Below are 115,343 nucleotides of genomic sequence, written 5' to 3'. Positions count from 1 at the left end.
CGCAATCGAACAAGTTGGGTGCGTGTTCCCGGCTTGATTCCGATGATCGTCTTCATTGCGCTTGTCCTTATTTCCACTTTTTTCACTGAAGCAATATACCCCAGTCTGCGACAGATCTTGCTGATACTGACTTGTTTAGGTGCCTATATGCTCGCATCTTCACTTGCCGTTGACAGCAAGAAAGCTGCGGCTCTGGTTGTCAGTGTGGTTGTTACGGCTCTCGGCATATGTGCCGTTGGTATCAGACATTATGCGATATCAACGGGCGGAGGAGCGCATTTCTGGTCTGCCTTAATGAGCCAGGGAGAGCACATGCGGCTGTTCGGCTCATTTATAAATCCCGGGTATTTCGCTGGGTTTATAGTCATTGTGCTTCCCCTTACTCTTGGTGTATATCTGGTCATAAAACGCCCCATATTGGCGGTTTTCATAGGCTTGGCGTTTATTATCGAAACGATAGCGCTTATGCTCACTGGAACCAAGTTCGGAATAGTCTCAGCGGTAGGTGGCTTGCTTATATTCTTTCTGCTTGCAATCGGCACCAGGTCTCTCAGGCGCTCCAAGTTTACCAGACTATTCGTGTTAGCCGTATTCTTGGTACCACTTTTGATTGTGTTTTCCTCTCCGGTAAAATCGCGTATTACTGCGGCTGAGACGGGTGGATCACAGGTGCACTCGACCACATTCCGCGTCAGCACATGGCAAGCAACCATCAAAATGATCAAGGACCACCCTCTGCTTGGGGTCGGTCCCGGAGTCTATGCGACCGCATATCCACGCTACACAATCGCCGGGACGACAAAAGCCGCGCACCAGTCCTACTTGCAGCTTGCATCCGAAAGCGGTGTAATTGCGATGATCGCTTTTGTGCTGGTAATTCTTGCCGCCGCCCATCAATCGATCAGGGGGATTATAATTCATCAGACCGAGCATGTGGATTCCGCACTAAAAGATTCTGCGCATGCCCAAAAAACTTCTTGGTCCGATTTTGTGCCGTTCAGTGGGTGGAGGATGATGAATTGTGCGATTTACGGCGCACTGGCCGGTTCTGTTGTGAGAAACCTGGCTGATTCCGACTGGTATATAATTGGTATTGCTCTGCCGTTCTGGGCTCTGATGGGTGTGTTGGCAGCGCAGTCGGGAGCTGTTCGGACAATTGATTCTCCCAAACGATGGGCAAAAGGCGTGATATGTGCTGTATGCGTAGTTATGGCCTTGCTGAGTGGTTCGTTCGGTCTTGCGGGTTATTTTGCGCCGGACCAATTTGATGAGTCTCAGTCGTTTCATACAGTTTTCAGCAATTACAAAACAGCCAGCCTCATATCGCCGCTGAACCCTGTTTATCACCGTGAAATGGCTAAGTTCCTGGCAATGGAGGGTGATCCGGCTGCTGCAAAAAGGCAGATTGATAGAGCCGCATTGCTTGCCCCCACCGATAGCACCACTTACTACATCGGCGGAATGATAATGGCTGCCGATGACAACCCCAAAGCCGCAGTCGAATATTTCAAGAAATCGCTTAGATGCAGTCCCAAGTCCACGAACACGCTCTATCAACTCTCCGAGGCATACCGCATGCTCGGCGATGTCAAGATGCGTGAAAAGACTCTTCTGCAACTGCTGAAGATGGAAGACAGCGAGTATGAGATACTCAAAGGCACTCCCGAGTTTGTCGATACTACATTCGCCCGCGCCCATATATATTTCGGGCGGAAATATCAGGCCGAAAAGAAGTATTCTCTTGCTTCAAATGAGTATACTCAGGCAATAGACAGGCTGGAGCGCTGGAGATCACACAAGCAAATGATCGATGTCGCTATTTATGCAGGGCTGATGAGCAAGCAGGATGAACTCGATCTTCTGGAACAACTACGCGGGAGTTATTTTGATCTTGCTGAAGCTTGTGATGCGCTTGGGCATAAGCAATGGGCAAACGAGGCAAGAGCAAACGGCGAAGCAGTCAAAGTAGAGTAATTAGCCGCGTGTTCTAAACCATGGCTCTGTGCCGTCCATCAGGTGTGTAATGCTGTTGGCATGAGAGGTTATCATATAGGCGCATCCCGCAATGCCGAACCAGATGTAAGCAGTCGGCGCTCCCAAAACTTTAAGCATGACAGGGGCACTGATTCCCGAGATAATTGCGGCAAGCGAGAGCCTGTTGAAGGCTAAAAGTGATACTCCGTATATAGCCAGAACAAAAACCCCTGCCGGTATGTTCAAGCCGATGAGCACACCCAGGGATACCCCCACCGCGTTGCCATTATACTTGAACATCAGCCAGTATGGAAATGAATGACTGAGCATTGCCAGTGCTCCCACCAGTGCGATCAAGACATAGGAATCCGGACTTCTCACAGCTAAGTATACCGGGATAAATCCCTTTATTACATTCAAAGTAGGAACGAGCATACCCCGCATAGCTTTTGCGGGCACGATTCGATTGAATGGGATCGATCCCAACAAGATGGCAAGAGCCAGCATCTGTGCAGTTTTCATAGCACTATTATAGCGAATATGGCTAATAATTTCAGACCAGTCTGCTTGGCTAATATGCTATAGTATATGCTATTATTATAGTTGTTCCAAATACAAAGCTCGCTCAAAGCAAGATTATTAAGGATTATCAATGAAACAGATTATCTCCGCAGCAATTACTCCATTCTATGATGATGGCCGCATAGACCTGGATTCCGCTAGCAGGTTGTATGAATTTAACCTGGCCAACGGCTGTGACGGTTTCTTCATTCTTGGAAGCATGGGTGAATGGGCACTGTTGACGCCCGAAGAGAAGAATGCTCTGGCCAAATGCGCATGTGATACCATAGGCAGCAAGGCAAAAGTGCTCCTGGGCATAGCTGATACCGGGCTCGCAAATATATTCAGAAATATGGAAGATCTGAGCAGTCTCTCTCATTCTCACTGGGTGCTGGTGCCTCCCGGGAACTGGGCTGGACCATCCGAGCCTGTAAGCTATGTCCACAAGATAGCCGATAAAGCAGACCGCCCTATGTACCTCTACTATATCCCGGGTTTCAACGGTGTCACGATCACCACTGCACAGTTCAAAGATATCCTTGCGCATCCCAATGTCGTCGGCCTGAAGAACTCGTCCGGCTCGATCCGAACCCGCAAAGAGCTGCTGTTCCTCAAGCAGAGCATGGACTTTGACCTGTTTGAAGGCGAGGAGTGGGGGATTGACGAAGCTCTGATTGCGGGCTGCGACGGCGCAGTGGCGGGTTTTGCATCCACTGCTACTAAGCTCATGAAAGAGATCGCTCGCCTGGTCGATGCCAAAGATTTTGATGGGGCGATAAAGGCGCAGTTCACACTGGTCGATATTTTCCACAAGGTGTACGGCGAGGATGTGGCCTGGTGGAATATAGGCCAGAAATATGCGCTTCAATATATGGGGATCATATCGTCCATAAAGTCCAGGATCGAGAGCCAGCAGGACCTGCCTGAGGAGCAAAAGGCCGTCATCAGGGCTTGCATCGACTCATATCGCGACCGGCTGATGTAGTTGGAGGCTGTCATGTCAAAAGAAACTATGACGCGCAAGGCCGCCGACAATGAGTATCTGCACAAGGACTTCCACGGCGCGCTCAGCAACGGCATAGAATACCTTGACCGGCAATACGGCGAAGCAGCCGTCAAAGAATATCTTCGTCAGTTTGCCGACTCATTTTATGCGCCTCTCAAAACAGAGATTTGCAGGCGCGGGCTTGCGGCTCTCAAGGAACATATAGAGCGGACATACAAAATCGAGGGCGGCGAGGTCGATATCAAATTCTCCGAAGATGAGATGACTGTGAGGGTCAAAGCATGCCCGGCAATTACTCATATGCGCTCACACGGCTATCATGTGGCGCGGCTGTTTGTGGAAACCATCAGGACTGTAAATGAAGCCATCTGTGAAGATACACCTTTTGCCGCAGAACTGCTTGAATATGACGAACAGACTGGGGCAAGTGTGCAGAAGTTTACAAGGAGGCTGCTGTGATATCTTGCACCGAATTTATCCCTGCATACAGCGAACTGTTCAAGTTCCTGCACGAAAAAGGCGGCGAGCAGGCGGTCAACGATTTTTGGAACTATCTGTCGGATAACTTCCTCGGCAACCTGAAAGATTTGGTCACCGAGTATGGGATCAAGGGGTGCTGGCTGTATTGGTCGCACACTCTGAATGAAGAGGCTGCTGATTTCACCATGACACTTGACGAAGAGAAAGGCGTTTTCTCGATAGATATGCGCTACTGCCCATCCAAAGGCAGGCTCCTCAAGTTCAAGCATATAAAACCTTACGAAAACTACTGCGGTCATTGTCAGGTGCTCTATAAGCGCGTTCTTGAGCCGCTAGGATATGAGCAGTTCTATGATACATCTCATTGTGATGAAGCACGGTGCTATCTCGAATTCAGATCAAAGGGAAAAGAATGATTATCAAAAATGCAAACGCTCTGCTTGCAGACGACAGGCTGGAGACAACCAATCTACTGATAGAAGACGGCAAAATCACCGGCATAGGTCAATGTGACGCTTCCGGCACCAGTATTGATGCAAAAGGAGCATATGTCCTCCCCGGGATAATTGATATTCATACCCATGGTATGGGATGGCAGTCTGCAAAGGCGGGGTCCATTTTTGAATATGCCAAGCTGGAGGCTCAGCATGGAGCCACAACCTTTTTGCCTACATTCTTTGGCTCACCCGATGAGACATGCCGGCGAATGCTCAGCATACGTGCAGAAACGGATGAACTTATGGCTGTCCCTAATGTGGGCGGGTTTCGTCTGGAGTCACCGTATCTGGCGCAGTGCGGCGGCGGCGGCACCGGTGACCTTGCGCCAATCAGCAGGCAGATAACCGATATGCTCCTGGAAGCGGGCGGCGGCCACATCAAGATATGGGATATTTCACCCGAACTGCCTGGAGCTGCCAAAGAGATAGAGTATCTGTCGAGCAGAGGCGTCATTTGCAGCCTGGCTCATACAAGTGCATCAATTGACCAGGCGCGAACCGCTATTGATGCCGGTGCCAGACTTGTCACACATCTTTTCGATACGTTCAATGTGCCCGAAATGACTGATCCGGGCGTATATCCGGCCGGCCTTGCGGACTATCTGCTTGTGGAAGACAGGGTTGCCTGCGAAATCATTGGTGACGGCACTCACGTCCATCCGCTGCTGGTTGAAAAAGCCATTCGGTGCAAGTCGATAGAGAGCATTGTGTTTGTGACCGACAGCAACTACGGAGCCGGTCTGGAGCCGGGCGATTATGAATTGCCGGGAGGCTGGGGTCGTGCGCGTGTCGACGGTCCGAATAACGGGGTCCGCCTGATAGACAAGAACATGACTCTCTCCGGCAGTGCCTTGACGCCTATTGATTCGTTCAGGAATGCAATACGGATATTCTCAAAAGATATGGCCACGGCATCCAGGCTTTGTTCGACGTCTCCCGCCCGTCTGCTGAATTATAATAAGGGTGAGATAGCAGTCGGTCGTGACGCCGATCTGGTGATGCTTGATAAAGACCTCGAAGTCAAACTGACTATTGCTTCTGGCAAGATAGTCTCAGGGTCAGGACTGCAAGAATCCTGACCCTGATGTATAAAACAAATGGGCTATTGGTTATCGCCGACCCATCTGTTCAAGCGGAATATCCAGTTTCCTTCCTTTGAAGTCAGGAACTGGGCTTGTTGTCTCATGCCGGGCGTAACGGCTCTGGTTGAACCCAGTGTGTCAGCCGCTCTGGCCTGACTGAGCAACTGCGATAGTGTGGTTGCGTATACTCCATCGAAGCATTCGCACGGAAATTGCGCTATTATGTCTTGTCCGGCTCCGCAGTCAACCGAGAGCCGGGAGCACGTCAGTCCGTAGTAATAGCCCTGCAGCTTTGAGGCCGCACTGTTCATATAGCCATTGATCTCACGGGAGATGGCCCGCAAGTTACTGTTGTTCGCATGCTGCGCACCGTATGCGGTGACTGCAGCTATGGTAGTATATTGTCCAAACATTTTCTGTGCATAAGCAGGGTCAAAGTTTGGGCATTCAAGACATTGCAGATCAGCTGCCGGTCCCGCCCCCATTGCGGCTGGAACCGCGCTTGGGCAAGGACACCCGCATACCTTAGGACAAGGCTGTGGGCTTGGGCAGCACTGAATACATTTTACTTGCGGCTGCACGCACGTAGGGCACTGCACCGCCTGGGGCTGCACACATGTGGGGCATTGTGCCCATACGACTGATGCAGCAAAAATAAGCATCACGCTTATAAGCGTTAACTTTGCGTATTTCATTTCATGCCTCCTCGAAAGCACGAATGCCAACTCACTATTATTATTCCTGCACAAAACAAGAATGAATCGTGTATTATGCATGTTTATCTATCTGGATATGTTCAAAATCTTTGAATGACCTTACACGATGCAGCAAGCAAAATCCAGTGAGCATGGGCAGCCAGAAACCCAGTCCTCGATATGCAATCACAATTATCGCAGCAAGTCCGACAGGCACTCCCAACGTCACGAATACCAAGGTCATAACGCCCTCCACAATTCCGACACCCTGCGGAGTTATCGAGACTATCCAGAAGAGGTTGCCGATAGCATAACCCGAGAGCAGTGAACCCGGATGTATTGGATGGTAAAAAGCCAGGAACAAAGCATACAGACTGCCAAAATTAACCAGGTGAGCCACTAGGGAAACTCCAAAAGCCTTAGTCAACTTTATAGGATGTGCAGCGATTGCGGCCGACGCTGCAGCAAAATCCATTGCGTTATCCGCAGCCCAATGCTCCCGCAGCAAATTCGTTTTCCTGAACTGGTGGCCTATTGCATTAACAGCCTTTTGAACCATTTTCAGCATGTGCAGGAGCAGCCATGGCCGCCAAAGGCCGAGAAAGAGAGCAAATGACAAAGCAGCAATAATTCCCAAAAGTATGCTGGATGCGGCAAGCTCGTAGTCTTTCAGGTCGCGCAGTGTGGCGAGATTTGCAAGTCCCAAGCCGAGCAAAACTGCAAATGCCGAAAAGTCCGCTGCAAGCATGAGAATAAGCCCTGCTGCAGTGCGGGCCGAGGATTGCCCTCGGCGGGCAGCATCATCGATAAAGAGTGCCAATCCACTTGTGCCTCCAGTAGGGATTGCGACGTTGATGAATATTGAGACAAACACCACCGGCAGCAGATCGAATATACGTGAGTGAACGCCGACGGCGGAAAATGAGACTTTGTATATGGCAGCATAAAGTACGTAGAAGAGCAGTTGCCCGAACGCAGCGGCAACTACCCAGCCCCAGTGTCCATGGGAAAGAGTGATTGCCAGGTGGCGGACTTCATCAAAACGGGCTATTACAACACCCACAAAGATGAAGACCAACAGCCAGAGTATCCAACGTCGCTTCATGCAAGTCGTCCTTTTGCTGCCTGGAAGGCATTATTGCACCAACGAACACTGAATACCCTATAGATGCCATATCACAAAACGCAGCAAGCAGTCTTATCTTGGCGTATTGACGGCCGGAATACCGTGCACGGCTTTGGTCATCTTGATCTTTGTTCCCTCATCGGGCTTGGAGATATAGTTTACTGTGTCCATAAGACACTTAATGAGGAGAATGCCGTAGCCGCCTTCGCGGTCGAAATCAATATCGACCTCGGGTATGACACCGTCGGCAGGAGCGTGGAAACCGCGTCCCCTATCCATCACTTCAACGAGCAAACCATATCTGCGATGTGCGCACTTTACCTTGACACGTGGAATACGTTTTGAGTTTGTGTAAGCGTGACGCACTATATTGGTCACTGCCTCCGATGCCGCAACTTCAATCTCCTCAATCGCCATCTTGGGTATCTCATATGAGGCGGCAAAATCCGCGATCATCCTGCGTATTGTCCGAACATATTCAGGCTTGCACGGAACCTTTATCTCTATTTCGTCATTGCCATGCCCATTTGCCGAGATCATTTCGTATTACCTCTCGTCAAACACCGGCACATCCATGGTAAACAGCAAAACGGTTATTTTCTATGTACCCGGCGCACTTGCCGACAAAACACCTGCACGAAGGAGATCAGGCATTATATTGCGAGCGCATACTCTGATAAGTAAAATCGAGGAGGCCGTTGTCCGTCACATTACGCATCTGCCTGATCGCGCACGGCATGCCGTATGTGAGAGTAGGGTCGATATACCAGTTCACTTTGCGATATCCGAGGTCAAGGTCGGCCCAGACAATGCCGTCATCATGCGTTTGAGCCGTGATCGAACCGGAAGAATCTATTATCATACTCGGCGGTGTGATCGATGAGGAGACGAAATAGATACCATTATCCAAGGCCCGCGTGCGCCATGTGATCGGTTTACCCCCGGCCACAGGCAGAAACAATATTTCCGCGCCTGCATGGGCATAATAGCGGGCGACCTCCGGGAACCACTGGTCGTAGCATATATGGATCGCAATGCGCCCGAAGTCCAGGTCAAAGACTGGGTAATCGCAGCCGCATGATATACCGTCTCGAAGCTCGCCGAATGTAAGGTGGGTCTTTGCATATTTGCCGACCAGTTCGCCGTGCCTGCCGAATATCACGGCTGTGTTGAACAAATAATCGCCCTGCCGTTCGACTATACCTGCAATCACATACATTCCATATTGCCCGGCTTTGGCTGCAAACAGCTTGCAGCAGTTGCCCGATGGCGGTTCTTCCGCGATATCCATATAGCTTCCGTAAGTGCTCTTTGGAACACCGACTTTTAAGCAAAACTCCGGCAGACAAACAATATCAGCCTTTATTGCTCCGGCCATATCGAGCTTTTCAGACATTCTTTCGCGCTGGTCAGCGAGAGTGAGAGGCAATGCGCTATCGCCGAAGCGCACAGTCGCTACGCGGGCAATTCTTTGCTGAGGTCTTTCTATCTCTTCGATACGCGGGTCAAACCACTCGACCTCACCTTTGTCTGCAGCCTGCAGATACAGCTCGAACTTATTGCCGTCCGACTCGTTTGAGTGTTGAAATGTCTGTTCGAGCAGCGTTTCATCCGCCCACGGTTCGGATGGGAGCAAAAAATGCTGCGCTGCCTGGGCAAAAATTGATAGTTCTGGGTTAACAATATCTCTCATTCGCACGCGAACACTTGCCTTGTACCACTTGCCGACCTCCAATGCAGCCTCACCCTGCCAGCAGCCGAATGAGTGCTTGTCACCCGCCGCTGAAAGTATGAGCCTGCCCGATTTTATGCTGTGACCGGGAGCAAGCTCAGGTCTTGGTGTCACAAATCTCCATCCGTCTGCATTTCGGGTAAATGTCGGGTTTGATACCAGGGTCTTGTCGATAGCGCTCATGTAATCCTCAATTCACCATCCCGGCGTAATGGCTGCTGGGGAGCAGTATGCCGCCGCTCTTTGCATAGAAGTCTTCATCAAGGTTAAAGATACTGCTTACCGGATCCGTCCACGATGCTCCAAAGCATGGGTGGTATTGTCTCATCTGGTCCCAGTTCAGGTAGTTCTGCTTGCCGTTCGACTCCAGCACACCGATCTTCATCCCCGGCAGCGGAGCGAGCCTTGCAGCGACGTTCTTATTCCACTCGACCAGGATGGGGTTGACTGTCAGGTCCGCGCAAAAACATGGTATGTTGCGTTCATATGTGACTTTTGCAATCTTGAGGCTCATGCTCATTGTTTTGGCTATAGGTTTAAGAGCGATTGCTTTGTAGCCCATCTCTATACGCTCTGTGGCATCAGTGTCCGAGTGTGCGCTTTCATCAGCCGCCAGCCGGACGGGAATGTCGGTGACATTGATCTCTTTCTCTTCAGCAAAAGGCTCTTCCAGGAGGGCAATTCTCTCAAGAGCGCCTATCTTTTGTGCATGGTCAATAAGACGCATCAGTCGGTCTTTCGTGTCATAGCGGCCATTGGCATCGAGATAATACTGCACACTGCCGCTCTCTGTATATGGAGTGTGACGATCTTTAAGGGCATCGTGTATTGCCGAAAGCCTGTCTTTATCCCATTGAAGCATTTTGTCGAGGTCGCCGTCACCCGCAGGGTCCGAGCCTATCTTTATCTTGAGCAGACAGCAGCCGTCATCGACTGCCTCGACAATTTTATCAAGCGGGACACCATAGGTCATAAGCGGGATATTGGCAAGCCTTTGATGCCGGTATGACATCGCTGGTTTGATATCCAGAGGGGTCATCTCGTCGAACTCGGCGATCTTGTTTTCGATGCAGTAGAGCTGCCATGCAGCATTGTCCACAGCGACCAGAGCGTTCAATGCAAATGTCAGTCGCAGCGAATCACTGCACGTTATTTTCTTGCCGTAATCGTAGGTGGCCGGCAGCAGCTTATCGAGAAGATCGAGAGGTGTATCGAAGCTCATTCCCTCGGCCAGCTTGAGTGCGTGCGCAGTTATCAGATACATAAGGCTGTTGCCTGCAGACTCGGAGTTGTTCGCAAAGATACCGGCGTCAGACCAAAGGGTGCTCTGCGTGCCGAGGCCGGTCCCGCGGCAGCCGCTTGCGCTCTCCATCATAACCGCGCTCTGCCAAAGCTCACTCAAGTAACCGCCCTTAAATCCGAATGCGGATATGAGCGGCTCTCTCTCAAAGTTGCTGTTTATCTTCTTGATCTCAATCATATGTATGTTATTACGCTCCCCACATACGGCGTATGTCTCGTGCGGCGGCTGCGTAGCTCTTCGCAAACAGCGCACCGTCATAGCCGGCGTAATCATTCGGAATATCAGTAAGAGCAGTCTCCTTGCCGTCATTTTCGCGAGATACGCGCCCTGCAAGCATTATCTTGACCGACTCGGTCAAATCCTGCATGCTTGCCATTTTGCACCCGGTTTCCATATAGTCGAATATCCTGTCCAACAGGCTGCCATACAGCTTGCCTGTGTCGACGCGAAACTGATAAGTGGTCTTGGTGGTCATTATGACCAGCTCGAATGGCTGATATGTGGCCCAGGATGTATTGTATACGGCAGTCACTCCACTTGCAAACTGCACAAAGTATGTCTCGCATGTCTCATCGTCTATAACTGCTCGTCCGGTAAACTTGCAAGATTCTGCTCCGGCGCCGACAAGCCCTCCAATGGCTTCCACTATGTGGACGCCATAGTTGAACTCGTCTACACCCGCGGTGCCGAAGACACTGACTATTTTGCCGCATTCCTGCTCTGGGACTGCAAGAAACTGCATGACTTCCTCGCAATAACGCACTGACGAACTGCCTAGTATGACAGCGCCACTTGCGGCCAGTTCTTCAAGACGTTTGCAGTCAGCCATAGAGCCGACAATTGGCTTATCGATAAAGACAGGTTTGCCTCTTTCAACAAACGGCATTGCCTGCTTGAGATGGTTGTCCCAGTTGCAACTGTGGATAAAGCCGATATCCACGCAGTCCGCCAGTTCTTCCAGGCTGCTGCAGCGCTTATCCAGCCCGAACTTTTCGATGAACGCATCCACCTGTTCGTCATCTCGAAAGCTGTCATTATATACTGCCGCATATCGGCCTCGGCTGCCTTTGAGCATATAATCGGCGAACCCAACTGGATGGGAGGTGTCTATATTGACCGCACCTATTTTGAGCATTTGCTTCTCCTTGTATGTTCAGAAATTGTAATCCGTCTCAGATATGGCCATAGGAGAGCCTTTTGATATGGACTCGTCTACCTTATAGCTGATAACCGCCGCGCGCGCAGCCTTGACAAGGCTGTTAGGGCTGGGGGTGTCATTGAGGATTGCGTCTGCGAGTTGGTCGATTTCGATTGCCTGCCCCTTGTCTACAGCGTCAAGTTTTATGCTGGCAGGTTTGTCGCCCCATCCATAATAGTCCATCCGGGTGAAATCGCTGATCTGAATAGCCCGATGCTCACAGTAAATCTCGGTGGACTCTTTTGGGAACTGATCACATCCTGCACTGGCGATGAGGGTGGTGCCCACCGATCCATCCGCAAATGTGATCGTGACTATGGCACTGTCTGGAATCTTGACTATGTTAGGATCGAGAAAAGTGCTGCCGGATGCATATATGCTGACAGGCGGCGACTGGACAAGCTCGCAGAGCAGATCGAATATATGGCACCCCTCACCGACAAACCGCCCACCGCCAACGTTCGGATCGTTCATCCAATGATCCAGGGGGATAGCACACTGGATGCGGTGGTAGATCATCTTCTTTGCGGGCAGGTCTTTGAGCAGATCACGAGCCTGTGTAATGAGTGGAGCCATACCGCGATTATAACCCACGGTGTATTTGACGTTGTTTTTCCTCACTGCCTCGGTAATGGCTTTGCACTCTTCAGCATTCATGCCCATCGGTTTTTCGCACAATATGTGCTTTCCTGCATTGGCTGCTTTGATAGTCTGCTGAGCGTGCAGATTATGGCGTGTCGTTATAAACACCACGTCGATCTCTTTATCCGCCAGGACCCTGTCGAAGTCGCAGGTCCAGTATTTGGCGCCAGTATCCTGTGCAACTTCTCTGGCAGCCGATTCATCTATGTCCATGGCTGCGTATAGCTCATACTTGGGGTTCTTTTTGATATTGGGAATGTGCATTACTTTGGCGAAATTCCCGCAGCCTATGAGTCCTACTTTAAGTGTTTTCACAACTATAACCTCTACTTCTTTGGTGGAGCGCACGAATCGCGTACAGCAAGCGATATCGGGAGTATCGCGCCCGCAAATTCCTCTTGGTTTCCCTCCATCGATCTGATCAGATGTTCCACTGCAATAACGCCCGCCTCAGCGATAGGTGTATGCACCGATGTCAGGCCGGGGTATACGCAGCGAGCCAGGATTGTATCGTTGTAGCCGACAATGGATATGTCATCGGGGATAGACATGCCTGTTTCCATAATAGCTTTCATTGCTCCGAGCGCAATAAAGTCGTTTCGAGCAAATAGCGCCGTCACATCGCCTGGGTCAGCAAGCAGTTCTTTGGTGAGCAGATAGCCGTTTTCAAACTGATCTGTGCTTCTGGTTCCGATGAGCTCACGCCAATGCAGGCCGCTTTTTTCCATAGCCCTGCGGAAACCGACCACCTTTGGACTATGCTCCTCCATCTCCGGCCTGATGTCACCCAAAATCCCCACAATGCTCCGGTGTCCCAGGCTGCACAGATAATCCAGAGCCATGCATGTGCCTTCCAGATCGTTCCAGCAGACGCTGTTGGTAACGATATCCGGTGAGGAGTAGACGAATATACGCGCGATGTGATCGAACTTGGAGGTGAGCTTTGGATGTGACGATGCAAGCAAGACCACACCATCCACCATGCCGGAACTCAATACACTTTCAAGTTCTCCGCACACCACCATCCGGTAGCCAAGCTCTCGTGCTTTTGGTTCCATCGCCTCCAGCATCCGGGCGAAGTGCGGACCAGTGCGCTCCTGCATATCTTCGGCAAACAATGCAATATTGTAAGTCTTGCCTGTGACCAGTGCGCGGGCCATCGTGTTTGGTTTATAGCCCATTTGCTTGGCTGCGCTGATTACACGTGCGCGTGTCGCCTCGGAAATCAGCGAATCATTGCGACTATTCAACACACGTGATACAGTTGCGGCAGAAATTCCCAACTGCCCGGCAATATCGTAAATTGTGACGCCCATTGCACCTCTCTGCATATCAATCGATTGACCGCAATCGATTGCATAATAACATCATCCTTTATACCAGTCAAGAGCTCTTGTAATGCTTTTTTCAATGTGTTATAATAACGCGTCGATCATATTCGACCACAACTGAGTGAGGATTCCGGGATGCCACATGCGTTCCGGTTGTACTCTCCGTCCCGACTGGTGATCGGGACCGATACAAGACCGAGGGGAGGTGAATACCACGATACGTAACTACGAAGCAATGTATATCGTCGATTCTACACTTACCGACGAGCAGATCAGCCCCATCATCGATAAATACACCGCACTTGTGACAGACGAGGGTGGGCAGATTCAGGCACATGCGAAATGGGACAAGCGGCGGCTGGCCTACGAGATCAAAGGACGCCGTGAAGGCACATACATACTGATGTATTTTTCCGGTGAGCCGTCTGTTGAAAAGGAACTGGATCGTGTGTTCCGAATTTCTGACGATATAATACGGCACATTATTCTGCGAGTTGAACCTGAGCGGATCGATACTTCATATGTCGAGCGCGCACAGACTTCTGCAAAGGCGGTTGAAGAGACCACGACGGAGGAGGCATCTGAGACTTCGGCTGAAGTAGAGACTGAGCAAGTTTCTGCTGTCGAAGAAGTTGAAGAGACTAAGGTTCAAGAGGCGCCCGAGGAAGAAGTTTCTTCTGATGTTGAAGAATCTGCCGCCACGGAGGAATCCGAGCAAGAAGAGCCGAAAGAGGAGTAGTATAAGCGCCGAAAGTGGGCAGTAGTGCCCAGGCACTGCTTGAATCCGAGGAGGCTAATATGAATGTCGTATTACTGATAGGTCGGCTGGTTGCGGACCCTGAGTTAAAGTATACTCCCAGTGGAGTTGCGGTATGTCAGATGAGAATCGCTGTCGACAGACGTTTCAAGTCTGAGACTGGCGAGAAAGTGTCCGATTTCTTCAATTTGGTGGCATGGCGGCAGAGAGCCGAGTTTGCGGCAAATTACCTTCATAAGGGTAGACTTGTTGCAATAGAGGGTTCATTGCAGTCACGAAGTTGGGTCGCACAGGACGGACAGAAAAGATATGCCACTGAAGTTGTCGTAAACAACATTCAGGGGCTTGACAGGCCGAAAGAAGGTCAGCAATCTGCGGCAGCGCCGATGTCGGATTATGAAGCTCCACCGGAGGTACCCGCTGGAGGCATTGAATCGGATATGGATTATGATCCATTTGCTGAAGAATAGATGGAGGTGGCGATATGCCAGCACCTAAAAGAGGCGGCCAACCCTCTAAATATAAAAGAGTACGCAGGAAGGTATGCACGTTTTGCGTGGATAAGGTTGACTATATAGATTACAAGAGTGCCAACCGACTTCGCAGGTTTGTTTCCGAACGCGGCAAGATTTTGCCACGCAGAACGACAGGGACGTGCGCATCGCATCAGCGGGCTCTTACACATGCCATTAAGAGGGCACGAGAAATTGCGTTGCTGCCTTTCACAGCGGAATAGGAAGTTTCGCAAGTTCAGTTCTTTGTATGATTGCGGCTCAGTGGGAAAACACCCACTGAGCCGGTTATAGCGTTTGGCTGAACAAAGAAGTATTAGGAGTAGTAAAAATGAGTACAGAGCAGCCGACACCGATCTTGGATGATCTAGAAGAGATGCAGGCGGTGGACAAAAGGGACATGCTCAGGCTCGTCAGGGAACTGCCCGAGCAATGCGAGACAGCGCTCGGCATCGGACGCAGTCTGCCTATCGAACCACTGGCCTTCACTCCGAACGTGATTTTTGTCACAGGAACAGGCAGTTGTGCAACAGCGGCTGATATAATTGTCGAAGCTGTTTGTGAAGATATTTCAACCCCCATTTTCAGCGATCATGGCGGTCGCCTTCCCAGTTACATCGGAGAGAACTCTCTTGTATTTATTATAGATTACACAGGCAAGAGTTCTGCTGCACTCAGCAATTATCGTGATGCCAGATTAAGAGGCGCAACCGTTATATGTGTCACCGGTGGAGGAAAACTCAACGAAGCCGCCGCCAAAGACGGCGTAAAGGTGGTTAAGCTTCCTTTAGGCCAACCTGTGCGGTCTGCAATAGGCTACCTGTTCATACCGGTTATTGCCGTTTTGGAGAAGATGGAACTGCTTACAGGCCAGGTCGAGAAACTCTCTTATGGCATCAGGCTGATTAAAAACGCAAGAGAGAGCCTCAGAAGCGAGGTGCAACAGGAGCGAAATGTCGCGAAACGGGCAGCCATAACTCTTTCTGGTAAGTTGTCAGTCATTTTTGGAGCCACAGGTTATCGTTCGGTTGTAGCTGAACGGCTCAAAATGCAGATCAATTCAAATGCAAAGTCCGCAGCCTGTCGCAGCAATTTCCCTGATGTAATTGACGGAGCCATATCAGGCTGGGAGCACGCCGGCAGTGGACGTGATAAAGTCGGGTTCGTTTTCTTAACCGATGCACAAGACAAGAGCGAGATTGCCGACCAAATGAGTGCTGCGGAAAAGGTGCTTGATGGGTTTACTGCAATCAACCTCGAAATGAAGGGCAGCACGAATATCGAAAAGCTGCTGTATGGCATTTATCTGGCTGACTTCATTAGTGTTTATTTGGCGTTCTTAAATCAGGTTGATCCCACCGCCACCGAGTTCGCGAATCGGATCGAGGCGGATATCGCTGGGGAAGAGCAGCCCGAAGTGTAACAGCCTGCAACAAGGAGACATCAAATTGACCATACCAGTTGTTAATACAAAAGCACAAAACTTTGCACTTAAAGATGAGCTGGCAACAGCCGTGGGCGAAGTGCTTGAATCCGGCTGGTTCATAGGCGGACCGAATGTGTCGTCTCTCGAAGAAGAGGTTTCAGATATGTGTGAGGCCAAATATGGAATTGCCGTCAATTCAGGAACGGATGCGCTGGTAATAGCGCTCGCGGCAAATGACATAGGTCCCGGCGATGAAGTCATCACCACTCCGTTCACATTTGTCGCGACGACCGAAGCAATTATGATAGTAGGTGCAAAGCCTGTTTATGCAGATATCGATCCGACAGACTATAATCTCGACCCCAAAAAGATAGAAGAGAAGATTACGCCAAAAACAAAGGCGATTTTGCCGGTCCATCTATACGGCCAGTGTGCTGACATACGCGGCATCACTGATATCGCAAAAAAATATGGGCTTAAGGTCATATATGATGGCGCACAGGCTATTGGTGCGAAGTATCGCGACAGAGGGATCGGCGCTTATGGCGATGCTGCCACGTTGAGTTTTTACCCGACAAAGAATCTCGGCGGATGTGGAGACGGTGGAATGGTGCTCACTAACGATGTCGACGTGGCCGAGAAGGCCAAGTCGCTTCGTATACATGGTCAGGATGCCACATATTCATATCAATATGTTGGCTTCTGCAGCCGCCTTGATGCCATCCAGGCAGCTGTCTTGCGAGTAAAGCTCAAGAAAATCAATGAGTGGAATGAGGCAAGGAGAGCAAACGCGCAGTATTATATAGACCATCTTGCCGATCTTTCGATAAAGTTGCCCGTTGCAAAGCCCGACAATTGTCATGTATATCATCAGTTCACTGTTTGTGTGCCAAGGCGTGATGAGTTTACAGCGAAACTGGCTGAGCATGGAGTTGAATCCAAGGTATTCTACCCGCATCCGCTTCATCTGGAGCGAGCATACGCCAATCTAGGCTATAAGCCGGGTGACTTTCCTGAGACTGAAAAGATCGCAAAAGAGTGTCTCAGCATACCAGTTTCTCCAGAGCTGACTGCCGATGAACGCCAGCAGGTGATGCAGGCGATAAGTGATGCAGCTAAGGAACTGAGCTGATATACCGAGCCGTAATTAAAACCGCTGAAGCGCCGAATACTAGACTATAAGTATAATCTTTGTTTTTCTGCGTTTCAGCGGTTCAGATAACTATATTTTGGAGGGCGTCCGCCCATGAAAGCCATGATTCTTGCTGCCGGTGTAGGTTCCCGCCTCGATCCTCTCACCAGGAATATGCCCAAACCGATGGTTCCGATAGTGAACAAACCGGTTATGGAGCATATTGTCGAGCTGCTTGCAAAAAACGGTTTCAAGGAGATAATGGTCAATCTCCATTATTTGGGTGATCAGATTCAGGAATATTTCGGCAGCGGCAAGAAGTGGGGCATAAAAATTCACTATTCTCCCGAAGATCAGCTATGGGGAGATGCGGGAAGCGTAAAGCGCTGCGAGAGTTTTTTTGATGAAGAGACTTTTGTGGTGGTCGGTGGCGACGACCTTGCCGACATAGACATCAGGCGGCTGGTACGCTTCCATGAAGAGAAGAAAGCCATGGCCACCATTGCACTCTCGCTTGTGGACGACCCGTCTGAGTATGGTATAGCTCTGCTTAATGACCGCGGACGCATCACCAGATTCCTTGAAAAGCCAAAGGGTGAGGTCATCTTCAGCAATTCGGCGAATACGGGTGTCTATATTTTTGACAGGCATGTTCTGGAACTTATCCCCAAGGCGACCCCATATGGCTTCGGAAACAATCTTTTCCCGCTGCTGCTCCAGCAAAAGAGCAGGTTTTATGGCTATCTCACACGCAGCTATTGGAAAGATGTAGGCAATCTCAGACAGTATCAGGAAGCTCATCGTGATGCACTGAGTGGCAGAGTGGATGTCAAGCTGCCATGCTCCGAAGTGAAGAAGTACGTGTGGATGGGTGAGAATGTCCAGATCGATCCATCTGCCGAGATCGGCTATCCGGTCCTGATCGGCAACAACTGCAGAATCGAAAAAGGCGCAAAGCTGCTTGAGTATTCGATCTTAGGTGACGACTGCGTGCTGGAAGAGGGCTCAGTGGTCAAACAGAGCGTGCTCTGGCACGGTGCCACAGTGATGCGAAAAACAATGCTGGAGCGGTGTGTGGTCGGCGACAAGTGCTCCGTGAAGTCCAGTGCGGCTGTCTTCGATGGTGTCATCGTCGATCCCATCAGGCGAAACGGCAATCATGAGTAGCTTGACGATCTGAATCCAAAGATACAGGATATTTAACGTTCTCTATTTCGCCGCTGTGCCAACAGCCATGTCCAAAACTCATCATTATTGTAAGTTGATGTCCAAGCGTCATGCCCCACGCCGGGATAAATGGTGAACTTCGGCTCTCCACCGGCAGCCTTAACGGCATCTACCATTTTCTGGGAGTTTTCGATCTTTACCACATCGTCCTTATCGCCATGGAAAACCCACATCGGTAAGCTTACGATGAGATCTGCTTTTTTGGGATTTCCTCCCCCGCAAATCGGGGCTATTGCAGCAAACCTCTTGGGTTCTTTTACAGCCAGAGCCCAAGTTCCGAAACCACCCATGCTCAAACCTGTAACATATATTCGGTCTTTGTCGACTCTGTAATTGGCCTCAATTTCATCAAGTAAAGCAGAAAGCATATCTGTTTGGCTGTCCCACCAAGAATCCTCGGGGCACTGGGGTGAGACAAGTATAAATGGAAACTCTCTACCTTCCGCCACCATTCTTGGTGGGCCGAGCAGTTTAACTCTCTTGACGTCGTCGCCTCGTTCTCCTGCGCCATGAAGAAAAAGCACCAACGGCCAGCGTATTTTCGCATCCTTGTTATAGTCATGAGGTAAGCTGAGCATATAATCAACCTGTAATTGCATGGAGATTGTTTTCTTAAACAAACACTCTGCTTGTGCATCTTTCACCGGCTGGGGAGTAGGTTCACCAATTGCAATTCCAGTGAGCAGCATGCCGCATGTGCAAACATTCACAACTAAGTGGATAACCTTCATAGTGTTGTCTCACCTTATAGCTTGTTGAAATATAATTACGATCAAGAATGCTTGCTCAAGTCAAGCCTCAACTGCAGCAGCAAGTTTTTGTATATCTGCATGTTTGATCTTGTGTCTACATATCTTGCCGCTTGTCGTCTTTGGCAGGGCATCGGTGAACTCGATCACGCGCGGATATTTATATGGTGCAGTGATCGACTTGACATGATCCTGCAGTTCTTTTGCCAATTCATCGCAGCCTGTATATCCCGGGTTCAACACAATTGTTGCTTTCACTATCTGACCGCGTATCTGGTCGGGTATGCCTGTGATTGCACATTCGTGGACGGCAGGATGTTCCTGTAGAGCGCTTTCGACCTCAAACGGGCCGATCTTATAGCCTGAACTCTTAATGGTGTCGTCGGCACGCCCGACATACCAATAGTAGCCGTCACTGTCTTTCCATGCAATATCACCCGTATAATAGATGCCGTCTCTCCAAGCTGCATTGGTAAGCTCGGGGTCTCTGAAATAGTTGCAGAACATACCGACCGGAGTGGATTTGTCTGTGCGAAAGACGATTTGTCCCTCTTCACCTGCGGCGCATGGACGCCCATCATCGTCCAGCATATCGACCTCATAACCCGGCGAAGGCTTACCCATCGAACCGGGCTTAGGCTCCATCCATGGATAGTTGGCGATTGCAACCGTGGTTTCAGTCTGACCGAACCCCTCCATGATCTTAAGCCCAAGGCAATCGCGCACTTTGTTAAAGACTTCAGGGTAGAGCGGCTCTCCCGCCACAACGCAATATTGCAGACTGCTCAGATCATATTTTGAGCAGTCCTCCCTAACAATCATTCTATATATAGTAGCAGGACCGCAGAATGTGGTCACACGATGTTTTTCAATCGAGTCCAGCAAACATTTAGCATCAAATTTATTATCATAGTCATATACGAACACAGCGCTGCCTGCTACCCACTGCCCGTATATCTTTCCCCAGGCTGCCTTTGCCCAACCGGTGTCGGCGACAGTGAGATGAAGACCATTGTCCTGCACGTTTTGCCAATATTTAGCGGTCAGGATATGCCCGAGTGGATAGGTATGATTGTGCCGGACCATTTTCGGATGGCCTGTGGTACCGGATGTGAAATATAGAATGAGAGTGTCGTCGTTGGTTGTCGCTGCGTCACCTGTGGGTCTGTCGAATTTGTCTGAGGCAGTTTCAATCATAGTGTGCAAGTTCTGCCAACCCTGTCTCTGACCATGAATTATCACCCGGTGCTTGAGGGTTGGGGAATGCTCAACGGATTCATCCACAGCTTCCAACACGTGCGACTCATCAGAGGCGATTATCATCTTTACATCGGCTGAGTTGTTGCGGAAGATTATGTCGCGGCCTGTAAGCAGATGACTTGCCGGGATCGCGACAGCGCCAACTTTATGCAGAGCAACAACACACAGCCAATATTCATATCGTCGGCCAAGGATCAGCATTACCTTATCCCCCTTCACAATGCCAAGGGATGTAAGGTAATTTGCAACCTTGTTGCTGAGTTTATTTATATCGGCGAATGTAAATATCCGCTCGTCGCCTTTGTCATTACACCATACAAGCGCTTTTTTTTCAGGCTGGAGCCTGGCATAATCATCAACAATATCGAACCCGAAGTTAAAGTTGTCAGGAACGTCTATTTTGAAATTAGCCTTAAAGTCCTCATAGGACGAAAAAGTCGATGGTGACACATATCGGTCAAGAAAACTGCTATCCACTGCACCCTCTATTTCAGTTACAATATGTTAATTACCACTTAGCCAAGTCTGCTCGTTTACCCTGCTTTTCGTTTTCTATAAAACGTTGCTATCGAAACAAACCCGGCGCATACGGCAAGTATGCCGGACGGCTCGGGGACAGAGGTGTAAGTAACCTGACCAGTGCCTGTATGCATGGTTCCATTCATTTCGATCACGACGTTGCCGTACACTTTGTCACTATTGATCTCAATATCGTAATAAAGCCCCTCATCGTCTTCGAGAATTCTGACCATATCTGTTGCTCCCGAGGTGTGGCTGCTGCTGGCGAAGGATCCATTCGATGACCACGTGACTGTCCAGCCGTCCTGCCCGTCCAGGAGGTTTGTACAATGCAGGATTATGGTGGGTCCGTTTTCGATTTCCTCTATACTTATCCAGGGAATATCCGGGTCTACTTCAGGTTCCTGATAAGCCCCAATCGGATTAACGAACCAGTAATTCTCGTCTTCGCCATCACGTTCACCAGTTGTGTTCCAGGTGTATCCGGGCAGAGAGCCGGACGAATATGTGTAGTCAAAACTGGAAGTGGTCATGGAGGCTAGAGGGAAATCGAAGACCGTGGTTCCGCTTAAGCCCATCCCATCACCAACTGCAAGCACGTTTCTATAAATAGCTCCGATCATGACTTCGCTGACGATCAGATCGTCAATGTTCAGGCTGAGCGAATCGGCACATACTGCCCCGCAAGAGACAAACGTAAACAGCACCGTCAACACTATTACATACTTCATCTTTCCATCCCTCACATTCGTCTTATTTGTTACCCGCCAGGCTGGTTGAAGTATATCCGGCTTATTACGTTATGTCAATACAATTGACAATATAGTGTTGTAATTGCAACAAAAACAGGCTCGGCATATATTCATCCGAGCCTGTTTTATCGCTTCAATGAACTAGTATCTGTAATGCTCCGCTTTGAACGGACCATCTTTAGGCACGCCTATATAGTCGGCCTGTTTTTGATTGAGCTGTGTGAGCTTGGCTCCGAGCTTGCCGAGGTGGAGCCTGGCCACTTCTTCATCCAGCTTTTTGTCCAGCAGGTATACGCCGACCTTGTGATCGTTGGTCCACAGATCGATCTGGGCAAGGGTCTGGTTGGTGAAACTGTTGGACATCACGAAGCTCGGATGCCCCGTCGCGCAGCCGAGGTTGATGAGACGACCCTCGGCCAGCAGGTATATCGTATGGCCGTCGGGGAATGTGAACGCATCCACCTGCGGCTTGATATTTGTATGTTTTATTCCAGGCCAAGCCTTCAAAGCATCTACCTGAATCTCATTATCGAAATGGCCGATGTTGCAGACAATAGCTTGGTCTTTCATCTTAGACATATGCTCTGCAGTGATAACGTCGCAGTTACCGGTGCAGGTGACGTATATGTCTGCGCATGGCAGCGCATCCTCGACAGTGGTCACTGTATAGCCCGCCATACAGGCCTGCAGCGCACATATCGGGTCGATTTCAGTAACCAAGATTTTTGCTTTTTGGCCTGCAAGAGACTCCGCTGAGCCTTTACCGACATCGCCATAGCCGCAGATAAGGGCTGTCTTGCCTGAGATCATGACATCGGTCGCTCGCTTTATCCCGTCAACCAGGGACTCGCGGCAGCCGTAGATGTTATCGAATTTGCTCTTTGTGACCGAATCGTTGACGTTGATTGCCGGGAAGAGCAGTTCGCCCTTTTCGAGCATCTGATATAGGCGGTGAACACCCGTCGTAGTCTCTTCGGAGACACCACGGATATTCTCGACAATCTTATGGAAGAAGTTCGGGTTTTCAGCCAGAGATTTTTTCACCACGCTGTTTACTATAGCCAATTCTTTGTTGTCGGTAGGCTGGTCAACAATTGAATGATCGTTTTCTGCATTGTAGCCGCGATGGACAAGCAGGGTAGCGTCACCGCCGTCATCTACGATCAGTGTGGGGCCGCCGCCATCCGGCCAGGTCATCGCCCTTTTTGTAAACTCCCAATACTCCTCAAGTGATTCGCCCTTAAGCGCGAAAACAGGAGTGCCTGAAGCAGCGACTGCTGCAGCGGCATGATCTTGTGTGGAGAATATGTTACAGCTTGCCCAGCGGACATCAGCTCCAAGCTCGACCAGTGTCTGGATCAGCACAGCCGTCTGGATCGTCATATGCAGCGATCCCATTATTCGCGCACCCGCCAGAGGCTTTGCGGGACCATATTTTTCCCTCGTCGCCATCAGGCCGGGCATCTCTTTTTCGGCTATTGATATCTCTTTATGGCCCCAGTCAGCCAGGCCGATGTCTTTTACAAAGTAATCTATTTCAGTTGCTATCATATAAGGTTCTCCTTTTCGGTGTGCCAATGAATCCTACCATTTTTTTGCTTTGTGAGCAATGGCTATTCAACACCGAATATCGACACACCGTCAAGGCCAAACTCGAAGAGTTCATACCCATGCTTGAATTTGGACATATCGACAAAGTTTCCCGGACCAATACCGGTTTCCTGCTTAATTCCGGTCCTTCGGTTGGGGCCAAAGCAGTTGACCAGAGTGGTAGCAATGTCAAGTTCTAGTTTGTTTTTGCCGGGTTTCACCATATCGGTAATATCGATAGTATACGGCATCCATCTTAGTGTGCCGCACACTTTGCCGTTGACCTTGACCACAGCAGACGCCAGGTTGGCTCGGTTGAGCTTCAGGTATAGTCTACCGGCAGATTTTTCAGGCATGTCGAACTCAGATGAAAGCAGCGCTCGCCCGCAGTAGAATGGGAAACCTTCATCGGTCAGGTTTTTGCCTACAGGCTCTTTGAACTCCGTAATGACGTATTGCCCATCCGATACGGGTGCAAGCGAGAATTTGCCGGCCAAGTAGACCTCTTCAGCCTCTGTCGCCTCATGCTCGCGCCAATCGGGTATTCTTCTGTGCAGACCAGGCTCAGTAATGTTATTTACCTTCTTGCCTTCGATTACGAGAGTGTTCTCACCCTTCTTTATGACAGGCAGAGGGACTTTCGTGAAGTTGATGTCTTTCCAACTCTTTGCCGGATCAAATGCGCCAAGCTCACCATGCTCTTTTAGAGCTTTTACCGACTGGCCGTTGAATGTGATCGAGTCGAGGTTTTCAGCTACTTCGATTGCAGCGAAGGTGTTTTCGACCGTGCACTCCGAGAAGAACTTGTATGTTGCCTTGAACTTAGTGCCATCTTCTGCCTTGTAGAAATGTTTATGCCATGCTCCACATACAGGTCCTTCATAGACCGCCTTACCGCCGAGTTCCAGCGTCATATCATTGAGCAGTAATATGTTGTCTTCCAAAACGCGGCAGTCGAACTTGTCGATCACGGCCTTCGGCAGGCTCTGCGTAAAGTCTGTGAAGCATATGCCCGACCCGAGCACAACCGGAACGCTCTGAAAAGCCTGTTTTGCCTCCTCGCCGCAGATTATCAATATACTTCCCGCGGGAGCGAAGTTGATGTCAATGATGCCGGCTTTCGTTTCCAGTTTGTAGAGCGATCCATCAAAGAGATCGAAGACTGCCATGGGCTGATTGCCGGAAATACTTATCGTCGAGCGAACAGGCCGCTGCTCACTTGTGTTCACGATCAGATGGCGTATCGATCCGCCCACCTTTCGCGAGTGTATGAATACTTCAGGCGCATTGTCTCCTGTGTATTTATCTGTCACTTTAATCCTAGCCGGGAATATCCCGGAAACCTCATTAACAGCCTCATTCACATCGGACACAATCGTGCAGCCTGCTATATCCACAGCCGTTTCGACACCGTCGACCATAGTCGGCAGCGCGCCAGTGAAGATTAGCTTTCCACCGTTTGCTGCATACTGCTTGAGCAGTTCCAGCGTATGAGATTTTATGTTGCTTGCAGGCGGCACAACTACACAGCTGTATGAATGCTTGCCTATCTTAAAGGTCTTGACTTCGACTGATGCATGGTTTGCCATCAGGTTTTCATTTCCAAAGTGGAAGTCAATCTTTTGCGCCATGAGCTTTGAAGAAATATCAGTAAACGCTTCGTCATATATGCGCTCAGGCGACTCGGATGCCGATTTGTGCAGCGGAGTGTATTCACTCCATACACTTGTCAGAGGCTGGACCAGAAGCACATCTACCAGTCTATCGCCTTCGGAGACTGCCGCGCAAACCCTAGCCTCATAATCGGCGAATTCTTTCTCATCAGTCCACCACGGCTGCTGATAGAACAGGTTTGCCGGGTAATCACGCTTACGCTCGCCTCGCATCGAGTAGAGTGAGAGGTGATGGTTGACAAAACTGATACCCAGAGCCGCCTGCCAGTCACCGATCCATTTACGATGGAAGAAGCTGACCTGTCCGCCCACGCACCCGAAGACTTCGCAAAATGACCGTTCTTTGCCGAGTTGGTCTGCGGCTGATGCCACCTGCTTTATGGTCACCAACTGATCTGACGGGACAACGCGGCAGAGTTTGTCGACTCCCGGCCAGTGCATGAACTCATAATGGCTCATAACGTCACCAGACCACTGCGTCTGGTATACCAGCCCGTCTTCCGCCATGAAATGACCGGTCATAAGCAGGTTGTTTTCGCCACACCAGTCATAGTACTGCTTTGTGAAAGACCGTTTGAAGAGTTCTGTTGCGGCGTCATAGAAATCGAACCGCACTTTTTTGTAGTCGTCTATATCTACAAAGAGCTGCGGGAGTTTCTGCGTCAGGTCATATCCTTTGAGTTGCATAAAGAAGTCGGGCAAAAAGTCAGACCATGGCACCACCGGCACATCATATCTGTGTTGAGCCAGATAGCATGGTTCGTCCGTGAAGATTCCGGGGATTGCCTTGCCGAAGTGAGCGCTGCAGTGCTGCTTATATCTCTCGTGCGTACAGTTTATGAACTCTCTGACGGCATCCGGGCTCATCAGGTCCACATAGCTTGCGCCGTTAAACCATAGGTCCCCCAACGGCGCTATCCGTTTGCAAATATCGTATTCTGTGCCCCTGTATGTTATCGAGCATAGCACTTCATCGTTATCTGTGGCGGTTCCTTTTCTGACAAACACCAACGCGCGCGACCGATATGCTTTATCCTTTTCAGGTACTTCTCCACCTGCGAATCCTGAAGGCCACTTATCCTCATCATAGAGCCATGCGTATGTGCCGGTTTTTTCTGCCTCGTCAGCGCAGGCGTTTACCAAGTCGAACCATTCGTCAGATAGATACCCGGTCACAAGCCCGACCCGCGAGTGCATAAAATAGCTTCCCCAGCCTTTATCAGCCATTTCGCGGATCTGTCGCCTGAGTTCGGCTTCGTCGAGTTTATCGTTCCAGCTCCAAAACGGTGCGGGGCGCTTTAGAGCGTCCGGTTTTATGAGTTTATCCAGTGAGTCCATCTGAATGTTTACTCCAATCAAGTCTAGTATTGTCAGCAATAATCTCTTTGCCCGGCTGTGGTTGCAGTTCCTCCTTTTTGTTTATGTCTGCCATTGAAAAAGCCAAACAATAAGATTAAACTGTATCTATATATCAAGCAATTTTATAGGGAAGCATCATGAAAAGAGTACCATTCATAGTTGTTGGCGCAGGAAGTCGCGGCAGCGCCTATGCCAAGTATGTAAAATCGTTTCCAGACGAGGGAGAAATCGTTGCGGTATGTGAGGCACGCGATGATGTTCGCAACGACTTTGCCGACACCTATAACGTTCCTGAAAGCATGTGTTTTCGCGACTGGCGAGATATTTTGGATAAGCCGAAACTCGCTGAGGCCGCCATCATCTGCACACAGGATGCCGATCATCGCGACCCTGCCGTGGCTCTGGCGGGCATGGGATATCATTTAATGCTCGAAAAGCCCATGGCTCCCACAGCCGAGGACTGCAAAAACATCTATGATGCTGTTATCAAGAGCGGAGTTATGCTGGCAGTCTGCCATGTCTTAAGATACACTCCGTTCAACCGCAAACTCAAAGAGATGATCGACAGCGGCATTATCGGGAAAGTGCACAATATCCAACTGCTCGAGCCGGTCGGCTATTGGCATCAGGCTCACTCATATGTGCGCGGCAACTGGCGCAATGAAAACCTGTCATCATTTATGCTCCTTGCCAAGTCATGCCATGATATTGATCTGCTCAACTATTTCATACCGAGCAAATGCACGGCCGTATCATCATTCGGCAGTCTATCATATTTCACTCGTGCCAATCAGCCCGAGGGCGCATCTGATCGCTGCGTCGATTGCAAAATCGAACCGAATTGCCCATATTCTGCATACAAGATTTACATAAAAGATATCACCCATTTTGACAGATGGCCGGTGAATGTGGTGACACGCGGCGGCACGCCCGATGCAGTGAAAATTGCTCTTAAGGATGGACCATACGGCCGATGCGTATTTGCATGCGATAACGATGTCGTCGATCACCAGGTGGTAAACATGGAGTTCGGCGGCAGCGAGACTGCCGGCTTTACAATGACAGCTTTTAACCTCTCCGGTGGTCGAGAGACATACGTTATGGGCGATCAGGGCACACTTCGGTGCGTTGATCAGGGCATCGAGCATGCAGATTTCCTGACCGAAAAGAAGACCATGGTCGAGCTGAATATGGGCGACGGTCAGATCACCACGGGTCATGGCGGCGGCGACTTTGGTCTGATGAAGAGCTTTTTGTCAGCCGTGCGCAATAATGATCCGTCTCTGATCACATCGGGACCGGATGTGTCGCTTGAGAGCCATCTCATTGTCTTTGCTGCGGAGCGCGCTCGGCGAGGAAAAACAGTTGAGATGATGTAATACTAAGCATCAGTTCCGGGCAATTTTTATAGGGAGAGAGGTTTCTGGGGGTGGTCAGACTTTATAATGTAATGGCTGCGTTTGTTTGCATACTGGGTATGGTTGGTTGTGGCGGTGGTTCCGGTTCTTCAATCAGAAACTCAGAGATTGATGTCGCATCAACAAGATCATCGCCGGCAGACACTTCAGTTTCTCAGGGAAACAAAGTCGTTTGGGTCAATAATACTTCAAGCACCATCAAAATTGTAAGCGGCACTCTTGAGCCAGTCAGGCATCCTACAACGCGCGATATATCCTGTCTTGTCGGCGGCACATTTTCGCCGGACAGTCTTGATGCGGACTTTGGTGACACGATCGTCTGGCGCAACATGGATACGGAAAACAGCATCGTTGTTGAAATTCTCAATGCTTCCAATAAGGTGATCAAGAGTATGGCGATCGAGCCGTTGATGACCGGTTCGTATAGCGGCTTTTCCAGAGCCGGAAAATATAAATACCGCGTTGCAGACTCAACTACATCATGTTCACTGGTGCTATATGGTGTCCCAACACCGGATGGAAAATTCGAGAGTATGTATTTAACAGGGGGAAAGAAATTTTCAACATATTTGTTTGAGTCGGGCGTGCAAAGCTACTATATAATCGAGAGCAACAGCACCGGTTCAAGTTGTGTGACCGCTGAAATAACGGTGCTATAACTGAGCCTGGAAGTCCGGCATCAGACTATCTTTTCCCTGATCACGGCGCTCGCATAATCCATCAGCATGACCACTCCCGCGATCAGCCATATTGCTGTCGCGGCCTGCCGCCATTGCAGCAGGTTCATATACTGGATCAGTTGATAACCTATGCCGCCGCCTCCGACAAGGCCGATAACGGTAGCCATGCGCACGTTTATGTCCCAGCGATACAGTGTGAACGCAATAAACTGCGGCACAACCTGCGGCACAACTGCGTAGGCCGTCACCTGAATGTCGCTTGCGCCAGTCGATTTGATAGCCTCTATGGGACCATGCTCTATACTTTCGATTGCCTCCGAATATAGCTTTCCCAACGCACCTATCCCATGGATTGCCAGAGCCAACACGCCTGCAAAGGGTCCGATCCCCACAGCTGCCACAGCAATCACGGCTATTATCAGCACCTCCACAGATCGCAGCACGCTGAAAAGTCCCCTCACAATGCCGTAAATGGCTTTGAGAAATGCATTCCCCGACATCAGATTACGTGCGCCCAGAAAGCTCAAAGGCAGCGCAAAGATCAGTGAGAGCGCAGTGCCGATAAATGCAAGGTATATGGTCTCGAACATCCTGGGTGCGGCGTCCTTGAGTGTGCTGCTCAAACTCCATCCGCCCATCGGCACATCCATTCTCGCCTGCACGAAATAGTCGCCGGGTATATAGCGCGGGTTTGGAAAAGCCTTTGCGAACTGACCTTTGTTGCCGGTGTGAAACGATCCGACGCTCATCTCATCAGCCCCAAGCAGAATCAGAGAACCTTTCAAGTTGGGTGCAAAGTTTTTTCCCACGACAGTAACCGACTCACCATTCCTGACCTTGTCTGGACTAACTGAAATTTCCGGCTCACCAGGTTTTGTCTTGGGCTGTTGAATCACCTTTGGTGCGCCCGGTCCGGCAACTACATATTTGGCCGTTGCGCTAAATTGTTTGGTTTTGCGTGAGACAAAGTCCGGGTTACCCAGTCCTGAGACTATATGGCCTATCACGCTTCTCTGTTCCGATTGCAGTGATGGGACGTGTATATCGGTTACTTTCCATGCAGCTATGAAGTTGAGCAGTAGTATGAGAATGACAGGTCCGGCAGCCGATGCCAAGACACCTTTTGCCAGACATCTTGCATCCCATATGTTCCACAGCCAGATCAGCGCTATCCAACCGGCGAGATACGGCATGCCCACACCATAAAAGAGTGCAGCCTGTGCCACAAGCCCGATCAAAAGCGAGATGCCTCTTGTCGGCTTGCCTGCGTATATCTGACCCAGTCCGGGTATTACAGCCGATAGCACCGCAGCCAGTATCGGACTCTTTGGTGGCCTGACTTGATTGTCCGGGGTATTCCTGCCCCGGACCGACTTTGTCTGCTTGTTCATCAGGATATCTCCACCTGCTCGGCGTCCTCGCCATAAATCTGTTTGAACCTGGTCTGGTCAATTTCGCTCGGCAGCCCGTCAAAGACGATTTCTCCGGCTTTGAGTGCGACCACCCGGTTGGCGTATCTCCTTGCAAGGCTCAAAAAGTGCAAATTGCACAGCACAGTCATACCGTCGCGCTTGTTCATTTGTTCCAGGTGGTCAAGCACTGTGTGCGCAGTTGCCGGGTCGAGAGAGGCTACGGGTTCATCAGCCAGAATAAGCTCAGGTTTTTGCATAAGGGCACGTGCAATACCGACACGCTGCTGCTGACCGCCCGAAAGCGAGTCCGCACGTTCAGATTCTTTATCCAGCAGTCCGACCCTGGCCAGATTGTCTCTTGCGTCCACTATATCCTGGCTGCCGAATACATGTGCCAGGCTTGTTATGGGGTTTGTATATCCCAGCCTGCCTGCAAGGACATTTGTCAATACGTTTGAGCGCTTCACGAGGTTGAAATGCTGGAATATCATCCCGATCCGTCTGCGAACTTCTCTGAGGTCCTTTGCGGCTGTGATTTCGATATCGTCAAGGAAAATTTTGCCGGATGTGGGTTCGATGAGGCGGTTGATACAGCGGAGCAGTGTGCTCTTACCCGAGCCTGACAGTCCTATTATCGCGACAAACTGACCCGTGGGCACTTCCAGCGATACTGAGTTTAGTGCCCTGGTCCCGTTCGGATATATCTTTGTCAGGTTTTCAATTTTGAGCATTGCTCCAAACCGTCGGCTGGAATCGCTTGCCTGAATACTGCCGTTGGGGGTATACTAGCTGCGGCGAATGGTGGTGCCGGAGATCGGAGTCGAACCGATATGAGGTTGCCCTCGGTGGTTTTTGAGACCACTGCGTCTGCCATTCCGCCACTCCGGCGCGATATGAAATTATACTTTTTCCATCTCTAACTGTCAACAAGGGGATAGCCATGAACGACGATATGCAAGACAGACCACAGGAGCCTGAGCAGCCCCGGCAGGAGCAGCAGCAATACAGTCAATCTTCGCAGAGGCAATATGCACCCGGACCAGGGGTTCCGCCGGGCGGATACCAGGTTCCGCCACCTGGCGTATGGCAGTATGTTCCATATCAACCCAGATCCAGAAACTGGGTCCCTATAGTAATCGTGCTTGTTGTGCTGTTCGTGTTGTTCATATTCACTATTGGTATCATCGGTGCCATAGTCGGAGGCGGGAGCGGCGCGGCAATGGAGCGCGGACCGCACGTTGCGCTGATACGGGTCAATGGAGTGATAACTGCAGGCACTAGCAGCAGTAGTCCTTTTGGTGGAAGTGTCTCCGGCTCGGAAGATATAGTCGAGCAGCTCGAGAATGCGCGAAAAAACAGCGGCGCAAAGGCCATCGTAATCAGGATCAACAGCCCCGGCGGCAGCCCCGCAGGCTCTGAAGAGGTCTATAACGAGATCAACCGTGTGCGTAAATCGGGCAAGGTGGTGTATGTTTCTATGGGTGATCTGGCCGCATCCGGCGGATACTATATAGCTTCGCCCTGCACCAGGATATACTCGGATGCAAGCTCGATTACAGGAAGCATCGGCGTCATCTTTTCTACTGCGGACATGAGCGAGCTGTATAAGAAGATAGGCTATCGTCCCGAGGTCATCAAGTCGGGTAAATTCAAGGACATTGGCTCACCGAATAGAGCCATCACTTCCGAGGAGCGGGCTCTGCTCCAGGGGATTATAAACACGACATACGTTAACTTTGTTAATGCAGTCTCCAAGGGCCGTAAATTGCCGTTCGACCAGGTCAAAAAGATAGCTGATGGACGCATTTTCACAGGCGATCAGGCTCTTAAAGTTAAACTAGTCGACGAGATAGGTGGACTGCATGAGACAGTAGCCGCTGCGGCAAAAGCCGGGGGTATAACAGGCACACCCAAAGTTGTCGAATATGGCCGCAAGGGCTTATTGCAGAGCATTCTCGGCGGAGAGTCGTCCAGAGCCTCGGCAGAGCTGGACAGCGCAGCCATGCGAAGGGCATTGGAACTGCTCTTGAGAAATCAGGAAACCACACCGTCTCCGAGGTGATAATGACAGATAAGAAGAGACTTGTAGTAATAGACGGCAACAGCCTGCTGTATCGCGCATTTTTTGCCATGCGGTATCTGTCGACTGCCAGTGGCCAGCCGACAAATGCAGTCTATGCCTTGACCATGATGCTCCTCAGGCTCTTTGATGAAAAGCCTGACTATATAGCCGTTGCTTTCGACACACCCGTGCCGACCTTCAGGCATAAAGAATATGAAGAGTATAAAGCACACCGCAAAGCAGTGCCGGATGCGCTGATAGAGCAGTCTCCGGTGGCGCGTGAGCTTATCCGGGCATTCAACGTGCCGGTGATCGAGATGCCGGGCTACGAGGCGGACGACATCATCGGCTCTATGGCTAAAGAAGCTACTGCTCGTGGTTGGGAGACCACCATTGTCACGGGCGACCTGGATGCCCTTCAGCTTGTCAACGACCATGTAAAGGTGATGACCACTGTAAAGGGCGTTACCGATACTGTCGAATACGACCCGGATGCCGTAAAAGAGCGCTTCGGACTCACTCCCGATCAGATGATCGACTATAAGGCGCTTAAGGGTGACCCGTCAGACAATATTCCCGGCGTGCCAGGTATCGGCGATAAGACTGCGGTTAGTCTGCTTCAGGAATATGGCACACTCGAAAATCTGCTCGATCATATCAATGACCTGCCTGAGGGCAAAGCCAAGAAGGCGCTGCAGGCAAATGAAGAAATGGCACATCTCTCCAAGCACCTTGCTACTATTGTCACCGACCTGCCTGAAAAGCTGGACCTGGATGATTACGCCAGGCGCGAACCGGATTATAACGCCCTGCGTGATCTGTTCGTAAAGCTCGAGTTCAAAACAATGCTCAAGCGGCTGCCTGAAGTGGGCATGGCCGAAGGCAAAGCCGCACCGGAGGAGAGAATTGCTCTGGGGGCATGCCGCCGCATCGAGTCTGCAGATGAACTCAATAAACTCATCGACTCGCTAAAAGCAGATGGTGGTTTCGCCATGCAATGCCATACGGCAAACGGCAAGTCGATTGATGCAGAGATCATTGGAATCAGTTTCTGCATGGGTATAGGCAAGACAGCGTATGTCCAGGTAATCGATCCCGCCAAGAAATCGACAGGCTCGCTTGAGTTGGGATTTGATGGTCCGTTCCAGGCTGATCTTAGCGCATTTAAGGAAGTTCTGGAGTCGGATAAGATAGAAAAATATTGCCATGACTCAAAGCTCAATCATGCAGCTCTTGCCCTGCGAGGTGTCTCACTCAGGGGAGCGACATTCGATTCCATGCTTGGCGCATATCTGATCGATTCGTCCAGAGGTTCGTTTGAGATAGGAGATGTCGCCTTCGAGCAGCTTTCTCTTGAACTGCCGGGTGTGACCTCAAAGCAGGATGGGCAGATTGATGATGCCACTCTGGTCTGTGGTGAGGCCGAGGCCATATATCGAGTCCGCCAGCCTATCGAGTCTCGCTTGGAAAATGACGGTCTGATGGACCTGTATACCAATGTCGAACTGCCGCTGGCTCCTATTCTTGCCGAAATGGAGCTTAACGGTGTCGCGGTGGATGTGGAACAGTTGGGCGCGCTTTCGGTCACGCTTGACGTCGATATACGCGATGTGGCTCAAAGGGTTTATGACCAGGCGGGTGAAGAGTTCAACATCGGCTCTCCCAAACAGCTTCAAACTATCCTGTTTGAAAAGCTCGGCCTGCAGGCTTCCAAAAAGACCAAGACAGGTTACTCGACCAGCGCATCCGCTCTTGAAGAGCTTGCAGCGGAGAACCCGATAGTCGCCGATATTCTGCGATATCGCGAACTGACCAAGATCAAATCGACCTATGCCGATTCGCTTCCCAAGCTCATAAACCCGAGAACAGGCCGGATTCACACATCTTTGAACCAGGCAGTCACAGCAACTGGGCGCTTATCATCGAGTGACCCTAATCTTCAAAACATCCCGGTCAGAACGGAACTGGGCAGGCAGATCAGGAAAGCATTTGTCGCTGCCGGAGATAATTTACTTGTTTCAGCCGATTACTCTCAGATCGAACTCAGGATATTGGCTCATGTCACGGGTGACACAGGTCTGGTCAAGGCATTCGAGAACAATGAGGATATCCATACTGCCACAGCCTGCACTCTCTTTAGCGTGGAGCCGTCCGATGTCAGCCCCGAGATGCGCAGACGCGCAAAGACGGTGAACTTTGCTGTCATCTACGGCATGGCCGACTTCACTCTCTCAAAAGCGCTTGGTGTATCCGTTAAAGAGGCTCATGACTTCATCGAAACCTATTTTGCCAGGTTCCCCGGTGTGCGGACATTTACCGACGAGACGATAGCCATCGCCCGCGAAAATGGATATGTGACCACCCTCATAGGCCGCCGCAGGTATATGCAGGATATCAACAATTCCAACAGAAACATAAGACAGTTCGCCGAGCGCGCAGCGGTCAATATGCCAATTCAGGGCACAGCCGCTGATATCATGAAGACTGCCATGATAAAAGTGCACGATGCTTTGAAAGAGACCGGGTTGTCGAGTAAGATGCTTTTGCAGGTCCACGATGAGCTTTTGCTTGAGGTTCCGCCGGACGAGCTTGAAACAGCGTGCAATCTGGTTCGTGAGGGCATGGAGCAAGCTATGGATTTGCATGTCCCACTGAGGGTGGACGTTAAGTCGGGCAAGAACTGGTCTGAAATGACTACCGAAAGCGATGAAGAACCATTGATTGGTCTCGGCGAATAATATGCACGGGGGTTCAATGAAAGGTATATATAATTGCGAAGTGATAGCACAGAGCGAGGTATCACCAGGAGTAATACGTTCGCTGCTGCGCTGTCCTGAAATAGCATGCCAGGCTCAGCCGGGGCAGTTTGTGAATGTGCAGGTGTCCGCCACCACTACGGATCCACTGCTCAGGCGTCCGTTTTCGGTGCATGCCGTCTACCCGAGCGAGGGTCTTTTCTCACTGCTCTATGTGCTGGTAGGCAAGGGTACTGCTATGATGACAAAGATCACCTCGGGTGAGAATATAAGCGTGGTGGGGCCATTGGGGCGCGGGTTCGATCTGGGCAATTCGCCCGATGCGCAGCATATATTGGTTGCGGGAGGCTGCGGCGCGGCTCCGCTGCACTTTCTGAGCGACAGGCTCTGCGCCTTATGGGGATGTAAAAATGTCAAGGTGCTTGTAGGAAGCCGGAGTAAAGATGCGGTGCTCTGTGAGGCTGAGTTCATCTCGCATGGAGTCGAAGTAGAAGTCTCGACGGATGACGGGACTTACGGTCATCATGGTCTCGTAACAGAACTGCTGAAGCGCCATCTGGACTCTTCACTCTCCACTCTCCACTCTCCGACTAGAATATATTCCTGTGGACCCAATGCCATGATGCGTGAAGTCGCAAGAATTGCTCACGAGGCGGGTGTGTCGAGCTGCCAGGTGTCACTTGAAAACAATATGGCCTGCGGTTTGGGAGTATGTATGGGCTGCGTGCAAAAGATCAAAGGTGCAGTGCCGGGGGACACATCCGGCACTGATTGGCATCGTGAGAGAGTATGCAAGGACGGTCCGGTGTTCAATGCGGAGGACATAATATGGGACTAACTACACCTGACCTCAGTGTGAATATCGGCAAGATCAAGATGAAAAATCCGGTCACGGTAGCCTCGGGCACTTTCGGGTCCGGCCAGGAGATGGCAGATTTCTATGACCTGGGCAGGCTGGGTGCGATCACAGTTAAGGGAACATCACTTGAGCCTTGGCCGGGTAATGATTATCCCCGCACAGTCGAGACATCCTCGGGCATGCTCAACGCTATAGGTTTGCAAAATGATGGCCTCGACGCCTTTGTAAACGAGAAGCTGCCGTTTTTGAGGCAGTTCGACGTGCCGGTGATTGTGAATGTGGTCGGCCAGAGCGTGGATGAATACGCCCGTGTATCGGAGGTTCTCGGCAAGACCGAAGGCGTCCACGGCCTGGAGCTTAACGTCTCCTGTCCCAATGTAAAAAAAGGCTGCCTTGCTTTTGGAAACAGCCCCGAGGGCATAGCAGAAGTCGTCAGCGCCGTGCGATCAGTAACGGACCTCACCCTGATAACCAAGCTCTCGCCAAATGTGACAGACGTTGTGTCAATCGCAAAAACGGCTGTCGAAGCTGGCAGTGACGCGTTGTCCCTGATAAATACTCTTCTCGGGGTTGCAATCGACCCATGGCAAAAAAAATTCAGGCTCGCCAATATCACAGGCGGGCTTTCCGGCCCGGCAATCAAGCCCATTGCTCTGCGAATGGTCTGGCAGGTTGCGCAGGCTGTAGATGTCCCGATCATAGGTATGGGCGGGATTATGAATGCAACGGATGCGGTCGAGTTTATGCTTGCAGGGGCTGATGCGGTTGCAGTCGGCACCGGAAATTTCGTGAATCCCATGGCCGCGGTGGAGATTATAGAAGGCATTCAGGAATATCTGATGTCGACCAATGTAAGCGACATAAAACAAATCGTAGGAGTGGTAGGCAAATGAAACTGACGACATTTCTTGGCAGTCCTCGCGCAGACGGCAATACCGACATCATCGCATTGAGGGTAATAGATGGTGCTCGTGACGCGGGTCTAGATACTAAGACCATAGCGCTGCGCAAGCTCAACATCAGGGGCTGCGTAGGCTGCAGCATGTGCTGGAAAAACGGCAGAAAGTGCGCTATTGACGATGATATGACATCGCTCTACGACATCATCTCCGATTCCGATGTCCTATTGTTTGCCACACCTGTATACTGGTATGCTCCTACCGCCATCATGAAAGCTTTCATAGACCGTTTCGTAGTCTTCAATCACGCACAAGGCAAACCCCTCATAGAGGGCAAGTCAGTTGTATTGGTGACAGCATATGAAGAAGAGGGACCTTCTGCGGCTGAGCTGATGCTCAGAATGTTCGATCTTAGTTTTGACTATCTGGGTGTGAAGCTTGTGGGCAGCATCGTAGCTGACGGCCTGGGACCTAAGGGCGCGGCGCTGAAAAAAACTGATGTCCTTGACAGCGCATATAAACTGGGTCTGGCGCTCGGCGAGATAAAACGGTGAGGGTGCTGCTTGTCAATACAAACCGCATGAAGCCCGCGGTTGCCCCGATCGGTCTGGATTATCTTTCTGATGGTTTGATTGATGCCGGTCACGACCTCCGGCTGTTGGACCTGTCATTTTCGGACGATGTGGCCTCTGACATAAGCGCATCTGTTCGAGAATTCGACCCGGAAGTGATAGGTGTTACAGTCCGCAACACGGACGACTGCTATTTCAGCGGCGGTGCATTCTTTCTTCCTGAGATCAAGGAGATGATAGAGCATCTGCGCAGCAAATCCGATGCGCCTATAGTGCTGGGTGGTGTAGGTTTTTCAGTGGTTCCGGAGCGAGTGATGGATTTCTGCGGCGCTGATTATGCCGTCACGGGTGAAGGTGAGACCGGATTTGTGCATCTGCTCCAGGTGCTGGGTTCAAAGCGGCCAATCGAAGCTGTGCCAAACATTCTTTATCGCGAAAAAGACTCGATCAAGCGCAATCCAATGGTTGAGAGCAATCTCGACAGTCTGCCTCCAAGGCGTCGCTCTCTCGTCAATAATGTCCGCTATTTCAAAGAAGGCGGCCAGGCGGGGATCGAGACCAAGCGCGGTTGCAACATGGCCTGCATATATTGCGCGGATCCTCTGGCCAAGGGACGGCGCGTCAGAGTGCGTTCGCCGAAGCTCGTTGTAGATGAAATAAAGGCACTTTATGATCAGGGTATCGATCACTTTCACACCTGCGACTGCGAGTTCAACATCCCCGCCGATCATGCTAAAGCAGTCTGCCGTGAGATCATAGATACGGGGCTCGGCGATAAGATTCGCTGGTATGCCTATTGCTCGGTGACCCCATTTGACGCGGAGATGGCGGATCTTTTCAAGAGATCGGGCTGCGCGGGTGTCGATTTCGGCGCGGACAGCGCCAATGCCTCAATCCTCGGCATCCTGGGCAGGCATTTCTCACCCGATGACCTTGCGATCACAGCCAAGCATTGCCATGAGCACGACATCCCGTTTATGTATGACCTGCTTGTAGGCGGTCCCACCGAGACCCGTGAAACGGTGAGGCAGACAATCGACTTTGTCCGAAGCATAGACGTCGATTGCGTCGGAGTCGCGATGGGAGTGCGCGTGTATGAGGGGACCGCTATGGCCGAGTATGTCCGCAAGATGGGCGATATGGCCACTAACCCATATCTTCACGGAGCCAGGAGTGAGAACCCATACTTCTTGAAGCCTGTGTTCTATATCTCACCCGACCTGGGCGAGGGGATTGTTAAGTATCTACATGAACTCGTCGATGGTGACAAACGGTTTTTCCTGCCCAGCAACGAAGAGGTCGAGAGCAACTATAACTATAACGACAACAACGTATTGGTCCGTGCAATATCAGACGGTGCGCGCGGAGCATATTGGGACATTTTGAGGAATATGACATAGCCGACTTATTCATATCGTCGGATTGACGGTGACTCGCCTAATATATCAGAGGCGCAAATCCCAACACTTTCTGCCAGATGAGTGAAAGCACGATACAAAGAGGAGCCTGGATGTATTTTGAGAAGTAGTAGTAGTGTTCTTTCTTCATATTGATATGGAGCTTTTTTAAGAGTTCCTCGCCGAATGTGGTCTCGCTGTCTTTACCATACTCGATTATCGTAAGAGCGCAGCGCCCGAATATCATTATATGAATGCCCCACACAACATATATGAGCACATTTATCCACCAGGAAAAGAGAACCGGCAGAAATGTAAATGCCAAAGTAATTACTGTGTGTAGAGCAAATATGACGCTTCTCACTTTATCCACCGTTGTGAGTTATTGGATATGAGTTTATGATGATGGTCCGAGGATCATCAAAATAAACGACCATACATCTCTACTGCTTGCCTTGTTCAACCTTTTCAAGAGTTTCACTGCTAGCTGGCTCGAAGTCTGCACGATAAAAACTCTCATCTTTCGGCAAAGAAAGCTCGAACTGCGGGGTGATGTCAAGCAATACCTTCCCGCACTTGATGCTGCAATCCAGCAGGTGGCCGCCCTGAGAGCGATCCGAGGTAATGAAGTGCATATGGTAACCGGGGACGTTCGCGCCCTTCACGAAGTAAGGACACCTGAGAGCTACAATGCTTCCTTCGACATCAGAGAGTTCAAACACAGGCTGCTTTACTGTTACGTCTGCGAGGGGCTGGTATGGCTTATTCTGCCTGGGAACGCTCCTCGTCCTGACGCGTGTGAATGTGCCGTCGATTCTAATTGCGTAGAACAGGTTCTTCGAGGGCAGCATGTCGTTCAGGAACTCTTGCAGCCTCGAAAGTGTCATCTCGTCCTGGATCGTGGCGACCTTGTCCTTATCGAAGAACGTCACCGCTGCAAAAGGCGTGGTCACAGCAGCGTCTGGCTTGCGTGATGTGCCATCCGAGGTGATCTGGTAGACGATACCGTCCACAACCACCATCTCTCCATCGAGTCCGTCGAATGTGCCGAGCCCGAAGTCGCCGTGTTTTGTCAACCGGCCGATGCTGATCCAACCGTCATACAAGCCCGAAAGGAGCGAGTCTATGGTTGCTATCTGATAAAGCGTTTCTCGATCCGGTTCTGCTGCGAGAGAGGCCGTCAGGAACAGGATCAGGATCAGGCAGACGATCCACTTGCACCTAATAACTACATTGCCTAATGTTGATATCATTATGCTCCTCCAGCCGTGCTGGTCGCTGGCATTATAACATATAGGCCATCGGTGTTGGAAGCTATTGCAACGAATTCAAAAACGGCCTTGTCTATTTCCAAGTCTTTCCAAATCCCTGTGTATCAAAAACCTTGCCCAACTCCCGCTAATATGCTATCGTTGCATAGCAGACGGCTTTTGGAGTATCAGCACGTATGGATTGGAATGCAAAATGGATCTGGGCGAGAGCGCACTCGAGTACGCCCAATTTTTATATGTATGCGCGCAAAGAGTTTGATGCGGCATCCGTATCGAATGCGACTGTATGCGTGTCGTGCTCCACTGAATATAAGCTATACGTCAACGGCCATTATGTAGGCCGTGGACCCAGCCCCTGCCACCCCTCATTTCAGTATTATGACTCCTACGACATCAGAGGCTATATCCGCCCAGGCGGCAATGTCATAGGTGTGCTCTGCTATAACTACGGCGTAGGCACACACAGCAGGCCGCAGGCTCCAGGCGGATTGCTCGCTCAGATGGAGATCACAAACGGCGGCGGCAAGACCATCATTGCAACCGACGAAACATGGCGCGTCATGCCCGCACCCGAGTGGGACCATGATTCCGCGCAGATGTTTTGGACAATTGGCTTCCAGGAGATATACGACTCCCGCAAAAAGCCGGTCGGCTGGAATGTGGTCGGCTTTGACGATTCCGCCTGGCAGGAGCCGGAGGTTATAGGCGAAGTTGGTGTCGAGCCGTGGCTGGAGATGGTCCCCAGGCAGATACCCGCTCTCAAAGAGCAAGAGAGGTTTCCCGACAGGGTGATCGAGAGCGGCACTTTTACTCCCAATGACGACCCTATAATAGACATCGCGGCGCGCATGTACAGCGAACAGACCAACCCGGAGAAAGGTCCAGTGATCCATCAGAGCAATCTGCTCACCAGAGACAATGGTGTCTCCGAGATTGCGCCGACAAAGAATGCGTATATAGTCCTGGATTTCGGCAGAGAGGTTGTAGGTTTCCCTACTATATGTGTCACCGACGGCGGCAGAGGGATCATAGACATAGGTTATAGCGAGGCATTGGATGATAATGGCCGGGTGAACCCTACCAGGCAGGACATTCTGCAGGCCGACAGGCTCATCCTGCACGGCGGCAGGCAGGATTGGGAGACCTTCGGGCGACGAGCTTTCAGGTATATGCAGCTATCGTTCAGAGATTTGGATCGACCGGTGCGTCTGGACTGTGTGTCGATCAAACAGGTAGGCTATCCCGTCGAGCAGGTGTCGTCATTCGAGTGCTCGGACGATCTGCTCAATCGTATATGGCAGACCGGCGTATACACCCTCGGCATCTGTATGCAGGACCATTACGAGGACTGCCCACTGCGCGAGCACGGCCAGTATCCCGGAGATGTGCGCGTGGAAGCCCTGATGAACTACTACTGCTTCAACGACAGCAAACTGGTTGCCAAAGCGCTGTGGCAATATGTGCAGTGCCAGCGTGAAAATGGCCTGTTCAATGCCTTGTGGCCGTCGAGCACAAATCATATATTGCCGGACTATAACCTTGTCTGGGTGCTCATATTGCATGATTACTATCTGTATACGGGCGATGCCGAGCTGGTGAACCGACTATACGAGAATCTGCGACTGCTTATGGAAAATTGGCTGCGGACTCAGGAGAGCGAGCACGGCCTGCTCACATGGGAGCCGAACCCGGATGTGCCAAACCATGAGTGGTGGCTCTTTATCGACCATGAGCCCTTGGATAAGCATGGCGAGGTGGCTGCGTACAATGCGTTTTACTACCAGGCTCTGCGTGACGCATCCAAGCTGGCGGCAGCAGTCGGCAGGAATGACGACTCGGTGCTCTGGCACAGGAGAGCCGAGCATGTGCGAGAAAAGTTCAATGAACACTTCTGGAGCGATGAGCTGGGCGCATATGTCGATTGCAATGTGAATGGAGTAAAGAGTAAAACTCTCAGCGTCCAGACAAATACCCTGGCTGTGATATTCGGCCTTGCAGATAATCGTAAGTGCAAGCATATTGCAAAGGTGCTTACGCAGGGCGAGCCGGTGATCCAAAGCTCAGGACCTTATTTTGATTTCTATGTCCTGCTGGCCATGGCCAAGCTGGGAATGGCAAGCAAGGCTCTGGCGCGCATAAGGTTATGTTGGGGAGGCATGCTTGAGCGGGGTGCGAGCACATGGTGGGAAACATTCGACCCGAGCTGGCCGACGGGTAAAATTTGCCCCGACAGTCTCTGTCATGCATGGTCGGCTGCGCCGACGTATTTTCTGCCTGCCGAGATTCTCGGGGTGAGGCCGTCCATGCCTGAGTCAGACGTAGTGGTGATCCATCCGAGGGTGGGGGACTTACAGTGGGCAAAGGGCCACATCGAGACCGCAAAGGGTCACGTAGATGTGGAATGGCATAGTGAGCCTGGTCATTTCCAGATCGATATAGACGCCCCCAATGGTTATATCATCGCGCTGCCCATCGGCGGGTTTGACGATCCTATTATAGAAGAGCTGGATCTGAGTCCGGAGACTCCTGAGCGCAGAGCGAGAAAGACATATGGCTGGGGGAATGTGATCTGGAGATCTGGTGAAGAACACGACCCCTATCTGGACTGGCTTCTCACACAAGAAGCCGAACCGCCTGAGAGTTACAAAAGAAAAGAGCGCTGCTCGGCAGTAGACGACTATGTATGGGTTCGCGAGGGCAGCTACACCCACGTGCGATACGAGATTCGCGAGGCTTAATATCTGCCGTTATACGTGATCTTTATATAAACGTTGGTCCCGTTTTCCCGAGTTGCTTCCAGTGCGCTTTTGACGTGCCATATCTTTGATACATCGTATTGAAAGCCTGCGCTGTCGATTGTTCTTTGCCCCTGGTCTCGGTCGGTCAGTATATGCAGCTTATCGCCGACCCTATAGTCAAACCCGACAAAATACTTAACCTGTGCATTTGTGTCTTTTGCAATCCCAAGTGTGCAGTCGACCGGCTCGAACAACCGCGACACTGCAATGTATGGCACTGCCTGATTACGCCTTCCGATGTTATCGATACCAACAGCTGTGGCCAGCAGCTTATCGTCAGCGGATGCAAAGGTATATTTAATGAAAAACACAGTGCCGCTGGCGCTTTTGACGATTGGTGTTTTTACTTCCAACTGTACCCTATCACCAACGCCGAATTTCGCCCCTGCTTCCTCGTTTAATGCCTGCGCATTCAGTAGTTGACCTCGTCGTGTGATTTCCAACGAGTAGCGGTTTTTACCAAGAGTCCTTGCTGTCGGGGTTACGATAATCTTTGTGAGCGCGAATACTGGGTTGGCGCATATGATGAACATCGTCGTATATATTGCCACTGCAATCTTCATTCTTGCCGTCATAGTGTGTTGATTATCCCCGGTAACTTGTCAGGCCAATCGACGTTATGTTTGCCTCTCATTGCGGTATATCACTCGCAAGACAAATAGGGGGGTAGTGACATGAAAAGGGACTTTATAACCGGAATTCTGACCGGGATGGTGATAGGTGGCGCATGCGCGCTTATGTTTGCGCCTGTAGAAGGAGCTAAAGCTCGAAATATAATAAAGGAAGCTGCACATTCGACTCGCACAAGGGTGAGAAGTGCAGCCACGAAAGCGGGGCGGAAGGCTCATGAGAAGGTGGGTGCAATCAAACAAGCGATCTAGCCCGCATTATTCACGAGGAACGTGAATAATGCTCTCAGAGACTCGGATTATGCGGTAAGCGCATAATCCGGGCGAAATGAATTATTTGTTTGGAAAGCACGCACGGCAGGTAAAAGAGTGCTACACGGGCCAATAATTCGACTGCCGAGGTCAGGTTGGCGGCAAATGGCGGGAAACCGATAAGATGCATATGCCTTGGCAAATTGGCCGTGTTGACGCAAATTTTGCGATCCTCGATATAATCTTGCGCAGGGTCGGCAGCGCTTTCGCGGGTGATATTCTTCATATACTGGCATCACGTAAAGGCTGCCTCGAGTCATTTTTGCGGTCGATCCACTACTCGCTTGACACCAACCACATTCATTGCGCTGCAGCCCAACTTTGCAAAAGCATAGAGATGAGCCTTTTGCCCTGCCCGAATAACTTATCCTATCTAGCAAACAAATACAGCCGCGAGCAGGCCAGGCAGATCAAATATGTAGTGGAAGTCTTTTATACTTTTGAACCGATTTTCGCAATTCTTGCGGCTCTTGCACAGCGATGGATCGCACGACAATACTCAGCCAATATGCCTGTTGATGCGCATATCGACTCCTCTTCCAATATGGATGTACCACTATGTCTGAGCAAAATTGATCTTCCAAACAAAAGTTATAGCGCCTGCACTTCGCCTCTATTATATAGCGCACTGGCGAAATGGCCGGATTATGCGGCATTAGTGACTAAAGAGATCGGCAACGTGCACGGCTTTGTCGAAAAGACACAGTACGCAATGTATAGAGCGGAGTTTTTGTCCGAAAGCATCGACCTGAGTGCATCAGAGTCCAGGCTTCGGATTAACGATCATGAGGCGGAGCGATCCATACGTCGTTGCAGCGAGATGTCCGCTGACACAATCGTTGTCGCGACTATGTTGAGAAATGGATTCATAGTCGGTGAGAAGAGCGAAAGGGATAAACATGCGCTAGAGGAGAGATGGGCGGAGTATTAGTCCGCATTATTCACGAGAAACGTGAATAATGCTCTCAGAGACCCGGATTATGCGGTAAGCGCATAATCCGGGTTAGTGTGCTCCGCCCAATAGCGCAAATCCCAGAGGGGGGAGGATTTGCCCTACATCTTCGCCAGCGAGCAGGAATGTCTGATTACAAGCTTTGTCGGTATAACTCGAGCGCCTGTAACCGGTTCGTTGCTCGATATTTTCTGAATCAGGAACCTGGCGCATTCAGCGCCGAGTTTTTCCTTCGGAACCTGAACAGTCGTAATGTTAGGGTCGATCTCCATACATCTTGGTGCATCATCGAACCCAATGACACTCATATCACGTGGAACTATTATGCCTCGCCTTTTAAGTGACTGAATCACACCGGCGGCGATTGTGTCATTACCGGCAAAGATCGCCGTTGTTGGGGTATCTGAGCTTAATATCTCCGCGACTCCTCGTTCAGCAATCTCCGCATAATCGATAGTGTCATTGACGCATGTCGCCATCGGTGCAAGGCCGAGGTCAAGCATTGCGTCGCTGAATGCTCTGTAATTTCGAGCAAACCATGGCAGAGACATACTGGCCAGAAACCGAATGTGTCTATGACCCATCTCCGCGAGATACCTAATGGCCTCGCGAGTGCCTGTAGCCTCGTCATACCAGACCGAGTCCACTTCGGACATAGACTTGCATCCGACCAGATTATTGCCCATAGATACGCATGGCACTCCAAGCCCGGCTATCATCTTCACACAATCGATATGATTTTCGCCGGCCAGCACCACTCCGTCTACACTGCCGCGCCCGGCCACGATTCTCGGCGGCACGACCACATCTGGAAGCGGTTCCAGTTCATACCGCCACAACACGAAGACCAGGTCTCTGTCTGCACTTGAGCAGTAGTCTTCAACGCCTTTGAGCACCATCGAATGAAATTCATGCAGAAAATCACGATTAGAAAGGACAAAGCAGATCAGATCAGAGACATTTCTTGCCAGCCGCCTTGCCTGCACATTAGGGCTGTAACCGAGTTCATTCATAGCCTGCCGCACTTTGGCTGCAGTTGCATTGGACACTCCCGGCATATTGTTGAGGACTCGTGAAACAGTACCTTTTCCAACTCCTGCATGCCTGGCGACGTCCTCGATGCTTGGACCTATATGTTTGTCCAACTACTTCACCACGTTTATTATTGTTGTGGAACCGGTTCCAGGAAATATCATGCCAAAAAAAAGTCCGGCTGTCAATAGTGAAAAAAAAGGCTCCGTCAGTAAGACTGCGAAGCCCGGAGGGAAGGAGGAAAAGATGGTTGTTTGTGCCACTATAGTTGTGCCATGATTTATCAGGCATTCACACAACTTTTTTGCAGGAGTTTTGCAGGCAGCCAGTTAAAGTATTTGCATATCACAGCTCACTTGAGGGATGCAACATATGAATGATGTGGTACTGATTGGTTCGCAATCGATGGGATCGCCGGATGAGAAGCTCGGCCATATTCTATTGGGCAATTTTCTCAGGATTCTGGGAGACCGCGAAGATCTGCCGAAATATATAGTGTTGTGGAACAGCGGCGTTAAGAATGCGGCAGGTAACTCGGACACGCTCGAATATCTCAAGACTCTTCAAGATCGTGGCGTCGAGATAGTATCATGCCGGACGTGTATAGAATATTTCGGTCTTGAAGATGAAATGGCAGTCGGGGTTGTAGACGGTATGGCTCGGATTATAGAAATTCTAGCCAAACATCAGGTGCTCACGATATAGCTTTTCGTCAGAGTGTGCGATATCTTATCGTGCCCGGATGCGTATACGTATCTTTATTCTTCCCATTGTGACCTAAACTGCTGAAAAGCCTCGCTCCATGCCATATTTTCAGGAGGCTTGCATTCCAGCATAATGCTAGCCTCGCTGCCCGACTGACGGTATATTGCAGCGAGCTGATGCCAGTTTATATTGCCTTCGCCGGGAAATCTATGCTGGTCGCCTGTTCCATCATTGTCATGCAGATGAGTTGCCACTGCATTGGGCAGCAGCGCTTTTGCAAATTCTTCAAAATGTCCAGACAGGTTTGCATGTCCACTGTCGAAGCATATTGCGACGGAGTTGGGATCGATGTCATCCAGCAGTGCATTAAGTTCATCCGGTGTATGGCAAAGATAACCTGGAGGCAAATTCTCGATTGCAATCACTATATCAGACTCGCTTGCAATGGCAGCGACTTCTTTGAGCACACCACGCGCTCTGTCAAAATGACGGCTCTTGCCATGTGAGAGCGCATCGCTTGCATGAGCAATCACTTTTTTTGCATCCAAAAGGTTTGCAAGCTCTATGGTCTCAATCAGTCCGTCCACACCACGGTCGTGAATATCATCATTCGGGCTCGATATATCAAATGACGGTCCAAATGGGGAATGCACGGAGTGAACCCTGACTCCCGAACGCGACAGTTCGGAGAGCAAAGCCTGCAATTGCGTGCCATCATGGTGATCGAAGTAATCCGAGAATTGCACACCGATCTCCACCGCAGTCACTCCCTGATCTGCCAGCAGAGGTATGGCATCGGCCAGCCGCTCGACACCGGGAAACCAAGCAGGACATACTATCTCCAATTCCAACTCCAATCTATCGGCAAATGAAATAATAGAATAGAGTTATACTACCGGAGTCATTCTTCCTCTGTGGCGCAAATTTAATGGAAGATGGTCTTGAAATCAAGCCTTGCTATGGTCCGGCCTTCGTCGACATCTATTGTGGCATCGCAGTCCGACTTCCTCTGGGTGGAGAACGATATATAGTGGTTATCATCCAGCTTACGATTGTATTTGATCTTATATACGCCCGAGTTTGCACCATCGGCATCCGCTATATGGCATATGCCGTAATACACTTCTACATCGGTGTTGTTGCTCAGCTTGCCCGCAAAGCCCATGCCCATTATGTGTGCCCACTTATTGGTCGTGGCATTGATCTGTGTTGTATAATCGGCGGTTATGTTGAGCTTTTCGCTGAGCTTATGATTGATTTGGTATGCGTTTTCTGCGATAGTCGAAATAGTTCCTGCAGAGTTGGTATCCGCGAGTTGATCTTTATACGTAAAGCTTGAGCTTTTGCTCAGAAGCAATTCGGCGCTGTAGCTGCGTTTGTCCACAGATGTGGTTGTGGATGTGACCACATTCTGCCTGAGCATCTTGACATGCAGAGGTTTCTTTTTGTCTGCATCGGACTCATATTTGATTATTCGGGAGTTGTTATACAGTCCCGTATTGCGGTTTATCTTGTCCGAATTGTCGATCATAAATGTTCCATTGCCAATCACGCCGGTCTGCATCTTGAATGCATTGTCGCATGCTGTCTGGCTGCCCTTAAGGCTGGTAGTGTTCATTCCCGTGCCGACAGTGATGTTCTTAAAGAACAAAAACTGTTTCGCGATCAGGCCGTTCAAGGCCACTTTTCTATTTTTCTGCAAATCATTGATACCGCTGTTCGCATTAGAGATATTTGCCGAGACAGTCAGTTTCTTCCCGACTGACCAGTCAAACCCAAGCGTGCCTGCAGTAGTAGTGTCATCCGAGTCTCTGGTGATGCGTGCAATTTTGGTCACCACAGCCAGGTTGCCGGTTACTTTCTTGCTCATTCCCAATGATTGTGTGTTGACGAAATCTCCATTACCATAATCAACGTTTATTACGTCCATCATATACGTGGAATTGCCGTCGGCAGCATACTTCAAAGAAAGTCTGTTCTGGTTCCGACTGTCACCGGTAGTATGGTTCACAGAATCATATACATATGAGTCTATGTTGAGAACTTTTGTCGCTTGGAAGTTGACTGAGTAATCGGACCACCTATAACCGCTGTCATCATCGACCATATCGGCCTTATCTATGGTGGAAAGGTCGGAAATCCTGTCGAAGTCCGGGTCTATATTTTGATGATTGATATTTACTTTAAGGGCAGTGTTTTTGAAACCGAGACTCTGCTTGGATATGGATGCGCCATCATTGTCTTTGATATTAACTGTGTTGAGCGCAAGTTCACCAAACCCCAGTTTGAAAGTGCCGCCTGCGCCGGAGCGGGACATACCGTATTCGTTGCCGAAGTTGCTTACTTCCACCGGCTGTAGACTGCTGAGCTTTGTAAACTTGCTGTCGATGTCATGATGGTTAAAATACAGACCGAAGTTTTTGCCTTTCATCGTAACTGCACCTCGACTCAAATCACCATTCGTCGAATTCAGGCCGAGATATGACAGCCATGTGCTTACTTGACCCGTGGCAACCTCGACGGAATAATTGGCGCGGTCCAGACCGGTTTCACTGGTGACTTTCGACTTATCGGTGCCTGTCACGCTTGATGATTGCACGCTCGGATCGAACTGTCTGCGTGCATTGAGTGCCAATTGGGTGCGGTCATCGTTGTTCATGGCTTTGAACTGGTCGAACGTGGGATCCGCATCGCGAACATATGCATGCACTTTGACGCTGCCGACGTTAATGTCTCCGGAGTTTTGTGTAAGCACGCCGTTTTCGCTGTCAATCTGAGACATGCACAGACTGCTTAAGGCTGAATTGGTTGGTCCTGCGCCGTATTGCACGGCATATTGAGTGCGCTTGGTTCCGATTTGATTGGCGAGCTGTGCTCTGTTGGATTCTTTGAGATCGGTGAACCGGTCGAAATCATTGCCGACATCACTCGAAGTGTATGTGAAGCCGAGACCGCCGACCTTGTAGCCGAGCATCCAGTTTCTGATGTAATCATTGGCATCGTCAATCTGGTTGAACAAGAAACTCAGGCCGGATGTCGGCATCTCTCCGCTGAAGTTCATTCTCTTGATGCCCTTTTCTTTTTGTATCTGATTGAGCGCATCATTGGCTATTGCATTTGAACTGCGCAGGGAATCAGAACCATCGAAATCCTCGCCAATATCCTGAAATCCAAGTTTTAGCTTGAGTTTGCCCAATCCGAGGTCGGCATTCTGAAGCATCAGATAGTTATCCTTTTTCAGCGCGCTCGACAGCGAATTGGTGGAATTTGAAGTCGACGTCAACGAATTTTCAGACATATACATTATGCTTGATAGAGTGGAGGACGAACTCAAGCGCAGGGCCATATTCGACAACATGCCCTCTGATGATGCGGTTTCCTCCGCATTCATCGAGATTGCAGTCAGCCCTGTCAGCAAGAACATTATCAGGATTATGTATGCAATCCTTCTCATTCCTTCTCCAACCCTAAAACCTTGTGCTCACAATGTTAACCATCGCGCGCGAATTTCGACTTTTTCTCATCTCCGCCTGCATCTTCGCCTGCTGCATCATCTCTTGAATTTTTTCATTATCGAACACTGGAGCGGCAGCAACCTTTATAGCAATCGGCTGCTCATTGACAGGTTCGGCATTTGCGGATGTTTCGGCAGATGCTGTCTGTGCCGCTGCAATTTCAGTGTCCTGTGCGTCCGTGTCGGCTTTGTCTTCAGTATCTTTTTTGCCTGTCGGTATGGTCAATCGAGCTTGTACGGCATGTGAAGTCAGTGATTTTGCAGGGTGGTCAGCGATAATGACTCTGCGTTTGTTGGCACCATTCTTTTTCGTATAACGACGCGCAGGTTTTTCTGTCGATTGAACTTGGGCAGGCTCACTGTACTGTGACTCTGCGACAACAGTCGATTTAGTCTGAGGTTGAGATTTTTCAGAGATAGTCTGAGCAGGTTTTGGCATCTGTCGCGCAATATGTTTTGGGGCGGGCTCATGCGGCGCTCCGATCAGGATAGCCAGTGCCGCGCAGCCTGCAATTGCAGCCCCGGCTGCCCAGCGCATCCACGCAGGTGACACACAACTTCTCAGCCGGCCCATAAGGCCCAATTTGCTTGAGACCTTTGCTTGTGCTCGATCAGCCCGATTTTCATCTGTCACAGCCTGTATAATTCTGTCGCGCAGCCCCAGCGGCGGCTCAACCGTCTCTATTTCCCCGGCAGCATCGATCAGAGTCTTCATTGCTGCCAGTTCCCGCCTGCATTCCTCGCACTGAGCAAGGTGAGCTTCCATCTGCTCAAGGGTGTGCTCGTCGAGTGTGCCGTCCAGATAAAACCCCAACTTATCTCTTATCTTTATGCACTCCATCGCCATCAACCTCATCGTGCTTTTTTCGTTCTATTAGGTTGGACAACGTGCAGGCAGAAAAGTAACAGCTTTTTTGCACCCCAAATACTGAAAGTGGAAAGCTGATTTTGCTTTCCACTTTCGACTATTTCAAAATCAAGCGTAATATCTGCGCTCGATTGGAAGTGATTCATATCTAGACTATTGCATTCCTGCAGCCCTGGCGTGTCCAGGCACGCATACATCGTCGTGAGACTCAGACAGTCTGGTCAGCATGGAAATCCCATGCAGACCAGCCACACCGACCAGTATATAGAGTATGCGTGTAACAACTATTCCGGCTGTGGAATAGCCGAATATAGCTGTTATCAGGTTGAAATTGAACACACCTATAAGCAGCCAGTTTATAGCGCCGATAACCATCAGGATCAGCGCTGTGATGCTCAAGGTTCTCATTTTAGACACTCCCTGACGTCTGCGTTGTTTTTCGCCTGAACGCCATTATAATTATCCCCATATTCATACTTGCGACTAACATTTTGCAGTCTGGTGTGAACGGCAAGATTTATCCTTTTGCTGCAAATTCCGGTAATTCCAGAATGGAACGATTCTTTTTTTCTCTCGTCGAAACCCATGTCAGGAAGTTTGCCGTATATTCTTGCGTCTGATAGTATCTATGTAACAGAGGTTTAGATGGAGAGCATAACATATGCGCCCAACAGACCCATAATAGGAATTGCAACAGGACGCGAGATGAGCGGCTTAACGGATCAGGCAGTTGTGGAGCGTGTGCTCGGCGGCGAGATGGACGCCTTTTCGATCCTGGTGGATAGATACCAGGACCGGATATACTCTGCCGTGTTGAACTATGTCGCAAACCGTGAGGATGCCGTGGATATTACACAGGATACGTTCGTAAAGGCATACTCAAAGCTCACGACATTCAACTCAGGTTCCGCTTTCTACACCTGGCTGTATCGAATCGCAGTGAATGCGGCAATAGACTTTATACGAAAACGCAAGTCCAGGCCAGCTGATTCGCTGGATGACGATAAATATACCGAAGTCGGTTTCGAGCCGGTCTCTCATGATATGTCCACCGACCCGGAGAGAGTTATAGTCAGGTCCGAACAGGTGCATATGTTGAGGAATGCGATATCAAAGCTTTCGGACAAATTGAAAATGGCTCTGGTGCTCTATGACATTGAAGGGCTTTCTCAGGAGGAAGTCGCTCAAATTCTCAACGTGCCGGTGGGAACAGTGAAATCACGCGTGTCGAGAGCGCGCACCGAGCTAAGATACCTGTTGGGCAAGCAATTGGGTGAGACGTTATGAATTGCAAGAAAATCACCGTCTTAATATCTGAATATATAGACAACACTCTTGCCGGGCATATACGCACTAAGTTTGAAGCTCATATCAGGGAGTGCAGCGATTGCGCAGAGCGGCTGGCTTCCATGGAGCGGATGCTGGCTTCTTTGAAGTCACTGAAAACGGAAGAAACTCCGATTGATTGCTGGGCAGGTGTCAAAAGCAGGATCATGGAGGGGCATGGCGCACGAGAAGGCAGACAGCCATGGATACTACGTTCGGCATATGCTGTTCCGGCTTTTGCGTTTGTGATGGTTTTGATTTTGCTCTTAGTGCTGCCGGTCTGCATAAAGAACGACCGGTCCAGTGTCGATCCGGCATCGATGCCCGAATACGCTCAATGTATTTCGGCTCATTCTCGCGCTCAGCGCCAGCAGATATTGGGAGATCCACATGTAACGTTTATAGCTGCTGAGATGGAGAATGCGAGCCTTTCGAGGGACTCAAACGCGCCATGACAAACAGGAAGCTGTTATCATTCCTGATACCGATATTTTTTACTCCGGCGCTGGTATTTGCCGCCAACGTCAATGAACTGCTGCAAAAAACTGAGACGGCGGACAGATACATCAGCTACCGGGGAATGAAGGTTGCATCGTTTCATTTTGCGGGGCAGCCGACATTAGCCAAGTTTAAGGTTGTCCATCTTCTGCCGGATCAGACATTCACGGAATACTTTGCGCCAAGCGCTCTGGCTGGGATGAAAGTGATTCAGGACGGTTCCAAATCCTGGAAGTATTACCCCAAGCATGATGAGTGGGTTGAATCCTCCGGTCTGTTTACCGTTCCAATGAACGCCATTCACGAAGAGACCCTGCGCAACTACGATCTTAGGTTTGTCGGCACGGACACAGTTGCCGGGCGTCCGACATACATCGTTTTTGCGGTTCCTCACAGCAGGTTTGATTCTGCGCGCAGGGTTTGGATAGACAAAGAATACTATCTGATTATGCGCTCTCAGGTCGAAAGCCCTCAGGGGATGATTATCAATTCATCCAAGTTCACGAGTATCCAGATCAATCCTCCCGACATATCTCCATCGACATTCGAGGTGACCGGCAAGGTCAGGCAAACCTGCAAGCCTGCGGAGAAGCGTTTTGAGGTGGTCAAGCCGACTTATCTGCCCAAGGGTTACAAACTGGTGGGTGTTTCCAACATGTCGATAAATGGGTACAACTCGGCTCATCTGCAGTTTTCCAATGGAGCATGCATAATCTCTATGTTCCAACGCAGAGCAAATAAGGAGTGCGCTCCATCGCCTGTAAAGAGCAAGGTCACAAATGTCTTGACATGGGCGCATAACGGCATTCGTTTTATTCTCATGGGTGATATCTCCACATCCGAACTTCGCAAAATTGCTGCTTCCACAAAATGATTCAAGTCACCCGCCTGCGGGTATCCTCTCTGAGCGTTCTTATCGTTGAATTATCCAGCGTTTTGTGCAGCGTATTAGGGGGACTTGGTTATGTCAAGGCTGTTCACCGTCATAATATGCGTCCTATATATTTGCGGTTGCGGCGGCGGTGGTGGTGGGGGAGGCTCAGATGCGTTCGTGGTAAGGATACAGACTCAGAGAGTGTCTCCAAAGACTCTGACTATCAAGTCCGGCGACAGCGTGCAGTGGATAAACACCGATACAGACCCTCACCAGGTTATAAGCGGCACACTGGACAAAGTATCAAACCCGGTCATACTCTCCGAGATTGTGATACAGGCCGACAACACCTTTGAACCGAGCACACTGGAGGGCAACTTCGGCGATACGGTCAGGTGGCGCAATGCAACAGGCTCTGATTTCACGATGGACATACTAAACGATGCCGGCACTGTGATCGCAACACTGACATTCGCAAACGGTGAGGTTCAGGGTTATTCGCAGTTCCCCACAGCGGGCAAATACACAGCCCAAAAGAGGAACAATGTGTTCTTCTCCGGCACATTTACGCTCTATGGCGTGCCGAACCCCAACGGACTGTTTCAAAGCGATGTGCTTATCAATGGCGGCACATTCAGCAGAAAGTTTACCGGTTCCGGGACAGTAAACTATTATATTTCCAATATCGAGGACCCGGACAAGACCTATATTACGGGCAGCATCACAATTCAATAAGCCCTATTTGTCTATCTTTTCGAGATCGATATTTTCTATCCTGGCCACTTTGCGCACGGAGTCGTAGTCGCTGTCCTTTGCAATGACGAATCCGTCAATCCCATACAGACTCATCACTGCGATTCTACCTTCGTCTGATGATGCGGCCTTCATCAGTCCATCGCGAATCTTCTTGACGAGGCTGGGCGGCATACCTTTGCGCACGCTCACCGTGTCATTTGGAATTTCAATGCTTCTGGCGATGACGTGAGTCTTTTGCATCACATCTTTGATGGTGTCGACAACCTTTTCTCGGGCATCACTCACCACCCCGCCGTATATTGCGCCGCCATCGACCTGCTTGTTATAGACTGCCATCACCACTTTATCATGTGCCCCCGCATAGATGACATTGGAGAAGAACTTCTCAGGGTCATAGCCGCTGGTGCGGATCAGGTGCTTCGGATATATGCTGCCGGAGGTAGACACAGGGTCGCCGTAGGCGAATTTCTTGCCTTTGAGGTCCGAGAGTTTGTTGATGCCGGTATCGGTGCGCGCGATTATTGCGCTGAAATACTTGGTGGACTTGTTTCTGACTGTGGTCAAAATCACTTCCACACCATATTGATCGTGCGCCATCACATATGGCAGTGGAGAAAGCCAGCCGACATCGACATTACCTGCTCCCATCGCCGATATGACTGCCGCATAGCTGGTGGGCACGCTGATTTTATAGTTAAGGCCGGTCTCTTTTTTAAGCAGCACAGCCAGTTTTTCACCGCTGAGGACGAGTTTTTTTGTGTCCAGCGACGGCACCAGAGCCATCTTTATAGGGTTTTTCGCCGAACCCAGAGGGGCGGATTTTGCTGGGCTTGATTTTTGCCTGCCACACCCGCACAGCGCAACAGCAATAATCACCAGCCACAAAAAATGTCGAACAATCTTCTTTTCCAACATCCAACCTCCTACACTCGGCATCCGACTAACACCTCCACTTTCCACTTTCCGCTATCCACTTCCTTCAGAAATCAACAAGGTTATTTGGCACATCTGGTAGAAGTATTAAGCGACCTCAAGTTTGGAGGAGGGTATTATGAGATACACATCAATTATCATGTGCATTATTATCACTCTGATCGGCGCAAGCTGCGCTCAGTGTGCTCGGACTGTGACCGGTACGCTGCTGAGCGTAGCGTCTGATTCAAGTGCATTTGTGCTCGACACCGGAAAATATACACTGGCCAAGGATGCAAAAGTGATGCGTGGCCAGGTCGGCAAAGATATGCGTGCCGTTGGGCTGCGCGATCTTGCCAAAGGCGATCATATTGTGGCTGTGGTAAATCAAAACGGCTCAGCGACCTCAGTCAAGGGACTTTTCGGAGTTATGATCGGCACTGCAGCTGGCGTAAAGGACAACAAAGTCATATTCGAAGACGGCCGCAGCGTAAAGATCAGACCTGAAGCTCAGGTTGTTCTGGGAAATGGAAGCATCGGCAAACTTGGAGACGTTAAGCGGGGTATGCTTGTCAAGTGCCGCGTCAGTCCAACAAGCTCCCAGGCATGGACTGTATTCGCTGCGATGCCGGACAAGAATGCGGCCAAGAGCGCGCCTGCGGCTAAAAAAGTGCCTGTAAAGGCACAAAGTGCGCCATCACCAGCCAAAGCTTCAGTCCAAAAAGATAAGCCGGCTGCGGCAAAGATTTCCGATAAGCCAAAACCAAAGATAAACTCAGTGACGTTTTCCGCGCCAACGCCTCTGCGGAGTGGTGATCTGCTCACTGTCGATGTGTCCGGCACACCCGGCGGCAGAGCATCAGTCGAGATAAAGGATTTGATAAAGTCGGTCACTCTAGACGAGATGAAGCCCGGCGCATATAGGGGAGTCGTGGAGATTCCCGCCGACAAGAGTGCAAAGGGATCTGCGCTCATAGCCAGACTGATCGTTGGCGATGTGAGCGCTGCACCGGTGCAGGCGAGCAGGCTGGTGAGTGTTGAGCCGGTATTGCCTGTTTTGCCGCCTATGCCTGCAAAGGCGGCAGTTGCAAAGGATGAACAGCCCCAGATCATTCCGGCTATGCAGCCCGTCTCGGCGACTCAAGTGCCGGTTGCTGTCGAACAGCCTAATCAGCCCGTCGAGCCGCCTGCGCCCGAGCCTGAGCCGGTAAAGATTGTGCTCACCAACCCGCCCGATGGGGCGAATATAAAGCGCGCACTTCTGATAAAAGGCACAGCCGAGCCGGATGCCAAGGTGCTTGTAAACGTGACATATTCAAACGGTCTGGTTGGGCTGCTCAGGCTCAGCGGCGAGGTGACTTCGCAGATGGCAGCGGTGGGTAAGAATGGTGAGTTCAAAGTCGGCCCGATTGCTCTTGAGGGACCTTTGGCGACCCAGGGTCTTGAGTTTAACATCAAGGCGTATTATCCCGATCGAGATAATCACTGCACAGCCATAGTCAAGGTCACGGGCGCTCGTAACTAAATCAAATATAAAGTCCCAAATCCAAAATTCCAAATACTAAATACTAAATTCAGAAGGTTGCTGCGTGAGACTGCCGAAACCGCTCATAAAGGCATATAGGCACATAAAGGAGATCTTAGCTGGATACAATGCCGACAATGGCTCTCTTGTGGCGGCGGCAGTCAGTTTTTATGTGTTTCTTTCACTGATCCCGCTTGTATTGTTGGCCATAGCCGTGTTCGCGTTTTTTCTGGGTTCAACCGCCCAGGCCGAACAGAAGATTATGGAGTTCTTGGGTGTGGGTTCAGTGGGACCCGGCATCGGCAAGATGGTCGAGCAGGTAATCCAGGACAGGGGCGCTGCAACGGGCTTTGGTCTGCTTACTTTTTTGTGGTCAGGGATTTCTCTGATCGCCACATTGGAAACGGCGATGAACCATGTCTGGAATGTCGAGCAGCGGCGGAGCTATCTGACAAAGCGATTGATATCGGTTGCTGTGTTATTGATGTTGATTGTGCTGCTCGGTGTATCATTCGGCATGACCGCCGCAATTACGGCGATCCGAAGCCGTGATCTAATTCCAGAGTTTCACCTGGGTTGGTTTTGGGACACACTCACATATCTGCTGCCGCTTGTGATTACTATTTTCACATTCACACTGTTCTACAAGATATTGCCAAATACAACAGTGCCTTGGACTTCGGCGCTTGCGGGCGGAGTATTTGCCGGTGTTATGTGGGAAATTGCTAAATATGCGTTCAGCTATTACGTAGCCAACTTTGCGGATTACAATCAGATATACGGCTCTCTTGGAGGCGTAATTCTGCTGCTGTTCTGGATATATTACTCATCGGTAATAGTAATATTCGGTGCTGAACTGGCATCGATTCGCACCAGTAGACATACGACGCTATGATGCCAGCCTGAGATCAGACGCGGGCTTGTGTTCGCCGGAATACGCTTTTGCTCCCATGAGACATCCGACTGAAGGATGCAGCACACCCTTAAAGAAAGCAGTCCATTGCAGCTTTCTCTTACAAACACAGCACACATCCTGGTGCTTGGAATTTTCAGCTCCACACCAGAAGCACTTAACCATCTTTATCACGCTCCTCCAAAGGTGACAGATCCACAAGGGGCGCGGATCCATCGGATGAGTTTGCTGCACAATTCGTACCACTCAGCCCATCAATAGGCCGAATGGGGAAAATATCCACATATGATTGTCTGCTTGCCATCGTGACCGATATACCCGGCGGCCATAGGGTTCAAAACATGGGTATCGAGTGATGGGTATTAGCCCGAATTATGCTCGTCGAGCATATTTCGGGTCCGGGCCGCGCATCATTCACGTTTCTCGTGAATAGTGCGCGTTAGGTGTTGGGCAAAGGTGGCCTGATTTGAGAGGTTTTATCCCAATAGGGGGTTTGGTTGTGGGTCGAAGCATTTGCCGTACACGTTACGCAGGCGAATCAAATGCCGCCACAAATGCTTCGACCGCACTTGGCGAAGCGGTCATAATCCGGTATAATCAGCCAGGGTGTTGTAATGATTAATCTTGGCGGCATGGATGCGGCTGTATTTCGATATATAAACACTGAACTGGCGTCACCGGTTATGGACAAGGTGATGCTTGCCGCCACGATGCTGGGTGTCGGTGTGGTGCAGGCAGGTTTGAGCCTGGCATGCATAATGTGGGGATTGATCGGTGAACGCGTGAGTGTCCGCCGGGCAGGTTATGCCGGTCTGACAGCATTTGCTCTATCGGGCATTGCCGTCCAGGTTGCCAAACACATATGGGATCGACCGCGTCCTTTGCTTGCATTATTCGATGTCCGAGTGGTTGGCGAGCCGCTATTTGCCCACAGTTTCCCCTCGGGTCATACCACGACGGCCTTTGCCGTGATTGTAGCCATATCGGTTTTTTTGCCAAAGTTGCGCTGGGTATTGATACCGTTTGCTTTTATCACTGCCATATCCAGGGTATATCTTGGTGTACACTTCCCACTCGATGTCGCCTATGGTGGGTTTGTCGGCACGCTTATCGGCATTGGTTCAGCGGCTCTTGTAAGATCGCATAGGTGGGACGAGGAATCACGAATTGACAGCCCGTCTGCACACTCTGAAACGATATAGTCATAATGAATCGATTCACACCATATATTCTGCTTGCGCTATTTTGTGCCATTTTGTTTGCTTGGCGAGTGGGCAGCACACCACTGATTGGTCTGGACGAAGGGTTATATGCCGAATGCTCTCGTGAGATGCTGGTAAGTGGAGACTATGTGGTGCCCACATGTAACGGTGTGCTGTTTTTGGACAAGCCGCCACTTGTCTATTGGCTGCAGGCTGCGAGTATGCGAGTTTTTGGAGTCAACTCACTCGGCGCAAGGCTTCCATCTACTATAGCTGCGCTGCTGCTTGCCGGATATGTCGTATATCTGGGATCCAAGTTGTATGGCCGAAGGGCAGGCATTATGGCCGGGTTCATGCTTGCCAGCGCCATTTTGACATCCGCTCTGGCTCGCATGGCAATAATGGACCAATTGTTCGCTCTAGCGATCACGCTGTCCCTCGGTTCATTTATTCTCTCATACTCCGGCAAGTGGGACAGGCGGGGATATGTGCTCTTTTGGGCAGCCATGGGGATATCGGCAATGATAAAGGGACCTGCCGGGATGGTGATCATTTGCATAACTGCCGGAGTTTTCCTGCTCATGAGCCGTGATAGACGTGCATTAAGGAATGCCATTCCATTGCTTGGCGTGCTTATCTTTTTGGCGATATGCCTGCCGTGGTATATTCTTGTCCAGATACGCACTCACGGGGTGTTTGCCGGGGAATTCTTTATACACCAGAACCTACAGCGAGCAATGGGTGAGGACTTCAGCCACAACCAGCCGTTCTATTTTTACTTGCCGATATTTGTGGCCGGGTTCTTTCCTTGGAGCATATACGTGCCGCTTGCATGGAGTGTGAAGGTGAGGCGTATGCGTGTCGATGCGTCTTTGTTTATGGCAGTCTGGATGGTTGTGGTGATAGGAGTATTCACACTATCTTGCTCTAAGCTGGCCTCGTATATTTTTCCGATGTTGCCTGCCGCAGCGATTCTTGTAGGAGCTATGTGGGCAGAGGTTACTAATGCTAAGACACTCGGCAGTCTGTATAAATATTCATGGATCGTAATGGCTGTGTCGATTATGCTTGCGGCTGCGTTCCATATCGGGTTGAGATTTCTTCCCGATCCTATGCCTGGTCTGAGTCTTGCACTTATTATAATGGGCATTGCTATTGTAGGCGGATCGGCTCTATCGGTGACAATGCTTGCTTTACGAAAGGGCAAAGCGGCATTTGCGGCTTTGTGTATGGGGATGGTCATATTCATGGCGACTGCGGTGCTTATTGGACTCCCAGCAGCGGCAAAAAAGCTGAGCACACCTGTAGTTGAGATTGCATGTCATATCAGAAAGATATCACCGCCTCGGGATGGTGTGGCTGCATACCGGCTCGCACACCCCCAGCCCGCACTGGGTTTTTATGCTGAAAGGCCGGTGCTGAGTATAAATGATCCGAAAAAGCTAAATGAATCTGTAAGCAGCGGCAGGATAAAGTTTGTTGTGATTCAAAAAGAGGGGCTAAAAGCTCTTCCTCCAGGAGGAAAAGTTGTGAGCCGGTCGGGTAATTATCTGCTATATAGACGGCAATAAAATACAAAATACCAAGTCATCAAGGTTGACTATGTCCTGTGTGTGATGTAAAATCAACTGATCAAATCTTCCAATGGAGCGCTATGAAAACACAACTTCTCACTTGTCGGCGTATGACCGCCGGAATTGTGTATCCTCCTTATCAGCTGCAGCCTCAGCAGGTAAATCGCATCTATGCAGATATTACCGAGCGCTATCCGTTTCAGACGCTTCAGCACTTGCCCGATGGTGCTCGCATGGCAAATCCGAGCGGAGATTTTTTCATCCAGACGACACGCATGCAGGTAAACGATAACGTGGACTATTTTCAGTCATCCAAAGAAAAGTCACTAGACCTGTTCAGGATGGCTCAGGAGAGGCTCAAGATTCCTCAATTTATGACATTTGGCATCAAGCTGACTGCTTTTTTGCCGGTTGAGGGTGATCGCAACGCGGCGGAATTGTTGGAGGGCAGCGCGCTGAGTTCGATCAAAGACAACCTCGATCTTCTCGGTCCTGGAAGACAGGGTGCGGGTATTCGTATTGTGCTGCACCAGGATGGAGTACATGAGCTTAAGTTCGAGCCGTTTTTCAGTGACCTGAGCCAGCTATATGTGGAGCTTGACGTGCAGCATCCGACGCAGTTCAATGACATTACCGTAGTTGAGTCAAAGATGGACGCAGCATATGATTACCTGTTCCGTGAAGTCAGTGGTTTCCTTGAGACACTGAACTAAACCGTTTTTCTTCATATTTTCTGCATTTTTGCAAACCAGCCAACTTCGGATATCATCCGATATGAATGTGTGTTGGCGCGGTAGTTACCCAGGGAACATTTTGCAGGCTTTAGGTGTCAATCTTTTTGTAAAGGTATGTATGTTCTTGTATGGTGTGTTGGGTAACTGTGGGCATTTTGAAATATTGACTGAGCCATATATGTTGTTTTTCGGTTTTCGGCTATTGACTTTAGCTTCGTGGCAGGGATACAATGCAATCAGCTATAGCAGCATATAAATATGGCGGAATAAGTTTATAGTTTGTATCGAATTATTCATAACAAGTTGTTTTGCATCGGTTTGGCCAAGATTTGCCGATCCGAGAGGTGGAGAAAAGAGATGAAGGTAAGCCGACTGTTAAGAAATTTATCCCCAGTATTGATGTTAGCGGCAGTGTTTTGCCTGTCGACTTTGGGCTTTGCGAAGGACGTTCAGCCAAAGCTTGGGTCCATAAATCCTGATTTTATAAAGTACAAAACAGGAGAGAGCAGTGTGTTTTCACAGCTTCAAGGAGCAAGCGAACATAAAACTGGGTATCTACCGTCCACGCGTGATACTTCTTACCTAAAAGGCAAGCACCTAATTCTCACCGGAAACAGGCTGATGGGGACTCTTCCCACCTCGTATGATCTTCGTGATCATGGCAAGGTCAGCTCCATTAAGGATCAAGGCGACTGCGGCAGTTGTTGGGCATTTGCAGCGATAGGTTCAATGGAGTCATGTCTGTTAACTGCGGAAAGCTGGGATTTTTCCGAAAACAATCTGAAGAATCTGTCCGGCTTCAAAGGTGAAGACTATGATTGCTGCAGTGGTGGCAATTTTGATAAAGCAGCTGCATATTTTCTCCGATGGGACGGTCCCGTAAATGAGGCTGATGATCCCTATGATGACAGCTCATGTGATTCAACCAGCCAGACTGTTCAAAAGCATGTTCAAAGCTATATCCAGATACCCCCCCGTGAATTTTCGCTGGACAACGACGGCATCAAGCAGGCGATAATGACTTATGGTGCCGTGGCTGTTTCATTCTATATTTATACCTATAGCGATTATGATTTTTACAACTCCACAACTCACGCATATTATATGAATATTTCGGCAGGCACCAATCATGCCGTTTGTATAGTGGGCTGGGACGACTGCTATTCAAAGTCAAATTTCGGCATAGAGCCGCCTGGTGATGGAGCATTTATAGTTAAGAACAGTTGGGGCACCTCCTGGGGTGATAACGGCTACTTCTATATGTCATATTATGACGTCAATCTGATGACATGGGCTGCAGGTTGTGTTTATACGACTGAGTCGACCGACAACTATGCAACGCTCTATCAGTATGATACTCTTGGATGGGTAACTGATATCAGCTACGGCAGTGAAACCGGATGGTTTGCGAACGTATTTACCGCATGCGACAATCAGCCGTTGAGAGCGGTCGGTTGGTATACTGCCGAGCCAAACTCGCCGTATGAGATTTATATTTACAAGAACCCAACCTCAGGTCCAATCAGTTCCGGTGGTTATGCGCTTAAGCAGACCGGCACAATAGCAAATCCGGGCTACACGACCGTACAGCTCAACACACCTCTGAGCCTCACGAAGAACGAGACATTTTCCGTAGTAATAAAACTGACCACTCCCGGCTATACATCTCCTATTCCCATCGAGATGGCGTATGAATACTATCACACCGCATCAGCCACTTCCAACCCTGGTGAGAGTTATATTAGTTATGATGGCGACACATGGGATGATCTCTGGGATCTCTGGTCTGAGTATAGGATCAATAATTGTATCAAGGCATATGCAGGGTCACCGGCAACGGTTCCACCTGATGTGCAGATAACAAGTCCCACCATGGAGCCGATCTACAACTCAACAGAGACGTCAATCGATATATGCGGCATAGCTTCGGACAACAGGTCGGTCTCGTCCATAATCTGGCAAAACACGACCCTGGGGACCACTGCGCAGTTATGTGAGGACGGTGGTGATTGGGCGACATGGTGTGCTCGCAGTGTCAGCCTAGAGCCTAATGCCAGCAACAATATTTTGATTACTGCGACCGATAGTGACGGCAACACATCCACTGATTCGATTGCCGTAGTAAACGATTCGGTAAGCCCGAGTGTTGCAATCACGTCTCCTACATCCAATGATAAGTACTGGCCTGAGACATCGACAATTGATATCGGAGGAACTGCTTCAGACAATATCAATGTTGCGAGTGTGACTTGGTCCAATTCAGGCACGGGAGACAGTGGCTCGTGCACGCTGTCTGGCACGGACAGCGTGACGTGGAGTGCTTCGGGGCTTACGCTTGCAGATGGCAAGGATGCAAATGTCATAACCGTTACCGCCACCGATCTTGCGGGTCATACCGCCACCGACACTCTCACCGTCACCCATTATCCTGCTTTGAAGGGGTTCTATGTAAATCCCAGCAAGGCAGGCCTGCTTCAGGGAATGACGCAGGAGTTCACAGCCGTCCCGATAGATATCAACGGGGATGTCAGGCCTATTGCCGATGGCACCTTATTGACTTGGTCTGCGACGACCGGCGAGATCGATTCTCAGACTGGTGAGTTTACAGCCGGTTCAGAGTCTAGTGTAGTCACCGTTGCTTATGGGAGCACACAGACCCAGATTAGCGTCGAAGTATTCCCAGAGAATGCTGCTGGGGGCTACGTGCTGGAACGCTGGTGGGGCGGCAATCTGAGTAAACCGGTAGGAGTTGCCATAGGTCTGGATGGATCGATATATCTGGCCGACAGTCTGAATGACAGGATTCAGAAATACAGTTCAAAAGGATCATATGACTATTCATTTACGGGCACAGGTGCTGATCCTTTTGATACGCCGCGCGGCATCGGCATCGATTCGTCGGGCAACTTCTATATCAGCGATACCAGAAACAACCGCATACAGAAATTCAATTCCGACTGGGAATTTGTAACCACATGGGGTTCATACGGTACAGGCGAAGGGCAATTAATATCCCCGCACGGCATCGCCATTGACGACGATGATAACGTATATGTAGCCGACAGTGGCAACAATCGGATTCAGAAGTTCGATTGTAACGGCAACTATCTTGCCCAATTGTCTGCATCAACCACCACTGGGGCTAATTTCTCATGGCCGCGTGATGTTGCTGTGGTAGATAATAATGGAACCCGCTATGTTTATGTAATTGACACGCTTAACAATCGAGTTGTTGAGTTTACTGAAGTGACCTCAGGTTTGCTCTCATCCACGCTTTCCAGCAAAAAACTGGGCGTAACTAATCTCGGTTCGCACATAAACGTTACATATTGCTTGGTCCAGCAGCCGTGGGGTTCTGGAGGTACTGGAGACGGGCAGTTTATGAATCCGACTGGCATAGCAATCGGTCTGTCGGGTGATGTATTTGTTTCCGATTATCTCAACAATCGCGTTCAGGTATTTGATTTAGCCGGCAGCTTTATCGGCAAGTGGGGAGAGTATGGGACCAGCGGCGGCCAGTTTGTTCAACCTGCGGGGATCGTGCAGGACTCAGCCGGCAACGTTTACGTTGTTGATATGAACAATGACCGTGTGCAGAAATATGTTCCGGATGAGGATACGACAATTACCATAACTTCGCCGGATGACGATTTCGACGGCTTCTGGCATAGTTCAAGTATACCTGTTATCGGCATAACAACAGGGGTTGTTCTCAATCTCACCTGGGCTAACTCCACCACTGGTGATAGCGGCACATGCGCTGGCATTCGCAATTGGGCAGTGGGCAGTGTGCCTCTTGCTTTGGGTCGCAATATCATAATCATAACTGCGCATAATGCTGCCGGGAGTGAAGTGCAGCAGACATTAACTGTTTACTATACGGCTACTGATCACGCCATAATCGTATCGACGCCATCTTTGAATCCTTCGACTGTGGAGTCTGGATCGACTGCTACTGTTAGCACAACTGCAGTCGATTCGCAGGGGCATGATGTGGTTTACGCATGGTCTGACGGAGGCGCTGGTGGGTCATTTGCTGATCAAAGCGCTTCAAGCACTACATATACTGCTCCAATCAACACGAGTGGTAGTGACGTTGTAGTAACAATCACCTGTTCTGCGGCATGTAAAGATGACTCATCTATAACGAACAGTGCTTCGGCTCAGTTGATAGTGACCGGTGGGCATGCGGTAACGTTCAGCCATGTTCCGACGCTAACCCCATCGACTGTTGGTCCTGGTGAGAGCGTTGCTTGTTCTGCAACCGCGGTTGATTCCAGAGGCGACCTGCTTAAGTATAGGTGGACGGATTCGGGAGCGGGCGGCACGTTCAGCCCGAGCGCGAGTGTACAAAATCCGACCTATACTGCGCCCGCAAATGCCACGGATGGTGACAAGCACATCAGCATAACATGCACGGCGACCTGCACAAGTATATCTACCACTAAGGCTACCAGTACGGCCGTCCTTACGGTAACCAATCCGGAGCCTACAATTACGATAACCGGTCCGACTTCCGATGACAGCACTGTCCGCACCGGGGCAAGCATCAACTTGTCGGGAACAGCTTCGAGTGATACGACGTCGATCACATGGGCAAACTCTGGTACTGGTGAGTCTGGGTCTATATCGGGTGCCACAAATTGGGAAATAGGCGACATTGAGGTTGTTGAGGGTGAAACGAATGTCATCACTGTAACGGCATTTGATGCCGCCGATCAAAGCGCAGTCGATTCCATACAGGTCACTTGTGAGTCCACACCTGTCGAAGATGCTTGGCAGGGTTTGGTTATGGTTTCGCTGCCAATTGTACCTGACGATACTGATCCGAAAAACGTAGTGAATTTCTACGATGTGGATTGGATGATGTATAGGACAAAGAGCAACAAATATTACGGTTATGGCTCAGACACAAACCACTACAGCTGGTTTGATCCGACCAGCGCTACGCCCGGAAGAGGTTTCTGGGCTATGTTTGAGCAGACTCCAATAGATCCTTGCGGTGAGGTGCCGGATCAAACATCGACCGTCTCCATCCATCTTTACAAGGGATGGAACCTCATCGGCCAGCCCTTTATGAAGACAGTTACATGGGACACTGCCAAGATCAAGGTTCAAACAACTGCAGGCGCTTCAATGGCATTAAAGTCAGCGGGTCTTTATGTAAAAAGCTATGTGTGGGGTTGGCAGCAGAGTGATGATAATCCTTACACTGGCGAGTATTACCTGGTGGGTGACCCTGATGTGGTTTCCGGTGCAACTGATGTGATGGCTCCGTGGCGTGCGTATTGGATGAAGGCGCTGCAGGAGTGCTATCTGTTAATTCCAGCTCCATAGGTAATGAGGAAAGGTTTGACTCGAAACTAGAGGTTAATTGTTATGTTGGATAAAGGACGGATTGTTTCTGCGTTTGTTGTGTTATTAGCGATCGCACTGATTGCAGGATGTGGAGGAGGTGGCGGCGGGTCTAGTTCCGGCGACAAAACTGCTCCCACAATATCCAGTGCTTCGGCGACTTCTCCGAGCAGCTCTTCAGGTGGCGATGTCACAATTACAGCGGTTGTCACAGACGATACGGCAGTTCAGTCGGTATCGGCGGTTGTCACGGATCCCGATGGAAATTCATCTTCGGCTCTGGCGATGAGTCTTAGTTCCGGCATCACATACGCCTACAGCGGCTATGATGCTGCTGAGAACGATAACACTTCTTCAGCAACCTATACAGTAGTTGTTTCGGCGACGGACTCGTCGGGGAACACATCTACAAAGTCTTGCACATTCACGGTACCGGGCGAGACTCCGCCCTCTCCGCCGTCATTTTAGCAATTCAACAAAGGCCGGGGCATCCCGGCCTTTCTTATTTTTACTTCCTTTCTTGCACTCCTCTCCATATTGCGCTATGCTATCAGTGTTATTGAACAGCTTAAGTATCGGTTAATACATGGGACATTACATCGGCTTATTTTTTGCAAACGGGGTGGTGATAGGCAGCATCTACGCGCTCGTGGCGCTTGGGTTCAACGTCATCTACTCGACGACCGGGATCATCAACTTTGCCCAGGGTGAGTTTGTGATGATCGGTGCTCTGACGACCGCCTGGAGTCTTGCATTTCTCAAGCTGGCCATGCCTCTGGCAATTCTGTTGGGGATCACTGTTGCGGCAGTAGTTGCCCTTATATCATATTTGATCGGTATACGGCCCGCCAGGGGTGCTTCTGCCGTAACATATATAATTCTGACAATCGCTCTTTCGATCGTACTCAAGTCAGCCTCATCATTTATATGGGGGACCGATCCCTACACTCTTCCCAAACTGATGCATGGTTCGGTCAAAATCGGCGCGGGTCAAATGGATATGCATTCTCTGCTGGTTATCCCGGTTGCAGGCGCGTGTATGCTTTTGCTCGTTGTGTTTTTCAGGTTTACGCGGCTGGGGATGAACATGCGCGCGTGTGCACAGAGCAGGGAGGGCGCAAAACTCTGCGGCATCAGCGTGGACACAGTTTCTGCGATGTCGTTTGCCTTGAGTGCGGCGCTTGCTGCAGTTGGCGGAGTGATGATAACGCCGATCCTGAGTATGCAGTTCGATGGCGGCACAATGATCGGCATCAAAGGCTTTTCCGCAGCAATCCTCGGCGGGTTGGGCAATCCAGTCGGTTGTGTGCTCGGCGGATTGATAATCGGGGTTCTGGAGCAGTTCATATGCTATTTCAGTTCGGGCTATAAAGACATCCTTGCGCTGGCGATTGTGGTCGTGCTGCTGCTCATCAAGCCCAGGGGGATTTTGTCGAGATGATGGGCAAATATCCTCGTCCCAAGCCGCTTTGGAAGATATATACTGGGCCGCTTGGGTTGGTCATGGCGGTAATTATTTTTCCCAAACTCCTGCCGGGTGATTATTCATACTTGCTCGATCTTGCTCAGCTTTGCGGGATATATGTAATTATCGTATGCGGCCTGACCTTGCTTATGGGCTACACCGGCCAGGTATCGCTCGGTCATGCCGGTTTCTATGCTCTCGGGGGATACATTCCCGCCGTGCTCATCAGGTCGCTGCACTGGCCGATGTGGTCGGCGATTCTGGCGGGAATCATTGGGACTGCATTGATATCATTTCTGATCGGCGGCTCAATCCTTCGACTCAAAGGCAACCATCTCGCTATGGCGACCCTGGCGATAGGCATTATAATCGGGGAGGGGATATCAAAGTTTCCAATCACGGGCGGCGCCGATGGAATACTGGGTCTTCCGCAGATCACATGTTTTGGTCTGGTCAAGGACAGCCTGGGCAAGTTCTATTTCATATGGGCTGTTGTCACAGTGTGCGTTGTCTGGGCGATCCAGCTTATTGAGTCTCCTCAAGGCCGCAGTCTCAGAGCCATAGAGGGTGACGAATCCGCCGCGTCATCGCTCGGCATCAACACGTTCACTCTCAAGGTCAAGGTGTTCACGGCTTCATGCGTGCTTGCAGCTATCGGGGGCATACTCTTTGCGTTTGTACAGTCGGGCGGCATGCTCCTGCCTGAAGAGTTCGGCCTGATGATGAACGTTCAGCTTATGATGATGGTAGTGATAGGCGGCATGGGCAGCATCTGGGGCAGCGTGGCCGGCGGAGTGATCTTGACTGCGCTGCATGAGATTATCAATCTTACAGGCACTGCGGCGGGCGCTGCCGATACATCGCGCATCGAGCACTTGGTTTTTGGTGTTATGCTTGGGCTGATTTTAATTTTATCGCCTTCGGGGATGATTCCGGGGCTTAAGAGGGCAGCTGCCCGTCTTGCGGGCTCTGTCAGGAGGCAGTGATGGCTGCTTTTGGAGGTGATGGTGATGTCTGATGGACCCTTTACGAGAGTAACAAACAAACCACTGATAACACCTGCGGATGTGCCCATAAAGGCGAATTCGGTGTTCAATCCAGGTGTAGTCGAGTATAAAGGGGAGACTCTCCTGCTGCTTCGCATAGAGGTGCGGCGCGGTATCTCCGAGATTCGAGTAGCAAGGAGTAGAAACGGCATAGACTCTTGGCGCTTTGACGACAAAGCTCTGCTGTGTCCTGACCAAGCTGAGTTTCCATATGAAGAGTGGGGCTGTGAAGACCCGCGAGTCACGCAGATCGCGCCGGACGAGTGGGTTATAGCCTACACGGCCTATTCCAGATATGGTCCGGCGGTCGCTCTTGCAAGGACAAAAGATTTCGTGAGTGTGGAAAGGCTCGGCACTGTCCTTCCTCCGACAAACAAAGACGCGTGCCTTTTTCCCGAGCAGTTCGACGGCCATTGGATAATGCTCCACAGGCCGGTCACCGGCGGTCAGGAGCACATATGGTATGCCAGTTCACCTGATGACATGGTCTATTGGAGTCAGCCGGGCGTGCTGATCCCTGAGCGCGGCGGTCCCTGGTGGGACGGTCTGAGGATAGGTGTCGGTGCGCCGCCCATAAAGACCGATCAGGGTTGGCTGATGATATATCACGGCGTAAAAGAGGCCGCAGGCCATCCTGTATATAGACTGGGACTGGCGCTGCTCGATCTGGAGAATCCGCGAAAGGTGCTTGCGAGAGCATCTGACTGGTGCTTTGGTCCCGAGGTCGATTATGAGCAGTATGGTCTGGTGCCGAACGTGGTTTTCACATGCGGGGCGCTCACGCACGGAGATGAGGTCTGGATGTATTATGGAGCAGCAGATACTGCAGTCGGCCTTGCAACGGCTAAGCTCTCTACACTGGTCGATTTTGTGTGGGAGCATGATTACCTGGATATGGTCGGCAGAAACAAGGGCATGGTGGAGTAGTTAGGAGGCAATCATTCAAAGCGCTGACCTTTGGATGTCTTTACGATAGAGTGAGCAGAATGCACAGAGCCTGCTCTTGGCTCTTCACTCTCAACTTTTCTTATGCTTGAATTGACTAACATAACTAAAGCATTTGGCGGCGTGCGTGCTGTGGACGACGTGAGCTTTTCTATTGACGAGGGTAGTCTGACGGCAATCATCGGTCCGAACGGGGCAGGCAAGACCACTCTGTTCAACCTGATTGCTGCGGCGATGCCTGCCGATGGGGGTCATATCAGCTTTATGGGCAAGAGGCTTCCACCCCTGCCGCACAAGGCTGCAAAACGAGGCATAGCTCGCACATTTCAAAATGTCCGGCTCTTTCATGAGATGACTCTGCTCGAGAACGTGCTTTGCGCATGGAACGAGGGTTCCTTTGTCGGCTGTTCCATATGGCCAGGCGGATATCGAGAGGACGAGCGCCTGCGTATGAAGCGGGCGAGTTATATACTGGAAGACATGGGTCTTGGTGATGATATGAATACGAGGGCGGGCGATCTACCTTTCGGCAGGCAGAGGCTTGCGGAGATTGCGAGGGCACTTGCACTTCGCCCAAAGCTGCTGCTTTTGGATGAACCTGCAGCCGGTCTCAACAGGACGGAAAGCGTGCAGCTTGCAAAGTTGATTCGCCATATCGTGAGCGGCGGGATTACCGTGCTGCTGGTCGAGCATGATATGCAGTTGGTTATGAAGTTGGCCGAGCGTGTAATAGTGCTCGACAGCGGAGCGCTAATCGCGGATGGCATGCCGTCCGAGGTCAGCAACAATCCGAGGGTCATCGAGGCCTATTTAGGGGCAAGCGAATGCTGAGGGCGGTAAATCTATGCGCAGGCTATGGCAAGTTGACGGTTATAAAGTCGATCTCGTTGAGCGTGCGCGCCAATGAAGTCGTAGCCCTGGTCGGCGGCAACGGGGCGGGCAAAAGCACTCTTTTGCGCAGCATCGCCGGGCTTGTAAGGGTCTCTGAGGGGCGCGTGATGCTGGCCGGGTCGAATATTGCTGGTCGACCCGCCGAGAAGATAGCGCGCATGGGGCTTGCTCTTGTTCCCGAAGGCAGAGCGCTGTTTGCGTCGATGACGATATATGAAAATCTCAAAGTCGGTGCAAACGCGGCTCGTGCATCACGCTCCGAGGTCAAAGACCGCTTCGATATGGTTTTCGATCTCTTTCCTGACCTCAAGAAACGTCTTTCCGGCAGGGCAGGCGAACTCAGCGGCGGCCAGCAGCAGATGCTTGCGCTGGGAAGGGCTTTGATGAGCAATCCGCGAATCTTATTGCTGGATGAACCGTCTACTGGGTTAGCTCCTGTACTGGTTGCGGAGTTGTTCGATAAAATCGCGGCTCTCAAAGAGCAGGGGATGACAATATTGCTTGCCGAGCAGAATATCCATAAGGCGCTTGATATCGCAGACAGGGGTTATGTCATCGAAAACGGCAGGATTATTCTGGAGGACACAGGGGATGCTCTGAAATCTTCCGAACGTATTCAAAAAGCATATCTGGGAGTATAAGACCAACTTACAATGAAAGGGTGAGAATGTAAATGAGGAATCTGGCGAAGGTAGTTGCATTAGTAATTGTGATCTCATTGCTGACTGCGGGCGTAGCCTATGCGGCAAAGGAGATCAAAATCGGCGGGTTGTTTGCTCTTTCGGGCAAGGCTGCGAACGTGGGCATAACAACCAAGCAGGTAGCCAATATGGTTATCGACGATATCAATCGCAAGGGCGGCATAAACGGCGCCAAGCTCAAGCTGGTTGTTGCGGACACTCGTTCCGAGCCGTCTCAGGCGGTTGTCGCACTGAAGAAGCTGATCGAGAGGGAGAAAGTCGCGGCTATTTGTGGTCCCACCACCACGGGTGAGATCATGGCGTGCATACCGACGATTGAGGCTGCAAAGATTCCGACAATTGCGTGTGTCGGCGGTGCGGCTCCGGTCACGCCTGTGAGGCCTTGGGTTTTCAAGAGTCCGCAGAAGAGTTCATCTGCTGTAGTAAGAATATTTCAATATCTAAAGAGCAAGAAAATCAACAAGATTGGCATTCTCTCAGCCACGGACAAGTTTGGCCAGGAAGGCGAAGAGCTTCTGAAGCAGCTTGCGCCAAGCTACAAGATGAAGATTGTTGCCCAGGAGCAGTTTGACCCCAATGATGCCGACACATCTGTTCAGATCGGTAAAATTGCCTCGAAGAAGCCGCAGGCGATGGTCGTATGGACGATTGGTCCCGGCGGCGCAGTCGTCGCAAAGAGCGCAAAGCAGCTCAAGGTGCCGTTTTTGGTCGTGCAGTGTCATGGCCAGCCCGACCCTATCTATCTCAAGCTCGCAGGCAAAGCCGCAAACGGGACGGTCATGCCCTCCACCAAGCTGATGGTGGCGAGCCAACTTCCGAACTCCGACCCGCAGAAGAAGGTTGAGCTTGCATTTGCCAAGGAATACAAAAAGAGGGGATACGGCGAGATCAGCACCCATTCCGGCTATGCATGGGATGCGATCCAGATAATTGCGAACGCCATGAAGAAAGTCGGCACCGATCCTGTCAAGTTGCGCAAGGCCATAGAAAACACAAAAGGATATGTCGGAGTTAGCGGCATATATAACATGTCAAAGAAGGATCACTGCGGGCTGGACAGTTCTTCTCTCGTGATGATCGAAGTCAAAAACGGAAAGTGGACGCTGATAAAATAGGCGCTAGATATTTAGTTACAGACAATTTATCCCTCCAGGAATCTTTCCTGGAGGGAAGTATGAGGTATACACAATGAACGGATACTGGAACGAAAAAGCAGAGACGATGTCGCGTGACGAACTGACGGCGCATCAGCTTACAAAGCTAAAAGAAACGGTGAAAACGGCATATGACCGAAGTCCATTTTACAAGGCCAAGATGGATGCGGCCGGCATCAAACCTGCAGATATCGAGATGCTGGAAGACATACGCAACTTGCCGTTGCTCGAGAAGAATGACTTTCGTGACCAGTATCCGCTCGGTATGCTTTGTGTGGACAGATCAGAGCTGCGCGAGATGCACATGAGTTCCGGCTCGACCGGTTCACCTATCGTCATGGCCTACAATCAGCACGATCTCGACCAGTGGGGCGAGTGTATGGCGCGCTGTTATTATATGGCCGGGCTGGTCAGCGGCGACACAATTCAGATCACGCCGTCGTTCGGCCTGTTCAATGGAGGTTTCGGTTTCTACCATGGCGGACGCACGTCCAATATGTTCATAATCCCCGCAGGTGCCGGCAACACCCCTCGTCAAATTAAGCTGATGAACGATTTCGGCGTCAAAGCGCTGATGGGTGTAGTAAGCTATGGCATCCGAATCATGGAGGTGCTGGAGGACCAAAAGACTGAGATACCGAGCCTCAAAGTCGGTATTTTTGGTGCGGAGACATTCAGCGACAAGATGCGCGAGAAGATCGAAAACGGCCTTGGCATCGAGGCATTTGATATATACGGAATGACCGAGACCGGCGGTGTTTCGACCACGGGAATGGACTGCCAGGCGCACAGCGGCATTCATGTCTGGGAAGACCAGTATATCTGTGAGATAATCGACCCGACGACCGGCAATGCAGTTCCAGACGGCGAGTTCGGCGAGGTAGTCTTTACGTCGCTCAACCGCCAGGCCATACCGATTATCCGCTATAAGACAGGCGACCTTACCCGCATCCTCACGCGCCAGAAGTGCGAATGCGGCAGAACGTCACTTCGTCTTGACCGTATCACAGGCCGCCGGGACGACATGCTCATCGTAAAGGGTGTCAACTTCTTCCCCAAGCAGGTCGAGCAGGCTCTCATGGAAATTCCTGGCGTCTGCAGCAACTATCAGATCATTATCGAGGAGAAAGACGGCGTCAAGGACGTCCGCATCAATGTAGAGGCGGAAGAGGGCGTGACGGGCTTCGTGGTTGAAAAGAAGCTCAAGGAAGTCCTGGGTTTCAGCCCCAAGGGTGATGTGTATAAGCCGGGCACTCTGCCTCGCAATGAGGGCAAAGCGGTTCGTGTGCTGTATGAAAATAACGATACCAAGAAGTGTTGAGGTCCGGCAAGCAGTTCATTACGAGCACGAGTGATCGCATACCGTCATTCCGAGCTATAATCCGAGTTGCAGTTCAAATTTTCATAATGTAGCTGCAATTCGGATTAGTCGAGGAATCTCCTTTTCATCGACAGAGAGGGATCACGGCAAACTGTGGACACATCGCGAAATGTAAGCAATGACAGCCATAATTCCCTGCACAAGTGAATATGACGACTATCTTCGCGACGAATCACGCCTCATCGGCAGTGCCGAGGCGATAGTATTTCCTACAAGCGAGCAGGAAGTGATCGAAGCCGTTAAATATGCTCGCGAACATAATATGTCCATCACCACCCAAGGCGCTCGGACAGGTATTGTAGCGGGCGCAGTGCCCAATGGCGGTCTGGTAATAAATCTCAGCCGGATGAAATCCATTTGTGGTATTCATTTGGATGAGAAAACCGGCGAGGGGAGTATTGTAGTCCAACCCGGCACGCTGCTTGCTGAGGTTCGTGATGTGGCTGCAAAGCAAAATCTCTTCTTTCCACCCGACCCCACAGAGACATCGGCTTCGATAGGCGGCATGGTAGCTTCCAATGCATCAGGAGCGCTGACTTTCCACTACGGTCCCACGCGAAACTGGGTCGAGTCCCTGCGCATAGTGCTTGCCGATGGTGATACGATAAGCCTGCTGCGCGGTGAATGCATAGCCAGGGGGCGTTCTTTTTCCATTACAACCACTTCCGGGCGAGTCATTTCAGGCGATCTGCCGGATTACACTCAGCCGGATGTCAAAAGCGCTGCGGGCTATTATGTCTCCGACGATATGGACCTTATCGATTTGATGATCGGTATGGAGGGCACACTCGGCATTATTACGGAAATATGGTTGAAGCTGATACCTGCTCCGCGTGCGATCAATGCTTTGACTGTCTTTTTGCCTTCGGAGGAGGCGGCACTTAAGTCTGTGAGAATCCTGCGTGGTGAGAGTGTCGATAACTTTGACCCGATCTCATTTAAGCCTGTCGGGATAGAGTATTTCAACTCCGATGCGCTTAACCTGCTTAGGCGCATGAAAGGCGAAAATTCGGCATTTGAGAAGATACCTGCACTAAAGCCTGGTTTTCACACAGCCGTCTATGCCGAGTTTCATGGGTCGAGCGATGAGGAACTTGAAGAAGCTGTAATGGCTGCGATGGAGCCTCTTGCAGAGCTTGGAGCCAGTGATGAAGATGCCTGGTTTGCCACCACGCTGCGCGAACTCGAACCAATCAAGGCTTTCCGTCATGCAGTACCGGAGGCAGTGAACCTGCTCATAGACAAGCGCAAGCACCGGTGCCCGGATATTACCAAACTCGGCACCGATATGTCAGTGCCGGATGAATATCTTGAAGATGTCATCGCCATGTATAATCATGACTTGAAAAAAAGCGGGCTGGAGTCGGTGATCTTCGGCCATATAGGCAACAACCATGTCCATGTCAATATTCTCCCTAGGGATATGGATGATTATAGCTGCGGCAAGTCGCTGTATATGGACTGGGCAAAGCGGGTGGTGGAATTGGGCGGTTCTGTATCAGCCGAGCATGGCATCGGCAAGATCAAGGCTCCGTTTTTGAGGATGATGTATGGCGATGAGGGCATCTCTCAGATGCGCTCTCTACGGTCTCTTTTCGACCCGGAACTGATGCTGAACAGAGGAAACCTCTTTTAACTCGACTGCTTTATCGGGAAAAAGATGTCAATGTTTTCCTGGTTGAACCGCTTTTGAAGCGCCTTCATATATTCATGCTGCAGCAGATATTGCGCGTCCACATCGGTTGCCCTGAAGACCACAACAAACGTGATGCTTGATTCAATAAACTCTTTGAACCGCAGCACTGGAGGAAACGACATATCGCCTCCGGGAAAAGACTTGAGCACCTCGTTGGCAGCTTCGATTGCTGCTTTTTCCACACGTTCGAGGTTATTCTTGTTGTCGACTCCTGCGTAAGTGTAGATGCTCAGCACTGGGTTTGGCAAAGTCATATTTGTTATGACGGACTGTATCAACTTTGCGTTTGGGATGAGGGCCAGGTTGTTGGAGGCGAGCCGGACCTGAGTGTTGCGCCAGCCCACCGTCTCCACAAAACCTTCCTGACCACTGTCGAGCTTGATATAATCACCCAGCCGCACCGTCCGGTCCACAACCAGATAAAAACCCGCAAATAGATTTGCAATTGTATCCTGCAAAGCCAGGCCGACAGCCAAACCGGCTATACCCAGGCTTGCGACCAGTGCGGTCACCTTTACCCCCATCATCGCCAGTATCTGCACAGCACCTATGATCCAGACAATGAGGATAGCCAGCTTCCTGAACATGGAGAGCTGCGATTTTTTGTCCACGCCTGTTCCGACATACCATCGAATCGCGAGGTTGATAATGCTGGTGATCGCCACAAGCACGACCACAGCAGTCACAGCGTCGAAGATCGAGTTATACTTAACGATATAATCGGCGACCTGGTCGACCTGGAGCAGCGCAATATATATACCAGCCAGCAGGATTAAGATAGATGCGGGTTGCCTCATGGCTCGCAGCAGATCACCAGTAAGGTTCGAGTTTTTCTGGTCGAACCTGTCTGCCAGTGTTGCCAGCACGATCCGCACCGCAATCACAATCCCTGCCGTGACGACCAGTATCACTGCCGCTTCGATAATATCTCTAACCAACCCGGACATACCTCACCTCCAAATCAACCTCCGCCATTATAACTCAAACCCATCGCTTTCATGCAAATTTGTGCTGCTGCTCGTGCCGCGGAGGACTTCATTCCCGGATTGGGTAAGTGGTGAGAAGTAATAGAACCTCGGTGGCGATAACCGAGTCGCCGCCGCAAAGAGAAAGTCAGGAGTAGAAATTGCCGCAGCGGTTACGCCTTGGCCTGTCAAGCAGCGCCTTTATTTATCTGATGCCCAGAGAGATCGTCGAGTGCATGGGACCTATGAGAGTGCTCGATGACAGGCAAAATAAGATCATGATCGACTTCACTCGCCGGATGATGGATGCCATAAACAGTTCTGATGTTGCCGCCCTTGAGTGCTATCACTCAATGATATGGGACTCCGACAAGGTTCTTGAGCCGATACTGGAGAGTCAGAACATCGAGTTCTGGTCAGTCCACGCTCCGTATGGCCGCTTGCTGGATTCTTCCTCGCCCGACCCCGATATACGCGATGCCGCATTCAAAGCCTGCTGCTCGGGAATTAACGTCGCTAATAGATTAGGTGCGAAAGTGGTCGTTGTGCATCCAGGATCGAAATCCGATTATGAAATGCCCCATTTCGAGAGGCTCAAGCTGGTACCGGAAGTGATGGCAAAAGTCGCCGATTATGCCGCAGAGTATGATATAAAGATCGCAGTCGAGCCTCTTCCAAATGACGAGGTGGGCTGCACTCTCGAAGAAGTCTTGTGGATACTGGACGAGATCGACAGGCCGAACGCAGGCGTCAATTTCGATGTCAACCACCTATTTCCCGCTGTAGCCATACCCGGCATGATCAAAAAGGCAGGCAAGCGTATATTCAGCACGCACATATCCGATCAGGACGACCATGAGCGCCACTGGCTTCCGTTTGAGGGCAAGCTCGACTGGGGCGCAGTCCTCGAAGCGTTCATAGAGATCGGCTATCAGGGTCCCCTGATCTATGAGACCCACATAAAGAATGTCCAAACTCCCAGACAGGCTGTTCAGTTAGTGGTTGATAATTACAACCGGCTGATAAAGTTGCCTGTGGGACAGAGCATCCGTTGAAGCCATGTCCATATCCGCGAACAATCCAGCCCAAGACAACTCATCCCGACTGAGCCGGATATTCGAGGCGAAGCGGGTCCTGTTCATAGGCGCGCACCCGGATGATATCGAGTTCTACTGCGGTGGGCTGGTCCACATGCTCGGCAAGAACGGCACACAAATCACATTCGCGATAGCCACTCGCGGAGGCAAAGGGCATAATGGCTGGATGAAGAAACGGCTTGAAAAGCTGAGGACAACCCATCAGTTCCGTTCCGCAGCCATTCTCGGCGGCGTTGACGTGGTATTTTGTGATTATCCCGATAAGTCTCTTGCCAGTCACATAGATGCCTATGCTTCCGATCTCAAAACACTCATAAAGAGCACCGATCCGGACATTATATTTTCCTGGGACCCCGACTATATCTACAATCCTCACCCGGATCACCAGGCCTCCGCCGATGCAGGCGCTTTAGCGTCGGCAGGCCGCCATATCTTCTACTACGGCACTCGTGAACCCGATCTATGGGTAGGTTTTGATGAAGATGTATATAGTGTCAAGCTCAAATCACTGCGTGCGCACCGCACCGAGACTCCGTGGTATTACTGGCTGCTGATCCGAGGGGCATTTATTAAGAAGCTCATTGGCGAGGGAGCAAAGGTCAGCCGGCCCTACGCCGAGACTCTGCGAAGCTACTAACCTGCATTATTCACGAGGAACGTGAATAATGCTCTCAGAGACCCGGATTATGCGATATGCGCATAATCCGCGCTAAACAAGCAGACGAACTTCCAATCCATCCATCCAACAGCAACTTGACGCCTGCATGTCACAATCATGCCATTATATGCGTAACTATTAGCCATATTGTGGCAATTAGTGAAATTGCAGTTGCGCTAATTATGAATCATGGAGTAATATATGCATGTGCTAAGGCATGCATGTGATCGATATCGTATCGGTCATGCAGAATTAAAGGATTATGGAGAATATAGGATGGTTGTATTCAAATGGATTCGCAATGCTGCTTTTTTGGCCATATCAATTTCCCTTCCTTTGAGCGCGCAGGCATATAATCCTCTCAGCTCAATAAGCGACTACAACGCGCTTATATTCGGCAATGCTCAGGCAGCGGGCGGCGGCACGGAGGGTCGCATGGCAGTCGGCGGTGACCTATTGGCGAAATGGTACGGCGTGGGCACTTCATTGACCCCGGATGCCTCCAGCTACAGTCTCATAGTTGGTGAAGACTTGAATGCAGAGGGAGCTTGGCAGGTCTATAACGGAAACACGGCCTATGGGGGTGAGCTTATCTCCTCGCCTTCGACCTCTTCGTCATATACGATCTCAAATAATTCAGATGTCCTCGACTTCGAGTCATTGTTGACCGGCATGCAGTCTACTTCAGACAATCTGACCAGCCTTACGAGCAGCGGCACTTTTGTCTATGACGGCTACAGCACTGTAACCCTCACAGGCACCAGCGACACGCTGAATGTCTTCAACCTGACGGATGAACAGGCGACAGTCTGGTCAAATGTCAGCTCACACGTAATCAGCGCCCCTGCTGGCTCCACAGTCATAGTCAATGTCGGCGGTGAAACCTGCACCCTAAGTTATGGCATGACCCTCAATGGGATCGACTGCACCCATGTGCTGTTCAACTATTATGATGCATCATCACTCACTATCAATTCCATGTCTTTGCAGGGCAGCCTGCTTGCTCCAGATGCCGCACTCACTCTCAACTATGGGGGCATAAACGGCATCACAGTGGCGGGCAGTTCAACTCAGAACAGCAGTTCATTCCGCAGCTATGCGTTCGATGGGGACGTGCCAATGGTGCCCGAGCCGAGCACGCTTGCCGTATGTCTTACAGGTCTGGGTCTTGCAATCCCTCTCATACGAAGAAGACTATGCTGATTCCCGATCTCAAGTGAGGTAGTTTCCATCGAGTACGAGCCATGAGTGATGCCTCCCCGGATTGTTTCCGGGAAGGCATTTTCCAGTTCGATGTCCATCGGGACACAGCAATAGGCTAAAATATCTAATCGCCAGTTTGACTAGTCGACCACCACTGCTGCCATTTTTCCCGATCCTGACCAAAGTCCTGTCCGGTAATCTTCTTTAGAGAATAGGGACCTGCCTGAATCAGCGCATTGACATGGGCAGAGACAGAGATTGCCTGTGCATCAATTTCGATCTTTTCGACTTTTGCATAGCTTCCGTATTGCTCGGCCATGTCGGATTTCACAGTGCTGTCCACTTTCGCGCTGAGAATTCTGCGCTCTTTCTTTTTGTCCTTGGCACTGAAAATAGCGTTGGCAAGGCCTGATCCTAATGCGGCTCCAATTCCTCCCGCTAATATTGCTGCCGGGCTTGCGCCTGCCATCACCGGCACCGGCGTCCTCGTTGTTCGCGGCGTATACCCACCACCCTGATTCCCTTTTTTCGAGTCCGGCGTATTCCTATTAGGCTTTGTCAGCACATATGAGATGCTGCGTCCTGAGCCATAAGAAGTCATGTCATATCTGTAATCAGCGACCGCCTTAAAGTCATTTGCCTCACAAGTCTGAGCTATTTTAGGCACCGCACCCATAGCCATAGGTCCCATTGCACCTAGTGTGATGACTGCCTGGATGTTTGATGGGTTCTTTGCCTCCTCAACAATCTCAACAAGCGCATTCACGGCGTCATCGGGTGCAATTTTTGCCAGACAATTACCTGCGTGTTCCAACACATCCAGACTATTGCTCATTTTTACTGCGTCGATGACGCTCTGAAATGCCTTTGCATCGCCGATCTTGGCCAATGCATCCATTGCAGGGACAAGGACATTTGGATCATTGCCACTGACTGCCTGCATCAGAAAATCGGTAGAACTTGAGTCACATACCGCAACCAGTGACTCAGCCGCAGCATCCCTGACTTGGGAGTTTTTGTCATTAAGAGAGGAGATTAGCGGCTCTACTGATTTTGAATCGCCTATAACTCCCAGTCCCCCGGCTCCCTGTTCTCTAACATTTGGATCCTTATCTTTCAGCGCGTTTATAAGGACATCCTGAGCTCGTTTGTCGCCGATTGCTACCAATGCGGATATTGCGCAGATTCGGTCATTTGCATCTTTGTTCTTTGTCAGCTTGATGAGCGGCTCCACTGCGCGCGGGTCGTTAAAGGAACCAAGCGTGTAGATGGTCTTGATCCGCACTGCCGCATCTTTGTCTTTCAAAGTTGCAATCAAGGGCTCCACCGCACTATCGTTTTTTAGCGAACCGAGTGCTGAAACCGCTGCGAGCCGTGTTGTAGAATCCTTATCTTTGAGTGTTGCAATCAATGGTTCCACAGCACGCACGTCTTTAAGCGACTCAAGTGATGAAACCACTGCTGCTCGGGTAGATGCATCCTTATCATTTAGCGCTGCTATCAGGGGTTCAACTGCTTGGGGGTCTCCGATGTCACCGAGTGCTTTCGCGGCTGCGGAACGTATATCCTTGTTTTTGTCTTTCAGCAAGTCGACCAAAGATGCAATTGCCCGTGGGTCTTTTGCATAACCAAGCGCACGCACCGCCATTTTACGTGCATCTGTGTTTTTGTCACTGAGTTTTGCAATAAGTGAATCGACAACTCCCTGGTCTTTTGCCACAATAATCTGGCAGATATCTCCATTGTCATTGTTTGCAGCGCTTTCTATTGGAGTAACGCCCTTTTTTGATGCTGCTTTGGGGTCAGCACCTTTGTCAAGCAGCAGTTGCACAAGTTCCTTGTTGCCATTTGATGCAGCAATGTGCAGTGCAGTCAGATTATATTGCTTTTCATTAGCATTAACATCGGCGCCTTTGTCAATAAGTAAAGTGACGACATCCACGCTGCCTCCGATAACAGCCATATAAAGTGGGGTGTAGTCATCGGAGAATTTGGCATTAACATCCGCGCCTTGTGAAATAAGGTAATCGGCAACCGCCAGATGGCCTTTCCATGCGGCGCAGACGAGAGGAGTTCCGTCCGACTTGCTCATGGAATCTACCAATGAAGGCTCTTTTTCAATAAGTGTACGAACACTGTCGAGGTTTCCTTCTTTGGCTGCATCGTGAATTGCTCCTCCCCAAGCTGAACTCAACATGCCGAGGGTAAGTGCCGTGCATACGGCAAGCATAACGCAAAAATGTTTGTTCATAGTTTTCTCTTCCTTCATTAATCAGAATTGAATTATCAATCATCCGTGCGACACACGGCATTACAGTAAATACTGTACATATTTACTGATGTCCTTCTTTGTGCACAAACTGACTCAATTTGCATGCATGCACTATAATGATGACCGCGAAAGGCGGGCAGTCAGAGATATTTATTCTGGCTGACGAGTTGTATGGACTATGAAATGAAATTCAGGGGGCTAGAGGGTTGCAACGTGTTATTCGAGTGTGTTTACTCTGTTATGTGGAGCGCTGCGTTTTCAACAGCCTCTAGGCTTCTACATTGCAAATATCGGCGTCGAGGCAAGACGTTCATGGGGCGAGGACTCTGTGGATATTGGCGGGACTTCAACCGATATTAGTTGGGTCTGGTAACAGCACGATCAATTACCGATCTCGGGAAACCACAGTCCGATCTCATATGCGGCAGTCTCCGGTGAGTCCGAGCCGTGTATGAGGTTTTCGCGAGTGCTTATAGTAAGGTCTCCCCGGATTGTTCCCGGGGAGGCATTTTCTGGCTTTGTAGCGCCCATAATGTTTCGCATCAGGGCGATCGCATTTTCGCCTTCGACCACCATCGCCACCACCGGTCCCGATGTAATGAAGTCCACCACAGCCTCGAAGAAGTCTTTTCCTTCATGGACGGCATAGTGTTTCCTTGCAAGTTCACGTGATGGGACGAGCATCTCCATAGCAGCGATAGTGAAGTTGCGCCGCTCTATCCGGCCTATTATCTCACCGATGAGCTTTCTAGCGACCCCATCGGGCTTAATCATTATGAATGTTCTTTCGGCCATCAATCACCGGCTCCTATATAGACTCCCACTTTCACGCTGCCATGTCCCGATATCTTTACTCCCGGCGGCACCCTCAGGTCAACATCGCGAGTAATTGTCTCGCTTACTCCTTCGATCGAGACTCTGTCCGTGGTAATTGTGCTTATGCCTGCCAATGTGCTTGGTTTACCCATAAGAGTCACCGATGCCGGAACGGTCGTCACACGATTGACTTTAGCCGGATATTTTGGTTCACCCTGGACGTTAGGGCTGACTATCACTGTTTTAGTTGCAGGCACTTCCACCAGTTCGATTTTTAGCCTCACTTTTTCAGGCGAAAGAGCTATGTCTTCCACCTTACTTCCGCTTGAATCGAGAGGTGTCAGGGCAAAATAATCATCTATGGACTGATCGGAGAACTGATTCGGCAGGGTGAGCACAACTCTCTTTACTTGCGATACCTGGGTGCTTTTTCCCGATACCGAGACGCTTCCCGGCGCCAGTTCCGGGTTAGAGTATGAGTAACCAAGCGGCGGAGCAGTAGGGAACTTTACCTCAACCGGCAGTCTTTTGCCGCTGAGAGCCTCTATGTGCACTTTGACGGTTTTGGGGTTCACCTTGACGTCGAGTTTGTCCAAATCCGCCGATGCCACCCCAAATATGTTTGCTTTTATCTTGAGTGTTTTTTCGATCTTTCCAAAACTCGGCTTTGCGGAACTCAGGTCCACTACTGCGGTCACTCTTTGTATTGAGTCTGTAATGGATTTGAGGCCGCTTATCGTCACGCTTGCTTCGTCCAGACTGACATCTGCCACATATCCCTTAGCGATGTTGATGGATGAAATCGGAACATTATAAGTCTTTCGTGCTCTCGGGTTCTGTTCGGCATTTACATACATAAACAGGCCGACAGCCACGCCGAGGGCAAGCAGTTTATAAAAGAGATTGTGTTGGATCATCTCAGTCTGGACCTGGCCTTCCTGATGGTGCCGTTAACTCTGCGTGCGAAATCCGACCTGTTTCTTTTTTCGTCAGCGATCCCAGAAAGGTTTTTAAGTCTGCGTGTAAGTGATTCTTCATTCAAGCCGCGGTGGAGTTTCCCTTCGAGCGCAAGTGAGATTGTGCCCGTCTCTTCCGAGACCACCACCACAGCGGCGTCGCTTTCTTCAGCAACACCGAGTGCAGCCTTGTGCCGGGTATGTATCATCGTTCCTACGTGGGCGCTTTCACTCAGTGGAAGTGTGCATCCGGCGGCGATAATTCTGTTGCTTCGAATAATGACCGCGCCATCGTGTAGAGGGCTGCCGGGGTTAAAGATAGAGCCTATCAACCCCTCGCTTGCCTGTGCATCCAGACGAGTGCCGGTAGCGGCAATATCGTCGAGTGAGCTTTCACGTTCTATGACAATTAGTGCACCGATCTGTCTATCGGACATCCTGCATGTCGATTTCACAATCACCTCGACAAGTGATGAGCGGTCTTCTTCATCCAACACGCCCAGTCCCGACCCCCATCCGGCGAACCTGCCCATGTTTTCGAGCGCATGGCGAAGCTCAGGCAGGAAAAGGATAACAATCGCGACCGGTCCCAAAGGCAGGAATGAGCGCAGTAAATAGTTGAGGGTCTGAAGATGAAGCCAATCGGTTATCGGAACGAGAAATAGGAAGAGCAGCAGTCCCCAGATGATATGCCATGCCCGGCTGCGTTTGGACAGCATAATCAGCCAGTAAACAAGCGCGGCCACGAATATGATGTCAAAAAATGTTGAAATAATGTTGGTCCACCCCGCAGCCGCGAGGTCTTTAAGCCATGCCCCTAAGAAGTCCAATTTACCTTGTCCGATGAGTCAGTTGCCTGTTGTGTCCGCTCTAATATTACACTGTAAGTATAACATCCGCACACTAATGTGGTCAATATTTCTTCGTAAATTAGTGTCAAAAAATTAATGTGTTCAGGCCGTTTCACAGATGAATATTTTGAATGCCGCAGATAAGCATTAAGAGCAGTGATGCTGCGCAGGTCCAAGAAAAATCACTCAGTACTCACTTATTTCGAGGTCTACTCTTCGGGTCTGCCGGCAGTGTGCCCGCCTTGATCTCGACAATATTGCTGACCCCGTCCTTATCGGCGTCTTTCCTTTCAATGGCCTTAAGGCTGCTGGGTTCAACCTTGGCTTTTTCAAGCATCTTGCCATAGCAGTTGAGTCCATCTGTCCCTGCGGGCGTTGTGTGGCAGAGTGCGCACTTTGCTTTAGTGATAGCGCTGTTGGGCTTGGGGTTATAGAGATCGTTAAATGTTTTGACCCACGTCAGGGTGGCTGACGCTCCTGTGCAGAGCGCGACCACCAACACCACCAGGAAAATAATTCTCATAAATCTCAATATGAGTCCTCCACGATTTGGGCATTACCCAAAAAGCATGGAACTATAACTATGTCTGCTTATCCTTGACACCAGGAATACCTATATATAGAATAGCCATGAAAGAGTGAATAAATCAAGGGGAGTAAATGGGAAAAGGCTAAGCGGCTTTTTCCCTTTTTAAAGTTATGTGTGTCTGTATCCGCAGGACAACCGGTATTATTTTGATTGTTGTCTTGTCTTTAATCCTGGCCGGATCGGCGTTGGCAGAGTTCAAGCCGAGGGTGGGTATTGCGAACGCAACGGTCACCATCAACGACCTGCCTGTAGTAAAGTTCAAGGTTGGCAACGGCTCTCTCACTTCCGCCAGGAGGGCTGAAATTACAGCAGGGCGTCTGATCCAACTGGTAAAGTCTGGGGTTGATCCGAAGAGTCTGTATGCAAAGGGCGATAAATCTCAGGGTCGAGTATATTCTGGCGACACAATGATCTGCATCGCCACATCCTCCGATGCAAAGGCAAATCGCACGGATGCCTTATCGCTTGCAGTCTCCTGGGCATCCAATATCAAATCTCTGCTTTTGATGCCTGCAGTTGTGCTCAGCGACAGGCGGCTGACCGTGCCTTTGGGTGAAAACAGAATTGTCTCAGTTGGTGGAGCCGCTATCGGCAAGATTACCGCCAGTTCTCAGGACATGAATACCGCATCGGCCATGGCAGTGACGGGCTCGCGTTGTGTTCAGGTAACAGGCCGAAAGCTCGGCGACACAGTCATTGATGTAAGTGTCGACGGCGAGAAAGCAAGTTTGCCTGTAAGTGTAAAAAAGTATGCAGGCTATATTTCAGGCAGGGCTGTTGCGGAGGTGACGGGCAATCCCTGTCCGGCTTCAACCGTCTGCTATGCCGTCAGACAGGCCATTACCCGCAATATCATGGTCGAACCTGGAGCAAGATTGGAGCTTGGCTCGGTCGACTGCCGTGGTGATGCGCTTCCCACAGCCAGGGAACGAACCGCTAAAGTCGACGTCCGCATCAGTGGTCCTGGTTATATTCCATTAAGTACAAAAGCGGATGTCAGTGTTCACAATATCGCGATGCGCCGCAGCGAAGTGAGTCAGCTCTTCTATAGCAATGATCCCGAGCGCCTGCTCAAATATCAGGTGCTCTTTGCCGGCAAACTGACGGACAACAAGCCGACCAGGGTGCTTTTCCATCACCAAAACGCCATGGGCAAGAATGTCCATTTTCTGGTGGATGTGATAAACCCGAACCTTACTCCGATCAGAATCAAAGTTGCACGAGCCGTATCCAGTCCCATCACCGACACAGTGCTTGTCGGGTATCAGGCGAGTTCTTCATTTTTGAAGGATGACCGCAGTGATGTCAGTGTAATAGAGACCATACCGCCCGAGTCTCGCCTGGTGCTTGTCTCGGATATGCTCGGTCATCTTGACACCACCAGCGGCATATTACAGATCACCCAGATAGACGGCGGCGAGTCTTATATCAGGATCGTTGCCAATCCGCCTGGTCTCGATAACGTTGCGGCGGGTGATATAGCCTCGGCGCCGAACCCTCTTGTCCTGACAATGAGCGAGCATATCTATCCTCTTCCGGTCCTTGATGTAAATGCAGACTATGTAGTGGGCAAACGGTGGGCGTTCATTCCAATCGGCAAGCATGCCTTAACGGATGCCACCGAACAGAAGAAGCTCTACGGCAATTATGGTGTAACGTACCAGATTGACGTTAAGGTAACGAATCCGACCGATACTACAAAAAAAGTGACAGTGGTGTTCGATCCGAGTGCGGGACTCGCATCCGGGGTATTTATTATTGACGGAGAGTTCGTATCGACGAAGTATATCAAGCCGCCGTCAGAATTTTCGCTAAAGTCATATCGGCTCAGGCCGGGCGAAGTGAGGTATGTAAGAATAGTGACTCTGCCGGTGGCGGGATCGAACTACCCCGCAACTCTTGTGGTGAGGTCATAACGACCGGGATTCCATATGCCCGGTCGTTTGGGCATATGCAAAATGCGTTACATACTTATATTGATAGGGATATCGCTTATGTGGGTTCAGCCGGGCGCTGCGGCGAACAGCAATTTAAGTGCAATATGCAGGCAGAGACACCTGCAGGGTCGAATAATCTGGTTTGATGCCGAGGCCAACCTCCGGCACTTGTCCAGTCGCAAAGGTGTTGCTGAGACCGTCCGAAGGTGCCGAGACGCCAACATCAATACCATCATTGTGGACGTGAAACCCCTTTCGGGTCTAGTGCTTTACAGGAGCAGGATAGCTCCTCGCCTGACCAGTCTCGATGGGGCCGCATATCCGCGAGACTATGATCTGCTCAAAGCCGTTGTCGATGAAGGTCACAAAGCAGGTATAGCAGTCCATGCTTCCATAAATGTATTTTCAGAGGGCTCACAGAAAGCAGGCGGTGGTCCTGCATTAAGGAACCGCGACTGGCAGTGCGTTCAATACGATATGGATCGTGCTGTCTGCACCAGCGACGGCCAAAGCAGGCAGCTCCATTCAGCCGACGGTCCATATCCTGGGAATATATGTGCTTACGGTTCCAATTCAGCTCTAGCCGGTGATCTTCCACCGGACACCACCTATGTAAGAGTATCTGGCGACGGCCAGGCCAGCCGTCCCGAGCAGATTACGGGACGCGCTCATCTTGCTGCGCCGGATGGTGGGTTTATCCTGTTGGCAGACAAGGAAGCCGGCGCATGGCTTAAGCATGCAGCCGAAAGCGGCGCAAAATTTACTCTCAAAGGCGAGGCCGCCATGCGCCGTGTCAGCGAGACGGATAACGTCCACCATGCGGTATTTGTAAACCCATGCAACCCGGATGTGCAGGCATATGAGCTGAGTATTGTGCGTGAGATAGTTGAGCACTACGATGTAGACGGCATCGTACTCGACCGCATGCGCTACCCAAATATCTACACTGACTTCAGTGATGTCACCCGCAAACAGTTCGAGAGCTTCATTGGTCGAAAAGTCAGCAAGTGGCCCGAGGATGTTTTTGCCAGACCGCTTGCTCCCGGAGATATCGAGCGGGGACCACTGTTCAAGGAATGGCTGAAGTTCAGAGCACAGGTAATTCGCGATTTTCTTGCTCAGGTCAGGCACACAGTCAAGTCCATCAGGCGCGGAGTCCGGCTCGGTGTATATGTAGGCTCGTGGTATCCGGTCTATTTTGACGTGGGTGTAAACTGGGGCAGTCCGAGTCACAGCGCACCTGATCTGGACTGGTGGCCGGACGGCTATGAAGAGACCGGCTATGCCGATCTCGCGGACTATATATGCACTGGCTGTTATTACACATACCCCACTCGCAGGGAAGCCCAGGCCAGGGGCGAGGAAGACTGGAAGAGCGTCGAGGCGGCTGCTGAAGAGTCAATGAATGCAATAAAGGACGAGACTTTCGTCTATGGCAGTCTATATCTGCGCCAGTATAACGGCCGCCCGGACAAGTTTCTAAAGGCGGTCAGGCAGTGTCTCGCCAAGACTCAGGGCTGCATGCTTTTCGATCTTGTGTATGTTCGCGATTACGACTGGTGGTCGGTGCTCAAGCAGGCATTTCCAAAGCCGATGAATGCTCCACATGAAGCTCCGGCACTGCTTTCGCAATCACGAAACAGCAGGTCCACCGGCAGCTAATGTTTCTTTTCCAGTTGGAATGAGTCGGCGTGAGATGAATATAGTTAGTCATTCGGGCTGGATATCCGATCCAGCCCGAAAAACTATACGCTTTGCCAAGCAGCAATAATAATGCTTTTAGTTTTTGGAGGAGAAAGTGATGGAAATGTATTTCTGCGTGCGAATCGTGCTCACAATGCTTGCCGTATGCAGCAATGTTTGCACAGCAGTGCGCTCGACAGACGAACCCTCGATGGCCGTGGTGGTCGAGCCCGGCACATATCAGGCTCAATGTGGTGACATCGAAGTGCCGACTGCTGTCACACTCAGAATGGATACTCCTGAGCGAAAAGATGTGCATTCAGAAGAGCATGTTTTGTCGGATGACCCTGCAGGCTCATTTGCCGGGGGCACTTTTCTCGATCTCACATGCGGTCCAGTAGACAGATATACGCGCCTGCCGTATGCAATCATTCCAGAGTCCGTCAAAGTGCATTCTGAAAAGGCTGGTGGCATCCTGTATAAAGAGGAAATGGACTATATGCTCGATCACGACTGGGGAGGCATTTCACGAGTAAGCACCAGCAGCATTCCCAAAGGGGCAAAGGTATACATAGACTATGCAGTCACCGATGAGCGGCTGGATATCGTGCAGATTTCTCAGACCGGCGAGCTTGCCGTCAAGAAGGGAATATCAGCACCTGTTTGCCCCGCTCTTCCCGATGCCGACAATGGCTGGAAGGCGCTCGACAGCATTTATGTCACCCATCGTACTACGGTAATAGAACCGAGCAATATCTATCCCATGCCGGCAAAAAACGCTTCATGGAGAGATTATATCAATGTCAGCGGCGGCAATTATCTGAACCATACAAAGAGTCTTCTGCATGAGGGAAAGCCCGTTACCATAGTCTGCTGGGGCGACAGTGTCACACAGGGCTGTTCACCGAGTGTTCATTCCAAGTGTTATGTCGAGCTGTTTCGCGCGTCGCTTAAGGATGCATATCCAAACTCAGAGATAAATCTGAGGAACGCTGGTATAGGCGGTACGACCACTGATTCGAGGAGGGACGGCTACGATGAAGAGGTCCTTTCGTATAATCCTGATCTGATCACCGTCGAGTTCGTGAATGATGTCCATATGCCGGAGAAGATAGCATCGAATTGGAGTGAGTTCATCGAGCGTGCAAGGCAAAGCAACCCGAATGTAGAGTTTATCCTGCTAACTCCTCACTTTATGACACATTCCTGGAACGCCAACTTTGAGAAAGCCGCCGCCGCAATGCGTCAGGCAGCCGTCGATAATCAAGTAGCTCTGGGTGATACGGCACACATATGGGCTAACCTCAGGTCGCTGGGAATCCCTTATGAGACTCTTCTAGCAAATGGCATAAATCATCCAAATGATCTGGGTCATGAGTTTTTCGCTGCCACACTGATGGAGTTATTGGCTTCTGATTGAAATGGATTAATCGGCACGAAGTAAAATTTGACGCTGAGCGATTAAGAGGTTATTATAAAGAGTCGAGCCATCGGTATATGGAGTTTCACCGGCGAATGTTCTGCCGGACAATTTTTGGGATACAGTCGGTAATGCATATACTGATCTGTATTATTTGATTTTGCCGGCCATAATGGCTTGCCCCGTGCGGCTTTCGAGCTGCTTGGGATGACTAGTAAAAGCGGGTGTGTTTTTCAAGCCCGCGAGAGGAGTGTTGAGCAATGTCTGATGAGAATGTGGAGCGGGAGCAAACGTCCGTCCCTACGCACGAGATGTCCGAGACCCCATTTGGTTCCAATGCAACTGAGCCTGAGCAGGTAGACGAGACTTCCAAGCCTGTTGAGGAACCGGTATCGGTTGAAACCGAGGAACCGGCATCAGCTGAAGCTGAGGAACCGATGACCATGGAGGCGGCGATGGCCCAGATGGGTGGTGCCGGAGTCGATTATTCTGGGACATTCAGGTCATTGTCTCCTGGCGATGTTGTCGAAGGTGTAGTTGTGCACATCGACCGAGAAGGCGTGCTGGTAGATGTAGGAACGAAATCGGAAGGCGTCATCAAGCCCAATGAACTTACTCGCGATGCCAGTCTCGAGCCTGAAGAAGTCGTCTCAGTTGGGGAGAAGATCAAGGTTTACGTTGTTGAGTCAGAGAGTCAGGAAGGCGGGCCTGTTCTTTCCAAGAAGAGAGCTGATTTCGAGAATGCTTGGGACAAGGTTGACAAGGCATTTGCCGAGAAGGAAGTAGTCAAGGCGATGGTCACCGACCGCGTCAAGGGCGGACTTGTAGTCGATCTTGGTATCAGGGGTTTTGTCCCCGCGTCACATGTCCAGAGCGGCAAGCTCAAGAACCTGGATAAATTTGTCGGCCAGAGCATGCCTTTTAAAATTATCGAGGTTGACCGCGAGCGCAGGAAGGTAGTGCTTTCCAACAGGCTCGCAGTGGAAGAAGAGCGCGAAGAACTCAAGAAAGAGACAGTTGCGACACTTGCGGTAGGTCAGATACGAGAAGGCATTGTTCGCAGGCTCACCGATTACGGTGCATTTATTGATCTTGGCGGTGTTGACGGTCTGCTGCACATTTCCGAGATGAGCTGGACGCGAATCAATCATCCGTCCGAGGTTGTAAAGGTCGGCCAGAAGATACAGGTGATGGTTCTCAAGCTCAACTTGGAGCAGGGCAGGGTATCTCTCGGTTTGCGGCAGATACTGCCTGACCCTTGGGAGGACATCAAGCGGCTTTATAAAGTGGGCGATGTCTTTACCGGTGCAATTTCCAGGCTCGTTCCATTCGGTGCATTCGTGCAGGTTGAAGGTGGGATAGAGGGTATCATTCCCAACTCCGAGCTTGCCGTCAAGCGTGTCAACAATCCTGAAGAGGTAGTCAGTGTCGGCCAGGAGGTAGAGGTCAAAGTAATCGACCTTCGGCCCGACGAGCGGCGGCTGACATTGTCCGTAAGGCAGTTGCTGAATCAGAAGGAGAAGGAGCGCGAGGACACTGAGTTTCGCAGTTATGCCCAGGCCAAACCCGAGACCAAGACCACAATCGGTGATCTGATCGGCGAGCAGCTTGGCGAACTTGACTTTGGCGATAAGAAGGAGAAGCCCGCCAAGAAGTCGAGGTCCAAGGCAAAGAAGGAAGATATCTCAGAGGCGCAGGCATTGGCCGAGGCTCAAGAAGAGCTGGAGATGGTTGAAGACATCCAGGCCGAGGTGGAGCCGGTCTCCGAAGTGTCTGAGACTCCCGCTGCAAGCGCCGAGACCGAGGAAGCACCTGTCGAGACGGCAGCCACTGCTGCTGAAGAGGGTTCTGAGGAATCCGAGGCTAAGTAGGTCGGCTTCAGCCAGAAAATTGATTTTATGCCGAGCAGGATTCGGCTTAAAAGGCCAATTACACGGCCCGGCACTTTATTATAGGTGCCGGGCCATTACTTTTGTTAGACCCGTATTATGCGTTTTACGCATAATACGGGTCTCCGAGAGCATTATTCACGTTTCTCGTGAATAATGCGGGTTATAGTGATGAGCATGGCTTATGTGATAGGTATAACCGGTGGAATAGGCACAGGCAAGAGCACGGTGCTCGGGATGCTGTCTGAATTGGGTGCGCGCGTCCTGAGTGCCGACAATGTTGCCAAGCAGATTTTAGATATAGATGAGCCCGCATATCGTGAGGTATGTGAGCGTTTTGGCGATGATGTATTGCTTGCCGACGGGCAGATCAATCGTTCAGCACTTGGGCGGATCGTATTTTCCGATTCCAAGGCCAGGGCAGATCTCGATGCCATAACTCATCCGCGCATCATCGAAAAAATCAACCGGACGATAGAAGAGTACAGAAAGGATCCGGGTGATGATAAGGTATTTGCAATCGAGATTCCGCTTCTGATGGAATGCAACATGGAGTATATGCTGGATGAAGTAATCGTGGTTGCTGCGGAACAAGAGACCCAAATACATCGTCTGACAAGCAGAAGTGGTATTTCTCACGACGAGGCTCTTCGGCGAATTGATTCCCAGATGCCGATGGATATCAAAGTTCGGCGTGCCGACCGCGTTATACGGAACGATGCAGATTTGGTGAATTTGCGCAAGTCGGTGGAAGATGTCTGGTATGAAATTCTCTTGCTCTTAAAAGAGTAGTTGTGCTATAGTTGTTGACGGATGAGTATCAGGTTAACTGGTTATAGTTGGGCAGCCTGTACCCGCATTATTCACGAGAAACGTGAATAATGCTCTCGGAGATCCGGGTTATGCAGAAAACACATAATCAGGATGTAGTCACGTTTGTATGAGTATTTATACTGTGAAGACAAGATGTGACAGATGGTGGGCTACTGGCTTTATGTGTTTTTGTTCTGGTGCAAGTCCCCATGCCGTACCTCGATGGCGTCTAGTTATCAGGTTTATTCACCCGAAAAGACTTGCGATATATTGGTCGGCAATCACATTTTTTGTTGGAATTGGATATTAGGGAGGTTATCTACCGTTGAGGCAGCTAATAGAATGCAGGGTTTTCAAGAGTGTGTGCTACGCAATAATAGTAACGCTTGTGGCGACAATAGGGCCCCTGCCGCTATCAAATCGGGCAGAGGCTCAGCTTATGCCCCAATATTCAGTCGCAGTTGTTGAGTTTATGAACGAGTCCGGTGTTCAGGGTGATTTGCTTGCCAGGCTTGCAACCGACGCGGTTGTCGTGGAAATGAGCAAAACAACCCGCTTTGATGTCGGCAGTAACACTCGTGCGAGCATCAAGACAGCAATGGAGGCGCTTGATCTGCATTCTCCGCTTGACAAGGTAGGTCTTGTGAGGCTGGGTGAGTATTTGAGTGCCGATGCGATGCTTGAGGGTGCGATCACCTCTGTTCAACTTGCGGGTTCCGGTGTCACGAGAAGAGCATCCGTGACCATGGTTCTGCGAATGTACGATCAAGCGTCCGGCGAGATTGTAAATGGTGCAGTACAGACTGGCAATTCGAGCGCAAGGGTTGGCTATACTCCTGATGATGACGCTCTCATAGTCGAGGCGATTAATAATGCCGCATTTCTGGGCGTCAAGACGATGGTGGATTACATCATTCCTGAGGCCACGGTTCAAAACAGCATGGGTGCCAGCCAGGTAATGCTTAACAAGGGTTCTCGTGACGGTATAAAGCAGGGCATGCAAATGATAGTTCTGCGCGACAGGGAGATTATCGGATACCTCTCGATTCAATCTGTAACTCCTGTAGACAGTATCGCAAAGGTGACCAAATCCATGCGTGGTATCCAGGCGCAAGACAAGGCGAGAGCAATTTTCGATATGCCTGCCGTGGGCGGAGCAGCCAGGACACAGGCATTGCCTTCGGGGGCACCTACACAAAGCAAGACTAAGGGCAGCGCAATCAGCAAGATAGGGAAGTTCCTTTTAGGTGCTGCTCTTGTTTTTGGAGTTGTGTCTTTGTTCAAGGGCGGGCGTGGCACGGAGGATGCTCCGAGCATCAGTCTCACAGACCCGACTGTTATTTCCTGGGATGCGAGTGCGTTGGATAATGGCAAAAACGTGATGGAATACCAGGTCATAAGGGACAGTTTTGCTGATTCAGAAGCTCCTGTAAAGGTCATGCGCGATTCCGGTTCAATGGATTCCGGTCGGACGAGTATTGCTGGTCTATACGGCAGTGGTAGTGATCTTGCAGTAAACTATTATTCGCTGGACACTAATCCATCTCAGACATATGCTTCGCAGAGCACAACTGTAGCAGTCGAGCCATATGGCAAAACTCATACATATCAGATACGTGCGTTTTATAAGATGACGTCACACTCGACAATAGGTGACGATGATGACGATGATGACGACGATGACGATGACGATGATGACACTACTACCACCTGGTATTACCTTACCAAGGTGAGTAATACTTTAACCGCAACCGTAATTGAGCCGGTACTAAACAGCGATGTTATTTCTCCTGCTTATTCCAGTTCCGATGCGGCTCCTGAGCTTCAGATCAGTGATCTTCAGGATGGCACTATAAACCTCGAATGGAACCGCAAGGACGGTGCTGATTCATATTATGTGGTGGTTGCGCCTGTAGTAGCCGGGCAAGGTCCGACATGGACTTCGAGCGTTATTAGTGAAACAGGTCCGACTGTTTCGCTCACAGATTCCCAGCGGATCAGTTTGGCTGCTGCGCTCGAAGACTATTCGGGTGTAGTTATGGGTTGGACCGTATATTGCAGACACGAGGCGGATACGGGTAACGGTTGGTATGAGGGCGAGCAAAACAGGTTTGAGATCAGCTCACTGCCGCCTGAGGAGCCGAGTACGGAATAGCATAGTTTTGGGTTTCGGATGTGGGCGGTGATATGAATATCACCGCCCTTAGGCAGTTGCTGTATAGATTTTGAGGAGGATTGGAGAATGAGACCGCATGCATGTCGGTTGAATAAGGAGTCGCTGCTTGGATTGAAGCTAGTGGTCCTGCTTGGACTGTGCTTTGGCATTGTTTCAGCAGCGGATGCGGGGAACTATAACTATGTACCCAACGAGTATATCATCAACGTGCAATCGGGAACCAGTTCCTCTGCAGTCGAAATGCTTGTGGACAATATGGGAGCTTCAATTGTAAAAGAGCTTCCATTGTCCGGCATGTATCACATAAAGATGGGTCGGACTTCCAGAATATCTTCACGGAGTCGTTCATCACTTAGTTCCAGGTTAGCCGTGACGTGGGCAGTCGATCACATTCAGCCAAACTATGTCTACACACTCTGTACAGTTCCGAATGATCCCGGCTATGAGAACCAGTGGGGCATGGAAATGATAAATATGCCGGATGCCTGGAATATTGAGAAGGGTGTCGAGTCGGTTCGAGTAGGTGTAATCGATACGGGCGTAGCAAATCATCCTGACCTGGAAGGCAGAATATCGAGTGGCTATGACTTTGTGGATGATGATAGTGACCCCAGCAATGATTTGCATGGTCATGGCACTTTTGTTTCCGGGATCATAGCAGCCCAAGGTGACAACGATAAGGGTGTCGTGGGTGTATGCTGGGACAACGTGCAGATTGTGCCCATCCGGGCTTTTGAAGGTAGTTCTGCGGATACGGACGTTCTTCTTGAAGCCGAGCAATATGCTTTGGATCAGGGTGTGGACGTGTTAAATATGAGCTATGGCAGTTATGGAGATGATGCTGCCACAGATGAGATGATGAAGAAGTTATATGCAGCCGGTGTAATTCTGGTTGCAGCCGCTGGAAACGAAGAGACAAATCTACCGAGTTATCCAGCCTCATGCGACGGAGTTATTTCAGTATCTGCTTTAGGTCCTGATGAGAGTCTGGCTTACTATTCCAACTACGGTTCAACAATCGACATTGCTGCTCCCGGTGGGGATGATAGTACAAGTACGGCAGATCAGATCTACAGCACAGTCTTTTCGATAGATGATGACACTGGTGAGTATTATTATTACTATGGATATTTTGGTGCAGGTACATCGTATGCATGCCCCCATGTAGCTGGTGCAGCAGCGATCCTTTTGAGTTACGGTATTCCTGCGAGCGAAGTGACAGACAGACTATTGAAGTCTGCTCGTCCTCCAAAGACTGGTGCGCTGGACCCGAATAAATATGGTGCTGGTGTGTTGGATGTGAAGGCGGCTCTGACTTATGGCGGTGTACAGATTCTTCAGCCCAGCGCGGGTGGCACTGTTTCCAGCAGACCGACGTTCAAGATATCTCTGACCAATGTTGATACTTCATCCGTCAAGGTTTATTTGGACTATCCTGACACTGACGAGAATGGAGTTCCTGACGACCTAACCGATACGTCATATGTTATTTTGGACAGCTCCAACATCAGTGCCGGCATCATTACCGCCACATGGCCATTGGATTCATCAACGCAGAGTCCTTTGAGTGCGGGCGACCATTCAATTTATGTTAGGGCTTCGTCAACAGCTGGTGGGCAGATATATTCTGACTGGGCAGTTTTTTCAGTTGCGTCCACAACTTTTTCTTCTGGTCTATACTTAATATCTCTTCCTTACAACTTTGCCCATTTCGATAGTGATGGGGCCTTAACGATGACGGCATTGCCGGAGAATCTATTTCTTACTGCGGATGGAGAATCCGCGAATTTTGCGGATACGAGCAAGTTACGAGTCCGTCTGGCACGCTGGTCTCCGAAGACTACCATAGCATCTGGAGCGGGCTACTTATATTATCCTGATAACGTGCTTGCATGGGAAAATCCACTTGATTCCAATTCCAGCTATAGTTGGTATACGGGCGGCAGTTACAATCAGAGTTCTGGTGTCTATTCATTTCCGGTTGGTACAGGTTTTTGGCTTATGGTGCCGAGCAACCAGGAAGTTGTATTAAACAGTGCATATTCAGCAGTTCTAGAAAGTGATGCATACAACATTAGTCTCTACAAAGGCTGGAACATGTTCGGCAATCCATATGACAAGCAGGTTTCATGGAGCAATGCATTTTTTACATATAAGGGCATAACGAAAACTCTGGCGGATGCTCAGGCTGCCGGCTGGATAGGTTCAAGTGTTTATTACTACACCCAGACACCGAGCCGTGGCTACCACAAACTTTCAAATCGTGATGCGCTTGATGCATATATGGGGTATTGGCTCTATGCCAGGGTTGGTGGAGTAACTTCAAGCGACTCCCTTGAGATGACAATTTTGCCGTAGATCGCAATTGATGATTTTTCACTGAGGACGTAAGGAGATATTATAGATGAATAATACAAGAGCGATATTATCCATGATCTTGTTTGTGCTGACAATTTTCATAGGGTCATGGTCGGCTGCATGGGCATATGACGCGATTATCTATATAGAGTTATCTGATGATTACTCCGCTATGTCACTTTCAAACGACTATGTGGAAGCGTATATCGGTATCGACGGCACTGTAACAGTGTATGATACGGATGGTGATTCGACTGAATGGGAAGTAGCCGGTCGTTATTCGGCAATGTCTATAATGGGCGATCCCGAGACCACCGATGACGACAACGCGGAGATGACTCCCTGGGGATCATATCCGTTTGGTCCCTTGGGTTATTGGAAGGTCAAGGTTGGCGACAATACGCCGGTGCTGATTGGTGCAGGCAGTGACGGCAGTGGTTCCTGGTCCACTGAACCCAAAAAATACGATACACCGATTGTCGGCACCACACTTGGGCCTGGTGGTCCCTACATTGAGGGTGAATGGCTTACAGCCGGCACCACACCAGTCGCTGTCAAGATTAATATCAGTCTTGTGCGTGACCAGATACGTTATGCTCTGACGATTACCAACAAGGCTACCACAACTCAGTCCATAGGATTGGGTATGTTTGGCATTCCAAAGGTTACCAACAGTTCTTTGCATGCATATCCATATGTTGAGGGCATTGGAATGACACGTGCCAATGGCGTATCGGATTCATTTCCTGGGACCATTTTCTCAGGGACAAAGGTTCCCGAAAGGATTGAGTTCTACGACAGTGTGGATTCTCCGGAGAGGGTAACCAGATTCACCTTTGATGAGCAGGATTCCACTGTGCCAGACTATGTAGCCGTGGGTGAATGGGAAAGCGGCGGTCTTATCATGACATCCACATGGCTGCCGGATAGTTATTCACCTGACCCTTTAGTGGCACTTGATGCTCCATGCTGTCTGATTGAGTGGAAACAGAAGTCTCTTGCCGCCGGAGCTTCACGCACATATGTCACATATTACGGCATAGGTGCTGCATCGGAAAAGTGGACATATAAGTCCGGCACCAAAGTTGTCCGGGACTCTGTAACTGCGGCTGTTCAGGGGCCAAGCTCACTTAAATACGACAGCACTGATCCCGATGTTAACCTCGTTGATATTACTCCGGATCCATTCACAATCAGTGCGTATGTTTACAATACGACAATGGACTCCGGTCCATATAATTTAGAAGATGTTTCAGCATATCTTTACTTACCTGATGGTCTTGAGCTTGCTTCAGGTTCAACAGCTAAACAGGAAATTGGAGATGTGCCGACCAATTCTGAGTCGGATGTTGTGACTTGGTCTGTTAAGCCGACTGGTGAATACTGTGGTGAGTTGGAATATTACGTGGTTTTCAGTGATGAGAGCGGCTGGAGTCAGACAGTCACGCGTACCATTATGGTTCCTGCTGCTAAGAAGGCCGTACTTCGCTATGGCTATCAGATGGTCAGTGTTCCGTTCGAGTTCAACAATCCCACTTTTGAGCATGCTTTTGGGCTTACGTCTGGATATAAGGCCGTCTCATATGATCTCGATGCGAAGGAATATGTCACGCTGTCCCAATTGGAGCCGGGTAAGGCATTTTGGGTTAATGTCTACAGTTTGGGCAGAGGCGGCCAGCAAACATATTCTCTTGCTGAAGATGCGGCTATTGTTGGTGAATATTACGGCAAGCAGTATAAAGAGCAGGACATAGAGCTATCGAAGGGCTGGAACATGATCGGCAATCCGTTCGTCTACCCAGTGTATATCGGGCAGCTAATGGTTTACAACAAGACAACAAATACATCTTATTCGTATGAGGACGCTGTCAAGAAGGGGTGGCTCAGCAAGACTATATATGGATGGAGTCTCGATACATCTTCCTATGAGACACTCAGCGCAAATGATGAAATGCTGGTGCCGTGGAATGGATATTGGGTTCGTGCAAAGACTCCGGTCACGCTGATTTTCAGGCCGGCAATTTTCCCTGATTCAGGAGTCACGTCCTTGAGCGGCGGATACTAGATAATGCCCTTATACTATCAGCTTGTGCTGAATGATGGATGGAGTTTGGAAGGAAAACCGCAGATGAGTAATATTTGGAAACGTGCTTTCAAGTTAACGATAATAATATTTGCCTTTGGCTTCTTGGCTCTCTCAAATGTGGGTGCGCAGGGTCTTAAGCTTGAGGTATCGCCGCAGCACGGCACATCCAACTCTATATTTACGTTCAGAGCCACATGGACAGAGAGTAACGGCATTTATCCGAATGTGGTATCTGGCCAGAGAATGAATACACCGGGTATGGTTGTGCTGACCGGTCTGGGATATTCGGACCCAATTCTCGGTGGGATCCCTATGTATTATCAAGACCACACTCCCAATGACGGCACTGGTGCACGTTACTTGGTTACGGCGAGTGCCGGTTTGAATATGTCGAGGACTTATTATCAGCATCCGGGTTACTGGACGGGCTCAAGTACTAATCCCATATACAAATATCTGACGAGCCCCAATGAGACCGATCCGTATTCCTGGTATCCGAGTTACAGTTATAACAATCTGCTTTGGGATGCATATACATTGGCTCCGATGTGGTATGGTCCCAATCTTATTGCCTACGGTAATGGCATTAAGCGTGAGATCACTGTAAAGGCATTTGCATGGTATTGCAACAAAGATGGGGAATGGAATGAAGAAACCACAAAATCAGAAGATGTAACAGTAACTATAAGCGACAGCCGTCCGAATGATCAATACAATTCTGCGGGTGATTTAGTTCCCGAGATGATAGACTACGGCGGCAACCAGGGTGACAGAGATTATCTGAGTGCGGGTGGTCCTGAAGATCCCGATCCCTTGACAGTTGAGCCAAGCGATGACGGCAGTGGAATTGTAAGCGATGACGGTTCTGCAAGCCATGACTATGTTTTCCGGGTCAAATACCACAACAGAGATGGTCTGCCGCCCCAGGCTTGGTGGCATACCTATCATAATTCACCTCACGACTATGCGGAAGACGCCGATTATGGTGTTGCGCTCTATCTCGACGTTTTTGGAATAGGCGACTATCGCCTGATACCAATGATGCCGGAGGAGGGCATAGAGCATGATGCAGCTTGGACCTCTCAGGACTATACCAGTGGCGTCGTATTCGTAGCTCACTTAATGCCTAACGATGGGATGGCAAAACCGCTGGGTGAAGAATATATAGCAAAGTATTTCCCCGCCTATTCCTGCTGGGCGTACAATGCGCTGCCCGTAGGCACGTTCAACTATTTCTTTGCATGTAGTGATGACTGGCTCAGGTACAATTTCAATGAGGACCCGCTGGACACGCTGAATTATACGCCTGATGTGCCTAATCTCTTACTTGAAATGCAGCCGAATCTCACGGAGTGGGGTGTAGAGCCCAATCCGGGCTATAGTTGGAACATACCGACAGGCTTCACAGATTACAGGCATACACAGTATCTTCAATATGTGTGCAGCACGATTGACTGGACAGAGGTTCCATCTGAAGCGACCGATTCCATATGGGGTTATGTTCCTTGGGGTCGAAATGATAGCGGGCTGACATATTCTTGTCCACCTGATTATACGACAGTGCAGGGCTTTGCCAACAATAATGCCCTCGACCCGATGAATGCGCGTGATGTGACCGGCAATCCCGACATCAAACGTTCCGCGCATCGCAGCTATAGCACGGATAACAGATATGCGTTCGATTCGACTATATATGTCGATCGCCCCGTGTTTGTGCCGGGCAAGTTTGGTTCAACTTATCAGTATCCTTCGACACAGCATCCATCTGTTTACGGTGCGCTGACTATGCCGCTTTGGGATGATGATATTGTCAGCTATAGAGATTTGACTAAGTATGGTGGTGGGCGCTACTATGGCACGTTGCTGATGGATGGTTCGTTCAAGCGTGCTATGAACCCCCTGATGGACGGCACATACACCGGTACTTCTTACCAACGGGAGATCGCCGCTCGCCGTGCAGAGACTGCCGGCGCGACAACGAGTTCTCAGTGCACTTTCCGGATCATGTACAAGTCAAGCAACGGTTCTAGTCCGACGCATGTGCGACTTATGATTGGTAATACCAGCAGCCGTGGTTCTCTTACACTAAATGATTATGTGGAAGGCAACACTTATCCGATGAGTATCGAGATGGACAAAGAGGACCCATCGGATTTTGACTTCACTGATGGTGTATGGTATACGGTGACAAAGAACTTCACAACACCAGGTCCGTACCACTACTTCTTTGAGGCAAGTGACGATAATCAGACGATCATTTGGCCGCGGCGTCCCGACCATTACGATTATCTAAGCAGGACGTGGGACGACTGGTGGGTACCCACTGAAAGCACTTCAGATGAGTGTTTCATCACGGATGATGAGGGTAACACGATTCCGAATCCCGACTACGACAACAACGATTTTGTGCCGGGTCCATATGTCAATAATGCTCCGGTTTTGACTGTTGCCGATGACAGTGTTTCTCCGACCAGCGGCAAGCGTGGTCAGATATTCAAGTTCAGAGTCAAATATTCTGATGCAGATGGCCAGAGGCCGTATGCAGCCAGGTTGATAATCCAGACAGACTCCGCAGGCACTCAGCGTGTATGCAATATGTTGCCCGAGGTATTGCTCAGTTCGTCGGCAAACAATTCTGCGCAATATAAGGCTGGTGTTTATTACTACTATAATCTGTCAAGTTCCGAACTTGAGAACGGCACCCGCAAATACAAGTTCGAGTTCGTTGACGATTGGGGTCGCCAGGTAGGCACAGATGACACAGTTGAGGGTGAGACTGTAACGACGAGTTGGATATCCAATCTTACCGTAAAAGACAACACCGCGCCGATATTATATGACGGCAGTATCGATTCTGCTGACGGGACAAGTAATGGAGCCACTCTATGGACATTCAATGCGACCTATAAAGACGTTGACAGCGACCCGCCGGCGGTCAAGAAGGTATTCATGGGTCTTCTTCAGCCCGATGGTGAAACAGTCCTTTGGGATGAAGGTCATGATATGCTTCAGTATGACACCGCCGACACGAAGTACAGCAACGGTGTGCAGTTCTATTATCAGACCAGGCTCGGCGGCATTGAAAACGAATACGACCAGGCAAAGCAGTACTATTATGCGTTTCTCTTCCAAGATGGATTTGAGTATGCTACGTACAAGTCTTCTTCCAATGCGGAGTTGAGATCGAATGCCGCAAGTTGCATAGAGGGCGAAGAACTGACTTCGCTTGGCGGCCTGCGTTATGCGTTCGAGCCTGTTGTTGCGCAGCAAGGGACTCCTGATTCCACTCTGACCAAGGTAGCGCCCAACGATCCAAATATAATACTTGATTTGCAAGGCGTCTATCTCACAGAGGACCTTACAGGCACGAACTATTATAATGCGGCTACAGCGAGCCCTGCCTTTAAGACGGGTGATGAATGGATTATCTTGAATGTAGGTACAGGCCTGCCGACAAATACAAAAATTGTCTGGCTGAAATATGTACCTGAGGCCCCAATAGTCGGTCCTCTTCTTGACACTACATCGGGCACGGGCACTCTTATATCAGACGCTCAAGTATACGATGGTGACATCAAAAAGCTTGTCGATGACATGAAGAACGGTTGGCAAAGAGTGGATGATGGAGACGAACGTTACTCCATTATGATGGGAACTGCAGTCAATTCCGATGGAAAGGCATCGACCATATATGTGAGACCTGAGGACCCATCTGTGATCGCCAGTGTGGAGGGTGTATATGCTTCACTGGAAGATGTCACAGACTCGAGTGCTTCCTATTACGATTCGACCGCGTCTATAAGTGTTCCGAACAGTGTAGACAGCGCCATGGAGGGTGTCATCGACCCCTCCGAGGTATACGATCAGGTCAACAGGACAGGAAAGACAATAATACCGAGTTCTCCGAGATTGATAAAGACTCCAACGGCCATATATGATGAGGATATGAACCTGATTACCAATTCTGGCCTTAGTCTGGATACAAGCGGCAAGATCGTTCTTTCTGATAGTGATGCTCAACCTCTCGGGTCAAAGGTCTATATATATTATACGCGGACGATGTACAGTACCGGCGACTCGCTGATATGGCTGACGGATCCTGTCCCGACAGCGGGGCAGACGGTGTTCATCAAGTATTCCGATGTTCGGTTTACGCATAAGATAGACGGTGCTGCGCAGCAGCAGGAGGAGGACAGTCCTTACAACTGGACCCAGGGCACGACACATTTTTCACCTGCCGGTTGGGAAGAACAGGATGCGGGTGGAGATACAGTCCACATGAAGGGCAACGACGGCTACGGGAATGACGGCGACCCGACAGCGGGTGTGCTGGGTGTATGGACTGATGACAGCGACAGCTTAAGCTATTTTGACCCATTCAGGTCGACAAGTGAGAACAACCCATCTCACGTGGAGCTTACTTATTCAGCGCCTACAGGTACCATTTCGATGTGGGCACGTTATTATCAGTTGGGTGATTACCAGATTGACCGATGGAATCGTATCCTAGAATTTCTGAGTGCACCGACAGACACAGTAAGCGCCACTTATCTCTTCGGGACAAAGATGTCGACAACAGTGGGTGCCAACACGGCTCCGACACTTGAAGACGGCAGCTTATCCCCGGTTTCGACTGAGTCATCCAGCCAGCAGTTCGTGTATACGGTCACATATAGGGACACCGATGGATCAAATGGTCAGGCTCCTTCTTATGTGCGTGTATATATAGACAATGTTGCACATGGCATGAGTTACGACGGCGATGGGACTCCTCCATATAGAGATGGAGCGGTCTATACCTACACGGCCGCTGCAAGCGACCTGGGTTCAGGCAGTCACAAGTATCGTTTCGAGGCTTGTGACGGCAGCGATGTTGCGATATATGATTATTACACGGAGAATAGTATTGACCGACCGACCGATTCCAGTGAAGCGTCATATATCAATCTTGACGGTCCTTATATCAACACTGCACCCGTTCTTTCTGATGGGAGCGCCACACCTGGCGAGGATTCGACGATAACGTCTGCCACGACTGTGACGTTTGCCGTTACATATACGGATGCCGACAACGACACACCGTATTTCTTTAACTCGACTACTGATGTCGACAGCACAGGCAAATACATAGGCCAAGATGTATCTGGTTCTCCGCGGTTGTGGATAGACGGTGACGGCAAAGATACTTTAGTTCTGGGTAAGGTTTCCGGTCTGAGTGCCGATCCACTTGAGACGGGCAAGATGCGGACGATTGTGGCGACGAATATAGACGGCACAAGCCCGGATTGGACAGATAATGAGTTTGCGGACAAGCTGGTACAGATCACCAGTGGAACATTGAAATACCGCACATATCTGATTTCGACCAACACATCAAATACGCTGACTCTAACAACCGCCAATTTAGGTACAGGCGGCGATAATCTCGCGTCCGGTTCAACATTCACGATAAACGGTCTGTTGATGGTAAGGCAGGACACAAATGCATTTTCTGCCGGCAGCCTTTATCAGTTGACAGTGCCGAAGCTGGGTGTTGGGAGCCACCAATACAGGTTCACGGCGCGCAGCAGAGTCGACAAGCCGCAGTGGTTGATTGATGCTGAGACAGATGCCGGTAAGTCCTGGGTGCCTTACTCATCCAAGGCGCAATATCCGACGGATGGAACAAGTGCCACTGGTCCCACTGTGGCCAGTACAGCGCCCACAGGAAATGTGGCTCCAGAGCTCTCTGGTGCAGGGATTTCATATGATGCAAGTGTAAAGGCAGCGACAGTTGTCTCTTCCAGCAAGATTGAGCTGGACTACTCTTCGACCGGGAACTGGTCATTGCAGGGAGTGCAGAGCTGCGAAAAGGTATCAGGTGTATACTGGAATGCAAATCCGACCGAATCGGACACGAACTATTATGACACGAGCCAGACATTTGATTCTACAACAAGCAATGAGATATCTCTTTCGCCTGAGTTAGGCAGTGTGCCTTCCACGCTGGTTCAACTTGGGAGTGTGGGTTCGGATCCTGCAGTAGTTACGCCGGATTCAATTAGCTGCATTGACAGTGTGATTGGTGTATACGACAATGCTGAACTGTCCGGCACGAACTATTACGCCGGCAGTCCTGCTGCTGATGCTACTACGCTGACACTGGATCAGGAGCTTCCAAGCGGTGTCACCTCGGTTTATATCGAGTATACTCCCAATGCGGATGCAGAGCCGCCCGTGTATGTAACTTATTATGAGACTTATGAGAGTACGAGTGCGATTCTGCCTGGGCAGAGTCTGACATTCACAGTTAATTACAAGGATGCGGATAACGATCCTCCGACGTATCATGATGGTCTAGCCGGGTATGTGCGCCTTGTATTCGACAATGATAGCAATACAGTGGGCTTGCCTATGGCGCCTGCAGCAACTACGACGAACTATACTTCACCAGTGCAGTTCAAGGTGACGACTGACGACTTACCGGAGGGGACCACGGCATACCATTTCGTGGCCTCTGACGGTTATGATCCGGATCATAAGGTAAGGTATCCCGAAAACTCATCGGACGACTATACTATAACAGTCAACTATTTGCCTACGCTCTCAAGTGCGTCGATTGATCCATCTTCCGGGCAGCAGGCGACTACATTCAAGTTCACAGTGACATACAAGGACCTCGACGGTTCTGCGACCGGTGCACCCACGCCGAGTGTCAGTGTTAAGCTGACAAACACATCGACATCGGAGACATACAGTGTCTCAATGTCTGCTCAAAGTTCGAGTCCTGTTTATGCAAATGGTGCTGTATTTGTTGGGACAATGACCGACCTTCTTCCAGGAACATACGATGTTGTCTTCGAAGCAAACGACGGATACCAGGATGCGACGCCGCTGACATATGTGGGTGGATTAGTCGTACGTATTAACAACGATGCTCCTAAGATTGTCGATTATTTGGTAAATCCGGTAGCCGGCAAGACGAGTGAAACATTCGTCTACAAGGCGTGGTATAGCGATGTCAATAACGATCCTCCTGTGGTCGGTTCCGGCACATCTAAGACTGAGGGTCTAACACTTGTTATAGACAAGGGCTTATCAACTCAACGGACATATAAAATGACCCGGACATCCTCGACAACGCCCGACTATACTGCTTCAGCAGGTGTAGAGTATAGTGTGTCGGTCACCGGAGCCATTTTGGGAACAGGCACTCACACTTATACGGTACAGGCTTCAGACGGCACCGATAGTGCGGCAACTCCAGGCTCCAAAAATGGCCCGGTGCTGCTGGTTCCCATCATCGAGGACTTGAGATTTGTGGATGCATCCGCATCTGATCCAGATTCAGCCGATGGTATAACCAGTGCTGCCGTTGGCGATGAGGTATTGATTGTCGGACACATGTTGTTCCCGATTAATTCTCTCACCAGCAAGCCGGAAACAATCAGTGATGTTGCCATTGAGATCACAAAACCTGATGGGGCAACGATATCATTGGTAGGCAAAGTTGAGGTCAATGATTATGACGATACCAATTGGATAGGGGATCTGAGTGTGTCTTCATATCCAAGCGGCATTGATTCAGCACTGGTAACCGGTGAGAGCCTCACTCTGTGTGCCAGTGGGGTATGGAAACTAAATGCCTCATGGAATGGCGGCACGAGTTGGAACGAGGTTGAAACCGATGATACGATTGATAATATTAATGATAGCTACACTGTCAGTGTAGGCGGTCCGAAGCGAACTATAGCGATAACAGACCCGACAGACCCTGACGATTCAGTGGCCGACGCTCCTGTTGTGGATATGATTACGCCGCCGATGGTAATTTGCAGCAGCGACCCCGGTGATATATTCGGTTATGATAACGCGTCTCTGATGCAGATTGTCAGATGGTATCCCGAATTGGGGGCATATTATCGGTTTGGTGCTTCGACCACATTCCCGGGTCTTGAGCCTGGTGAAGCCGTCTGGATCAAACCGAAGTCGAGTTATCCTAAGGAGGCCATCAGCAGTGATGACGTCAATAGCGGCTTATTAATGTCTGGCAATCCCGACGTCGGATTTGATTTCAGTAGGAAATATCGGCTAATAAAGGTCTTTGCTGATGCTTATGATACTCAGGTAAACTCAATAACGAATGAGACTGAACTGGCTCCTTGTTATATTTCAATAAAGAATGGTTGGAACCAGATCGGCAATATCTTCTCCAACTGGAAGAAAGATTCATCCGGCAATGTCATAACGCCGAAAGAAGACGTTGGAATTCCGATCAGCGAGCTTCGAGTCAAGTATCTTAACGTTGTGAAGACGCTTGACCAGGCAGCATCGGCGGGTTGGATACGAAAATGCGCATGGCGCTGGGATTCTTCTGCTTACGATTATGCCCCTGTCCATGCCACCGCCAGTGGTGCCGAACGTGTGCTCAGGATGTGGTATGGCTACTGGATAAAGGCGTTTGTCGACTGCACATTGATAATTGATCCGAATACGAGTTACAACGGCGAGTCATCTTCTACTTCGTCGGTAAGTTCGCTTCGTTCGTCTGTGCAGTCCACTGATCTTATGGATGAAGATATGCTTGATAGGCCGCCGAAGCCACAGTTGTAATAGTGTTATAATGAGAGCGTAGATAGGTGGTAATGTGTTATATTACCATTTATCATGCCAGGGTCTATGTGGACATATTAGAAATTTGCTCACTCTTGGAGGTTGTTTTTTGTCATGATCAAGATAGATAGATATTTCTCTTGCCTGATTGTCGGACTGGTGCTCATATTAGGCATAGCGGCAGTAGGGTCGGCAGATGCTGGACTGTTCGGTCTCTTCAAGTCCAAAAAGAAGGCGTCAAAAGAGATTGTCGTACGATCGCTTGTAATATTCCCGTTCGACAACAGCGTTGGTGTGGGCAAAATACCTGAAAACTTCGGTGATGACATGGCCTCAGCGCTACGCACCATACTGTCCGAAAACGATCAGTACTGGGTGTATTACTATACTGATCGCTTGGCTCCAATAAAGAGAGCAAAAGATGAAGGAGAGATAAAGGACGACGATGATGCCACTGGTCCGTTTACGGTTGATACAAACAAGTGTCTGATGTTGGCCAAGTTATTGGCTGCTGACTACCTGCTTGTAGGCTCAGTGGAGGATTATCGGATTGACGGCGCTCATAAATCTGCGCAGCTTACCGTCTCTGTCAATATTATGAGTACAAAGACCGGCAAAGTGGTTAAGACTCTGCTTGTGACGGGTCGCACGCCCGAAGGGTCATCTCCAAGTGAGGAAGAAGATGCTCGGGCATTGGCGGCGGGTGATGTGATCGCCAAATTAAAGGCTCAACTGTTTGAGGAGGCAGCATCGCCCGATGCATCTTCCAATACCACTGCTGAAAAGAAATCGGCTGAGCCTGCTCCTGCAGCGATGCCTGCAGTGCAGACTGCAAGATAGGCTGGAAGCAGAGTAGGTTAAAAAGATTATAATATTAGCGTGCCGGGTAAGCCCGGCGCGCTTTATCTGCTTCTTAATGCATATTTATGGCCAATTGTCAGACTCAGGCATGATGCAAGTTAAGTGTATTCTGACCTTAATAGTTGTGTTTGCCCTGAGCACTGTGTCTGCGGATGCCGCCATCAATGACTACACTATGCGACTCCGCGCCCAGCCTCAGGCGATAGTTGCCGACTCTTTCAGCGCGACCACAATCACCGCCGACGTGAGAGATTCAGACGGTGACGCAGTCCCGGATGGCACGCTTGTGGAGTTCACAACAAGTCTGGGTGTCATAGAAAACAGTGCCCAGACCACTTCAGGGATAGCGCGTGTACGGCTTCAGAGCGACACGACTATTGGCACGGCGTTAATATCCGCAGTAGCTTCAAATGGCAGAGCCATAGCCAAGATCAGTGTTGATTTTCTTGCGCCGGGCACTGAGATGTTCAACGAGTCTTTTATATCTGTATCAAGCAGCAAGTATCTTGGTTATGATATCAGTTCCAAAAAGGTGGATGCCGCAGGTGGGGTCACAATATGCCACAGAGGTCTGAGTATCACTGCCCAAGAGGCGCAGATAGATGCAAAGAACAACATTCTCCGTGCGCGTGCCTGCTTAGGCGGAGATAACATAGTCATCAAACGCGGTGATAAGCAGATAGCTGCGAGTATCTTGTATTACAGTTTTGATAAGATGAGCGGTGTGCTGATCACTCCGGCTGAAGACGGGGCTCACAGGCTGCTCTTTCGTGGACGGGATATGTTTACCGAACCGGATACAAAGCCTGATGAAAAGATAAAATTTGATTTTGAGCCTGTCGCGGAATCAAATATGTTTGTTCGTGCGCGCAGTCTAATTATCCGCCCGGGCGAAGAGGTAAAGATAAAGCGCGCCAACTTCTATCTTGAAGGCGATAAGGTTCTGAGTGTTCCTCTTCATGTTCTTTCATTAAGCGACCGAAGTGCTGGAATGGGCCAGATGCTCACTTATGGCACCGATGGTCTACAGATGGATTTGCCGATATACTATTCTTTAACCCCCAACGGCACAGGTTCGGTCAGACTGCGCCACAGTGAATCGACCGAGTATAACTATTCCAATGCCGGCTGGCAGCTCGATCTCGATCAGGAATATACCTCAGATGGATCGACTGAAGGCAAGTTTGAAGTGAGTCGAATAACCTCTGGTGATTGGGGATTGTCCTGGAGTAACAGAAGGGAATTCAACAACGATTCTCGCCTATACACTTATTTTGATTTTCCTTCTCACAAAAATCTCTATGGGACGGTCGACTACAGCCGGTCGCTTGGCAACTACAATTTCTCGTGGAATCTGCGTGGAAATATGTTACGCAACAACGACGATAGATATTATTCGACAGCGTACATTCAGTCACGTGCAAAGCCTATGATGGGCGGTGCGCTGTCTTATTCATTCACCACCAGACTGACATATAACAGCGCCATTAGCTCTGACTCGGGGGAAAAAATAGGCAGAGGTTTAGGGCTGCAGCTTTACGGCAAGCCTATTAAGTTCGGACAAGGTACGCTCAACACTTCACTAACCACCCTTCGCAGTTGGGGAGGTTCATCTCCCGGCACATCTATCTATGCAAGCGCCGGATATTCTCGGAATCTGCGTAATATAGGTTCATTCGGTCTCAACTACTCATATTCGTTTGCTGATTCCACAAGCGGTTATAATGCTCAGAGGCTCAGCTCAAACTTAAGTTTACGGCCATCTCAACTATGGAGTTCGAATATCAATCTGACTTACGGTCTTGATGATTCAACCATTAGTGCGTTTGGGGACTTTGGTTACACCATCCGTCCAACCTGGAGGTTGAGCGTACAAAGCCTATTCCAGAAGTTTGCCAGTTCCGATTCCACCGATTCCAATTACTCCGATTTCGAGATATCTCTTGCAAAAGCTCTTGGCAGGCAGCAAGCGCAAATCATCTGGTCACAGTCGCGCAGACGCTTCCGGGTAGAGTTTTCTGCGCTGAGTTTTTAGCCCGCATTATTCACGAGAAACGTGAATAATGCTCACAGAGATCCGGATTATGCGGTAAGCGCATAATCCGGGTTAGGCTGAGTCGCCACATAATTAGCCCATAGCGAATGAGTAAGGCTAATCTCCTGTGTTAACCTTTTGTGCTGCCAGTATCACACTTTATTGTCATACGTTTATCACTCCACTTGGGTGATAATCCTTGTCGCAATTGTCCTCATAATTATAATGCATTTCATCGAAATTGCTTGTTGACGAGGTATTATAAGATGAGTAGGCAGAATATAACATACCGGACTACTAAGACCGCATTGATTAATGCACTAGGCGATTGCCTAAAAGGGTATACCGGAATTCGCAAAAATTTTTCAGCAAATGCGAAGGAATGTAGCACATTAGCATATAAAACACACATTGTGGGGCTGATTCCACGAAACCAGAATCCATCTTTTAATGTGTTGCCCAAGGGGGTGTTGTACGATGGCTCATGGAAATAATCGTGGAAAAGAAACTCGTATTGTTGTTGTTCATGTCAACAAGATGTTTCGAGAACTACTGGCTCGTCGTCTTTCTGAGCTAGGTGAGTTCAGGGTAGTAAGTGAGGCCGGCTCTGTCAAGGATGCAAGGTCGGTTATTGCTGATGCCAGGCCAGATATTGTGCTTATAGGATTTTCACTTCCTGACGGGTCGGGAACCGATGCGGCGCAGGAACTGGCTAAGGAATATCCTGAAGCAAAGTGGATTATTCTAGCTTCTCGGCTAAGGGTAGACAATCTGGCGCAGGCAATCAGCGTAGGCGTAAGTGGTTGTGTGTTTGAAACGTGTTCTCTTGAAGAGCTTGTTTCTTCTTTAAGAGAAGTGGCTGATGGCGGCTATGCGTTTGACATCAGTGTGCTTGTCGATGCAGTGCGTGAGTGTGCACGATGTGGAATTCCCCACGATATTTCTGAATGCTATCAGTCGATATCAAATCTATCCCCAAGAGAGCAAGAGATACTCGATCTCGTCAGCAAAGGACTCACAAACAAAGAAATTGCCACTGCTGCATATTTGAGTATCAACACAGTAAAGACCCACTTGCGCCGGATATACCAGGAACTCGGTGTTAATTCTCGAAGAGAAATTGCGCGCAGTATGAATGCGCAGATGCACTAGCCTGATTATGCGCTTCCAGCATAATCAGGGCTAGTGTCAAGTAAATCACGGCCTTGAACTTGTATCAGAGATATGTGCTCTGAGTATACGATATCTAGGCCGAGACGTGCAATTTACATAGCGTAAATTGCCTAGATAATGGAGGATGATCTGTGAGACAGGCTGCAGGATCTCAATTGCGTGTACTCGTAGTTGAATCGTACAAGCATCATGAAGCCGCTAATGCTCTAGTTGGATATCTACGCAGTCAAGGATGTAGCGTGGATCAAATAGATGCCGGCTGGCATGCCTGGCAGATAATGCACATCCTCAAGTACAGTGTGGTAATAATGGATTTGAGGCTGCGTGATATCAGTGGCCTGGAGCTATTGCGTCTTATGCGTGCTTTAGACAGTGCTCCACCGACAATTTTGGGCATGGATAATCAGATGCCATCTATCCAGAGGATTGCAATGAATATGGGGGCTGCTGAATGTTATGTAAAGCCGCTGCCTCCTGAAGAAGTATTCGAACTGATGATAAGAGTTCTCGATTGCTGTGACGAGACTGATGGTTATGACAATCAGCTTGCTGCATAGCAGCGCAGTGTTTCATAACCCATGATTGACATTTCAACAAAGCGATGGAGGTTAAATTAGACTTCCAGGCTCTCCTCCTAGGAAGGGTCGAGTAGTTCACTCGACCCTTCCCAAACTCTTCACCTTGACCATTGCCTGTCTTTGCCCTATCATGAAAGCCGAACAAACGTGCGGCTTGGTGGATATGGACAAATTTAGACTAAGAGCAGAATTCAAACCCAGCGGCGACCAGCCAAAGGCAATAGCCCAGCTTGTCGAGGGAATCGAGGTCGGCTACAGGTTTCAGCAGCTTCTGGGCGTAACCGGTTCGGGCAAGACATTTACAATGGCGAATGTAGTCGAGGCGATCCAGCGCCCGAGTCTGGTGATCGCGCACAACAAGACCCTCGCTGCCCAGCTCTGTTCTGAGTTCAGGGAATTTTTTCCGAATAACGCGGTTGAATATTTTGTCAGTTATTACGACTATTATCTGCCTGAGGCCTACATACCGCAGACGGACACATATATCGAAAAGGACTCATCAGTCAATGACGAGATCGACCGTCTGCGCCACTCAGCCACCCAAGCCGTGCTCGAAAGGCGCGATGTGCTGATAGTTGCAAGCGTAAGCTGCATCTACGGCATCGGTTCCAAAGAGGACTATTCCAAGATTGTGCTGGCCCTGCGTGTCGGCGAGACATATGAGCGAGAACAGATACTGCGCCTGCTGATCGATATGCAGTTCACCCGCAACGATATCGCCCTTGGACGCGGGACATTCAGAGTCCGCGGCGACATACTCGAGATCCAGCCCAAGGACGAAGAGTCGATCACTCGCGTGGAATTTTTTGGTGATGAGGTCGAGAAGATCAACGTGATCCACTCAGTGACCGGTGAGGTCATATCGTCTCATCATGCCGTCACGATCTATCCTGCCAGCCATTTCGTCACGCCCGCCGATAAGATGGAAAAGGCATTGATTGAGATCGAGAGAGAGCTTGATGAACGGGTAAAGTATTTTACAGACAGGAATATGCTCCTTGAGGCTCAGCGTATCGAGCAGCGCACCAGGTTCGATATGGAGATGATGCGCGAACTGGGATACTGCAGCGGCATAGAGAACTATTCGCGCATTCTGGACGGCCGTCCTCCCGGCAGCACTCCCCACACTCTGGTCGAGTATTTCCCGGAAGACTTTTTGATTTTTATAGACGAGTCTCACCAGACAATCCCGCAGCTCGGCGCGATGTATGCCGGTGACCGTTCGCGCAAGGAGACCCTGGTCGAATACGGCTTCAGGCTGCCATCTGCGCTCGATAACCGTCCACTCAAATTCGCCGAATTCGAGAAGCTGGTAAATCAAGCGATATTCGTCTCTGCCACTCCCGGTCCGTTTGAAACGGGGCATGTTTCGCAGACTGTGGAGCAGTTGATCCGTCCTACAGGTCTATTGGACCCCGAGGTGGAGGTCAGGCCGACCATGGGTCAGATAGACGACCTCATAGACGAGATCAAGCGCCGTGTCGAGGGCAGCGAGAGGGTGCTGGTCACCACACTCACCAAAAAGATGGCCGAAGACCTCAGCGAATATCTGTATGAGCTGGGACTGAAAGTTCACTATCTGCACTCCGAGATCAAGACTCTCGAGCGCACTGAAATTTTGCGCGACCTGCGGCTCGGCGTACATGATGTTATTGTTGGGATCAACCTCCTTCGCGAGGGTCTGGACCTGCCCGAGGTCTCTCTCGTTGCCATACTAGATGCCGACAAGGAGGGTTTTCTGCGCTCAGAGACATCGCTTATCCAGACTATTGGCCGTGCAGCACGCAATGTTTCGGGCAAAGTTATAATGTATGCCGACAATGTCACAGACTCAATGCGCCGCGCCATAGACGAGACCAACCGCCGCCGAGCAATCCAGGCAAAGTATAACGAGGAGCACGGCATAACACCCAAGACCATAGCCAAAGCGGTGCGCGACCTCATAGAGAGCGGCAAGGACATAGACACATACACATACGAGCAGTCGGGTGAGAAAGCCGACAAGAAGCCGCTTTCACTCGACGATTTGCTCGGCACGATTTCCATGACCGAGCGCCAGATGAAAAAGGCAGCCAAAGACTTGGACTTCGAGCGTGCCGCCCAACTGCGTGATGAAATAGCCGCCATGAAGAAGCTTCTGCCCGACTCCCATTGGTGTTAAGATTTTGCGTACTATATCCAGTTGTGATAAACTTGGTTTGGCAAGACCCGGTTCGTATCCCCGTCCATTCCTTGTGTGGGTCCTGCGGAGCCCGTCGAGGGGTGTTATGCGTTTGAAAAATATAGTTCTGGTTTTAGTTGGGGTTATGGTTTTACTTGTAGCCGGATGCGGGAAGCGTCAGCCGAGTGTGTCACAGGTTCCGGTCGCTCAGGCAAGTGATAACCAGGCGCAAACCTCGCAGAACAAAACTGACACAGAAAAAAAGCCGCAGGCATATATGCTGCCCAGAGTCGACGATGGTCCCAAGCTGCAGTTCAGCCAGCAGGGCGTCACATTCAGTTGGGTGGAAAATGGTCATGTGCGTATGAGCGCTTCAGCCAAGGAAGTAAGCGGCGGCGAGGTGACCAGGATCGGCCGGCTCACGAATTTCTCCGGCAAGTTGTATGAAAACGGCAAACTGGTGGCCACCATGACCGCGCCAAAGGTCATTGCCGACACGACAAAGCG

92 protein-coding genes and 1 tRNA gene (2 of these 93 cut by a window edge) are annotated in these 115,343 nt (G+C 50.2%); 60 read left to right on the top strand and 33 right to left on the bottom strand.

Annotated features, from left to right (window positions below; genetic code table 11):
• Positions 1–1,974 carry the 3' portion of an O-antigen ligase family protein gene (locus LLG46_09470; protein MCE5323526.1) on the top strand. 135 nt of this gene lie to the left of the window's left edge, so the window shows 1,974 of its 2,109 coding nt (coding positions 136–2,109); its start codon lies off the left edge, out of view; its stop codon occupies positions 1,972–1,974.
• Here the strand turns inward: LLG46_09470 and LLG46_09465 are convergent, their stop codons facing one another.
• The gene (locus tag LLG46_09465) at positions 1,975–2,496 is read right to left on the bottom strand and encodes a glycerol-3-phosphate acyltransferase (GenBank protein MCE5323525.1); all 522 of its coding nucleotides are present in this window, start codon (positions 2,494–2,496) and stop codon (positions 1,975–1,977) included. It lies immediately after the preceding gene.
• Positions 2,497–2,626: 130 nt separating this feature from the next.
• On the opposite strand from LLG46_09465, the gene LLG46_09460 reads away from it, so the two are divergent.
• Genes LLG46_09460 through LLG46_09445 form a run of 4 tightly spaced genes read left to right on the top strand, consistent with a single transcriptional unit; the run spans position 2,627 to position 5,597 of the window.
• Complete coding sequence (locus tag LLG46_09460) at positions 2,627–3,520, top strand: dihydrodipicolinate synthase family protein (protein ID MCE5323524.1); 894 nt, start codon at positions 2,627–2,629, stop codon at positions 3,518–3,520.
• 12 nt (positions 3,521–3,532) lie between these two features.
• Entirely contained in the window at positions 3,533–4,000 is a 468-nt protein-coding gene (locus tag LLG46_09455; protein ID MCE5323523.1) for a hypothetical protein, read from the top strand.
• The gene (locus tag LLG46_09450; protein MCE5323522.1) at positions 3,997–4,437 is read left to right on the top strand and encodes a hypothetical protein; all 441 of its coding nucleotides are present in this window, start codon (positions 3,997–3,999) and stop codon (positions 4,435–4,437) included. The genes LLG46_09455 and LLG46_09450 overlap by 4 nt, the downstream gene beginning before the upstream one ends.
• Positions 4,434–5,597, top strand: coding sequence for an amidohydrolase family protein (locus LLG46_09445; GenBank protein MCE5323521.1), 1,164 nt, complete (start codon positions 4,434–4,436; stop codon positions 5,595–5,597). Before LLG46_09450 ends, LLG46_09445 begins: the two co-directional genes overlap by 4 nt.
• A 23-nt stretch (positions 5,598–5,620) precedes the next feature.
• Here LLG46_09445 and LLG46_09440 read toward each other — a convergent pair whose 3' ends face one another.
• From LLG46_09440 to LLG46_09405, 8 genes are all read right to left on the bottom strand, one after another.
• Positions 5,621–6,295 carry a hypothetical protein gene (locus tag LLG46_09440; GenBank protein MCE5323520.1) on the bottom strand — a complete coding sequence of 225 codons (675 nt, stop codon included), beginning with the start codon at positions 6,293–6,295 and terminating at the stop codon, positions 5,621–5,623.
• 73 nt (positions 6,296–6,368) lie between these two features.
• The gene (locus LLG46_09435) at positions 6,369–7,400 is read right to left on the bottom strand and encodes a flippase-like domain-containing protein (protein MCE5323519.1); all 1,032 of its coding nucleotides are present in this window, start codon (positions 7,398–7,400) and stop codon (positions 6,369–6,371) included.
• Positions 7,401–7,493: 93 nt separating this feature from the next.
• On the bottom strand, positions 7,494–7,961 hold the full coding sequence (locus LLG46_09430) for an ATP-binding protein (protein MCE5323518.1): 468 nt from the start codon (positions 7,959–7,961) through the stop codon (positions 7,494–7,496).
• 106 nt (positions 7,962–8,067) lie between these two features.
• On the bottom strand, positions 8,068–9,336 hold the full coding sequence (locus LLG46_09425; protein MCE5323517.1) for a carbon-nitrogen hydrolase family protein: 1,269 nt from the start codon (positions 9,334–9,336) through the stop codon (positions 8,068–8,070).
• Positions 9,337–9,343: 7 nt separating this feature from the next.
• On the bottom strand, positions 9,344–10,633 hold the full coding sequence (locus LLG46_09420; protein ID MCE5323516.1) for an L-alanine-DL-glutamate epimerase: 1,290 nt from the start codon (positions 10,631–10,633) through the stop codon (positions 9,344–9,346).
• 10 nt (positions 10,634–10,643) lie between these two features.
• Positions 10,644–11,591 (bottom strand): Gfo/Idh/MocA family oxidoreductase, encoded by a 948-nt coding sequence (locus LLG46_09415; protein MCE5323515.1) that lies wholly within the window; start codon positions 11,589–11,591, stop codon positions 10,644–10,646.
• An 18-nt stretch (positions 11,592–11,609) separates the two neighbouring features.
• Complete coding sequence (locus tag LLG46_09410; GenBank protein ID MCE5323514.1) at positions 11,610–12,611, bottom strand: Gfo/Idh/MocA family oxidoreductase; 1,002 nt, start codon at positions 12,609–12,611, stop codon at positions 11,610–11,612.
• A gap of 11 nt (positions 12,612–12,622) precedes the next feature.
• Positions 12,623–13,612, bottom strand: coding sequence for a LacI family transcriptional regulator (locus tag LLG46_09405; GenBank protein MCE5323513.1), 990 nt, complete (start codon positions 13,610–13,612; stop codon positions 12,623–12,625).
• A gap of 220 nt (positions 13,613–13,832) precedes the next feature.
• Here LLG46_09405 and rpsF point away from each other — a divergent pair, with 220 nt between their 5' ends.
• The 6 genes from rpsF (at position 13,833) to LLG46_09375 (ending at position 18,621) form a co-directional block, all read left to right on the top strand.
• Entirely contained in the window at positions 13,833–14,366 is a 534-nt protein-coding gene (gene rpsF / locus LLG46_09400) for a 30S ribosomal protein S6 (protein MCE5323512.1), read from the top strand.
• 59 nt (positions 14,367–14,425) lie between these two features.
• Positions 14,426–14,854, top strand: coding sequence for a single-stranded DNA-binding protein (locus LLG46_09395; protein MCE5323511.1), 429 nt, complete (start codon positions 14,426–14,428; stop codon positions 14,852–14,854).
• A 14-nt stretch (positions 14,855–14,868) separates the two neighbouring features.
• Positions 14,869–15,120: a 30S ribosomal protein S18 gene (rpsR, locus tag LLG46_09390; protein ID MCE5323510.1), complete on the top strand. Its 252-nt coding sequence runs from the start codon at positions 14,869–14,871 to the stop codon at positions 15,118–15,120.
• Between the two features lie 107 nt (positions 15,121–15,227).
• On the top strand, positions 15,228–16,319 hold the full coding sequence (locus tag LLG46_09385) for a hypothetical protein (protein MCE5323509.1): 1,092 nt from the start codon (positions 15,228–15,230) through the stop codon (positions 16,317–16,319).
• Positions 16,320–16,344: 25 nt separating this feature from the next.
• Entirely contained in the window at positions 16,345–17,454 is a 1,110-nt protein-coding gene (locus LLG46_09380) for a DegT/DnrJ/EryC1/StrS family aminotransferase (protein ID MCE5323508.1), read from the top strand.
• A 114-nt stretch (positions 17,455–17,568) separates the two neighbouring features.
• Entirely contained in the window at positions 17,569–18,621 is a 1,053-nt protein-coding gene (locus tag LLG46_09375; GenBank protein MCE5323507.1) for an NDP-sugar synthase, read from the top strand.
• A 32-nt stretch (positions 18,622–18,653) separates the two neighbouring features.
• On the opposite strand, the gene LLG46_09370 is transcribed toward LLG46_09375, so the two are convergent.
• From LLG46_09370 to LLG46_09350, 5 genes are all read right to left on the bottom strand, one after another.
• Positions 18,654–19,412, bottom strand: a complete 759-nt coding sequence (locus LLG46_09370; protein MCE5323506.1) for a prolyl oligopeptidase family serine peptidase — start codon at positions 19,410–19,412, stop codon at positions 18,654–18,656.
• Between the two features lie 60 nt (positions 19,413–19,472).
• Complete coding sequence (locus LLG46_09365) at positions 19,473–21,167, bottom strand: AMP-binding protein (GenBank protein MCE5323505.1); 1,695 nt, start codon at positions 21,165–21,167, stop codon at positions 19,473–19,475.
• 56 nt (positions 21,168–21,223) lie between these two features.
• Complete coding sequence (locus tag LLG46_09360) at positions 21,224–21,940, bottom strand: PEP-CTERM sorting domain-containing protein (GenBank protein ID MCE5323504.1); 717 nt, start codon at positions 21,938–21,940, stop codon at positions 21,224–21,226.
• A gap of 162 nt (positions 21,941–22,102) precedes the next feature.
• The gene (gene ahcY, locus LLG46_09355) at positions 22,103–23,512 is read right to left on the bottom strand and encodes an adenosylhomocysteinase (GenBank protein ID MCE5323503.1); all 1,410 of its coding nucleotides are present in this window, start codon (positions 23,510–23,512) and stop codon (positions 22,103–22,105) included.
• 62 nt (positions 23,513–23,574) lie between these two features.
• Positions 23,575–26,562 carry a glycoside hydrolase gene (locus LLG46_09350; GenBank protein ID MCE5323502.1) on the bottom strand — a complete coding sequence of 996 codons (2,988 nt, stop codon included), beginning with the start codon at positions 26,560–26,562 and terminating at the stop codon, positions 23,575–23,577.
• A gap of 158 nt (positions 26,563–26,720) precedes the next feature.
• Here LLG46_09350 and LLG46_09345 point away from each other — a divergent pair, with 158 nt between their 5' ends.
• Positions 26,721–27,962 (top strand): Gfo/Idh/MocA family oxidoreductase, encoded by a 1,242-nt coding sequence (locus LLG46_09345; protein ID MCE5323501.1) that lies wholly within the window; start codon positions 26,721–26,723, stop codon positions 27,960–27,962.
• Positions 27,963–28,012: 50 nt separating this feature from the next.
• Positions 28,013–28,660 carry a hypothetical protein gene (locus tag LLG46_09340; protein ID MCE5323500.1) on the top strand — a complete coding sequence of 216 codons (648 nt, stop codon included), beginning with the start codon at positions 28,013–28,015 and terminating at the stop codon, positions 28,658–28,660.
• A 20-nt stretch (positions 28,661–28,680) separates the two neighbouring features.
• Here the strand turns inward: LLG46_09340 and phnE are convergent, their stop codons facing one another.
• The 3 genes from phnE to LLG46_09325 form a co-directional block, all read right to left on the bottom strand.
• Positions 28,681–30,072 (bottom strand): phosphonate ABC transporter, permease protein PhnE, encoded by a 1,392-nt coding sequence (gene phnE, locus LLG46_09335; GenBank protein ID MCE5323499.1) that lies wholly within the window; start codon positions 30,070–30,072, stop codon positions 28,681–28,683.
• A complete protein-coding gene (gene phnC / locus LLG46_09330) occupies positions 30,072–30,824 on the bottom strand; it encodes a phosphonate ABC transporter ATP-binding protein (protein ID MCE5323498.1) in 753 nt (250 codons plus the stop codon). The genes phnE and phnC overlap by 1 nt, the downstream gene beginning before the upstream one ends.
• 71 nt (positions 30,825–30,895) lie before the next feature.
• Positions 30,896–30,981: transfer RNA gene (locus tag LLG46_09325), tRNA-Leu, on the bottom strand.
• Between the two features lie 52 nt (positions 30,982–31,033).
• On the opposite strand from LLG46_09325, the gene sppA reads away from it, so the two are divergent.
• From sppA to LLG46_09295, 6 genes are read left to right on the top strand one after another with little or no spacing between them, the layout of a single operon-like run.
• The gene (sppA, locus tag LLG46_09320) at positions 31,034–32,155 is read left to right on the top strand and encodes a signal peptide peptidase SppA (protein ID MCE5323497.1); all 1,122 of its coding nucleotides are present in this window, start codon (positions 31,034–31,036) and stop codon (positions 32,153–32,155) included.
• A 2-nt stretch (positions 32,156–32,157) separates the two neighbouring features.
• On the top strand, positions 32,158–34,893 hold the full coding sequence (gene polA / locus LLG46_09315; protein ID MCE5323496.1) for a DNA polymerase I: 2,736 nt from the start codon (positions 32,158–32,160) through the stop codon (positions 34,891–34,893).
• A 16-nt stretch (positions 34,894–34,909) separates the two neighbouring features.
• A complete protein-coding gene (locus LLG46_09310) occupies positions 34,910–35,749 on the top strand; it encodes a dihydroorotate dehydrogenase electron transfer subunit (protein ID MCE5323495.1) in 840 nt (279 codons plus the stop codon).
• A complete protein-coding gene (locus LLG46_09305) occupies positions 35,740–36,663 on the top strand; it encodes a dihydroorotate dehydrogenase (GenBank protein MCE5323494.1) in 924 nt (307 codons plus the stop codon). The genes LLG46_09310 and LLG46_09305 overlap by 10 nt, the downstream gene beginning before the upstream one ends.
• Positions 36,660–37,223: a flavodoxin family protein gene (locus LLG46_09300; protein ID MCE5323493.1), complete on the top strand. Its 564-nt coding sequence runs from the start codon at positions 36,660–36,662 to the stop codon at positions 37,221–37,223. Before LLG46_09305 ends, LLG46_09300 begins: the two co-directional genes overlap by 4 nt.
• Entirely contained in the window at positions 37,220–38,641 is a 1,422-nt protein-coding gene (locus tag LLG46_09295) for a cobalamin-dependent protein (protein ID MCE5323492.1), read from the top strand. The genes LLG46_09300 and LLG46_09295 overlap by 4 nt, the downstream gene beginning before the upstream one ends.
• Positions 38,642–38,678: 37 nt before the next feature.
• Here LLG46_09295 and LLG46_09290 read toward each other — a convergent pair whose 3' ends face one another.
• Both LLG46_09290 and budA read right to left on the bottom strand, forming a co-directional pair.
• Complete coding sequence (locus tag LLG46_09290; protein MCE5323491.1) at positions 38,679–39,002, bottom strand: hypothetical protein; 324 nt, start codon at positions 39,000–39,002, stop codon at positions 38,679–38,681.
• A 79-nt stretch (positions 39,003–39,081) separates the two neighbouring features.
• Positions 39,082–39,891, bottom strand: coding sequence for an acetolactate decarboxylase (gene budA / locus LLG46_09285; protein ID MCE5323490.1), 810 nt, complete (start codon positions 39,889–39,891; stop codon positions 39,082–39,084).
• 194 nt (positions 39,892–40,085) lie between these two features.
• Here budA and LLG46_09280 point away from each other — a divergent pair, with 194 nt between their 5' ends.
• Complete coding sequence (locus LLG46_09280) at positions 40,086–42,647, top strand: glycoside hydrolase family 78 protein (protein ID MCE5323489.1); 2,562 nt, start codon at positions 40,086–40,088, stop codon at positions 42,645–42,647.
• Here LLG46_09280 and LLG46_09275 read toward each other — a convergent pair.
• Positions 42,644–43,270: a hypothetical protein gene (locus LLG46_09275; protein MCE5323488.1), complete on the bottom strand. Its 627-nt coding sequence runs from the start codon at positions 43,268–43,270 to the stop codon at positions 42,644–42,646. The two genes, LLG46_09280 and LLG46_09275, sit on opposite strands and share 4 nt — an antisense overlap.
• 111 nt (positions 43,271–43,381) lie before the next feature.
• Between LLG46_09275 and LLG46_09270 the strand changes: the two genes are divergently transcribed.
• Entirely contained in the window at positions 43,382–43,588 is a 207-nt protein-coding gene (locus LLG46_09270) for a YtxH domain-containing protein (GenBank protein ID MCE5323487.1), read from the top strand.
• A 190-nt stretch (positions 43,589–43,778) separates the two neighbouring features.
• On the top strand, positions 43,779–44,579 hold the full coding sequence (locus tag LLG46_09265) for a hypothetical protein (GenBank protein ID MCE5323486.1): 801 nt from the start codon (positions 43,779–43,781) through the stop codon (positions 44,577–44,579).
• Between the two features lie 122 nt (positions 44,580–44,701).
• Here LLG46_09265 and LLG46_09260 read toward each other — a convergent pair whose 3' ends face one another.
• Positions 44,702–45,745, bottom strand: coding sequence for a LacI family transcriptional regulator (locus LLG46_09260; GenBank protein ID MCE5323485.1), 1,044 nt, complete (start codon positions 45,743–45,745; stop codon positions 44,702–44,704).
• 259 nt (positions 45,746–46,004) lie between these two features.
• Between LLG46_09260 and LLG46_09255 the strand changes: the two genes are divergently transcribed.
• Positions 46,005–46,337, top strand: coding sequence for a DsrE family protein (locus tag LLG46_09255; protein ID MCE5323484.1), 333 nt, complete (start codon positions 46,005–46,007; stop codon positions 46,335–46,337).
• Positions 46,338–46,390: 53 nt separating this feature from the next.
• Here the strand turns inward: LLG46_09255 and LLG46_09250 are convergent, their stop codons facing one another.
• From LLG46_09250 to LLG46_09235, 4 genes are all read right to left on the bottom strand, one after another.
• The gene (locus tag LLG46_09250) at positions 46,391–47,182 is read right to left on the bottom strand and encodes a sugar phosphate isomerase/epimerase (protein ID MCE5323483.1); all 792 of its coding nucleotides are present in this window, start codon (positions 47,180–47,182) and stop codon (positions 46,391–46,393) included.
• 80 nt (positions 47,183–47,262) lie between these two features.
• Complete coding sequence (locus LLG46_09245) at positions 47,263–49,791, bottom strand: hypothetical protein (protein MCE5323482.1); 2,529 nt, start codon at positions 49,789–49,791, stop codon at positions 47,263–47,265.
• A 13-nt stretch (positions 49,792–49,804) separates the two neighbouring features.
• The gene (locus LLG46_09240; protein MCE5323481.1) at positions 49,805–50,692 is read right to left on the bottom strand and encodes a zf-HC2 domain-containing protein; all 888 of its coding nucleotides are present in this window, start codon (positions 50,690–50,692) and stop codon (positions 49,805–49,807) included.
• A 180-nt stretch (positions 50,693–50,872) separates the two neighbouring features.
• A complete protein-coding gene (locus LLG46_09235; protein ID MCE5323480.1) occupies positions 50,873–51,127 on the bottom strand; it encodes a DUF378 domain-containing protein in 255 nt (84 codons plus the stop codon).
• Positions 51,128–51,364: 237 nt separating this feature from the next.
• Between LLG46_09235 and LLG46_09230 the strand changes: the two genes are divergently transcribed.
• From LLG46_09230 to LLG46_09215, 4 genes are all read left to right on the top strand, one after another.
• Complete coding sequence (locus LLG46_09230) at positions 51,365–52,006, top strand: sigma-70 family RNA polymerase sigma factor (GenBank protein MCE5323479.1); 642 nt, start codon at positions 51,365–51,367, stop codon at positions 52,004–52,006.
• On the top strand, positions 52,003–52,500 hold the full coding sequence (locus tag LLG46_09225) for a zf-HC2 domain-containing protein (GenBank protein MCE5323478.1): 498 nt from the start codon (positions 52,003–52,005) through the stop codon (positions 52,498–52,500). The genes LLG46_09230 and LLG46_09225 overlap by 4 nt, the downstream gene beginning before the upstream one ends.
• On the top strand, positions 52,497–53,417 hold the full coding sequence (locus tag LLG46_09220; protein MCE5323477.1) for a hypothetical protein: 921 nt from the start codon (positions 52,497–52,499) through the stop codon (positions 53,415–53,417). Before LLG46_09225 ends, LLG46_09220 begins: the two co-directional genes overlap by 4 nt.
• Positions 53,418–53,507: 90 nt before the next feature.
• Positions 53,508–54,152 (top strand): hypothetical protein, encoded by a 645-nt coding sequence (locus tag LLG46_09215; GenBank protein MCE5323476.1) that lies wholly within the window; start codon positions 53,508–53,510, stop codon positions 54,150–54,152.
• 3 nt (positions 54,153–54,155) lie between these two features.
• Here the strand turns inward: LLG46_09215 and LLG46_09210 are convergent, their stop codons facing one another.
• Complete coding sequence (locus LLG46_09210) at positions 54,156–55,109, bottom strand: phosphate/phosphite/phosphonate ABC transporter substrate-binding protein (GenBank protein MCE5323475.1); 954 nt, start codon at positions 55,107–55,109, stop codon at positions 54,156–54,158.
• A gap of 115 nt (positions 55,110–55,224) precedes the next feature.
• On the opposite strand from LLG46_09210, the gene LLG46_09205 reads away from it, so the two are divergent.
• Positions 55,225–56,610: a hypothetical protein gene (locus LLG46_09205; GenBank protein ID MCE5323474.1), complete on the top strand. Its 1,386-nt coding sequence runs from the start codon at positions 55,225–55,227 to the stop codon at positions 56,608–56,610.
• 64 nt (positions 56,611–56,674) lie between these two features.
• Positions 56,675–57,505, top strand: coding sequence for a YihY/virulence factor BrkB family protein (locus LLG46_09200; protein MCE5323473.1), 831 nt, complete (start codon positions 56,675–56,677; stop codon positions 57,503–57,505).
• On the opposite strand, the gene LLG46_09195 is transcribed toward LLG46_09200, so the two are convergent.
• Positions 57,500–57,697, bottom strand: coding sequence for a hypothetical protein (locus LLG46_09195; GenBank protein MCE5323472.1), 198 nt, complete (start codon positions 57,695–57,697; stop codon positions 57,500–57,502). The genes LLG46_09200 and LLG46_09195 overlap by 6 nt on opposite strands.
• 440 nt (positions 57,698–58,137) lie before the next feature.
• Between LLG46_09195 and LLG46_09190 the strand changes: the two genes are divergently transcribed.
• From LLG46_09190 to LLG46_09130, 13 genes are all read left to right on the top strand, one after another.
• Complete coding sequence (locus LLG46_09190) at positions 58,138–58,725, top strand: phosphatase PAP2 family protein (GenBank protein MCE5323471.1); 588 nt, start codon at positions 58,138–58,140, stop codon at positions 58,723–58,725.
• Positions 58,726–58,730: 5 nt separating this feature from the next.
• On the top strand, positions 58,731–60,296 hold the full coding sequence (locus LLG46_09185; GenBank protein ID MCE5323470.1) for a glycosyltransferase family 39 protein: 1,566 nt from the start codon (positions 58,731–58,733) through the stop codon (positions 60,294–60,296).
• An 83-nt stretch (positions 60,297–60,379) separates the two neighbouring features.
• Positions 60,380–61,012: a hypothetical protein gene (locus LLG46_09180; GenBank protein ID MCE5323469.1), complete on the top strand. Its 633-nt coding sequence runs from the start codon at positions 60,380–60,382 to the stop codon at positions 61,010–61,012.
• 531 nt (positions 61,013–61,543) lie between these two features.
• Positions 61,544–66,370: a lectin like domain-containing protein gene (locus LLG46_09175; protein MCE5323468.1), complete on the top strand. Its 4,827-nt coding sequence runs from the start codon at positions 61,544–61,546 to the stop codon at positions 66,368–66,370.
• A 42-nt stretch (positions 66,371–66,412) separates the two neighbouring features.
• Entirely contained in the window at positions 66,413–66,856 is a 444-nt protein-coding gene (locus LLG46_09170) for a hypothetical protein (GenBank protein ID MCE5323467.1), read from the top strand.
• Positions 66,857–66,974: 118 nt separating this feature from the next.
• Positions 66,975–67,829 carry a branched-chain amino acid ABC transporter permease gene (locus tag LLG46_09165; GenBank protein MCE5323466.1) on the top strand — a complete coding sequence of 285 codons (855 nt, stop codon included), beginning with the start codon at positions 66,975–66,977 and terminating at the stop codon, positions 67,827–67,829.
• Positions 67,826–68,839 carry a branched-chain amino acid ABC transporter permease gene (locus LLG46_09160; GenBank protein ID MCE5323465.1) on the top strand — a complete coding sequence of 338 codons (1,014 nt, stop codon included), beginning with the start codon at positions 67,826–67,828 and terminating at the stop codon, positions 68,837–68,839. The genes LLG46_09165 and LLG46_09160 overlap by 4 nt, the downstream gene beginning before the upstream one ends.
• 24 nt (positions 68,840–68,863) lie before the next feature.
• Positions 68,864–69,826 carry a glycosidase gene (locus LLG46_09155; protein ID MCE5323464.1) on the top strand — a complete coding sequence of 321 codons (963 nt, stop codon included), beginning with the start codon at positions 68,864–68,866 and terminating at the stop codon, positions 69,824–69,826.
• A gap of 102 nt (positions 69,827–69,928) precedes the next feature.
• On the top strand, positions 69,929–70,675 hold the full coding sequence (locus LLG46_09150) for an ABC transporter ATP-binding protein (GenBank protein ID MCE5323463.1): 747 nt from the start codon (positions 69,929–69,931) through the stop codon (positions 70,673–70,675).
• Positions 70,669–71,376, top strand: a complete 708-nt coding sequence (locus tag LLG46_09145; protein ID MCE5323462.1) for an ABC transporter ATP-binding protein — start codon at positions 70,669–70,671, stop codon at positions 71,374–71,376. Before LLG46_09150 ends, LLG46_09145 begins: the two co-directional genes overlap by 7 nt.
• 32 nt (positions 71,377–71,408) lie before the next feature.
• Complete coding sequence (locus LLG46_09140) at positions 71,409–72,551, top strand: ABC transporter substrate-binding protein (protein ID MCE5323461.1); 1,143 nt, start codon at positions 71,409–71,411, stop codon at positions 72,549–72,551.
• A 73-nt stretch (positions 72,552–72,624) separates the two neighbouring features.
• Positions 72,625–73,911, top strand: a complete 1,287-nt coding sequence (locus LLG46_09135) for a phenylacetate--CoA ligase (protein ID MCE5323460.1) — start codon at positions 72,625–72,627, stop codon at positions 73,909–73,911.
• Positions 73,912–74,089: 178 nt separating this feature from the next.
• Positions 74,090–75,607: an FAD-binding oxidoreductase gene (locus LLG46_09130; GenBank protein ID MCE5323459.1), complete on the top strand. Its 1,518-nt coding sequence runs from the start codon at positions 74,090–74,092 to the stop codon at positions 75,605–75,607.
• Here the strand turns inward: LLG46_09130 and LLG46_09125 are convergent.
• The gene (locus LLG46_09125) at positions 75,604–76,614 is read right to left on the bottom strand and encodes a mechanosensitive ion channel family protein (protein ID MCE5323458.1); all 1,011 of its coding nucleotides are present in this window, start codon (positions 76,612–76,614) and stop codon (positions 75,604–75,606) included. The genes LLG46_09130 and LLG46_09125 overlap by 4 nt on opposite strands.
• A gap of 179 nt (positions 76,615–76,793) precedes the next feature.
• Here LLG46_09125 and LLG46_09120 point away from each other — a divergent pair, with 179 nt between their 5' ends.
• The 3 genes from LLG46_09120 (at position 76,794) to LLG46_09110 (ending at position 79,590) form a co-directional block, all read left to right on the top strand.
• Positions 76,794–77,687: a sugar phosphate isomerase/epimerase gene (locus tag LLG46_09120; protein ID MCE5323457.1), complete on the top strand. Its 894-nt coding sequence runs from the start codon at positions 76,794–76,796 to the stop codon at positions 77,685–77,687.
• Between the two features lie 4 nt (positions 77,688–77,691).
• Entirely contained in the window at positions 77,692–78,366 is a 675-nt protein-coding gene (locus tag LLG46_09115; GenBank protein ID MCE5323456.1) for a PIG-L family deacetylase, read from the top strand.
• A gap of 297 nt (positions 78,367–78,663) precedes the next feature.
• A complete protein-coding gene (locus LLG46_09110; GenBank protein MCE5323455.1) occupies positions 78,664–79,590 on the top strand; it encodes a choice-of-anchor A family protein in 927 nt (308 codons plus the stop codon).
• Positions 79,591–79,714: 124 nt separating this feature from the next.
• Here LLG46_09110 and LLG46_09105 read toward each other — a convergent pair whose 3' ends face one another.
• The 5 genes from LLG46_09105 to LLG46_09085 all read right to left on the bottom strand — a co-directional run bounded on the left by LLG46_09105 (position 79,715) and on the right by LLG46_09085 (position 85,017).
• A complete protein-coding gene (locus LLG46_09105; protein MCE5323454.1) occupies positions 79,715–81,841 on the bottom strand; it encodes a HEAT repeat domain-containing protein in 2,127 nt (708 codons plus the stop codon).
• A gap of 402 nt (positions 81,842–82,243) precedes the next feature.
• Positions 82,244–82,660: a nucleoside-diphosphate kinase gene (ndk, locus tag LLG46_09100; protein ID MCE5323453.1), complete on the bottom strand. Its 417-nt coding sequence runs from the start codon at positions 82,658–82,660 to the stop codon at positions 82,244–82,246.
• Positions 82,657–83,595 carry a hypothetical protein gene (locus tag LLG46_09095; GenBank protein MCE5323452.1) on the bottom strand — a complete coding sequence of 313 codons (939 nt, stop codon included), beginning with the start codon at positions 83,593–83,595 and terminating at the stop codon, positions 82,657–82,659. The genes ndk and LLG46_09095 overlap by 4 nt, the downstream gene beginning before the upstream one ends.
• Positions 83,592–84,464, bottom strand: a complete 873-nt coding sequence (cdaA, locus tag LLG46_09090) for a diadenylate cyclase CdaA (protein ID MCE5323451.1) — start codon at positions 84,462–84,464, stop codon at positions 83,592–83,594. Before cdaA ends, LLG46_09095 begins: the two co-directional genes overlap by 4 nt.
• 214 nt (positions 84,465–84,678) lie before the next feature.
• Positions 84,679–85,017 (bottom strand): hypothetical protein, encoded by a 339-nt coding sequence (locus tag LLG46_09085; protein MCE5323450.1) that lies wholly within the window; start codon positions 85,015–85,017, stop codon positions 84,679–84,681.
• A gap of 203 nt (positions 85,018–85,220) precedes the next feature.
• Here LLG46_09085 and LLG46_09080 point away from each other — a divergent pair, with 203 nt between their 5' ends.
• From LLG46_09080 to LLG46_09010, 15 genes are all read left to right on the top strand, one after another.
• A complete protein-coding gene (locus LLG46_09080; protein ID MCE5323449.1) occupies positions 85,221–86,990 on the top strand; it encodes a hypothetical protein in 1,770 nt (589 codons plus the stop codon).
• 42 nt (positions 86,991–87,032) lie between these two features.
• Entirely contained in the window at positions 87,033–88,673 is a 1,641-nt protein-coding gene (locus tag LLG46_09075) for a family 10 glycosylhydrolase (GenBank protein ID MCE5323448.1), read from the top strand.
• A gap of 139 nt (positions 88,674–88,812) precedes the next feature.
• Positions 88,813–90,114: an SGNH/GDSL hydrolase family protein gene (locus LLG46_09070; GenBank protein ID MCE5323447.1), complete on the top strand. Its 1,302-nt coding sequence runs from the start codon at positions 88,813–88,815 to the stop codon at positions 90,112–90,114.
• A gap of 260 nt (positions 90,115–90,374) precedes the next feature.
• Complete coding sequence (gene rpsA, locus LLG46_09065) at positions 90,375–91,985, top strand: 30S ribosomal protein S1 (GenBank protein ID MCE5323446.1); 1,611 nt, start codon at positions 90,375–90,377, stop codon at positions 91,983–91,985.
• Positions 91,986–92,174: 189 nt separating this feature from the next.
• Positions 92,175–92,795: a dephospho-CoA kinase gene (gene coaE, locus LLG46_09060; GenBank protein MCE5323445.1), complete on the top strand. Its 621-nt coding sequence runs from the start codon at positions 92,175–92,177 to the stop codon at positions 92,793–92,795.
• Positions 92,796–93,141: 346 nt separating this feature from the next.
• Entirely contained in the window at positions 93,142–94,971 is a 1,830-nt protein-coding gene (locus LLG46_09055; GenBank protein MCE5323444.1) for a penicillin-binding protein activator LpoB, read from the top strand.
• An 87-nt stretch (positions 94,972–95,058) separates the two neighbouring features.
• Positions 95,059–97,350, top strand: coding sequence for a S8 family serine peptidase (locus LLG46_09050; GenBank protein MCE5323443.1), 2,292 nt, complete (start codon positions 95,059–95,061; stop codon positions 97,348–97,350).
• 46 nt (positions 97,351–97,396) lie between these two features.
• Entirely contained in the window at positions 97,397–99,415 is a 2,019-nt protein-coding gene (locus tag LLG46_09045) for a hypothetical protein (GenBank protein ID MCE5323442.1), read from the top strand.
• A gap of 63 nt (positions 99,416–99,478) precedes the next feature.
• On the top strand, positions 99,479–108,028 hold the full coding sequence (locus tag LLG46_09040; protein ID MCE5323441.1) for a hypothetical protein: 8,550 nt from the start codon (positions 99,479–99,481) through the stop codon (positions 108,026–108,028).
• A gap of 114 nt (positions 108,029–108,142) precedes the next feature.
• On the top strand, positions 108,143–108,868 hold the full coding sequence (locus tag LLG46_09035; GenBank protein ID MCE5323440.1) for a hypothetical protein: 726 nt from the start codon (positions 108,143–108,145) through the stop codon (positions 108,866–108,868).
• 109 nt (positions 108,869–108,977) lie between these two features.
• A complete protein-coding gene (locus LLG46_09030) occupies positions 108,978–110,924 on the top strand; it encodes an Ig-like domain-containing protein (GenBank protein ID MCE5323439.1) in 1,947 nt (648 codons plus the stop codon).
• A 477-nt stretch (positions 110,925–111,401) separates the two neighbouring features.
• Positions 111,402–112,076 carry a response regulator transcription factor gene (locus LLG46_09025; protein MCE5323438.1) on the top strand — a complete coding sequence of 225 codons (675 nt, stop codon included), beginning with the start codon at positions 111,402–111,404 and terminating at the stop codon, positions 112,074–112,076.
• A gap of 152 nt (positions 112,077–112,228) precedes the next feature.
• Positions 112,229–112,654, top strand: a complete 426-nt coding sequence (locus tag LLG46_09020) for a response regulator (GenBank protein MCE5323437.1) — start codon at positions 112,229–112,231, stop codon at positions 112,652–112,654.
• Between the two features lie 184 nt (positions 112,655–112,838).
• On the top strand, positions 112,839–114,836 hold the full coding sequence (uvrB, locus tag LLG46_09015; GenBank protein ID MCE5323436.1) for an excinuclease ABC subunit UvrB: 1,998 nt from the start codon (positions 112,839–112,841) through the stop codon (positions 114,834–114,836).
• A gap of 112 nt (positions 114,837–114,948) precedes the next feature.
• Positions 114,949–115,343, top strand: partial view of an LPS export ABC transporter periplasmic protein LptC gene (locus LLG46_09010; protein MCE5323435.1) — the 5' portion only. It continues 217 nt past the right edge of the window; only the first 395 of its 612 coding nucleotides appear in the window; it begins with the start codon at positions 114,949–114,951; its stop codon lies off the right edge, out of view.

The sequence above is a fragment of the bacterium genome (assembly GCA_021371935.1).
GTDB lineage: Bacteria > Armatimonadota > UBA5829 > UBA5829 > UBA5829 > UBA5829.
Note: the sequence above shows the minus strand (reverse complement) of the source record. Positions and strands in the feature narration are given on the sequence as shown.

Bases quoted from the DNA above. Each gene is read 5' to 3' on its own strand.
- LLG46_09230 (MCE5323479.1), top strand. From the start codon at position 51,365: ATGGAGAGCATAACATATGCGCCCAACAGACCCATAATAGGAATTGCA.
- budA (MCE5323490.1), bottom strand. From the start codon at position 39,891: ATGATATCAACATTAGGCAATGTAGTTATTAGGTGCAAGTGGATCGTC.
- LLG46_09275 (MCE5323488.1), bottom strand. From the start codon at position 43,270: ATGAAGATTGCAGTGGCAATATATACGACGATGTTCATCATATGCGCC.
- coaE (MCE5323445.1), top strand. From the start codon at position 92,175: ATGAGCATGGCTTATGTGATAGGTATAACCGGTGGAATAGGCACAGGC.
- LLG46_09110 (MCE5323455.1), top strand. From the start codon at position 78,664: ATGGTTGTATTCAAATGGATTCGCAATGCTGCTTTTTTGGCCATATCA.
- LLG46_09115 (MCE5323456.1), top strand. From the start codon at position 77,692: ATGTCCATATCCGCGAACAATCCAGCCCAAGACAACTCATCCCGACTG.
- uvrB (MCE5323436.1), top strand. From the start codon at position 112,839: ATGGACAAATTTAGACTAAGAGCAGAATTCAAACCCAGCGGCGACCAG.
- LLG46_09405 (MCE5323513.1), bottom strand. From the start codon at position 13,612: ATGGGCGTCACAATTTACGATATTGCCGGGCAGTTGGGAATTTCTGCC.
- LLG46_09395 (MCE5323511.1), top strand. From the start codon at position 14,426: ATGAATGTCGTATTACTGATAGGTCGGCTGGTTGCGGACCCTGAGTTA.
- LLG46_09460 (MCE5323524.1), top strand. From the start codon at position 2,627: ATGAAACAGATTATCTCCGCAGCAATTACTCCATTCTATGATGATGGC.
- LLG46_09280 (MCE5323489.1), top strand. From the start codon at position 40,086: ATGGATTGGAATGCAAAATGGATCTGGGCGAGAGCGCACTCGAGTACG.
- LLG46_09430 (MCE5323518.1), bottom strand. From the start codon at position 7,961: ATGATCTCGGCAAATGGGCATGGCAATGACGAAATAGAGATAAAGGTT.
- LLG46_09225 (MCE5323478.1), top strand. From the start codon at position 52,003: ATGAATTGCAAGAAAATCACCGTCTTAATATCTGAATATATAGACAAC.
- LLG46_09145 (MCE5323462.1), top strand. From the start codon at position 70,669: ATGCTGAGGGCGGTAAATCTATGCGCAGGCTATGGCAAGTTGACGGTT.
- LLG46_09185 (MCE5323470.1), top strand. From the start codon at position 58,731: ATGAATCGATTCACACCATATATTCTGCTTGCGCTATTTTGTGCCATT.
- LLG46_09045 (MCE5323442.1), top strand. From the start codon at position 97,397: ATGAATAATACAAGAGCGATATTATCCATGATCTTGTTTGTGCTGACA.
- phnC (MCE5323498.1), bottom strand. From the start codon at position 30,824: ATGCTCAAAATTGAAAACCTGACAAAGATATATCCGAACGGGACCAGG.
- LLG46_09165 (MCE5323466.1), top strand. From the start codon at position 66,975: ATGGGACATTACATCGGCTTATTTTTTGCAAACGGGGTGGTGATAGGC.
- LLG46_09310 (MCE5323495.1), top strand. From the start codon at position 34,910: ATGAAAGGTATATATAATTGCGAAGTGATAGCACAGAGCGAGGTATCA.
- LLG46_09160 (MCE5323465.1), top strand. From the start codon at position 67,826: ATGATGGGCAAATATCCTCGTCCCAAGCCGCTTTGGAAGATATATACT.
- LLG46_09440 (MCE5323520.1), bottom strand. From the start codon at position 6,295: ATGAAATACGCAAAGTTAACGCTTATAAGCGTGATGCTTATTTTTGCT.
- LLG46_09375 (MCE5323507.1), top strand. From the start codon at position 17,569: ATGAAAGCCATGATTCTTGCTGCCGGTGTAGGTTCCCGCCTCGATCCT.
- LLG46_09150 (MCE5323463.1), top strand. From the start codon at position 69,929: ATGCTTGAATTGACTAACATAACTAAAGCATTTGGCGGCGTGCGTGCT.
- LLG46_09370 (MCE5323506.1), bottom strand. From the start codon at position 19,412: ATGAAGGTTATCCACTTAGTTGTGAATGTTTGCACATGCGGCATGCTG.
- LLG46_09305 (MCE5323494.1), top strand. From the start codon at position 35,740: ATGGGACTAACTACACCTGACCTCAGTGTGAATATCGGCAAGATCAAG.
- rpsA (MCE5323446.1), top strand. From the start codon at position 90,375: ATGTCTGATGAGAATGTGGAGCGGGAGCAAACGTCCGTCCCTACGCAC.
- LLG46_09105 (MCE5323454.1), bottom strand. From the start codon at position 81,841: ATGAACAAACATTTTTGCGTTATGCTTGCCGTATGCACGGCACTTACC.
- LLG46_09210 (MCE5323475.1), bottom strand. From the start codon at position 55,109: ATGCCGAGTGTAGGAGGTTGGATGTTGGAAAAGAAGATTGTTCGACAT.
- LLG46_09035 (MCE5323440.1), top strand. From the start codon at position 108,143: ATGATCAAGATAGATAGATATTTCTCTTGCCTGATTGTCGGACTGGTG.
- LLG46_09135 (MCE5323460.1), top strand. From the start codon at position 72,625: ATGAACGGATACTGGAACGAAAAAGCAGAGACGATGTCGCGTGACGAA.
- LLG46_09415 (MCE5323515.1), bottom strand. From the start codon at position 11,591: ATGCTCAAAATAGGTGCGGTCAATATAGACACCTCCCATCCAGTTGGG.
- phnE (MCE5323499.1), bottom strand. From the start codon at position 30,072: ATGAACAAGCAGACAAAGTCGGTCCGGGGCAGGAATACCCCGGACAAT.
- LLG46_09155 (MCE5323464.1), top strand. From the start codon at position 68,864: ATGTCTGATGGACCCTTTACGAGAGTAACAAACAAACCACTGATAACA.
- LLG46_09170 (MCE5323467.1), top strand. From the start codon at position 66,413: ATGTTGGATAAAGGACGGATTGTTTCTGCGTTTGTTGTGTTATTAGCG.
- ahcY (MCE5323503.1), bottom strand. From the start codon at position 23,512: ATGATAGCAACTGAAATAGATTACTTTGTAAAAGACATCGGCCTGGCT.
- LLG46_09385 (MCE5323509.1), top strand. From the start codon at position 15,228: ATGAGTACAGAGCAGCCGACACCGATCTTGGATGATCTAGAAGAGATG.
- LLG46_09095 (MCE5323452.1), bottom strand. From the start codon at position 83,595: ATGATCCAACACAATCTCTTTTATAAACTGCTTGCCCTCGGCGTGGCT.
- LLG46_09235 (MCE5323480.1), bottom strand. From the start codon at position 51,127: ATGAGAACCTTGAGCATCACAGCGCTGATCCTGATGGTTATCGGCGCT.
- rpsR (MCE5323510.1), top strand. From the start codon at position 14,869: ATGCCAGCACCTAAAAGAGGCGGCCAACCCTCTAAATATAAAAGAGTA.
- LLG46_09345 (MCE5323501.1), top strand. From the start codon at position 26,721: ATGAAAAGAGTACCATTCATAGTTGTTGGCGCAGGAAGTCGCGGCAGC.
- LLG46_09245 (MCE5323482.1), bottom strand. From the start codon at position 49,791: ATGAGAAGGATTGCATACATAATCCTGATAATGTTCTTGCTGACAGGG.
- LLG46_09205 (MCE5323474.1), top strand. From the start codon at position 55,225: ATGAGATACACATCAATTATCATGTGCATTATTATCACTCTGATCGGC.
- LLG46_09130 (MCE5323459.1), top strand. From the start codon at position 74,090: ATGACAGCCATAATTCCCTGCACAAGTGAATATGACGACTATCTTCGC.
- LLG46_09040 (MCE5323441.1), top strand. From the start codon at position 99,479: ATGAGTAATATTTGGAAACGTGCTTTCAAGTTAACGATAATAATATTT.
- LLG46_09070 (MCE5323447.1), top strand. From the start codon at position 88,813: ATGGAAATGTATTTCTGCGTGCGAATCGTGCTCACAATGCTTGCCGTA.
- polA (MCE5323496.1), top strand. From the start codon at position 32,158: ATGACAGATAAGAAGAGACTTGTAGTAATAGACGGCAACAGCCTGCTG.
- LLG46_09300 (MCE5323493.1), top strand. From the start codon at position 36,660: ATGAAACTGACGACATTTCTTGGCAGTCCTCGCGCAGACGGCAATACC.
- LLG46_09025 (MCE5323438.1), top strand. From the start codon at position 111,402: ATGGCTCATGGAAATAATCGTGGAAAAGAAACTCGTATTGTTGTTGTT.
- LLG46_09075 (MCE5323448.1), top strand. From the start codon at position 87,033: ATGCGTTACATACTTATATTGATAGGGATATCGCTTATGTGGGTTCAG.
- LLG46_09030 (MCE5323439.1), top strand. From the start codon at position 108,978: ATGATGCAAGTTAAGTGTATTCTGACCTTAATAGTTGTGTTTGCCCTG.
- LLG46_09465 (MCE5323525.1), bottom strand. From the start codon at position 2,496: ATGAAAACTGCACAGATGCTGGCTCTTGCCATCTTGTTGGGATCGATC.
- LLG46_09140 (MCE5323461.1), top strand. From the start codon at position 71,409: ATGAGGAATCTGGCGAAGGTAGTTGCATTAGTAATTGTGATCTCATTG.
- LLG46_09240 (MCE5323481.1), bottom strand. From the start codon at position 50,692: ATGGAGTGCATAAAGATAAGAGATAAGTTGGGGTTTTATCTGGACGGC.
- LLG46_09435 (MCE5323519.1), bottom strand. From the start codon at position 7,400: ATGAAGCGACGTTGGATACTCTGGCTGTTGGTCTTCATCTTTGTGGGT.
- LLG46_09455 (MCE5323523.1), top strand. From the start codon at position 3,533: ATGTCAAAAGAAACTATGACGCGCAAGGCCGCCGACAATGAGTATCTG.
- LLG46_09425 (MCE5323517.1), bottom strand. From the start codon at position 9,336: ATGAGCGCTATCGACAAGACCCTGGTATCAAACCCGACATTTACCCGA.
- LLG46_09350 (MCE5323502.1), bottom strand. From the start codon at position 26,562: ATGGACTCACTGGATAAACTCATAAAACCGGACGCTCTAAAGCGCCCC.
- LLG46_09180 (MCE5323469.1), top strand. From the start codon at position 60,380: ATGAAAACACAACTTCTCACTTGTCGGCGTATGACCGCCGGAATTGTG.
- LLG46_09050 (MCE5323443.1), top strand. From the start codon at position 95,059: ATGAGACCGCATGCATGTCGGTTGAATAAGGAGTCGCTGCTTGGATTG.
- LLG46_09420 (MCE5323516.1), bottom strand. From the start codon at position 10,633: ATGATTGAGATCAAGAAGATAAACAGCAACTTTGAGAGAGAGCCGCTC.
- LLG46_09215 (MCE5323476.1), top strand. From the start codon at position 53,508: ATGTCAAGGCTGTTCACCGTCATAATATGCGTCCTATATATTTGCGGT.
- sppA (MCE5323497.1), top strand. From the start codon at position 31,034: ATGAACGACGATATGCAAGACAGACCACAGGAGCCTGAGCAGCCCCGG.
- LLG46_09265 (MCE5323486.1), top strand. From the start codon at position 43,779: ATGCCTTGGCAAATTGGCCGTGTTGACGCAAATTTTGCGATCCTCGAT.
- LLG46_09220 (MCE5323477.1), top strand. From the start codon at position 52,497: ATGACAAACAGGAAGCTGTTATCATTCCTGATACCGATATTTTTTACT.
- LLG46_09190 (MCE5323471.1), top strand. From the start codon at position 58,138: ATGATTAATCTTGGCGGCATGGATGCGGCTGTATTTCGATATATAAAC.
- LLG46_09125 (MCE5323458.1), bottom strand. From the start codon at position 76,614: ATGTCCGGGTTGGTTAGAGATATTATCGAAGCGGCAGTGATACTGGTC.
- LLG46_09255 (MCE5323484.1), top strand. From the start codon at position 46,005: ATGAATGATGTGGTACTGATTGGTTCGCAATCGATGGGATCGCCGGAT.
- LLG46_09445 (MCE5323521.1), top strand. From the start codon at position 4,434: ATGATTATCAAAAATGCAAACGCTCTGCTTGCAGACGACAGGCTGGAG.
- LLG46_09360 (MCE5323504.1), bottom strand. From the start codon at position 21,940: ATGAAGTATGTAATAGTGTTGACGGTGCTGTTTACGTTTGTCTCTTGC.
- LLG46_09270 (MCE5323487.1), top strand. From the start codon at position 43,382: ATGAAAAGGGACTTTATAACCGGAATTCTGACCGGGATGGTGATAGGT.